At 50.6% G+C, this 115,343-nt stretch carries 108 protein-coding genes, 5 pseudogenes and 1 other annotated feature (1 of these 114 running past the window's edge); of the genes and pseudogenes, 47 read left to right on the top strand and 66 right to left on the bottom strand.

Translation table 11 applies throughout. The features are described 5' to 3' along the window. From OGV80_RS09330 to OGV80_RS09300, 7 genes are all read right to left on the bottom strand, one after another. A protein-coding gene (locus OGV80_RS09330; protein ID WP_087053378.1) for a bifunctional alpha/beta hydrolase/class I SAM-dependent methyltransferase crosses the window boundary here: on the bottom strand, positions 1-967 show its 5' portion. 794 nt of this gene lie to the left of the window's left edge; only the first 967 of its 1,761 coding nucleotides appear in the window; its start codon is at positions 965-967; its stop codon lies beyond the left edge, outside the window. Next, positions 960-1,601 (bottom strand): lysophospholipid acyltransferase family protein, encoded by a 642-nt coding sequence (locus OGV80_RS09325; protein WP_087053379.1) that lies wholly within the window; start codon positions 1,599-1,601, stop codon positions 960-962. Before OGV80_RS09325 ends, OGV80_RS09330 begins: the two co-directional genes overlap by 8 nt. Before the next feature lie 3 nt (positions 1,602-1,604). Next, complete coding sequence (locus OGV80_RS09320; RefSeq protein ID WP_087053380.1) at positions 1,605-2,522, bottom strand: phosphatidate cytidylyltransferase; 918 nt, start codon at positions 2,520-2,522, stop codon at positions 1,605-1,607. Beyond that, entirely contained in the window at positions 2,519-3,124 is a 606-nt protein-coding gene (locus tag OGV80_RS09315) for a CDP-alcohol phosphatidyltransferase family protein (protein ID WP_075146222.1), read from the bottom strand. The genes OGV80_RS09320 and OGV80_RS09315 overlap by 4 nt, the downstream gene beginning before the upstream one ends. A 112-nt stretch (positions 3,125-3,236) precedes the next feature. Further along, positions 3,237-3,560, bottom strand: coding sequence for a YdbL family probable chaperone protein (locus tag OGV80_RS09310; RefSeq protein ID WP_087053381.1), 324 nt, complete (start codon positions 3,558-3,560; stop codon positions 3,237-3,239). Positions 3,561-3,567: 7 nt separating this feature from the next. Next, on the bottom strand, positions 3,568-3,759 hold the full coding sequence (locus OGV80_RS09305; protein WP_003020350.1) for a YnbE family lipoprotein: 192 nt from the start codon (positions 3,757-3,759) through the stop codon (positions 3,568-3,570). Next, a complete protein-coding gene (locus OGV80_RS09300; RefSeq protein WP_087053382.1) occupies positions 3,756-6,395 on the bottom strand; it encodes a YdbH family protein in 2,640 nt (879 codons plus the stop codon). The genes OGV80_RS09305 and OGV80_RS09300 overlap by 4 nt, the downstream gene beginning before the upstream one ends. Positions 6,396-7,085: 690 nt before the next feature. Here OGV80_RS09300 and OGV80_RS09295 point away from each other — a divergent pair. Beyond that, positions 7,086-8,075, top strand: a complete 990-nt coding sequence (locus tag OGV80_RS09295; RefSeq protein ID WP_003833196.1) for a 2-hydroxyacid dehydrogenase — start codon at positions 7,086-7,088, stop codon at positions 8,073-8,075. A gap of 111 nt (positions 8,076-8,186) precedes the next feature. Beyond that, positions 8,187-8,606, top strand: coding sequence for a heat shock protein HslJ (hslJ, locus tag OGV80_RS09290; RefSeq protein ID WP_047411022.1), 420 nt, complete (start codon positions 8,187-8,189; stop codon positions 8,604-8,606). Positions 8,607-8,619: 13 nt separating this feature from the next. Here hslJ and OGV80_RS09285 read toward each other — a convergent pair whose 3' ends face one another. Continuing rightward, positions 8,620-8,886, bottom strand: coding sequence for a putative hemolysin (locus OGV80_RS09285; protein WP_045442854.1), 267 nt, complete (start codon positions 8,884-8,886; stop codon positions 8,620-8,622). 274 nt (positions 8,887-9,160) lie between these two features. Here OGV80_RS09285 and nifJ point away from each other — a divergent pair, with 274 nt between their 5' ends. The 7 genes and pseudogenes from nifJ (at position 9,161) to ttcA (ending at position 17,078) form a co-directional block, all read left to right on the top strand. Further along, entirely contained in the window at positions 9,161-12,685 is a 3,525-nt protein-coding gene (gene nifJ / locus OGV80_RS09280; RefSeq protein WP_200000635.1) for a pyruvate:ferredoxin (flavodoxin) oxidoreductase, read from the top strand. Positions 12,686-13,051: 366 nt separating this feature from the next. After that, positions 13,052-14,206, top strand: a complete 1,155-nt coding sequence (gene ompC, locus OGV80_RS09275) for a porin OmpC (protein WP_032943564.1) — start codon at positions 13,052-13,054, stop codon at positions 14,204-14,206. A 145-nt stretch (positions 14,207-14,351) separates the two neighbouring features. Continuing rightward, positions 14,352-14,564, top strand: coding sequence for a KTSC domain-containing protein (locus OGV80_RS09270; protein WP_043016208.1), 213 nt, complete (start codon positions 14,352-14,354; stop codon positions 14,562-14,564). Positions 14,565-14,645: 81 nt separating this feature from the next. Further along, positions 14,646-15,080 carry a universal stress protein UspF gene (uspF, locus tag OGV80_RS09265; RefSeq protein ID WP_043016207.1) on the top strand — a complete coding sequence of 145 codons (435 nt, stop codon included), beginning with the start codon at positions 14,646-14,648 and terminating at the stop codon, positions 15,078-15,080. 186 nt (positions 15,081-15,266) lie between these two features. Next, entirely contained in the window at positions 15,267-15,509 is a 243-nt protein-coding gene (locus OGV80_RS09260; RefSeq protein WP_003840850.1) for a DinI family protein, read from the top strand. A gap of 314 nt (positions 15,510-15,823) precedes the next feature. Beyond that, positions 15,824-16,093, top strand: a pseudogene (locus OGV80_RS09255) (tyrosine-type recombinase/integrase); the annotation flags it as partial. Between the two features lie 49 nt (positions 16,094-16,142). Then, positions 16,143-17,078, top strand: a complete 936-nt coding sequence (gene ttcA, locus OGV80_RS09250) for a tRNA 2-thiocytidine(32) synthetase TtcA (protein ID WP_286514621.1) — start codon at positions 16,143-16,145, stop codon at positions 17,076-17,078. 78 nt (positions 17,079-17,156) lie between these two features. Here ttcA and dbpA read toward each other — a convergent pair whose 3' ends face one another. From dbpA to OGV80_RS09230, 4 genes are all read right to left on the bottom strand, one after another. Beyond that, positions 17,157-18,530, bottom strand: coding sequence for an ATP-dependent RNA helicase DbpA (gene dbpA, locus OGV80_RS09245; protein ID WP_043016204.1), 1,374 nt, complete (start codon positions 18,528-18,530; stop codon positions 17,157-17,159). Positions 18,531-18,558: 28 nt separating this feature from the next. Continuing rightward, positions 18,559-18,726, bottom strand: coding sequence for a proline-rich small protein YnaL (gene ynaL, locus OGV80_RS09240; protein ID WP_087050510.1), 168 nt, complete (start codon positions 18,724-18,726; stop codon positions 18,559-18,561). Between the two features lie 275 nt (positions 18,727-19,001). Next, positions 19,002-19,985, bottom strand: a complete 984-nt coding sequence (gene zntB, locus OGV80_RS09235) for a zinc transporter ZntB (RefSeq protein WP_043016203.1) — start codon at positions 19,983-19,985, stop codon at positions 19,002-19,004. Between the two features lie 155 nt (positions 19,986-20,140). Beyond that, positions 20,141-21,250 (bottom strand): methyl-accepting chemotaxis protein, encoded by a 1,110-nt coding sequence (locus OGV80_RS09230; RefSeq protein ID WP_087050509.1) that lies wholly within the window; start codon positions 21,248-21,250, stop codon positions 20,141-20,143. Between the two features lie 410 nt (positions 21,251-21,660). On the opposite strand from OGV80_RS09230, the gene OGV80_RS09225 reads away from it, so the two are divergent. Both OGV80_RS09225 and OGV80_RS09220 read left to right on the top strand, forming a co-directional pair. Beyond that, positions 21,661-23,775 (top strand): putative bifunctional diguanylate cyclase/phosphodiesterase, encoded by a 2,115-nt coding sequence (locus tag OGV80_RS09225; protein WP_200000632.1) that lies wholly within the window; start codon positions 21,661-21,663, stop codon positions 23,773-23,775. Positions 23,776-23,842: 67 nt separating this feature from the next. Next, positions 23,843-25,075, top strand: coding sequence for a GGDEF domain-containing protein (locus OGV80_RS09220; protein WP_286514617.1), 1,233 nt, complete (start codon positions 23,843-23,845; stop codon positions 25,073-25,075). 13 nt (positions 25,076-25,088) lie between these two features. On the opposite strand, the gene smrA is transcribed toward OGV80_RS09220, so the two are convergent. Further along, positions 25,089-25,652: a DNA endonuclease SmrA gene (smrA, locus tag OGV80_RS09215; protein WP_075146230.1), complete on the bottom strand. Its 564-nt coding sequence runs from the start codon at positions 25,650-25,652 to the stop codon at positions 25,089-25,091. Between the two features lie 213 nt (positions 25,653-25,865). Between smrA and ogt the strand changes: the two genes are divergently transcribed. The 3 genes from ogt to uspE all read left to right on the top strand — a co-directional run bounded on the left by ogt (position 25,866) and on the right by uspE (position 28,430). Then, on the top strand, positions 25,866-26,381 hold the full coding sequence (ogt, locus tag OGV80_RS09210; protein WP_075146231.1) for a methylated-DNA--[protein]-cysteine S-methyltransferase: 516 nt from the start codon (positions 25,866-25,868) through the stop codon (positions 26,379-26,381). Between the two features lie 194 nt (positions 26,382-26,575). Further along, positions 26,576-27,328, top strand: coding sequence for a fumarate/nitrate reduction transcriptional regulator Fnr (gene fnr, locus OGV80_RS09205; RefSeq protein ID WP_003020397.1), 753 nt, complete (start codon positions 26,576-26,578; stop codon positions 27,326-27,328). A gap of 151 nt (positions 27,329-27,479) precedes the next feature. Continuing rightward, positions 27,480-28,430, top strand: a complete 951-nt coding sequence (gene uspE, locus OGV80_RS09200; RefSeq protein ID WP_043016197.1) for a universal stress protein UspE — start codon at positions 27,480-27,482, stop codon at positions 28,428-28,430. 48 nt (positions 28,431-28,478) lie between these two features. Here uspE and OGV80_RS09195 read toward each other — a convergent pair whose 3' ends face one another. After that, positions 28,479-28,739, bottom strand: coding sequence for a DUF2534 family protein (locus OGV80_RS09195; RefSeq protein ID WP_003020403.1), 261 nt, complete (start codon positions 28,737-28,739; stop codon positions 28,479-28,481). Positions 28,740-28,983: 244 nt separating this feature from the next. On the opposite strand from OGV80_RS09195, the gene OGV80_RS09190 reads away from it, so the two are divergent. Continuing rightward, the gene (locus OGV80_RS09190) at positions 28,984-30,015 is read left to right on the top strand and encodes a mechanosensitive ion channel family protein (RefSeq protein WP_043016196.1); all 1,032 of its coding nucleotides are present in this window, start codon (positions 28,984-28,986) and stop codon (positions 30,013-30,015) included. 39 nt (positions 30,016-30,054) lie between these two features. Here the strand turns inward: OGV80_RS09190 and OGV80_RS09185 are convergent, their stop codons facing one another. The 3 genes from OGV80_RS09185 to OGV80_RS09175 form a co-directional block, all read right to left on the bottom strand. After that, positions 30,055-31,107: an NAD(P)-dependent alcohol dehydrogenase gene (locus OGV80_RS09185; protein WP_080625238.1), complete on the bottom strand. Its 1,053-nt coding sequence runs from the start codon at positions 31,105-31,107 to the stop codon at positions 30,055-30,057. A gap of 43 nt (positions 31,108-31,150) precedes the next feature. After that, entirely contained in the window at positions 31,151-31,558 is a 408-nt protein-coding gene (locus OGV80_RS09180) for a cupin domain-containing protein (protein WP_172626132.1), read from the bottom strand. 211 nt (positions 31,559-31,769) lie between these two features. Then, positions 31,770-32,153, bottom strand: a complete 384-nt coding sequence (locus OGV80_RS09175; protein WP_286514612.1) for a VOC family protein — start codon at positions 32,151-32,153, stop codon at positions 31,770-31,772. 119 nt (positions 32,154-32,272) lie between these two features. Between OGV80_RS09175 and OGV80_RS09170 the strand changes: the two genes are divergently transcribed. Beyond that, positions 32,273-33,043, top strand: a complete 771-nt coding sequence (locus OGV80_RS09170; RefSeq protein ID WP_087050504.1) for a DeoR/GlpR family DNA-binding transcription regulator — start codon at positions 32,273-32,275, stop codon at positions 33,041-33,043. A 37-nt stretch (positions 33,044-33,080) separates the two neighbouring features. Here OGV80_RS09170 and OGV80_RS09165 read toward each other — a convergent pair whose 3' ends face one another. Both OGV80_RS09165 and mppA read right to left on the bottom strand, forming a co-directional pair. Continuing rightward, positions 33,081-33,350 (bottom strand): Rho-binding antiterminator, encoded by a 270-nt coding sequence (locus OGV80_RS09165; RefSeq protein WP_286514610.1) that lies wholly within the window; start codon positions 33,348-33,350, stop codon positions 33,081-33,083. A 71-nt stretch (positions 33,351-33,421) separates the two neighbouring features. Further along, positions 33,422-35,035: a murein tripeptide ABC transporter substrate-binding protein MppA gene (mppA, locus tag OGV80_RS09160; protein WP_047410977.1), complete on the bottom strand. Its 1,614-nt coding sequence runs from the start codon at positions 35,033-35,035 to the stop codon at positions 33,422-33,424. Positions 35,036-35,219: 184 nt separating this feature from the next. On the opposite strand from mppA, the gene mpaA reads away from it, so the two are divergent. Further along, the gene (gene mpaA / locus OGV80_RS09155; RefSeq protein ID WP_043016189.1) at positions 35,220-35,948 is read left to right on the top strand and encodes a murein tripeptide amidase MpaA; all 729 of its coding nucleotides are present in this window, start codon (positions 35,220-35,222) and stop codon (positions 35,946-35,948) included. On the opposite strand, the gene ycjG is transcribed toward mpaA, so the two are convergent. Then, positions 35,923-36,888, bottom strand: coding sequence for an L-Ala-D/L-Glu epimerase (gene ycjG / locus OGV80_RS09150; protein ID WP_043016188.1), 966 nt, complete (start codon positions 36,886-36,888; stop codon positions 35,923-35,925). The two genes, mpaA and ycjG, sit on opposite strands and share 26 nt — an antisense overlap. Positions 36,889-37,003: 115 nt before the next feature. On the opposite strand from ycjG, the gene tpx reads away from it, so the two are divergent. After that, positions 37,004-37,510 carry a thiol peroxidase gene (gene tpx, locus OGV80_RS09145; RefSeq protein ID WP_003020437.1) on the top strand — a complete coding sequence of 169 codons (507 nt, stop codon included), beginning with the start codon at positions 37,004-37,006 and terminating at the stop codon, positions 37,508-37,510. A 53-nt stretch (positions 37,511-37,563) separates the two neighbouring features. Here tpx and tyrR read toward each other — a convergent pair whose 3' ends face one another. From tyrR to pspE, 4 genes are all read right to left on the bottom strand, one after another. Further along, the gene (gene tyrR, locus OGV80_RS09140) at positions 37,564-39,108 is read right to left on the bottom strand and encodes a transcriptional regulator TyrR (RefSeq protein WP_043016187.1); all 1,545 of its coding nucleotides are present in this window, start codon (positions 39,106-39,108) and stop codon (positions 37,564-37,566) included. A 146-nt stretch (positions 39,109-39,254) separates the two neighbouring features. Continuing rightward, positions 39,255-40,316 (bottom strand): YcjF family protein, encoded by a 1,062-nt coding sequence (locus tag OGV80_RS09135; protein WP_087050502.1) that lies wholly within the window; start codon positions 40,314-40,316, stop codon positions 39,255-39,257. Beyond that, a complete protein-coding gene (locus OGV80_RS09130) occupies positions 40,313-41,710 on the bottom strand; it encodes a YcjX family GTP-binding protein (RefSeq protein ID WP_087053428.1) in 1,398 nt (465 codons plus the stop codon). Before OGV80_RS09130 ends, OGV80_RS09135 begins: the two co-directional genes overlap by 4 nt. Before the next feature lie 142 nt (positions 41,711-41,852). Next, positions 41,853-42,170 (bottom strand): thiosulfate sulfurtransferase PspE, encoded by a 318-nt coding sequence (gene pspE / locus OGV80_RS09125; RefSeq protein ID WP_043016185.1) that lies wholly within the window; start codon positions 42,168-42,170, stop codon positions 41,853-41,855. Between the two features lie 228 nt (positions 42,171-42,398). Between pspE and OGV80_RS09120 the strand changes: the two genes are divergently transcribed. Continuing rightward, complete coding sequence (locus OGV80_RS09120; RefSeq protein ID WP_043016184.1) at positions 42,399-43,409, top strand: LacI family DNA-binding transcriptional regulator; 1,011 nt, start codon at positions 42,399-42,401, stop codon at positions 43,407-43,409. Between the two features lie 29 nt (positions 43,410-43,438). Here OGV80_RS09120 and OGV80_RS09115 read toward each other — a convergent pair whose 3' ends face one another. The 15 genes from OGV80_RS09115 to pspA form a co-directional block, all read right to left on the bottom strand. Continuing rightward, entirely contained in the window at positions 43,439-44,344 is a 906-nt protein-coding gene (locus tag OGV80_RS09115) for an OmpG family monomeric porin (RefSeq protein ID WP_043016183.1), read from the bottom strand. Positions 44,345-44,412: 68 nt separating this feature from the next. Then, a complete protein-coding gene (locus OGV80_RS09110) occupies positions 44,413-45,495 on the bottom strand; it encodes an ABC transporter ATP-binding protein (RefSeq protein ID WP_043016182.1) in 1,083 nt (360 codons plus the stop codon). 10 nt (positions 45,496-45,505) lie between these two features. After that, positions 45,506-46,174 (bottom strand): beta-phosphoglucomutase, encoded by a 669-nt coding sequence (gene pgmB / locus OGV80_RS09105; RefSeq protein WP_286514599.1) that lies wholly within the window; start codon positions 46,172-46,174, stop codon positions 45,506-45,508. After that, entirely contained in the window at positions 46,171-48,447 is a 2,277-nt protein-coding gene (locus tag OGV80_RS09100) for a glycoside hydrolase family 65 protein (RefSeq protein ID WP_286514596.1), read from the bottom strand. The genes pgmB and OGV80_RS09100 overlap by 4 nt, the downstream gene beginning before the upstream one ends. After that, positions 48,444-49,499 (bottom strand): D-glucoside 3-dehydrogenase, encoded by a 1,056-nt coding sequence (gene ycjS / locus OGV80_RS09095; protein ID WP_043016179.1) that lies wholly within the window; start codon positions 49,497-49,499, stop codon positions 48,444-48,446. Before ycjS ends, OGV80_RS09100 begins: the two co-directional genes overlap by 4 nt. Positions 49,500-49,509: 10 nt before the next feature. Further along, positions 49,510-50,298, bottom strand: a complete 789-nt coding sequence (ycjR, locus tag OGV80_RS09090) for a 3-dehydro-D-guloside 4-epimerase (RefSeq protein ID WP_075146237.1) — start codon at positions 50,296-50,298, stop codon at positions 49,510-49,512. A gap of 16 nt (positions 50,299-50,314) precedes the next feature. After that, on the bottom strand, positions 50,315-51,367 hold the full coding sequence (ycjQ, locus tag OGV80_RS09085) for a D-guloside 3-dehydrogenase (protein ID WP_087053387.1): 1,053 nt from the start codon (positions 51,365-51,367) through the stop codon (positions 50,315-50,317). A gap of 27 nt (positions 51,368-51,394) precedes the next feature. Continuing rightward, on the bottom strand, positions 51,395-52,237 hold the full coding sequence (locus tag OGV80_RS09080; RefSeq protein ID WP_003020474.1) for a carbohydrate ABC transporter permease: 843 nt from the start codon (positions 52,235-52,237) through the stop codon (positions 51,395-51,397). Next, a complete protein-coding gene (locus OGV80_RS09075) occupies positions 52,224-53,105 on the bottom strand; it encodes a carbohydrate ABC transporter permease (protein WP_003840754.1) in 882 nt (293 codons plus the stop codon). The genes OGV80_RS09080 and OGV80_RS09075 overlap by 14 nt, the downstream gene beginning before the upstream one ends. Before the next feature lie 20 nt (positions 53,106-53,125). After that, positions 53,126-54,418: an ABC transporter substrate-binding protein gene (locus OGV80_RS09070; protein WP_043016176.1), complete on the bottom strand. Its 1,293-nt coding sequence runs from the start codon at positions 54,416-54,418 to the stop codon at positions 53,126-53,128. A gap of 16 nt (positions 54,419-54,434) precedes the next feature. Next, positions 54,435-56,141: a sugar phosphorylase gene (locus tag OGV80_RS09065; protein ID WP_286514590.1), complete on the bottom strand. Its 1,707-nt coding sequence runs from the start codon at positions 56,139-56,141 to the stop codon at positions 54,435-54,437. A gap of 164 nt (positions 56,142-56,305) precedes the next feature. After that, positions 56,306-56,536, bottom strand: coding sequence for a phage shock protein PspD (gene pspD / locus OGV80_RS09060; protein WP_047410921.1), 231 nt, complete (start codon positions 56,534-56,536; stop codon positions 56,306-56,308). An 8-nt stretch (positions 56,537-56,544) separates the two neighbouring features. Continuing rightward, a complete protein-coding gene (pspC, locus tag OGV80_RS09055) occupies positions 56,545-56,904 on the bottom strand; it encodes an envelope stress response membrane protein PspC (protein ID WP_043016173.1) in 360 nt (119 codons plus the stop codon). Beyond that, a complete protein-coding gene (gene pspB, locus OGV80_RS09050) occupies positions 56,904-57,128 on the bottom strand; it encodes an envelope stress response membrane protein PspB (RefSeq protein WP_286514588.1) in 225 nt (74 codons plus the stop codon). The genes pspC and pspB overlap by 1 nt, the downstream gene beginning before the upstream one ends. 54 nt (positions 57,129-57,182) lie before the next feature. Beyond that, complete coding sequence (gene pspA / locus OGV80_RS09045) at positions 57,183-57,851, bottom strand: phage shock protein PspA (protein WP_043016172.1); 669 nt, start codon at positions 57,849-57,851, stop codon at positions 57,183-57,185. 155 nt (positions 57,852-58,006) lie between these two features. On the opposite strand from pspA, the gene pspF reads away from it, so the two are divergent. Both pspF and OGV80_RS09035 read left to right on the top strand, forming a co-directional pair. Further along, positions 58,007-58,996 carry a phage shock protein operon transcriptional activator gene (gene pspF, locus OGV80_RS09040; RefSeq protein ID WP_286514585.1) on the top strand — a complete coding sequence of 330 codons (990 nt, stop codon included), beginning with the start codon at positions 58,007-58,009 and terminating at the stop codon, positions 58,994-58,996. 96 nt (positions 58,997-59,092) lie between these two features. Further along, positions 59,093-59,737, top strand: coding sequence for a quinolone resistance pentapeptide repeat protein QnrB27 (locus OGV80_RS09035; RefSeq protein ID WP_032494874.1), 645 nt, complete (start codon positions 59,093-59,095; stop codon positions 59,735-59,737). 91 nt (positions 59,738-59,828) lie between these two features. Here the strand turns inward: OGV80_RS09035 and OGV80_RS09030 are convergent, their stop codons facing one another. Beyond that, positions 59,829-60,737 carry an SDR family oxidoreductase gene (locus OGV80_RS09030; protein WP_043016170.1) on the bottom strand — a complete coding sequence of 303 codons (909 nt, stop codon included), beginning with the start codon at positions 60,735-60,737 and terminating at the stop codon, positions 59,829-59,831. Positions 60,738-60,985: 248 nt separating this feature from the next. On the opposite strand from OGV80_RS09030, the gene OGV80_RS09025 reads away from it, so the two are divergent. From OGV80_RS09025 to sapF, 6 genes are all read left to right on the top strand, one after another. After that, complete coding sequence (locus OGV80_RS09025; RefSeq protein WP_043016169.1) at positions 60,986-61,378, top strand: YdeI family stress tolerance OB fold protein; 393 nt, start codon at positions 60,986-60,988, stop codon at positions 61,376-61,378. Positions 61,379-61,718: 340 nt separating this feature from the next. Further along, positions 61,719-63,362, top strand: a complete 1,644-nt coding sequence (sapA, locus tag OGV80_RS09020) for an ABC transporter substrate-binding protein SapA (RefSeq protein WP_047410878.1) — start codon at positions 61,719-61,721, stop codon at positions 63,360-63,362. Next, positions 63,359-64,324, top strand: a complete 966-nt coding sequence (gene sapB, locus OGV80_RS09015; protein ID WP_043016167.1) for a peptide ABC transporter permease SapB — start codon at positions 63,359-63,361, stop codon at positions 64,322-64,324. The genes sapA and sapB overlap by 4 nt, the downstream gene beginning before the upstream one ends. Further along, positions 64,311-65,201, top strand: coding sequence for a peptide ABC transporter permease SapC (sapC, locus tag OGV80_RS09010; RefSeq protein ID WP_043016166.1), 891 nt, complete (start codon positions 64,311-64,313; stop codon positions 65,199-65,201). The genes sapB and sapC overlap by 14 nt, the downstream gene beginning before the upstream one ends. Continuing rightward, positions 65,201-66,193, top strand: a complete 993-nt coding sequence (gene sapD / locus OGV80_RS09005) for a peptide ABC transporter ATP-binding protein SapD (protein ID WP_043016165.1) — start codon at positions 65,201-65,203, stop codon at positions 66,191-66,193. Before sapC ends, sapD begins: the two co-directional genes overlap by 1 nt. Position 66,194: 1 nt before the next feature. Continuing rightward, on the top strand, positions 66,195-67,001 hold the full coding sequence (gene sapF / locus OGV80_RS09000) for a peptide ABC transporter ATP-binding protein SapF (protein ID WP_043016164.1): 807 nt from the start codon (positions 66,195-66,197) through the stop codon (positions 66,999-67,001). A 38-nt stretch (positions 67,002-67,039) separates the two neighbouring features. Here sapF and OGV80_RS08995 read toward each other — a convergent pair whose 3' ends face one another. After that, positions 67,040-67,729 carry an EAL domain-containing protein gene (locus OGV80_RS08995; RefSeq protein WP_043016163.1) on the bottom strand — a complete coding sequence of 230 codons (690 nt, stop codon included), beginning with the start codon at positions 67,727-67,729 and terminating at the stop codon, positions 67,040-67,042. A gap of 407 nt (positions 67,730-68,136) precedes the next feature. Here OGV80_RS08995 and fabI point away from each other — a divergent pair, with 407 nt between their 5' ends. The 7 genes from fabI (at position 68,137) to osmB (ending at position 76,252) form a co-directional block, all read left to right on the top strand. After that, positions 68,137-68,925 carry an enoyl-ACP reductase FabI gene (gene fabI / locus OGV80_RS08990; protein ID WP_043016162.1) on the top strand — a complete coding sequence of 263 codons (789 nt, stop codon included), beginning with the start codon at positions 68,137-68,139 and terminating at the stop codon, positions 68,923-68,925. A 200-nt stretch (positions 68,926-69,125) separates the two neighbouring features. After that, positions 69,126-70,271 (top strand): carboxymuconolactone decarboxylase family protein, encoded by a 1,146-nt coding sequence (locus OGV80_RS08985; protein ID WP_286514580.1) that lies wholly within the window; start codon positions 69,126-69,128, stop codon positions 70,269-70,271. Positions 70,272-70,360: 89 nt separating this feature from the next. Beyond that, positions 70,361-72,295, top strand: a complete 1,935-nt coding sequence (locus OGV80_RS08980; protein WP_047410868.1) for an exoribonuclease II — start codon at positions 70,361-70,363, stop codon at positions 72,293-72,295. 265 nt (positions 72,296-72,560) lie between these two features. Further along, on the top strand, positions 72,561-74,552 hold the full coding sequence (gene pdeR / locus OGV80_RS08975) for a cyclic di-GMP phosphodiesterase (protein WP_286514578.1): 1,992 nt from the start codon (positions 72,561-72,563) through the stop codon (positions 74,550-74,552). Between the two features lie 182 nt (positions 74,553-74,734). After that, the gene (locus OGV80_RS08970) at positions 74,735-74,917 is read left to right on the top strand and encodes a YciZ family protein (RefSeq protein WP_047410865.1); all 183 of its coding nucleotides are present in this window, start codon (positions 74,735-74,737) and stop codon (positions 74,915-74,917) included. A gap of 95 nt (positions 74,918-75,012) precedes the next feature. After that, positions 75,013-75,765 carry a DNA-binding transcriptional regulator YciT gene (yciT, locus tag OGV80_RS08965; RefSeq protein ID WP_047410862.1) on the top strand — a complete coding sequence of 251 codons (753 nt, stop codon included), beginning with the start codon at positions 75,013-75,015 and terminating at the stop codon, positions 75,763-75,765. A gap of 268 nt (positions 75,766-76,033) precedes the next feature. Continuing rightward, positions 76,034-76,252 (top strand): osmotically-inducible lipoprotein OsmB, encoded by a 219-nt coding sequence (osmB, locus tag OGV80_RS08960; RefSeq protein WP_043016156.1) that lies wholly within the window; start codon positions 76,034-76,036, stop codon positions 76,250-76,252. A 91-nt stretch (positions 76,253-76,343) separates the two neighbouring features. On the opposite strand, the gene yciH is transcribed toward osmB, so the two are convergent. The 5 genes from yciH to pgpB all read right to left on the bottom strand — a co-directional run bounded on the left by yciH (position 76,344) and on the right by pgpB (position 79,997). Next, a complete protein-coding gene (gene yciH, locus OGV80_RS08955) occupies positions 76,344-76,670 on the bottom strand; it encodes a stress response translation initiation inhibitor YciH (RefSeq protein ID WP_043016155.1) in 327 nt (108 codons plus the stop codon). After that, positions 76,671-77,408: an orotidine-5'-phosphate decarboxylase gene (gene pyrF / locus OGV80_RS08950; protein ID WP_105179604.1), complete on the bottom strand. Its 738-nt coding sequence runs from the start codon at positions 77,406-77,408 to the stop codon at positions 76,671-76,673. It lies immediately after the preceding gene. 190 nt (positions 77,409-77,598) lie between these two features. Next, positions 77,599-78,768, bottom strand: coding sequence for a lipopolysaccharide assembly protein LapB (gene lapB, locus OGV80_RS08945; protein WP_286514568.1), 1,170 nt, complete (start codon positions 78,766-78,768; stop codon positions 77,599-77,601). A gap of 6 nt (positions 78,769-78,774) precedes the next feature. Then, a complete protein-coding gene (locus tag OGV80_RS08940) occupies positions 78,775-79,083 on the bottom strand; it encodes a LapA family protein (RefSeq protein ID WP_006684318.1) in 309 nt (102 codons plus the stop codon). A gap of 149 nt (positions 79,084-79,232) precedes the next feature. Further along, positions 79,233-79,997 (bottom strand): phosphatidylglycerophosphatase B, encoded by a 765-nt coding sequence (gene pgpB / locus OGV80_RS08935; protein ID WP_087050490.1) that lies wholly within the window; start codon positions 79,995-79,997, stop codon positions 79,233-79,235. A 202-nt stretch (positions 79,998-80,199) separates the two neighbouring features. Here pgpB and ribA point away from each other — a divergent pair, with 202 nt between their 5' ends. Beyond that, a complete protein-coding gene (gene ribA / locus OGV80_RS08930; protein ID WP_043016151.1) occupies positions 80,200-80,790 on the top strand; it encodes a GTP cyclohydrolase II in 591 nt (196 codons plus the stop codon). Between the two features lie 49 nt (positions 80,791-80,839). Here ribA and acnA read toward each other — a convergent pair whose 3' ends face one another. The 5 genes from acnA to topA form a co-directional block, all read right to left on the bottom strand. Further along, positions 80,840-83,515: an aconitate hydratase AcnA gene (gene acnA / locus OGV80_RS08925; protein WP_043016150.1), complete on the bottom strand. Its 2,676-nt coding sequence runs from the start codon at positions 83,513-83,515 to the stop codon at positions 80,840-80,842. 288 nt (positions 83,516-83,803) lie between these two features. Next, the gene (locus OGV80_RS08920) at positions 83,804-83,974 is read right to left on the bottom strand and encodes a YciX family protein (RefSeq protein ID WP_167373449.1); all 171 of its coding nucleotides are present in this window, start codon (positions 83,972-83,974) and stop codon (positions 83,804-83,806) included. 3 nt (positions 83,975-83,977) lie between these two features. Next, complete coding sequence (locus OGV80_RS08915) at positions 83,978-84,139, bottom strand: YmiA family putative membrane protein (protein WP_008784933.1); 162 nt, start codon at positions 84,137-84,139, stop codon at positions 83,978-83,980. Positions 84,140-84,431: 292 nt separating this feature from the next. Beyond that, positions 84,432-85,406, bottom strand: a complete 975-nt coding sequence (gene cysB / locus OGV80_RS08910) for an HTH-type transcriptional regulator CysB (RefSeq protein WP_043016149.1) — start codon at positions 85,404-85,406, stop codon at positions 84,432-84,434. A gap of 208 nt (positions 85,407-85,614) precedes the next feature. Continuing rightward, positions 85,615-88,212, bottom strand: coding sequence for a type I DNA topoisomerase (gene topA, locus OGV80_RS08905; protein ID WP_087053392.1), 2,598 nt, complete (start codon positions 88,210-88,212; stop codon positions 85,615-85,617). A 398-nt stretch (positions 88,213-88,610) separates the two neighbouring features. Here topA and OGV80_RS08900 point away from each other — a divergent pair, with 398 nt between their 5' ends. Then, complete coding sequence (locus OGV80_RS08900) at positions 88,611-88,862, top strand: YciN family protein (RefSeq protein WP_043016147.1); 252 nt, start codon at positions 88,611-88,613, stop codon at positions 88,860-88,862. A gap of 53 nt (positions 88,863-88,915) precedes the next feature. Here OGV80_RS08900 and sohB read toward each other — a convergent pair whose 3' ends face one another. Continuing rightward, the gene (gene sohB / locus OGV80_RS08895; protein WP_286514561.1) at positions 88,916-89,962 is read right to left on the bottom strand and encodes a protease SohB; all 1,047 of its coding nucleotides are present in this window, start codon (positions 89,960-89,962) and stop codon (positions 88,916-88,918) included. A 220-nt stretch (positions 89,963-90,182) separates the two neighbouring features. Between sohB and OGV80_RS08890 the strand changes: the two genes are divergently transcribed. Together OGV80_RS08890 and cobO are read left to right on the top strand one after the other, a co-directional pair. After that, positions 90,183-90,944: a YciK family oxidoreductase gene (locus OGV80_RS08890; protein WP_043016145.1), complete on the top strand. Its 762-nt coding sequence runs from the start codon at positions 90,183-90,185 to the stop codon at positions 90,942-90,944. Then, positions 90,941-91,531: a cob(I)yrinic acid a,c-diamide adenosyltransferase gene (gene cobO, locus OGV80_RS08885; protein ID WP_043016144.1), complete on the top strand. Its 591-nt coding sequence runs from the start codon at positions 90,941-90,943 to the stop codon at positions 91,529-91,531. Before OGV80_RS08890 ends, cobO begins: the two co-directional genes overlap by 4 nt. An 82-nt stretch (positions 91,532-91,613) precedes the next feature. On the opposite strand, the gene rluB is transcribed toward cobO, so the two are convergent. The 3 genes from rluB to rnm form a co-directional block, all read right to left on the bottom strand. Then, the gene (gene rluB, locus OGV80_RS08880) at positions 91,614-92,489 is read right to left on the bottom strand and encodes a 23S rRNA pseudouridine(2605) synthase RluB (RefSeq protein ID WP_003020625.1); all 876 of its coding nucleotides are present in this window, start codon (positions 92,487-92,489) and stop codon (positions 91,614-91,616) included. 100 nt (positions 92,490-92,589) lie between these two features. Continuing rightward, entirely contained in the window at positions 92,590-93,210 is a 621-nt protein-coding gene (locus OGV80_RS08875; RefSeq protein ID WP_003020628.1) for an L-threonylcarbamoyladenylate synthase, read from the bottom strand. After that, complete coding sequence (rnm, locus tag OGV80_RS08870; RefSeq protein ID WP_043016143.1) at positions 93,207-94,085, bottom strand: RNase RNM; 879 nt, start codon at positions 94,083-94,085, stop codon at positions 93,207-93,209. The genes OGV80_RS08875 and rnm overlap by 4 nt, the downstream gene beginning before the upstream one ends. A gap of 135 nt (positions 94,086-94,220) precedes the next feature. On the opposite strand from rnm, the gene trpL reads away from it, so the two are divergent. From trpL to trpA, 6 genes are all read left to right on the top strand, one after another. Further along, complete coding sequence (gene trpL, locus OGV80_RS08865; RefSeq protein ID WP_191229385.1) at positions 94,221-94,265, top strand: trp operon leader peptide; 45 nt, start codon at positions 94,221-94,223, stop codon at positions 94,263-94,265. Continuing rightward, positions 94,242-94,336, top strand: a sequence feature (Trp leader region). (Overlaps the previous gene by 24 nt.) Positions 94,337-94,359: 23 nt before the next feature. Next, positions 94,360-95,922, top strand: a complete 1,563-nt coding sequence (locus OGV80_RS08860) for an anthranilate synthase component 1 (protein WP_047410834.1) — start codon at positions 94,360-94,362, stop codon at positions 95,920-95,922. Beyond that, on the top strand, positions 95,922-97,517 hold the full coding sequence (gene trpD / locus OGV80_RS08855; RefSeq protein ID WP_003020639.1) for a bifunctional anthranilate synthase glutamate amidotransferase component TrpG/anthranilate phosphoribosyltransferase TrpD: 1,596 nt from the start codon (positions 95,922-95,924) through the stop codon (positions 97,515-97,517). The genes OGV80_RS08860 and trpD overlap by 1 nt, the downstream gene beginning before the upstream one ends. Positions 97,518-97,520: 3 nt before the next feature. Continuing rightward, positions 97,521-98,879: a bifunctional indole-3-glycerol-phosphate synthase TrpC/phosphoribosylanthranilate isomerase TrpF gene (gene trpCF / locus OGV80_RS08850; protein WP_213732160.1), complete on the top strand. Its 1,359-nt coding sequence runs from the start codon at positions 97,521-97,523 to the stop codon at positions 98,877-98,879. A 10-nt stretch (positions 98,880-98,889) separates the two neighbouring features. Continuing rightward, positions 98,890-100,083, top strand: a complete 1,194-nt coding sequence (trpB, locus tag OGV80_RS08845) for a tryptophan synthase subunit beta (RefSeq protein ID WP_043016140.1) — start codon at positions 98,890-98,892, stop codon at positions 100,081-100,083. Continuing rightward, complete coding sequence (trpA, locus tag OGV80_RS08840) at positions 100,083-100,889, top strand: tryptophan synthase subunit alpha (protein ID WP_043016139.1); 807 nt, start codon at positions 100,083-100,085, stop codon at positions 100,887-100,889. Before trpB ends, trpA begins: the two co-directional genes overlap by 1 nt. A gap of 32 nt (positions 100,890-100,921) precedes the next feature. Here trpA and OGV80_RS08835 read toward each other — a convergent pair whose 3' ends face one another. The 3 genes and pseudogenes from OGV80_RS08835 to OGV80_RS08825 all read right to left on the bottom strand — a co-directional run. After that, positions 100,922-102,394: a GGDEF domain-containing protein gene (locus OGV80_RS08835; RefSeq protein ID WP_043016138.1), complete on the bottom strand. Its 1,473-nt coding sequence runs from the start codon at positions 102,392-102,394 to the stop codon at positions 100,922-100,924. 185 nt (positions 102,395-102,579) lie between these two features. After that, positions 102,580-102,855 (bottom strand): hypothetical protein, encoded by a 276-nt coding sequence (locus tag OGV80_RS08830; protein WP_047410825.1) that lies wholly within the window; start codon positions 102,853-102,855, stop codon positions 102,580-102,582. A gap of 133 nt (positions 102,856-102,988) precedes the next feature. After that, positions 102,989-103,111 (bottom strand): annotated as a pseudogene (locus tag OGV80_RS08825) (OmpW family outer membrane protein); the annotation flags it as partial. Between the two features lie 186 nt (positions 103,112-103,297). Between OGV80_RS08825 and OGV80_RS08820 the strand changes: the two are divergent. Both OGV80_RS08820 and OGV80_RS08815 read left to right on the top strand, forming a co-directional pair. Then, entirely contained in the window at positions 103,298-103,969 is a 672-nt protein-coding gene (locus tag OGV80_RS08820; protein WP_200000613.1) for an SOS response-associated peptidase, read from the top strand. Between the two features lie 149 nt (positions 103,970-104,118). After that, complete coding sequence (locus OGV80_RS08815) at positions 104,119-105,576, top strand: hypothetical protein (protein ID WP_200000611.1); 1,458 nt, start codon at positions 104,119-104,121, stop codon at positions 105,574-105,576. A 387-nt stretch (positions 105,577-105,963) separates the two neighbouring features. Here the strand turns inward: OGV80_RS08815 and OGV80_RS08810 are convergent. From OGV80_RS08810 to OGV80_RS08775, 8 genes and pseudogenes are all read right to left on the bottom strand, one after another. After that, a pseudogene (locus OGV80_RS08810) lies at positions 105,964-106,167 on the bottom strand (S24/S26 family peptidase); the annotation flags it as partial. After that, a pseudogene (locus OGV80_RS08805) lies at positions 106,164-107,042 on the bottom strand (phage terminase large subunit family protein); the annotation flags it as partial. The pseudogenes OGV80_RS08810 and OGV80_RS08805, both read right to left, overlap by 4 nt. Further along, on the bottom strand, positions 107,017-107,562 hold the full coding sequence (locus OGV80_RS08800; protein ID WP_200000609.1) for a terminase small subunit: 546 nt from the start codon (positions 107,560-107,562) through the stop codon (positions 107,017-107,019). The pseudogene OGV80_RS08805 and the gene OGV80_RS08800, both read right to left, overlap by 26 nt. 245 nt (positions 107,563-107,807) lie before the next feature. Next, complete coding sequence (locus OGV80_RS08795) at positions 107,808-108,107, bottom strand: LuxR C-terminal-related transcriptional regulator (RefSeq protein WP_200000607.1); 300 nt, start codon at positions 108,105-108,107, stop codon at positions 107,808-107,810. Continuing rightward, the gene (locus tag OGV80_RS08790; protein WP_200000605.1) at positions 108,097-112,404 is read right to left on the bottom strand and encodes an autotransporter outer membrane beta-barrel domain-containing protein; all 4,308 of its coding nucleotides are present in this window, start codon (positions 112,402-112,404) and stop codon (positions 108,097-108,099) included. Before OGV80_RS08790 ends, OGV80_RS08795 begins: the two co-directional genes overlap by 11 nt. A gap of 364 nt (positions 112,405-112,768) precedes the next feature. Beyond that, entirely contained in the window at positions 112,769-113,260 is a 492-nt protein-coding gene (locus tag OGV80_RS08785) for a DUF2514 domain-containing protein (protein ID WP_502873995.1), read from the bottom strand. Beyond that, positions 113,236-113,574 (bottom strand): annotated as a pseudogene (locus OGV80_RS08780) (hypothetical protein); the annotation flags it as partial. The pseudogene OGV80_RS08780 and the gene OGV80_RS08785, both read right to left, overlap by 25 nt. A 13-nt stretch (positions 113,575-113,587) precedes the next feature. Then, positions 113,588-113,959 (bottom strand): DUF968 domain-containing protein, encoded by a 372-nt coding sequence (locus tag OGV80_RS08775; protein ID WP_502873991.1) that lies wholly within the window; start codon positions 113,957-113,959, stop codon positions 113,588-113,590. Here OGV80_RS08775 and OGV80_RS08770 point away from each other — a divergent pair. Next, positions 113,952-115,343, top strand: a 1,392-nt coding sequence (locus OGV80_RS08770; RefSeq protein WP_353654547.1) for a 3'-5' exonuclease, incomplete at its 3' end; no start/stop codon positions are given. The genes OGV80_RS08775 and OGV80_RS08770 overlap by 8 nt on opposite strands.

Below are 115,343 nucleotides of genomic sequence, written 5' to 3'. Positions count from 1 at the left end.
ACGCAATATCGTCGAGAGAATACGGCGCGGGTCCCCCGTTGAGCATCCGCCAGGTATCGGCGCCAGGGCTCCAGCGATCTTCGTTGCTGTAATCAAAACGCTGTGGAGGCATAGCGTAGAGCGTAGAAATGAAATCACGCATTTTATCGAACGCCAGGTGCCGGTCTTTTTCGCCCAGCGTGTCGTGGTAAAAACCCGGCAGCACGTGCAGCTCTTTGAGGGGATTTCGCAGACGCTGATAAAAATCAATTTGCGGCTGGCGATGCACAACGAAATCATCGCCGGAGACCAGCAACTGCACAGGCATCGTAATGGCGGCGGCATCGCTGACAATGCGTTCTGCCGTTTTGTAGAGATCCAGCAAGATATTAACCGCAATAGCCCGGGTTATCTGGGTATCGAGGTTAAAGCTCGCCACACGATCGACGTCATGCGTCAGGTATTTACCCTTAACATAAGAGTTAACGAAAAACAGGCCGCGCAGTCGGTGCATTAACGCCAACCCCTGACGAGCAAACGGCACATACAATTTCACTTTAAAGGCCGGTGATGCCAGTACTAATCCGCGAATAGCGGGAGCATAGTCATGTACCCAGGTCGCGGCCAGTACCGCGCCAACGCTTTGCGCCACCACCACCACATCTTCCATGGCGGCATGACTGTCTGCAGCGGCGAAACGCACAAATTCTTCGACATCCTGTACCGAGCGCGCCAGAGAAGGACTATAGCCGCGCTGGCCCGGAGAGTGGCCATGACCACGCGCATCCCAGGCATAAAATGCGGTATCCGGCATCGCCAGCTCGTCCACAATATGCTGTAACCGCCCGGAATGTTCGTGTCCGCGATGGAACATGACGATCACTTTAGGCGCTGCGCCAGGGGCAATTGCCGGCCAGTAGCGATAAAACAGTTCGGTATTGTCACTGGTCACAAAATGACGTTCGTCAGGTACGCGTGTATCACTCATGCGAATGTAATCCTTTAGTTTGTTGCTCCAACAGCAACAGTTGCTGTCTGAGTCCGTCCATGAAGAGGGCTTTATCCCCGTGAAAATACAACGCACTGCCTATATTGACATCAATAAACAGCGGCAGCGGGATACGATTCCCTTTCGCCATGACAGATTCGGTACCACGCAGCCAGACGGGAATAATCGGTACCTCCGGTACGCACTGGCTCAGATGCCACAATCCGGATTTCAGCGGCGACAGTTTCCCCGGCTCGCCCCGCGTGCCTTCCGGAAAGAGGATCAGGATCTTGCCGTCGCGTAATGCCTGTTCGCACTGCGCCAGCGGATTGGCTTCTCCGCCCTTTCGCGAAATGGGAATAATGTTAAGAATATTTAGCGCAAACCAGGCCATGGCTTTATTACGCAGGAAATAGTCAGCGGCAGCCACCGGATGAACCGACGCCTGACGGCGCAGCGGAAAGAGCGAAAGCAGCGCAAAAACATCCATATGGCTATTGTGATTGGCGACAATAATTGCCGGGCCGCGGGTAGGCAAACGCTCCCGGTGCCTGATACGCAGCCCCAGCCACAGCCAAATCACCGGCCAGACGATGCACAGCGTAAACAGGGTTCGCAGAATTGAGTTCAGCATAAGTTAATAGCAAAAGTAGCGAATGAAATGGAAAAACACCGGCGCGGTAAAGATCAGAGAATCCAGTCGGTCAAGGATCCCGCCATGACCTGGCAGCAATGTTCCGCTGTCCTTCACGCCGATATCGCGCTTGATTGCCGACATCACCACATCGCCACAAAAACCACTGATGCCGATAATAAAGCCCGCCAGCAGCGACAACGGAATGCTTAACGGCGTCATCAGCGGCCCAAGCAGCGCCGCCATCAGCGTGGTGGTCGCTACGCCGCCGACCAGTCCCGCCAGTGTCTTATTAGGGCTGACTCTGGGGATCACTTTGATGCGCCCAATCGATTTGCCCCACAGGTACTGCGCAATATCATTGAATTCCGTTAAGCCAACCAGGAACAGCACCAGCAATGCGCCGGTTTGTTGACCATCATCAGGCAGAACCAGCAAAAACGCGACATGGCTGAAGGCAAAAACGGTGGTCATCAGGCTCCAGTGATGCTGCGAGGCGTAGCGCAAGAAGCCCTGCGTATCGCCCGCAATCACCATCCGCACGGGTAAGAATAAAAAAGCGTAGACCGGGATAAACACCACAAACATGCCGTACCAGTTAATACCGATCAGCCAGTAGTTGACTGGAATAGCAATGAACATCCACAGCAGCGGCATGCGATCGGTCTGACGCGACGGCGCCAGCGTTAAAAACTCCTTTAACGCCATAAAGCTGACCAGCGCGAAAAAGGTCAGCGCCAACCAGTGCGGACTTAAAATCGCCAGAGAAAACAGGACGATGATTATCCACCAGGTGCGTATACGTAATGTCAGTTCCCGCCAGTCTTTATCCGGTCGTTGCCACACCAGTAATCCATTCACCGCTGTTGCAACCAGCAGCAGTGCAAAAATGACCGCGAGTGACGTCTCCAGCATCATCATTGCGCCACCTCTTCGCGTAATGCGCTTCTACAGCGGTTAATCACTGTCCATAGCAGCAGGAGAATAGCAACACTCCACAGCACATTGTTCCACTGTACAAGCTGCGGCCACAGAGTCAGCGCCAGACCCCATGCGCCAAATACCAGCGCCCGGTCACTTTTCCCCAGCGGCCCGGCATAGCTGCGAACGCCATTAATCGTTTGTGCCAGAACGCCGCAAAACTCCGTCATTACCGCACAGAACAGCATCACCATAACCAGCAATCCATTACTGTCAGGAAGCAGCATAAACGGCAGATAAAGCGCTATATCTGAAAGAATATCCCCGCTCTCGTTCAGAATGGCCCCAAGGCGTGACTGCTGGTGACATTCACGCGCCAGCATACCGTCGAGGGCATTGAGCGCCATTCGAATAAACAGCACGATGGGCAGGAGAACAAAGTATTCAGGCTGGGGGAAAATCACCAGTACGCCGCCGGTCACAAAAGAGAGTGCCATTGCGGCAAGGGTAACGTGATTCGCCGTGACGCCTTTTTTATGTAGCCAGAACATTAATGGGCGCAGAAGTGCCTGGAAGGCGGGCTTGATCTGATAAAGCGTCATCATCACTCCTTGATAATTTACGGTGTTGACTATAGTGGATTAATTAACAGTACCCGCCTATTACTTTTCTTTGGATTAAACAGAAATCGGATTCTATCTACAACTCCGTTGATTATTTTCTCAGCCACTTGCCATTAATACCCTGCACATACTCTCCTGGTTTCGCGCGAGCAACCAGCTTTTGCCCGGCCATTTTCGCCACTTCATCAGGCGGAATGTTGTTGCTTCTGGCCAGTTGCTGATAGCTGGCGCTGCGCGCTTTGTTAATCTCATTCACCAGCGCCTGCGTTTCTGCGTCGGTTTGCAATGCCACCAGATAACCATTAAGCGTTTCGCCCACCCGCCCCTCGGTTCTGGCTTCACTCAGGGTCAATGCCCACACGTTGCCGCTCAAAAAACTCAACGCCAAAAGGATCGCTACAAGCTGTTTTTTCATTGTGACCTCAGAACAGATCGCTGCGCGATTTTAATAAGCTCTCAACGTCTTTATCGACTTTGATATGGATCTCATGCTCAATTTTGACGTTCATATTAATCGTGATCGGCTCTTTTGGCGCAGCCACTTCGATTCTTGGAGTACACCCGACCAGCAGAGATGAAGCCAGCAGACCCAGCATGGCAGCTATCGTTTTCATTGTTGTTCCTCACATTCCTTGCCTTCCAGGCAATGGGGTTCCGGCAGCGCTGCATTTTGTTCAAGCCATGCCTGTAAATTGTCGCCAAAACGCAAACTGCGCCAGAGCGTAAAGACGTTTTCCTCGTGGGTGTAATTCAAATTAACCGTCCCCACTTTGCCATCCACCCGGCTATTACCAGTCACGTTTGCCTGCATGGTTAAAACGCCGAGGTTATCCAGATTTATTTTCGTCCAGGAATGGCTTATTTCCATATAGCGCAGCCAGTTAATGGCCGCACCCGCCGCCATATTATCTTTGACGACGGCATCTGCGGTATCCTTATCAATACGCAGCGTCATCGGCCCCGGGTTGGTTAACCATCCGTCTTTAATGATCCACTTCTCGTTATCCAGCCATAACGGCAACGCGCCGCTGACCGGGCCAGACATGGCGAATTGCTTGGGGTTAACCGCGCTGATAAGCTCACTCGAGGAGATATTCTGCACCCGCAATAATGCAGGATCGTGTTGCGGCATCCGCAGTTGCTGCATGATGACTTTGCCCCCCAGCAGTTCGGCGCTGACATCGCTTAACAGTAACGGATTAGCTTCGCTCCAGGGATACGCCCCCTGCAGATCGGCGGCGATATTTTTCACCGTCACCTGATTAACCACTTCCGCAATACGCAGTGAAATAGGCCCACGCGTACCCAACTGCCATGCGCCTTCGCTAAACCGGAAAGGCAGCACAAAATCGACGCCATTAATTTGGTTATCGGGCATCCAGGCGCTACCGCCTTTTAATACCCCATGACCACCGGCTTCAAAGCCCTGTTCCGGGGCAGCTGAAAACGCTACCTGCGCATACAGTTCCCCTTCACGTAGCTTCATTTTCCAGTCAGGTGGGATGAGCGGTTGAAAGACGGTGAGCGATTGTTTTGGCCACCAGGCCTGTCCGCGCAGTCGGATCCCGTCCCAACGACCATTTAGCTGTACAGGGCCAATCGCCCCCGCGTGGAGCTGGCCTTTATACTGGAAAATCGTCGGGTCGGAGCCTTCCACACTGAACTTCAGGGTCGACGGTGGTAACACACTTCCCCCGGTGAAAGTGGTGTTCCCTGCGTCCAGTGACAGCGCACCGCTAAACGTCGGTTTGTTGGCATCCCGCACCCAGACAATGGGTTCGTCCATCACCAGGCGCGGGTTCTCCACCTGCATGGTGCCGTATTGCAGATGATCAAACCCGGTGGAGAGATCAAAAAGCTTCAGGGTATTGTCATGCCATTCCCCCTTACCCGCCACGTCCCAACGCGCATGCATCGGCGTAAAGCTGCCTTTGCCCCAATATCGCCACTGCCAGCGACCCGCGTCGGGGAGAAAATCATTTGCCAGACCATCCAGATGCAATTCAAAACCGCCCATCTGGTTTTCATGCGCGCGCAATATAGCCTGCAGACGGCCATCCACGCCGCGTTGCGTTACCTTTACGCCCGCCAAAGGCCAGCGAATTTCGTCAATATCCAGCGAGTCGATCACCCGTCCGCGTGAACGCAGCAGCGCCCCTGGCTCAAAAACAAGTTGCGGGTCGTTCAGGCTGCCGGTGAGTCTGGCGGGTAACCTGGCGTAGAAAATGAGATCGCCCTGTTTCGCCTCGCCGATCAACTGCAACGGCATATCGCTACTATCCACACCCAACTTGCCCGGCCCCAGCGTTAATACGGCGTTTCCTTTACCCGCATCGCCTTGAGTAAGTATGTTCAGACGTCCGCTCACCACGGCATTTTCCAGCCCGGCCTGCCAGTTTTCAACTTTCATGCCCAGCCGTCCGCTTAGCGGAAATCCCTGATAAGGCCAGTTCCAGCGACCGTCGCTAATGGTTAATTGCTGACGGGTTATTTCCCACGGAAGATCAAGCAGCGGATCGGCATTATTTCGCGCCATGACGATCAGTTGTCCGCTGTTTTCTTGCCATTCAAGTTCGGCATCCACAAGCGTTGGCTCCTGCGGCAAGCTCAGAGTAGCAACCGCATGACCGCTCACCGGTAATCCATCGGGAACCAGCGGCATGGTAAATTCACCGACCAGTTTTATCGGCGGCTGCCCTTCAAATGCGGCGATATCCAGCTCATTTACCGTGAGATTTTGCCCATGCAGGCTCCCCTGGAATTTAACCTTTTCACCCTGGTAGCGCAGTTGCTGGCTAGAGGGAGTTAGCGAGAGCGACAGTTTTCCCTGCCATTCCTGCCAGGGAGAGAGAATGACTTTGTCGATGTTAATCCAGGTATTGGGCAGCATAGATTGCCATTCTGCCAACGTTTTGGGCGCTACCGGGGATGATTCTGTCTGCGGCAACCTGGCCAGGCAAGCTGAATCCAGCTCCACAGCCCCGACATTGAGCAACCAACGACTGGGATGGGAAAGATCCGCCTGAGTAATGCGCGCTAGCGGGCAATCATCGACCAGATAGCGTAGTTCCGGAATATGCAGCCCATGCCGTGTCAGCCGTGGACTCTCATCCAGCGCGATACGCGTGCCAACCGGTAACCAGATGCCGACCAGCGTAGGAACCCACAGGCCAAGCGTCATTACCAGCGTCAGCGGCACGAGAATTAATAATAAGAGGAGTGCCAGAACGGCTTTATATTTACCCTTCATGGGTAGTTAATATCCTGATTTAGCGAAAATTTAAGCCGGTTTAGGCCAGTATTGTGGCATGTTTAACAGGATATGCCCACATTAAGAATAAATTCCCATGAAGTATACACAGAGTTAATGAATGAAAGAGAACCAGGAAAATATCATTTAATTCAATGAGATAAATCATTATATTATATGGCACGCTGTTACACGTGCCGTCGGGAATAGTAAGATTCAGACTCAATGAGGCCTCAGTTGTCCATCGCTATGTTTAGGTCCTATACGACCTGCTTCGATCAGAATTTCCTCGATAAGTTCTTCGAGGCACTCCCTACCGTGATGATCGCAGACCAGATGTACCTGCCGGGAAATCTCATCAGGTTTCATACCATCGCATAATGCCGCCTTGAGCATTAAGGTGGCCCATCGTTTTGCTTCAGAGTGAGTTAACATGACCCCTCCCGATATTTGCTACCTGTATAAGCGTAGCCTTCCGGATGTGATTCGGCTGGCTTTTTATCTGCGGCGATATCTGGGGGTTGAGTTGGATGGAAAAATATCCGGTTGTTGAAATTGAGTAACCTGCCCACACTAACAACAGATGCGCTGAAATTATTCATTACGCCTATGACTATCAATAACTTTTTAGATTTTGTAAAATAATTTGAATTGGATTAATGTGACCTCAAAATCACTGGAGAAAGTCTTATGAAACTCGCCATCTATAGTACAAAACAGTACGACAAGAAGTATCTGCAGCAGGTTAACGAGGCTTTTGGTTTTGAACTTGAATTCTTTGACTTTCTGTTGACGGAAAAAACAGCGAAGACTGCCCATGGCTGCGAAGCCGTATGCATTTTCGTCAACGACGATGGCAGTCGCCCTGTTCTGGAAGAGCTGAAAAAGCATGGCGTGAAATATATCGCGCTGCGTTGCGCCGGGTTTAATAACGTCGATCTCGACGCGGCAAAAGAGCTGGGTCTGCAGGTCGTACGTGTACCGGCCTATTCACCTGAAGCCGTCGCTGAGCATGCGATTGGCATGATGATGACGCTGAATCGCCGTATTCACCGCGCCTATCAGCGTACCCGTGATGCCAACTTCTCTCTTGAGGGCCTGACCGGCTTTACCATGTATGGCAAAACAGCCGGGGTGATCGGTACCGGTAAAATCGGGATTGCTGCGCTGCGTATCCTGAAAGGTTTTGGTATGCGTCTGCTGGCGTTCGATCCTTACCCGAGCGCAGCTGCGCTGGAGTTAGGCGTTGAATATGTCGATCTTAAAACTCTGTTCGCAGAGTCCGATGTCATCTCCCTGCACTGTCCGTTAACGCCGGAGAATTATCATCTGCTCAATCATGAAGCCTTTGAGCAAATGAAAAATGGCGTGATGGTGATTAACACCAGCCGCGGCGCATTGATCGATTCGCAAGCCGCTATCGATGCGCTGAAAAACCAGAAAATTGGTTCTCTGGGTATGGACGTGTATGAAAACGAACGCGATCTGTTCTTTGAAGATAAATCCAATGACGTGATTCAGGATGATGTGTTCCGTCGTCTGTCGGCCTGTCATAACGTGCTGTTTACCGGTCATCAGGCCTTCCTGACCGCCGAAGCATTGACCAGTATTTCTGAGACTACGCTGCAAAATCTGGCGCAAATCTCCAAAGGCGAAACCTGTCCAAACGCCCTCTTTTAATCCCAGTGCTCCCCTGACTTCAGGGGGGCATTTTCAGACAATCACCGATGATAAAACATTCAGTATCATTATTATATTGAATGTATCCCGTCACAAACGTAGAGAAATTTAATGAAGAAAGTTGTCACGTTGATTGCGCTCAGCATGCTGATGGCTGGCTGTGTGAGCAATGGAAAAGTTTCCGTCAATCGCGATCAGTTGCAGCATCACCGCTTCGTTTTACAGAGCGTGAATGGTAAGGCCGTCACCGTCGCCAATAACCCGCCCGAATTGAGTTTTGGTGAAAACATGACGGTGTCGGGAAAGATGTGTAATCAATTCCACGGTCAGGGCAAACTGTCCGACGGCGAGTTGAAGGTAAAAGATATGGCGATGACCCGCATGATGTGCGCCGATCCACAGCTTAACGCGCTCGACGGGATCGTCAGCGAAATGTTTAAGCAAGGCGCACAGGTTGATCTGACTGCTGACCAGTTAACGCTGGCGACAGCAGAACAAACGCTGACGTATAAACTCGCGGACTTAATGTAAGAAACGCGCTGGCTTAATAGTTGCCACAGCTTCCGGCGGCAAGCGACTGCTCACTACAGCGTTTGCCGTTGGGTAACGCACACATTCCGATAGCTGAACCATCCAGTTGACGGGCAACGGAGAGCGAACCACCAATCATGGCGCAATTAGCTTCTCCAGAACTGGACATTGCAGCCCTCATCCCCGGTGCGACATGCGCGGCGGTTGCCTGCTGAACAGGTTCACTGCTACAAGCCGATAATAATAACGCGGCACACCCTACCCAAAACGCTGCGCGCATCTTACTCCCCTCTGAATATTAACCAAACGACACAGCCATAAATAATAGGCAGCGGAAACACCGCCGTCGAGAGGCAATATGCGCATTTATGCGCGTTGTTTACATTTTCTGGCAATTTTTTGCCTGCTCCTTTGATCAAACCATTCATTCTGTTAATTCCAGGGACACAAAAGCGAAAATCTGTCTGAACGGCTTTTGCTAAAATAGAAAGATAATTACAGGACTCGCCGCTGTTACGCGTGTCCCTCTTTTTGCGCAATGTAAGGGTGTCAGTATGATCACAATTGACGGTAATGGTGCGGTTGCTTCAGTCGCATTTCGTACCAGCGAGGTTATCGCCATCTACCCAATTACGCCAAGTTCGACTATGGCTGAACAGGCAGATGCCTGGGCCGGGAACGGGCTTAAAAACGTGTGGGGGGATACTCCTCGCGTCGTGGAAATGCAGTCGGAAGGCGGTGCGATAGCGACCGTTCATGGCGCATTGCAGACCGGTGCGCTCTCTACGTCGTTCACCTCATCGCAGGGCCTGCTGCTGATGATCCCGACGCTGTACAAACTGGCCGGTCAATTGACCCCGTTTGTACTACACGTTGCGGCGCGTACGATAGCCACTCACGCATTATCGATCTTTGGCGATCATTCTGACGTGATGGCGGTGCGCCAGACGGGATGCGCAATGCTGTGTGCCAGCAGCGTCCAGGAAGCACAGGACTTTGCGCTAATTTCGCAAATGGCCACCCTCAAAAGCCGGGTCCCGTTTATTCATTTCTTTGATGGTTTCCGTACTTCGCATGAAATTAATAAAATAGTGCCGCTGGCCGATGACACGATCCTCGGACTGATGCCGCAGGCGGAAATCGATGCTCACCGTGCCCGCGCACTTAATCCTGAGCATCCGGTTATTCGCGGCACGTCTGCGAACCCTGACACCTACTTCCAGTCACGCGAAGCAACTAACCCGTGGTACAACGCGGTTTACGATCACGTCGAGCAGGCAATGAACGACTTCGCCGCTGCGACGGGTCGCCAGTACCAGCCATTTGAATATTACGGCCATCCGCAGGCAGAACGCGTCATTATTCTGATGGGCTCGGCAATTGGCACCAGTGAAGAAGTCGTTGAAGAGCTGCTGGCGCGCGGCGAGAAAGTGGGCGTTCTGAAAGTGCGTTTGTTCCGCCCATTCTCTGCCAGACATTTGCTACGCGCCCTGCCGGAAACGGTACGGAGTATTGCCGTCCTGGATCGCACCAAAGAGCCTGGCGCGCAGGCTGAACCGTTATATCTGGATGTGATGACCGCGTTGGCAGAAGCCTTTAACTGCGGCGAGCGAGAAACGCTACCGCGCGTGATTGGCGGGCGTTATGGCCTTTCCTCCAAAGAGTTTGGCCCGGACTGCGTCATGGCGGTCTTTAATGAGCTGAGTAACGCCAGGCCGAAGCCTCGCTTTACGGTCGGGATCTATGATGATGTCACTAACCTGTCGCTACCGCTGCCAGAAAACACGCTACCCGGTAGCGCTAAGCTCGAAGCGCTGTTTTACGGGCTGGGCAGCGACGGTAGCGTGTCGGCTACCAAAAACAACATCAAGATTATCGGTAACTCTACGCCGTGGTATGCGCAGGGTTATTTCGTCTATGATTCGAAAAAAGCAGGCGGCCTGACGGTTTCTCACCTGCGCGTCAGTGAGCAACCTATTCGCTCAGCATATCTGGTGTCGCAAGCCGATTTTGTTGGCTGTCACCAGTTGCAATTTATCGATAAGTATCAAATGGCCGAGCGCCTGAAACCAGGCGGTATCTTCCTGCTTAATACCCCGTATAACGTGGATGAAGTCTGGTCGCGTTTGCCGCAGGAAGTTCAGGCTGTACTGAATCAAAAGAAAGCCCGTTTCTACGTCATTAATGCCGCCAAAATTGCCCGCGAGTGCGGCCTGGCTGCGCGTATTAACACCGTTATGCAGATGGCGTTCTTCCATCTGACGCAAATCTTACCCGGCGACAGCGCGTTGATCGAATTGCAGGGTGCGATTGCGAAAAGCTACAGCAGTAAAGGACAGGATCTGGTGGAACGTAACTGGCAGGCGCTGGCCCTGGCGCGTGAATCCGTCGCCGAAGTGGCGCTCCAGCCCGTTGATCCGCATAGCGCCAACCGCCCACCGGTGGTTTCTGATGCCGCACCTGATTTCGTGAAAACCGTCACCGCGGCGATGCTCGCCGGTCTCGGCGATGCCCTCCCCGTTTCAGCACTGCCGCCAGACGGCACCTGGCCGATGGGCACCACGCGTTGGGAAAAACGCAATATTGCAGAAGAGATCCCCATCTGGAAAGAAGAGCTGTGTACTCAGTGTAACCACTGCGTTGCCGCCTGCCCGCACTCGGCTATCCGTGCCAAAGTGGTTTCACCAGAAGCGATGGAAAACGCCCCTGCCAGCCTGCATTCTCTGGATGTGAAATCACGCGATATGCGCGGTCAGAAATATGTCCTGCAGGTTGCGCCAGAGGATTGCACCGGCTGTAACCTGTGCGTTGAAGTGTGCCCGGCGAAAGATCGCCAGAACCCGGAGATCAAGGCCATCAATATGATGTCGCGCCTTGAGCATGTTGAAGAGGAAAAAGTTAACTATGACTACTTCCTCAATCTGCCGGAAATCGATCGCACGAAGCTGGAGCGTATTGATATTCGTACCTCGCAGTTGATCACTCCACTGTTTGAATATTCTGGCGCCTGCTCTGGCTGCGGTGAAACGCCGTATATCAAACTGCTCACGCAGTTGTACGGCGACCGCATGCTGATCGCCAATGCGACCGGGTGTTCATCAATTTATGGCGGTAACCTGCCTTCAACGCCGTATACCACCGACGCCAATGGTCGCGGACCTGCATGGGCAAACTCACTGTTTGAGGATAACGCCGAGTTTGGTCTGGGCTTCCGCCTGACGGTGGATCAGCATCGTGTGCGCGTCATGCGTTTGCTGGAACAGTTTGCCGATAGCATTCCGGCTGAACTGAATGACGCCCTGCACGCTGAAGCCACGCCAGAGGTACGTCGTGAGCAAGTTGCAGCACTGCGCCAGCACCTGAAGGATGTCGAAGGCGCACAGCAGTTGTTAACCGATGCCGACGCGCTGGTCGAGAAATCTATCTGGTTGATTGGCGGTGATGGCTGGGCTTACGATATTGGTTTTGGCGGCCTGGATCACGTCCTAAGCCTGACCGAGAACGTCAATATTCTGGTGCTGGATACTCAGTGTTACTCCAACACAGGTGGGCAAGCGTCGAAAGCCACACCGCTCGGAGCCGTCACTAAATTTGGTGAGCATGGCAAACGCAAGGCTCGCAAAGATCTTGGCGTCAGCATGATGATGTACGGTCACGTGTATGTTGCACAGATTTCTCTGGGCGCTCAGTTGAACCAGACGGTGAAAGCTATTCAGGAAGCGGAAGCCTATCCGGGGCCGTCGCTGATTATCGCCTATAGCCCATGCGAGGAGCACGGTTACGATCTCGCACTAAGCCATGATCAGATGCGTCAGCTCACGGCGACCGGATTCTGGCCGCTGTACCGCTTCGATCCACGTCGCGCAGACGAAGGCAAACTGCCGCTGGCGTTGGACTCTCGCCCACCGTCAGACGCCCTGGCCGAGACTTTGCTTAACGAGCAGCGCTTCCGTCGTCTGAATGCTCAACAGCCAGAAGTGGCTGAACAGCTGTGGAAAGACGCCGCCGCCGATCTGCAAAAGCGTTACGACTTCCTGGCCCAACTGGCAGGAAAAGCGGAAAAGAGCAGTACTGAGTAATACGTTTATCTCAGTATTAACCTGGAACCCAAAAAAAAGCCCGAACAGTCGTTCGGGCTTGTCAATTTATTCGCTGGCTAATTAATAATAGCTATCAATAGGTCAACGAAAAATAAAACGTGACAATAAAGGCATATAACACGCGCAGAATAGCCCAACACAATTCACTTGTATAATTTTTATTTTATATATTTTCACACAACACATTCATCTCAATTATCATCATTTCCGTAGAATTATTTATTTAAGGTTTTACTTAAGGCGTAACAATTCATATTTATCTCTTTACGGAACTTCTCCTTTAGCATGCTTTTACTCCCTACATGGGTAGTCACAGGTTAATAAAAAAACTAAAGGATTATTTCAATGAACAGAAAAGTACTGGCTCTCGTAATTCCTGCCCTGCTGGCTGCAGGCGCTGCTCACGCGGCTGAAGTTTATAATAAAGACGGCAACAAATTAGATCTCTATGGCAAAGTAGACGGCCTGCACTATTTCTCTGATGACGCCAACAGCGATGGCGATCAGACTTACATGCGTATGGGCTTCAAAGGCGAAACTCAGGTTAACGATATGATCACCGGTTATGGCCAGTGGGAATATCAGGTTCAGGCCAACGGCACCGAAGGTGATAAAGGCGACTCCTGGACTCGTCTTGCATTCGCAGGTATTAAAGTCGGCGACTACGGTTCATTCGACTACGGCCGTAACTACGGCGTAATGTACGACGTTGAAGGTTGGACCGATATGCTGCCAGAATTCGGTGGCGACTCTTACACCAAAGCAGACAACTTCATGACCGGTCGTGCAAACGGTGTTGCAACCTACCGTAACACCGACTTCTTTGGTCTGGTTGACGGTCTGAACGTTGCGCTGCAGTACCAGGGCGCGAACGAAAATCAGTCACCAGAGCAGGAAGGCACCAATAACGGTGGAGCCGATCGTAACATGAAGAACTCTAACGGTGACGGCTTCGGTATCTCCTCTACCTACGATCTGGGTATGGGCGTAAGCTTCGGTGCGGCATACACCTCTTCTGACCGTACTAATGAGCAGGTTAACGATTCTACCGCGGGTGGCGATAAAGCTGACGCATGGACTGCTGGCCTGAAATACGACGCCAACAACATCTATCTGGCAACCATGTACTCCGAAACTCGCAATATGACCCCGTATGGTGGTTCAGACGGTAGCGATAATACTATTGCCAACAAAACGCAGAACTTTGAAGTGACTGCACAATACCAGTTCGACTTCGGTCTGCGTCCGGAAGTTTCTTTCCTGATGTCTAAAGGTAAGGATCTGACTATGCCAGGTACTGCTGCAAGCCCAGCAGGAACAAGCGGCGACAAAGATCTGGTTAAATATGCTTCCGTAGGTGCGACTTACTACTTCAATAAAAACTTCTCCACCTATGTTGATTACAAAATCAACCTGCTGGACGAAGACGACAGCTTCTACACTCGCAATGACATCTCTACTGATGACACTGTAGCACTGGGTATGGTTTACCAGTTCTAATCCCTCAGCCCGCTGGCAACAGCGGGCTCTCTTTATGTTCTAACAATTCTGTTTTATTCAGATCAAAACATTATATCTGTTGCGCTAAAACACTTCTCTGATAGATGATATCTTGCATTAAGACCTGTAGTAGAGGATACCTGCAATGAATCATCATCCTGTAAAATCATCCCGTATTGCATCCGTCGGCTATGACGAATCCTCCCGTACGCTAGAAATTCGCTTTCACCAATTGGCGACCCTGCAATATCAGCATGTGCCTGCCCGTATTTTTCGTGATTTCCTCAGCGTCGTTTCTAAAGGTCGATTTTACGATGGAGTAATAAAAGGAAAGTTTCCTGAAATTAAAATAAAGTGATGCCAAAATGTGATCGTTGTCATTGTACATAAAGTGCCATTACGCGGTAAGCTTTAGGAGGATGCTTAAACAGGAGGTTTTATGAACAGAACGATTCTTGTACCCATCGATATTTCAGACTCAGAATTAACTCAACGCGTTATCGCCCATGTTGAAGCAGAGGCAAAAATTGACGATGCACAGGTCCATTTTTTGACCGTCATTCCGTCACTGCCCTATTATGCTTCTCTGGGACTGGCCTACTCGGCAGAGTTACCGGCCATGGAGGATCTGAAAGCCGAAGCGAAATCTCAACTGGAAGAGATTATCAAGAAGTTCAATATCCCAACGGACAGAATGCACGTTCATGTTGCAGAAGGTGCACCGAAAGACAAGATTCTGGAGATCGCTAAAAAATTACCGGCTGATATGGTCATTATTGCCTCACACCGACCCGACATCACCACCTACCTGCTGGGTTCTAACGCCGCAGCCGTAGTGCGTCATGCGGAGTGTTCGGTACTGGTAGTTCGCTAATCTGTCTGGCCCGCACATCGCTGCGGGCTTTTTGTTTCGCCCTCATTTTCCCCACGATTCCTGATCGAAGCATACAAGGCCATTTCAGTATCGCTATGTCGTGACATCATTACGCCCTCTCTTGAAACCCGGATAAAAACAGAGTATAAATACTGTATATACATCCAGCAAAAAGAGCGATAAGCAATGTTCGTGGAACTCGTTTATGACAAAAGGAATTTTGATGGTCTGCCCGGTGCAAAAGATATCATTCTGGGCGAGTTAACTAAGAGGGTTCACCGGATCTTCCCCGATGCTGATGTTCGGGTTAAACCGATGATGACACTGCCGGCGATCAATACTGACGCCAGCAAGCATGAGAAAGAACAGATAAGCCGAACGGTGCAGGAAATGTTTGAAGAGGCTGATATGTGGCTGGTTTCAGATTAAACGCCTTGAACCGTCATATTGCTTAAGTACAATCCGCTGTGACTGGCAATCATTCAATACTCGCACTATCGGATGTTTGCCAGTTGGCCGCAGCCATGCTCTTGCATACGGTATGGTTGCGGCAGTTCACCACACCTTGTGGTTTTGCTTTCAGACACTACACGTTGATGGTTCAGAAATGAATTATCTGGCAGTGAGCGGTTCCACGAATATCTTCAGCGCTTCAATATCCGCCTTCGGTTGATTAATTACTTCCCGCCCGGGGCCACGCACCTTTATTCAATTATGCGGTTCCCTGTTCATTCTGGTCTGGTCACGGAGAGCAAAAACCTTACTACTCTATGAGTAGCATCAGTGCCAGATGGAACGCAGCTGTAAAACGTGCTGGTATTCGTCGCCGTAATCCGTACCATACGCGACATGCTTTTGCCTGCTGGCTGCTAATGGCCGGAGCAAACCCATCATTTATAGCTAATCAGATGGGGCATGAAAACGCGCAAATAGTGTCCGAAGTCTACAGTACATGGATTAAAGAAATGAATGGCGATCGGGTTGCAATGTTGAATAACAAACCAGCCCTGTGATGGAAGTTTGCCCCTTATTATGCCCCTTTGGTTTTTGAGAACGGTAAGAATGCAAGATAATCAACAAGCTACAAAGAAAGAACAATACAACCTGAACAAATTACAAAAACGTCTGCGTCGTAACGTCGGGGAAGCCATTGCCGACTTCAAGATGATCGAAGACGGCGATCGCATTATGGTGTGTCTTTCCGGCGGGAAAGACAGCTATACGATGCTGGAGATACTGCGTAATTTGCAGCAAAGCGCCCCGATCAGTTTTTCCTTAGTTGCAGTTAACCTCGATCAGAAACAACCCGGCTTCCCGGAGCACATTCTGCCGGAGTATCTGGAAAATCTGGGCGTTGAATATAAGATTGTCGAAGAAAACACCTACGGGATCGTCAAAGATAAAATCCCTGAAGGTAAAACGACCTGCTCACTCTGCTCTCGCCTGCGTCGCGGCATTCTGTATCGCACGGCAACTGAATTAGGCGCCACCAAAATTGCGCTCGGCCACCATCGCGACGACATCCTGCAAACGCTGTTCTTAAACATGTTCTACGGCGGGAAAATGAAAGGCATGCCGCCGAAGTTGATGAGCGATGACGGCAAACATATCGTCATCCGTCCGCTGGCTTACTGCCGTGAGAAAGATATCGAGCGTTTCTCTGAAGCAAAGGGTTTCCCGATTATTCCGTGTAACCTGTGCGGCTCACAGCCTAACCTGCAGCGTCAGGTCATCGCCGATATGCTGCGCGACTGGGATAAACGCTATCCTGGCCGGATTGAAACCATGTTCAGCGCGATGCAGAACGTTGTGCCTTCACATCTGAGCGATATCAATCTGTTCGACTTTAAAGGTATTAAGCACGGTTCAGAGGTTGTTGACGGTGGTGACTTAGCGTTCGATCGTGAAGAGATCCCGCTGCAGCCTGCGGGCTGGCAGCCAGAAGAAGAAGATGCTCAACTGGATGAGCTGCGTCTGAACGTGGTGGAAGTGAAGTAAGCGTCTGTCAGGCCTACAATGCGTACAAACGCCTGTAGGCCTGATAAGCGGAGCGCCATCAGGCGCCCCAACGGGCAGTTATTTCAATAACCGAACCCGGCAAGTCTTGCCTTTAATCTTACCGTTTTGCAATTGCTTCCACGCCTTATGCGCTACAGTCTGGCGAACGGCGACATAGACGTGCGCCGGATGAACGGCAATTTTGCCGATGTCGGCGCCATCCAGACCAATATCGCCGGTCAGCGCGCCGAGAACATCGCCGGGACGCATTTTGGCCTTTTTACCGCCATCAATGCATAACGTCGCCATCTCGGCTTCCAGCGGCAGGATTGAGCCGTTAGCCGGCGCAGGCAGCCAGTTCAGCTTCAGTTGCAGCATTTCAGAAAGAATGTTGGCCCGCTGCGCTTCTTCCGGAGCACAGAAGCTAATCGCCAGACCGCTGTTGCCGGCACGCGCAGTACGTCCGATACGATGGACGTGGACTTCCGGATCCCATGCCAGTTCGAAGTTCACCACCAGCTCAAGTGATTTAATATCCAGACCACGCGCGGCCACATCGGTGGCAACCAGTACGCGCGCACTGCCGTTGGCAAAACGTACCAGCGTCTGATCGCGATCGCGCTGCTCAAGATCGCCATGCAGTGAAAGTGCGCTTTGCCCCGCCGCATTCAGTGCGTCACACACGGCCTGACAATCTTTTTTGGTATTACAAAAAACCACGCAAGAGGCAGGCTGATGCTGACTGAGTAATTTTTGCAGTAGTGGAATTTTTCCGTGGCTGGAGGTTTCGAAAAACTGCTGTTCAATCGCCGGCAGCGCATCAACCGTATCAATTTCGATCGTTAATGGATTTCTCTGCACCCGGCCGCTAATGGCGGCAATAGCTTCCGGCCAGGTTGCCGAAAACAGTAGGGTCTGACGAGATGCTGGCGCAAAGCGAATAACATCATCAATCGCATCGCTAAAGCCCATATCCAGCATGCGGTCCGCTTCATCCATAACCAGCGTATTCAGGGCGTCTAAAGAAACCGTGCCTTTTTGCAGGTGGTCGAGTAAACGCCCCGGCGTGGCGACAATAATATGTGGCGCATGCTGCAGGGAGTCGCGCTGTGCGCCAAAGGGTTGCCCACCGCACAACGTTAAGATCTTGGTGTTTGGCAGAAAACGCGCTAAGCGACGCAGCTCACCCGCAACCTGGTCGGCAAGCTCGCGCGTTGGGCACAGTACCAGCGACTGCGTTTGAAATAGCGCGGCATCGATGTGCTGTAGCAATCCAAGACCAAAAGCCGCCGTTTTGCCACTGCCGGTTTTAGCCTGCACGCGAACATCTTTCCCCGCCAGGATTGCCGGTAACGCAGCAGCCTGAACAGGCGTCATTTCAAGATATCCCAGCTCGTTAAGATTCTCGAGTTGGGCAGCAGGTAAAACATTCAGGGTTGAAAAAGCGGTCACAATTTAATCTCGCGGTAAAAACTCACATTCAGCAGGCGCGTATCCTCGCAGATCTGCGCCCGCGATGCGACAATTTAATCGGCTCTTCATCCGGCGGCGGATCCGGCATGGGCTGCGGACGAGGAATGGGATCGGGAATGGGAACCGGGTCAGTCGGTAGCGAATCAGTGTGCGACGTTGCAATCAGACAGGTCATATACCCCTCCAGTCATTCAGGTTGACTCTTTTAGGGTAGACGCTGATTTCATGCAGGCAAAAAAAAGCCGACTAATCTAAGTCGGCGTCGTACGAATCAATTGTGCTATGCAGTAATTCAAAAAAGGAAGTAAGACAATATGGAGCGCAACGCCCATCGCTTGACGTTGCATTCACCTGCGAGAGAGATATTGCCCCGAATAGGTAGATGGTTTATTGACCTCGCTCAAAAACCAGGACGTTTTCATGCCAGAAAGTCACTAAAAAACGTAGTTGTTACAACCATTTACTACGATGCAACCATAAAGTAACACCACCAATCAGGACCACTAACAGAATACAAAAAAGTGAGAAACCAAACGGCCAGCCACCGCCGGGGATACCGCCGAGGTTAACGCCAAACAGTCCGGTTAAAAATGTACTGGGAAGAAAAACCATTGCCATCAATGACATTGTATACGTTCGGCGAGCCAGAGACTCCTGCATCACCTGTGCAATTTCATCCGCCATAATACCGGTCCGGGCAATACAGGCGTCTATTTCATCCAGCCCTCTCCCCAGCCTGTCAGCGATATCCTGCATTCGCCGCCGATGGTCGTCAGTCATCCAGGACAACCGTTCGCTCGCCAGACGAGCATAGACATCGCGCTGCGGCGCCATATAACGGCGCATCACAATGAGCTGTTTACGCAGTAATGCCAGGAAACCACGCGGGGGGATCTGCTGATCCAGCAGGTTATCTTCCAGATCGATAATTTTGTCGTGCAACTGTTCGATAAATTCGCTGGCATGATCGGTTAGCGCATCACAAACATCCACCAGCCAACCACCACAGTCAGCCGGTCCCGTACCTTCCTGGAGATCGCTGACAACATCATCCAGCGCCAGCACTTTACGCTGGCGTGTTGAGACAATCAGACGTTCATCCATATATAAACGCATCGCCACCAGTTGGTCAGGTCGCTCATCGGTGCTGCCATTGATACAGCGCAGTGTAATCAACGTACCTTCCCCAACTCTGCTGACGCGTGGGCGCGTGCTTTCACCTGCCAGCGCATCACGCACATTATTGGGAAGTAAAGGTGTTGTCGCCAGCCATTGCGCGCTTTCAGGATGAGTATAATTAAGATGTAGCCAACAGGGATGCTGACTGTCGATAACATCGTTATCTTCCAGTGGTTTCACCCCACCCCGACCATCCAACAGCCAGGCAAACACGGCATCCGGCACATTAACATCCGTTCCCTTAATGGCTTCCACAGCGCCTCCACAAACATTCAGCTTTTTTCGTTAGTCTAGCCGTCAGAATATGTTAAGCAATATCTCATTGTCCCATTGTGCTGAAATGATTCATAAAAATATCTGATAACAAGCAAAGCGCCGACGAATGCGGCGCTGTTTACGAGATTCCCCAGTTAAGCCTGCTGGCGTCTTTCTGACTCAAGAGCATGACTTAAGCGGAATTTATGCGTTCGCGATTGAAGGTCAATCACCTGATTTTTCAGGATACCTGAGGAATCAGAAAGCTCATCAACCATGATGGCATTACTTTGGGTTACGTTTTCCAGTTCGGCCAGAGCATGGGTGATTCTGATAATCCCTTTCTCCTGCTCCTGCGTGGTGGTTAATATCTCGCTCATCAGTTGGTTTAATTGCCCGGCCCCTCCGACAATATCATGCATATTTTTTTCAGCTTCACGCACAACAGCTGCGCCTTGCTGAACATTTTGATGGGTTTGGGCAATCAGTTGCTTAATATTCTTCGCTGCATCTGCGCTGCGGTGCGCAAGCATTCTTACCTCACCGGCAACCACGGAAAAACCTTTACCATGTTCACCAGCCCTCGCCGCTTCTACAGCAGCATTCAGGGCCAGAATATTTGTCTGGAATGCAATACCATCTATTAGCGTAATAATTTCTGTCATCTGTTGTGCGCATTCGGTGATTGATCGCATATTTGTCGCCACCTGCACCATTAATTCGCCACCCTGACGGGCGCATTGCGTAGCAATTGTTGCCTGGGCGCTGGCTATTTGTGTGTTATCAGCATTATTTCGCGTATTAACCGCTATTTCATCCATGTTGGCAGCTGTCTGCATCAATGCTCCGGATTGCTGTTCTGTTTTCACTGAGAGCTCAGCGCTGCGTTCTGCAAGCTGTTCAGAGAGCGCCATCGCCGTTTGCGAGGATGTTCTGATCTCATTAACGAGTGTTGAGATATTACTTGATAAACTATTGATACCAGGAATTAGTCTACCCGCACAGTTATTGCCAAACTCTGGAATACTGATTGCCAGATTTCCGGACGTCACTTCTTCAATGCTTCTTTTAACCGTATTAATCGGCATGACCAGATATTTCGTCATGTACCACCATAAACACAATATAGAAATAATACTTACCGCATTAGTGCCAATAATGATTTCTGGGGTGGCGGAGAAAATTATTTCAACAAGATTGAGCGCAACCGCCGTAATGATCAGAAATAAAATAATAAAGGTTCTGACGCTAATATCATTTAACATTTTAGTCCTGTACAACAAGAAATAACGTGGATGTTATTTTTATAGCATCTGCAATACAGATTTCCATAGCTCGGTGATGAAAGCTTAACTTTCAATGAGAGCCAGAGATCCTTTTACTTAAGACGATAAATTGCACTGTTTATTTAGAATAACTCAGTACCTTATCCCGCAAACAGAGACGATGATGCCCGCTATCAGATTTTTGTGATGGCGAGCACGTGACGAGCATAAAACACACAGAATTATAATTTTTATGAATAGATATATTAGTAATGGCCTGTTATTTTCAATATCTGGCCCTTACTTCTAATACTCATTGTAAAAACACAAGAACATACCTGATTTTATCAGGTTAACTGGACAAAACCTGCTAGATTTACCATCACGGCTTTTTTTCGATAGGTAGCAAGATGTTGCACGTGTCGTGGGACCCAGTATTGATTGGGATTTCCTTTGTTGTCGCGTTTATTGCCTCCTTTATAGCCCTCGACAGTGCGGGTAAAGTAGCAATCTCCAGCAGACGTGAATCTACCTTCTGGCGACTCTCTGGCGGCGCTACGCTGGGTATGGGGATCTGGTCGATGCATTTTATCGGTATGCTGGCCATGAAAATGAGTATGCCGATCAATTACCACTTAGCACTCACGGCTTTTTCGTTCTTTATTGCGCTCATATCCGCGACTCTCGCTATCAATATCGCTATTTCAGGTCATACGCTATCAACAAAACGGCTGGTCATTGCCACTGGTATATTGAGCGCTGGCGTTGTCACGATGCACTACGTCGGCATGTACGCCATAATCGAACATGTGGCTATCGCATGGGATCGCTCACTGATTTTGCTCTCGGTGATCATTGCCATCGTTGCGTCTGGCGTCGGCTTATGGCTGGCTTTCCATTTACGCCAAAACACCCGTCGCGCGCTGATTAACCGGCTTATTGCCGCCCTTATTATGGCGCTGGCAATAGCCTCGATGCATTACACCGGTATGGGAGCGGCATCCTTCACCCATTTTGGACATACTGCACACGATGGGCTCAGTACCCTCGAACTCTCTGTCTGGGTCTGCGCTGTCACGCTGATTATTTTGGGGATCATGCTGGTGGTTTCGATGGTGGATTCGCAACTGCGCACCTCCCGACTGGCCGACAATCTGCATCAGTTGAATTGCCAGCTTGAACACCAGGTCCACTTCGACGCGCTGACCGGACTTGCCAATCGAACGCATATAGACACCTGCTTACAGGCCTGCCTGCGGCATTCCAAACTGCATCAACAGCATTTCGCGTTGGTGTTCATCGACCTCGATCGCTTCAAAGTCGTTAACGATACCTGGGGACATCACATCGGCGATCAGTTGCTGATTGCCAGTACACAACGAATCTACAGCTGCCTTGATGACTCAATGACGCTGGCAAGACTGGGAGGAGATGAATTTATCCTGCTGGTTCCGGACTGCAATCAGCAGGCTATCTCTGCCCTGCTGGCGCGGATTGCCGATGCGATCGGCGACCCTTTTACCTTGTTCGGACATACCATTCGGGTTTCGTTAAGCGCGGGGAGCAGTATTTATCCAGAACATGGTTCAACACTGCATGAGCTAAAAGTGAAGGCCGATATGGCGATGTATCATGTCAAACAGGCGGGCAGAAACGGCTGGGCTATTTATAGTCCCGAGATGGAAGCTATCGCGGATACGCCGCCGACATTTCTTCAGGAACTGTCACAAGCGCTTGAACGCGACCAGTTTGAGCTATGGTATCAGCCTAAATATACTGCCGGAGATCATTCTCTGACCGGTTTTGAAGCGCTATTGCGCTGGCATCATCCGGATCGCGGCATGCTGCTCCCAGCTGAATTTCTTCCTGCATTGGAAGAAACGGGCCTGATTGTTCCCGTCGGCAAATGGGTTATCCAGCAGGCGTGCATGCAGTTGCATTACTGGAAATTACAAGGAAATACAGAATGGACGCTTGCCGTTAACCTCTCTCCCGCCCAGTTTGAACAGCATGATATTATTGAGGTTGTGTGTAATGCCCTGGCGCAATATCAACTTTCACCGGCCAGCCTTACGCTGGAACTCACTGAAAGCACCGCGCTAAAAAATTTAAAACGCAGTATTGAAATCCTGAATGCTTTTTCTGCTTTGGGGATCACCGTTTCTATTGATGATTTCGGCACTGGTTATTCAAATATATTGATGTTGAAGTCTCTCCCGGCGCGGGAATTAAAAATCGACAGGATATTTGTCAAAGATATTAGCGAGAACAGCAAAAATACAAAAATTGTGTCTACCATTATTGATATAGCTCACTCCATGAATATGCGCGTAGTAGCTGAAGGAATAGAAACCCAGGAGCAGGAAATACTTCTTACCCAAATGGGGTGTAGCATGCTGCAAGGATTCCTGTTTGCAAAACCGCTGCCAGCGCATAAGATTCATGAACTGCTACAACCAGAAAACAGCATCAAACAAAAGCCAGTCGTACAACCCTTGTCTCACCGACAATCAATAACCTTGTGAGACTGCGATATCTAAAATATTCGCCATTAAATGGGCTGCACAGCAGATAAAGATAACGGGATTATCGATGAGCACAACCGAGCTGAATTCACTGGATTTATTAACCTTTCCGGTGTGGATTGTTTCGCCGCATACCGAAGAGCTGGTCTTCGCTAATAACGCTGCACGGGAGCTAATGCAGGATCTCTGTTTTTCCCCACTGCGTAACGGCCTATTTTCAACACATGCGCAAAATGATTTAACTATGTATCTCAGCGACTTGAGAAATCATCACGGTATTGTAGAAATTCTCACGGTTTATCGCGACGGCGAAAAAAACGCAATGGCCTGTCGCCTGTCGATCAGGACGTTGCCAGATGTGGGTGACGTCATCCTTTTTGAAGGCATTGAGACGCCTGCAGCGCAGGGTTTGAAAGCGAGCCGTTCAGCAACTTATCAACGAAAAAAGCAGGGATTTTATGCGCGTTTTTTCCAGACCAACTCCGCGCCAATGTTACTTATCGATCCGTCCCGCGATGGCCTAATCGTTGATGCGAACCTCAGTGCCCTCAATTTTTATGGATACAGCCATGACATGATGTGTCAGAAACATACCTGGGAAATCAACATGCTGGGGCGCCACATACTGCCGGTAATGCATGAAATCGCCCACCTGCCCGGCGGCCATAAACCTTTGCATTTTGTTCATAAACTGGCAGACGGCAGCTCGCGTCATGTACAAACCTACGCCGGACCGATTGAAATCTACGGTAATAAACTCATGTTGTGCATCATTCATGACATTACCGAACAAAAACGACTGGAGCAGGAGCTTGAGCGAGCAGCACTGCGTGACGCCTTAACGGGATTACTGAACCGCCGACATTTTTATCAGGTAACAGAGCCCGAACCAACGCATGCGATCTCATTGACGCAGGACTACAGCCTGTTATTGATCGACACCGATCGTTTTAAAAGCATTAACGATCTCTTCGGTCATTTAAAAGGCGATGAGGTGCTTTGCGCTCTGGCACGCACTCTGGAATCGTGTGCGCGAAAAGACGATCTTATTTTTCGCTGGGGTGGTGAAGAATTTGTACTGCTTCTGCCACGAACCTCGCTGGAGTCCGCACTCAATCTTGCAGAGGTGATCCGCGCAACGGTCGCCAGGGTGACGCTCCCTGGTCTTCCCCGCTTTACCGTCAGTATTGGCGTTGCGCGGCACGAAACAAACGAAAGTATTGATGAATTATTCAAACGCGTGGACGACGCGTTGTACAAAGCCAAGAACGAAGGCAGGAACAGAGTGCTGGCCGCCTGATGAACCAGGTTGCTCAGCGACTGCGTTTAGCGTGACGCTCCCAGTTTTCCTGTTTTGCCTGCGCGGTTTTACGTAATGCGACATAACATGCCCCGCTGCCGCCGTGATGCGGCAAAGCGGTGCAGTAGGCCTGTACGTCATCAAATTCCGTCAGCCAACGCGCCACATAGCTGCGCACAATATTGGCATGGGAGTTATCATCACGCCCCTTGCCGTGTATCACCAGCACGTTACGTAACCCATCTTGCTGCGCCTGCAGTATAAAACTGAATAACATCTGACGGCATGTTTCTACAGGCTGACGGATGAGATTAAGGCTCGCCTGCTGCGGGTATTTTCCGCTTCGCAGTTTGTCAGTCACGCCGTGCTGCAAACCTTCGCGACGAAACTCCAGCGGTTCGCTCAACGGGATAATATCGAGAAACCCCGTCGAGAGAAAGTTATCCAGTTGCAACATATCTATACGCGCTGGAGTGCGGATATTGCGCGTTGGCTGCCAGTGTACATCGGCGCAGCCCTTCAGCGGTTGAACATCCCCCATAGCATCAAGAAACAGCGAAGCATCATCAAGGTTCATGTTTCATCCTCCAGCGAATTACGACGAACGTTATCATAACCGCGCACAATTATACCGACAACGGTTTACGATTATTTCCAGTAATTCATCCGCTTCACTCCGCTGAAAAGATCTACTCACGACATGCCGATCTCCGTTTTTAGGGGTATAGCTGCGACGGTCACTGGCGTGATAATGTGTAACCTCGCCTGAACGCTGTAATGAGAGATATGGATGCTTAACTTACTGGAAGACATCATCGACACGCCGCTGGGCCCGCTGTGGGTTATTTGTGATGAGCAATTTCGCCTGCGCGCGGTGGAATGGGATCAGCACCGCGATCGTATGGAACAATTGCTGGATATTCATTACCGCGCGCAAGGTTATCTGCGCATTGCAAACAAAAACCCCGGCGGATTAAGCGATAAGCTTTCGGAGTATTTTGCCGGGAACCTCAGCATTATTGACACGCTGGAAACGGCAACCGCTGGCACGCCTTTCCAGCGTGAAGTCTGGCAAGCATTACGCACTATCCCCTGTGGGCAGGTCATGCACTATGGTCAGTTGGCCGAACAGTTGGGACGCCCCGGCGCAGCAAGAGCCGTCGGTGCAGCTAATGGCTCCAATCCAGTAAGCATTGTGGTCCCCTGTCATCGTGTCATCGGACGTAACGGCACCATGACCGGATATGCCGGTGGCGTACAACGAAAAGAGTGGTTATTGCGCCACGAAGGTTATTTGCTACTCTAGATTCCAGGCAATTAATGCCTTATTCATCACACTTCCGCATAATGCGACCCCGAATTAAGTGTGGTTAATCAAGCAGATACAAACATTCACTCCAGTTATGCCTGAATTATTCTCTATTGGGAGTAGCTCAGGCTTACGTGCTCACCAAAAAGATGTTAAAATTGACAAATATCAATTACGGCTTGAGCAGACCTATGATCCCGGAAAAGCGAATTATACGGCGCATTCAGTCTGGCGGTTGTGCTATCCATTGCCAGGATTGCAGCATCAGCCAGCTTTGCATCCCGTTCACACTTAACGAGCATGAGCTTGACCAGCTCGATAACATCATCGAGCGCAAAAAGCCTATCCAAAAGGGGCAGACGCTCTTTAAAGCAGGTGATGAGCTTAAATCACTCTATGCTATCCGCTCCGGAACGATTAAAAGCTATACCATTACCGAACAAGGCGATGAGCAGATTACTGGCTTCCATCTGGCGGGCGATCTGGTCGGTTTTGACGCGATTGGCAGCGGACATCACCCGAGCTTTGCCCAGGCGCTGGAAACCTCAATGGTATGCGAAATTCCTTTCGAAACCCTTGATGACCTGTCTGGCAAAATGCCAAATCTGCGTCAGCAGATGATGCGTCTGATGAGTGGCGAAATCAAAGGCGACCAGGACATGATCCTGCTGTTGTCGAAGAAAAATGCAGAAGAGCGCCTGGCGGCCTTTATCTACAATTTGTCTCGTCGCTTTGCCCAGCGTGGATTCTCGCCTCGTGAATTCCGCCTGACCATGACCCGTGGCGACATCGGTAACTACCTCGGTCTGACGGTCGAAACCATCAGCCGCCTGCTGGGTCGTTTCCAGAAAAGCGGTATGCTGGCAGTGAAAGGTAAATACATCACTATTGAGAATAGCGACGCGTTGGCAGTTCTTGCTGGCCACACGCGTAACGTTGCGTAATCCTTCCGCAAGCATCTCTGTTATCCTTCTGTCAAATCGCTAAATTTTCCCGATTTATTGATCTGGCAGGAGGTTATCCCCTGTTTCAATCCACATTATTGGGTTACTCTTTTAATTACAAACTGCAGTGACAGTTGTAAGGAGACCCTGTATGGCTATGTATAAAAATATGCTGGTCGTCATCGACCCGAACCAGGACGATCAACCAGCATTACGGCGAGCTGTTTATTTGCATCAACGGATTGGTGGCAAAATTAAAGCCTTTTTGCCGATCTATGACTTTTCCTACGAGATGACTACCCTGCTGTCGCCCGATGAGCGTACGGCAATGCGTCAGGGGGTCATCAGTCAACGAACAGCATGGATCCGTGAACAAGCGAAATACTATATCGAAGCAGGGATCCCCCTTGAAATTAAAGTGGTATGGCACAACCGTCCCTTTGAAGCCATCATCCAGGAAGTCATTAGCGCTCAACATGACCTGGTCCTCAAGATGGCGCACCAACACGACCGCCTCGAAGCCGTAATTTTCACCCCCACCGACTGGCATTTATTGCGGAAATGCCCAAGTCCGGTATGGATGGTCAAAGACCAGCCGTGGCCTGAAGGTGGCAAAGCGCTGGTTGCGGTTAACCTCGCCAGTGAAGAGCCTTATCACAATGCGCTCAATGAAAAACTGGTCAAAGAAACGATCCAACTGGCAGAACAGGTTAACCATACTGAAGTGCATTTAGTTGGCGCCTATCCTGTTACGCCAATCAACATCGCAATTGAACTGCCTGAATTTGACCCCAGCGTTTATAACGATGCGATCCGTGGACAGCATCTGCTGGCCATGAAGGCGTTACGCCAGAAATTCAGTATCGATGAGAAAGTGACGCACGTTGAAAAAGGATTGCCTGAAGAGGTCATTCCCGATTTAGCCGAGCACTTGCAGGCGGGTATTGTGGTACTGGGGACCGTTGGTCGTACCGGGATTTCTGCCGCGTTTCTTGGTAACACCGCAGAACAGGTTATCGATCATCTACGCTGCGACCTGCTGGTCATCAAGCCGGATGAATATCAGACGCCCGTTGAACTGGACGACGAAGAAGACGATTAACCGCTCAACTCAATGCCGGATGGCGACCTCATCCGGCATAACAAACGTTTAGTGCTGTTCCTCACCGCCGAGGAAATAGATACCCAGCGGGATAGCCAACAGAATCGTAAATACCATACTGTAGACACAAATCATTGCAGATTGAATGGCGTACATTGAAGCGGTCCAGTCGGATAGCGGAATGTCATACTGTTCAATAACGCCACCGATCGTCGCTCGCGTCACGACCGACGCTGCGATAATAAACACCCCAAGCAGGCACAACAGAAACTTCCGTCCCTTCGCTGTCTTCAGCTTAGCCATGATCATAGTACTGTCCTTTTGCAGATGAAAACCTTGTTACTTTGCGCTAACAATACCATGACATCAACTGACTGTCTGCTACATAAACTGCTCACAAAGGTGATGCCTGCGCTATTTCCCGGAAAATAGCGCTAATTGCATTATATATCTCTCCTGATGATTAATGATCTGACCGCCTGAACTGAGTAAAATATTCGATGATGAGGATGTCAGATGATATTTAACTACCACGGAGCTACCTGGAAGAATCATGATCGCTGAACTGTTTATAAATAATGCGTTTAATTTGACGGTAATTCTCAGCAGCTGCGCAGCGCTGGTCCTGATGAGCGTCTGGTATCATCGTGGAGAGCGGCGCTGTAAAGGATTCATATTTCACGCAGCGCAATTTTTTGTCTATGCCATTATCATCGGGACGTTTGGCAGTATTGCTAATAACGTTATCGAAAGCTACAGCCTGAAATTTATCTCCCCCAGCGTGGTCGACTTTATCTGCACCTCGTTGATTGCGCTAATCCTGACTATCAAACTTTTTCTGGTGATTAATCAGTTTGAAAAGACGCAGATCAATAAAGGCAGAGATATCACCAGCGCGAGGATCCTGTCGCGAATTATCAAGATCACCATCATCGTTGCCATCATTTTGCTGTATGGCGAGCATTTCGGCATGAGCTTATCCGGCCTGTTAACCTTTGGCGGCATCGGCGGTATCGCTGTCGGTATGGCGGGCAAAGACATTCTGAGCAACTTTTTCTCAGGAATTATGCTCTATTTTGACAGACCGTTTAGCATCGGCGACTGGATCCGTTCTCCAGACCGCAATATTGAAGGCACGGTTACGGAAATCGGCTGGCGAATGACCAAAATAAACACCTTCGATCATCGTCCGTTGTATGTCCCAAACTCGATTTTCTCCTCCATCAGCGTAGAAAATCCAGGCAGGATGACGAACCGCCGCATCAAAACGGTGATCGGGTTACGATATGAAGATGCCGATAAAGTCGCTGCTGTTGTCGAATCGGTCAGACAAATGCTGCAAAATCATCCGGGAATAGACCAGAAACAAACCCTGCTGGTTTATTTCAATGAATTTGCCGATTCATCGCTGAATATCATGGTGTATTGCTTCACGAAAACCACCGTCTGGAAGGAATGGCTCGCGGTACAGCAAGACGTTTATTTGAAAATTATTTCGATTGTCCAGTCAAACGGCGCCGACTTTGCTTTCCCCAGCCAGACACTGTATATGGATAATCCTGAAGCATCGTCCTCGACACACTAACAAAAGAAAAGACGCGGAAATCCGCGTCTTTATTTGTATTTATTTCAATGAAGCAATATCAATTACAAAGCGGTATTTGACATCGCTTTTCAACATCCGTTGCCAGGCATGGTTAATATCTTGAATATTGATCACTTCAACATCGGCTGTAATACCGTGCTGGCCGCAGAAATCCAGCATCTCCTGGGTTTCAGCAATACCGCCGATAACCGATCCCGCTACAGACCGTCGTCCGAGGATTAACGGTACCGAGTTCACGAAGGGATCCAATGCCCCCAGATAACCCACCAGCACCAGCGTACCGCTTAGCGCCAGCGTTGGAATATACGGATTCAGGTCATGTACATACGGGACAGTATCAATAATCAGATCAAACTGATTCGCTGAGGCTTTCATCTGCTCGCTGTCAGTCGAAAGTACAACATGGCGGGCCCCCAGACGCCGGGCATCGGCTTCTTTACCCGGCGAGCGCGTAAACAGCGTGACTTCAGCACCCAGCGCATTAGCCAGTTTGATCGCCATATGCCCAAGGCCTCCCAGCCCGACAACCGCGACTTTACTCCCCTCCCCAACCTGCCAGTGACGCAGCGGCGACCAGGTGGTGATCCCGGCACATAGCAGCGGTGCGGCACCGCGTAAATCGATCCCTTCAGGAACCTTCACAACAAACTTGTCAGTCACGACAATCTTGTCAGAATAACCGCCGAAAGTGGGTAAACCGTCGTGACGATCGGTATCGTTATACGTCAGCGTGTTGCCTTCTTCGCAATACTGCTCTAATCCCTGTTCACAGGCGCTACAATGTTGACATGAATCGACCATACAGCCGACCCCGGCGAGATCGCCCACTTTAAATTTCGTTACCGACTTACCAACATGTATCACGCGGCCAATGATTTCATGGCCTGGTACCATCGGATATTTAGCGCCACCCCAGTCGTTGTAGGCGTTATGGATATCCGAGTGGCAAACACCGCTGTATAAGATGTCGATAACCACATCATCTTCACGCGGATCGCGACGAACAAAACTGTGTGGGACTAAATCTTCTTTCACCGCCAGCGCGGCATAACCCTTCACGTTCATGACCATGTAGATTTCCTCAGGGATTGGGTATTACCAGAACCAGCATAGTTCAGGGCAACAGGTTGTACTCAGCGTCGCTCACCGGTTCCAGCCACTCATTCGATGCGCCAGGCGCCGGGATTTCAACCGCGATATGGGCAAACCAGCTGTCACGCGCGGCGCCGTGCCAATGTTTCATGCCTGCCGGGATGTGTACGACGTCACCGGTTTTCAGCTCACGCGCCGGTTGATTCCATGCCTGATACCAGCCTCTTCCACCAGTCACCAGCAATATTTGTCCCCCTTGATGATGGATATGCCAGAAGTTACGGCAACCCGGCTCAAATGCTACGTTGCCAATTACCACACCTTCCTTGGAGAGCATGGTCAGATAGCTGTCGCCAGTGAAATACTTCGCATACGCTTCATTTTTCTCCCCTCGCGGAAAGACGCTGTTGCCATCAAATTGGTGATTCATAATCTCCGCATCAGCGCTGGACACGGTATTCAGTTGATTTTGCATTTCGACTCTCCAAAACGGTGGCGGCATGCGCCACCGGATGCTGAAAACTATAAAAATTATAGAGACTCGACAGGCTGGTGATTAGAGGTGGAAAGAAGGACAAACTTATGAATCATACTCATTAATAATAAGCGTACGATTTATCTCCTGGCGCTTGCGTTAAGCTCTACGCCACAATTTCAATCAGGTTACCGTCCGGATCGCGTATCACCGCTTCGTAATAGCCATCACCTGTGGTGCGTGGGCCAGAAACTAATACACCCTGTTCTTTTGCACGCATCGCCATAGCATCAACATTTTCGCTACCGCCAACGGAAATGGCGAGATGCACCCACCCTGAGGTGTTATTGTCCGGAGTATGTTTTGTCAGCCCGGGCTTAGTCATTAACTCAATCACGATATCTTCACCCATTCTGACAAAATAGGATTCAAATCCAGGATTGGTTTTACTGCAGTATTTTTCGTTGATCCTTGCGTCAAAAAACGTAACCCAGAACTGAGCTTGCTGCTCGAGATCCAATGTCCATAACGCGATATGCGCAACCTTCATAGCTGACCTCTACTTGCTGTAACCAAAAAAATAGGTTCCCCACAGGGATGTTGACATCGCGAACCATAATGCACGATCATGCTTGTTGTTGCTCGATTTTTATTTTCTCTGGAGTGTTTATGCTCGATTACGCAGCGTTCCCGGAACAACGCCAGGCGCTTATCTATCAGATCCTGCAGGAAAACGGCAGAGTCATCTGTTCCGAACTTGCCAGCAGGTTAGGTGTTTCTGAACATACAATCCGCCGTGATCTGCATGAACTGAGTAAAGATGGCGTGTGCAAAAAGGTCTATGGCGGCGCGGTCATTGCACTCCCAGAGTCCGAAGACATCACCGTGCGCAAGAATATTAATGTGGCGAAAAAGAGCAACATCGCGCAGAGATGTGCCCGGTTGGTCAAATCGGGAAGCTGCATTTTTATTGACACCGGCAGTACCAACCTGGCGATGGCAGAAGCCCTGCCCGCCGAGCTGGCGTTAACCGTAGTGACAAACTCACCGGAGATTGCTGCCGCTTTGCTAAAAAAGCCGTTGTTTGAGGTCATTATGCTGGGCGGCGCGGTACAGCGATCTTCGGGAGGGTGTGTGGGCGCCCCGGCCATCTCACAGGTGCAGGGTATTTTATTCGATCAGGGATTTATTGGCGGCTGCGCGATGTCGCCCGAGTCCGGATTAACGGGATTTGATTACGCGGATTGTGAGTTCAAAAAAGCGGTGATCAAGCAGTGTAATGAAACTATCGTCGCGCTGACGGCGGAGAAAATCCCGGCAGTTGCCCGTTATATCGTCACTGAAAGCAGCAATATTGATGTAATTGTCGTCGAGGAAAATATCAGCAAAGAGTATGCCACGGCTTTCCAGGCGCACGACATCCGGATTTATACCGTGTAGCGGCGGCGCTACGTCCCTTTCAATATGGCCGTATGGCTCATCGAAATCTCACTGTGCTGAACGACGCCCCTGGCGTCAGCGCGGTGATTGATGACAGACAATCCAGACGAATTTTTTGCTCATTTTCATGCAGCTCCACCAGCAGAAATTCTTCTTTATCGGCGGTGGTACATGTTGTCAGCGCTTTGGCATCAAAACATGTGCTATCCGTTAACTCAATGCGCAACAAATAGTGGTACATACAGGCGATTTCCAGATAATCATGAAGATCGCAATCTATCGGATGATGCTTTTCCATTGCTTTCATAACCCCACCTTCGTCACAGCCTTATTTGTTCGGGAAATAGCCAGTACCACTTCCCGAACGAGCGAGCTATTTCAGTGCTTCACAATATACATTGTGCGACTGTATGCGACATCTTCAGGGTTAGTAATCGGATATCCTTTCAACCACGGTTTAATTAAACGCCCGTTGGTATACTGATAAATCGGCGCAATAGGTGCCTGTTCCATCAAAATTTTCTCTGCGGCATTATAATCGGCATTGCGCGCTTTCTGCGTATTCTCCAGAGTAGCCTGGGTCAACACTTTGTCGTACGCAGGATTATTAAAGCGGGAGATATTACCCGTATGGGTCGAGGTTAATAGCGACAGGAATGTAGATGGCTCATTGTAATCACCTACCCAGGAAGCGCGGATCACATCAAAATTGCCGGTATTACGGCTATCGATGTAGGTTTTCCACTCCTGGTTTTGCAGTTTTACGTCAACGCCGAGATTTTTCTTCCACATCGACGCGACAGCAATAGCGATCTTCTGATGGTTTTCAGAGGTGTTGTACAGCAGCGTCAGTTTAAGTGGTTTCTGTGGACCATAGCCCGCCGCACGCAGCAGCGTTTTCGCCTGCGCATTCAGTTCTTCCTGACTCATTTGCTCAAACGGTGAAGGTTCCGGCACAAATCCTGCCGTGACATCCGGCGTAAAATGCCATGCGGGCTTTTCACCGGTTCCCAGAACTTTCTCCGCCATCAGACGACGATCGATAGTCATGCTAAGCGCCAGACGTACGCGTGAATCTGCCGTCGGTCCCTTCTGGGTATTGAAGGCATAATAGTAAGTACCAAGCTGCGGCGGGGTGTAAACCTGGCCCGGGATATCCTTCAACAATTTCTGATACATGTTTTTCGGGAAGGACTCGGTAATATCGATATCACCAGCAAGGTAGCGCTTGGTTGCTGCCGATTCCTGGTTAATTGGCAGGAAGGTCACTTTTTGCAGCACCGTTTTGGCGTTGTCCCAATAATGCGTATTCGGCACAACTTCCAGTTTTTCGTTGACGACGCGATCTTTGAGCACATAGGCGCCGTTACCGATCAGGTTGCCCGGTTTGGTCCACTCTTTACCGCTCTCAACGTTAGCTTTTTGTACCGGATAAAACGCGAAACTCGCCGTCAGATTGGCAAACCAGGGCAGCGGTTTATCCAGTTGGACTTTCAATGTACGCGCATCAACCGCGCTAACCCCGAGCTTATCCGGGGAGGCTTTCCCATCGATGATCGCCTGCGCGTTGCTAATTCCCGCCAGCGCAGCAAACCAGGCAAACGGCGACAGCGTTTTCGGATCAACCAGACGCTGCCAGCTATAGACAAAATCCTGGGCCGTTACCGGCGTACCATCGGCCCATTGCGCATTGTCACGCAGCGTAAAGGTCCAGATACGGTTATCGTTGCTTTTCCATTGGGTGGCGACGCCGGGCACAATCTCGCCCTTCTCATTCTGGTTGACCAGCCCTTCAAATAAATCACGAATAACCTGAATTTCAGGAAGCCCGACGGCCTTTGCCGGATCCAGCGACGCAGGTTCGTCTTTGATATGACGCACCAGTTCTTGCTTTTCTGCCAGTACCGTTCCGCTGGGAACATCAGCAGCCCAGGATAATGAAATGCTGCTTACCAACAGCGCACAACAGGTTACTGAAACAGAATGCTGCATAAAATACCCTCAATTCCGGCTACTAAGTGAATGTGTAATTATTTGTATCGCCAGCAGGAAATGCAATTAACTTCCGACAAGAAAGTGATATTACACCTGAAAAGATAAGTGTGTGAAAACGATTTGATTATCCATACATTTTGCACAACACTGCGAGTAATAACCCATGCATTCAGAGATGACTATGACCGTTACCCGCCCCCGTGCCGAGCGCGGCGCATTTCCACCTGGGACCGAACATTACGGACGTTCATTGTTAGGCGCGCCGTTAATCTGGTTTCCCGCATTGGCAGCCGATCGTGAAAGCGGCCTGATACTGGCAGGAACGCACGGCGACGAAAACGCATCGGTCGTCACTCTCTCCTGCGCATTGCGTACGCTTAACCCTTCCTTGCGTCGTCACCATGTGGTGCTGGCCGTTAACCCTGACGGTTGCCAGCTCGGACTACGCGCAAATGCCAACGGCGTGGATCTAAACCGTAACTTTCCCGCCGCAAACTGGAAAGCGGGCGAAACGGTGTATCGCTGGAACAGCAGCGCAGAAGAACGCGATGTGGTGTTGCTGACCGGCGAAAGTCCGGGCTCAGAACCGGAAACCCAGGCGCTATGCCAACTTATTCACCGAATTCATCCGGCGTGGGTAGTCTCTTTTCACGATCCGCTGGCCTGTATTGAAGATCCCAGGCGCAGCGAATTAGGCGCGTGGCTGGCGCAGTCGTTTGAATTGCCCCTCGTTACCAGCGTAGGTTATGAAACGCCCGGCTCTTTTGGAAGCTGGTGCGCAGATCTGAACTTACACTGCATAACCGCCGAATTCCCCCCCATTTCATCAGATGAAGCGAGCGAGAAATACCTGCTGGCCATGTCCAATCTCCTGCGCTGGCACCCTAGAGATGAAGGTGTCCGGTCGTAAAATGCAGTGCCGGCTCCGCGTCGCTGGCAAGCCAGGTAGGACCATCAAGATCGGCAAAGCTAACCTGCGGCGTAAGGGGTAACGCCGCGCCGATCGCCCGGGAGGTGCACAGCATACAGCCCAGCATGAGCGCAAATCCCTGCTCGCGAGCTTCGTTTGCCAGTGCCAGCGCTTCCGTCAGGCCGCCTGTTTTATCCAGTTTGATATTCACCATTTCATAGCGCCCGTGCAGCGCTTTCAGGCTGCTGCGGGTATGACAGCTTTCATCCGCGCAGATCGGCAGCGGATGCACAAAATTCTCCAGCGCGGCATCATCCTGCGCCGGCAGCGGCTGCTCCAGCATCGCCACACCTAAATCAGCCAGGAGCTGACAGCGTGCCGCCAGGCCTTCTGCCCGCCAGGATTCATTGGCGTCGACAATAATCGTGGCATCAGGGACCGCGGCACGGATAGCGACCATCCGTTCGCTGATTAATCGCGCATCCAGTTTAACCTTTAATAGTTTCGCGCCATTTTCCCACAACGCAGCCGCGCTCGCCGCCATTTGTTCCGGCGAGCCAATCACCACGGTTTGCGCCGTCGTTACCACTTCCGCCAGTTCACTTCCCACCAATTCCGCCAACGGCTGCTGCTGTTGGCGCGCACTCAGATCCCACAACGCACAGTCCACGGCATTACGCGCAGCCCCCGCTGGCAGCAACTTTTGCAGCTCTTCACGGGTCAGTCCGTTTTCCAGTTGTGGCGCAATGCTCATAATTTGCGCCAGCACAGAAGCATCGCTTTCACCGTAGCGCGGGTACGGTGTGCACTCGCCGATACCGGTGACGCCGTTTTCTGTGACTTCAACTACCACCACATGCGCTTCGGTTCTGCTCCCACGGGCGATAACAAAGGGAGTGTGCAGCGGCCAGGCTTCCTCATACACCTTAACTGTTCTCATCTGTTTTCCTTAATGCAGTACCTGAAGCGGATATCCGCAAATAGCGTTTGCCGTGTTAACTACTGATGGCATAAACTAGCCCTGACGTTAACTATATGTAAACAGGAAGATAACCATGTCACAAACCGTTCATTTCCAGGGCAACCCGGTAGCCGTTGCCGGCTCTATTCCTCAGGCTGGAAGCAAAGCTCAGGCTTTTACCCTTGTGGCTAAAGACCTGTCTGACGTTACGCTGGGCCAGTTCGCAGGCAAGCGCAAAGTGCTGAATATTTTCCCAAGCATCGATACCGGCGTTTGCGCGGCATCGGTACGTAAGTTTAACCAACTGGCGACAGAAATCGACAATACCGTCGTACTGTGCATTTCGGCCGACCTGCCATTCGCCCACTCTCGTTTTTGCGGCGCGGAAGGTCTGAGCAACGTTATCACGCTGTCCACCCTGCGCAACGCAGAATTCCTGAAAAACTACGGTGTTGAAATCGCTGAAGGCCCGCTGAAAGGCCTGGCCGCACGTGCCGTGGTCGTTATCGATGAAAATGACAACGTTGTTTTCAGCCAACTGGTCAATGAAATCACCAACGAACCAGACTACACAGCGGCGCTGGACGTACTGAAAGCGTAAGCTGCGTCTGCATACAAAAATGCCTCCGAATGGAGGCATTTTAATTTACGGCATTACTCTTCGCTTTTTTTCTGTTGGCTCAAACCATACTCTCGCAATTTGTTGGCAATCGCGGTATGCGAAACGCCGAGGCGCTTGGCCAGTTTGCGCGTACTGGGATAATTCATATAAAGCTGCGTCAGCACTGATCGTTCAAAGCGGCTGGTAATTTCATCCAGCGACCCTTCCATCACCTCTTCTCCGACCGCAACCGTTGCCGCATCGTAATCTGGCAGTAAGATATCCTGCGGCCGCAGCTCATAACCTTCAAGCTGGGTCAGTGCCCGGTAGATGGCATTTTTAAGCTGACGCACGTTACCCGGCCAGCCGTAACGGGTTAACACCGTGCTGAGGTCAGCGGACAGTTTCGGACGTGGCACGCCCTGCTCATCGGCGAAGCGCGCCACAAACAGTTCGGTAAGCGGCATAATATCCTGCGGGCAATCGCGCAGCGGCGGCAGGTTTAACGTCAGTACATTCAGACGATAATAGAGGTCTTCACGGAAAAGTCCTTTTTGTACCAGCTCAACAAGATTCTTTTGCGTCGCGCAAATCACGCGGACATCAACGTTAACCTCGTGATCTTCTCCCACCCGACGGAACGTGCCGTCATTGAGAAAACGCAGCAATTTGGTCTGCATTCGCGGCGACATTTCGCCAATTTCATCTAACAGAACCGAACCGCCATTCGCCTGCTCAAAGAAGCCTTTTTTGCCTTCCGGTGCATGGCCAAACAGTTCACTTTCGACCGCATCTTCAGGAATTGACGCGCAGTTGAGCGCCAGATACGGTTTCGACGCACGCGGACTGGCCAGGTGGCATGCATGAGCAAAGAGATCTTTGCCGGTGCCGGTATTACCGGTAATCAGCAGCGGCGCGCTCAGCGTCGCCAGCTTACGCGCCTGTTCCACCACGTGTTTCATTTTGGCGCTGACGGCAATAATCTGGCTAAACGCGCTCAGATCCTGGGTCGTCATATTTTGCAGTTGACGTCCCATCCGCAGGGTGGAACGTAGCATGACAACAGCACCGGTCAGCATCTGCTCCTGATTTTCACCCTGCAAATGGACAGGCGTAATTTCCATCAGGAAGTTCTGGCCGTTAATAACGACATGCTCGCTATGAGAATCCTGTGGATTGCTTTCGAGCCAGCGCTGGAAGTTAAACCCGTTGATTAACTGGGCGGCGGTATGATTGCGCATCCGATCCTGAGTGTGCGCGAAAAGCTGACAACTCGCAGGGTTCGCCATCTCGATTTTGCTTTTCATGTCCAGAGAAAGGACCGGTTCTGGCAATGCCTCAAGCAGCGCGCTCAGCGCAAGATGTTCACGCTCGGAGGGCATCCAGGGCACGGTACGCACATCCGTAACCCCTGAGATACGGCGGATTTCAGCCATCAGGCTGCTGAAGTTAGTGAACTCCAGTTCCGCAAAATTGAGGTAAATTCGCCCGATGGGGTCAATCTCGATACCGCGTAAATCAATGCTTCTGAGTACCAATAAATCGAGCAATTCGCGGGTCAGACCAAGTCGGTCTTCACAAAAGACTTCCAAACGCATAAGAACCTTCACCTGGACAAGGGATTATGTGTTAAATGATAAGACAGTATTTCGTTTGCAGGAAGAACTCTGTCAACAAATATTGACAGCTCGTTGGAAAATTGGGCGCCGGGGCGTAAAGTTAAACAACTGGCGCCCAATTTTAGTTAACTTTCGCGTGGAGATTTGTTCTTTTGTAAGGTCTCTTTCACCTGACCAATCAATTGACGGCGAAAATCACCCAGTCGTGGCTTATCGTCATCGATCCACGGCAGCGGTCGGCACAGTTCCATGGCTTTAATGCCCAGTCGCGCCGTTAATAACCCCGCGCCAATGCCCTGTGCGGCACGCGTTGACAAGCGGGCGGCTAAATCCTGCGACATCCAGTCCATTCCTACTTCCCGCACCAGCTCACTGGCCCCGGCAAAAGCGATATTCAGCAGCACCAGTCGGAACAAGCGCAGGCGGCTGTAATAACCAAGTTCAATGCCATAAAGCGATGCAATACGATTGATCAGCCGCAGATTGCGCCAGGCGATAAACGCCATATCCACCAGCGCCAGCGGGCTGACGGCAATCATCAGTGTGGACTCTGCCGCTGAACGGCTAATCTCACGTCGGGCCTGCGCATCCAGCACTGGCTGCACAAGATGGGCATACAGGCTGACCACTTCGCGATCGTTCTGCGTTTCATGAATTGAGGCATACCAGCGCTGTAGCGCCGGATGGGACTGATCGATACCCGCCTGCTGCGCCAGCTTTTCACAAAATGCACGACCTTTTCCGGTTCCATGGCTGTGGAGCAGATCTCGTGCTTCGTCACGCTCGTGCGCGCGCTGGCGCAAGCGCCATAACCGACGCCACTCGGTCGCAACCGATCCAACACCGGCACCGATAATCAATGCGCCAGCGGCACATCCTCCCAGCGCGACCCAGTCCTGAGTCTGCCAGGCGTTCATGGTCCACTGCACGCCCTGCGCGACGACGCTCACGCCAAACAGCGCCAGGCCCCCCATCACCATCTTACGCCACAGACTGCGTTTAGGGCGTAAGGCCGCATCAATGACGGCCTCAGCCTGACCTTCGTCTTCCAGTGGTTCATCCACTTTCGCCGGAGAAAAAGTCTGTGCCTCCGTCTCATTGAACATCTGCTGCGCTTTAAACGCCGCGTTTTGCTCCACCTCCAGCGGACCTGAGAAATCGATACGCGGTTTTAACGGCTCGCTCATCGCAATTTATCTCCTATTAAAAACTCCAGCGCGGCATCAAGACGAATATGCGGTAAGGGTTTATCGACATCCATAACCTGCGGGCGAAACGCCTCAAACTGGAAGCCCTGGCTGTCCCAGAATGCCTGTCCGGGTAAACGCGCGGGTACTTCCCCCGGATAAACGGTTAGCGGTTCGCCATCGCTCAGCCGATTACCACGCAGCGCCGGGATCTTCTCGCCCTTCAGATCGATCAAGCCGCTGGTGGTTGCCTGTACCGATGCCAGTCCCAGACAATCCATGCTGATACCTTCGAACGCGGCGTTTTGCCAGGCGTCCTGGATCAGCTGCTGCAATAACGACACCATATTGGCGTGCTGATCCACCGTGACGTGATCGGCTTTGGTAGCGGCAAACAGCAGCTTGTCGATCACTGGAGAAAACAGCCGACGAAACAGCGTGCGCTGTCCGTAATGGAAGCTCTGCATCAGTTGGGTGAGCGCCAGACGCATGTCGTTAAACGCCTGTGGCCCGCTGTTGAGCGGTTGCAGGCAGTCGACCAGCACAATCTGGCGGTCAAAGCGCAGGAAGTGATTCTTATAAAATCCCTTGACGACTTTTTCACAGTAATAGTTAAACCTGTCGCGCAGCATGCCCGCGTTGGTGTGTTTGTCTGCCTGGGCCAGCTTCGATTCACCATAAGCATCAACGTCCGGCCACGGGAAGAACTGTAACGCAGGCGCGCCCGCCATATCCCCGGGCAGGACAAAACGGCCCGGCTGAATAAAATGCAGCCCCTGCTGCTTGCACTGATGCAGATACTCAGTCCAGGCGGCAGCGATTTCCGCCAGACGGTTTTCATCAGCAGGCGCCAGCGGATCCAGCCCCTGGCATAACTGACGCCATCTTGCCGACCATTCGCCCCGCTGCCCTTGCAATAACCCGGTCATTTGCCGCGACCAGCTCAGATAATCCTGGGCCAGCATCGGTAAATCGAGCAGCCACTCTCCCGGATAATCGACGATCTCCAGGTACAGCGTGGAGGTGTCTTTAAAGTGGCGCAATAAAGAGTCATTGGATTTGTAGCGCAGCGCGAGGCGTATTTCACTCACACCGCGCGTAGGCGTCGGCCAGGTCGGCGGTGAGCCATACAACTGCGCCAGTCCCTCATCATAGGTAAAGCGCGGAATGCCAAAATCGCGTTGTGGAACCCGTTTAACGCCAAGCAAACGCTCTTCGCGCACGCAACTGAGCAACGGCAGACGCGCACCGGCATGAATATTGAGTAACTGGTTTACCATCGCGGTGATAAACGCCGTCTTACCGCTGCGGCTAAGTCCGGTGACAGCCAGGCGCAAATGCCGGTCTACGCCGCGATTAACCAGCGAATTGAGTTCATTTTTAAGTCGCTTCATCGCCATCCCGTTTTGCTGAAGGAACCGAAGAAATTATAACAAACAGGAAGTAAAGATAGGGGTCAATTCTTACTTATCAACTACCTGAGCTGTATCAGGCGGCATTATTCTTACCGCCTGCTGCAGAATGAATGCGGGCGGTTTATTTATTCTCTACTTTAGGAAGCGCTATCTGATTGATGCCTCCTTCGTTGGTCACCTGCGTGTAGCCCATTTCAGTCAACATATCCCTGGCCTGCCCCGATTGACGCCCGGAGTTGCAGTACAGCTTCACAGTGTCGTTCTTATCAGGAACTTCAGCTGCGATACGCGTCTTCATCTCTTTCAACGGTATGTTGACGGCCCCCTGAATATGCTGCTGTTGGTACTGTTCAGGAATACGAACATCAATCCAGTGTTCGGCTGCAAAAACCGGCATGCCAATGACCAGTGCCAACGCTAATACGCCTTTTTTCAACATAATATCTTCCCGACTGATTGTTGGATTTAACCACCACACTATACGCTTGTTCTTAAGAAAATATTGCGACCACATTATCACCGTCTGCAGGTGCGGACGATTGTTCCTCAGGTGACACGTACTGCAGTTAGCCTTTTGATTTTTCTACCCGCATTCCGAGATTGTTGTCATTCGCCAATTAACTCCATAATATGTCCGCCATTGACTCTCGGACGGAGCTTGGGATCTATGTCTCCTACCATTTATGATATTGCACGAGCCGCTGGCGTATCAAAATCCACGGTATCGCGCGTGCTGAATAAGCAAACCAACATCTCGCCAGAAGCGCTTGAAAAGGTGCTGCGCGCTATTGATGAGTTACAGTATCAGCCTAATAAACTTGCTCGCGCGCTCACCTCTTCCGGGTTTGATGCAATAATGGTGATATCTACCCGTTCTGCAAAAACTACCGCCGGTAATCCGTTTTTCTCTGAAGTACTGCATGCCATTACGGCCAAGGCCGAAGAAGTCGGTTTTGATGTCATATTGCAGACGTCGCGAAGCACCGAAGATGATTTACAAAAATGTGAGAGCAAGATTAAGCAGAAATTGATCAAAGGGATCATTATGCTGAGCTCTCCTGCTGATGAATCATTTTTTGCACGTCTGGATAAATACAACGTCCCGGTTGTGGTTATTGGGAAAGTTGAAGGTGACTACGCCAATGTCTATTCTGTAGACACAGATAACTATCGCGACAGTATTACTCTGACAAATGCGCTGATTGAAAGTGGGCACCGTAATATAGCCTGTTTGCATGCGCCGCTTGACGTTCATGTTTCTATCGATCGCGTGAACGGTTATAAAGCCAGTCTTCAGGCGCATAACATTAATATGCGTGATGAATGGATTATTGACGGTGGCTATACCCATGAAACAGCCCTGCTCGCTTCACGAAAATTACTGAGTCAACAACCGTTACCCGACGCTGTATTTGCTACCGATAGTTTGAAATTAATGAGCTTATATCGCGTGGCGGCTGAGAAGAATATTACTATTCCGCAACAGCTTGCCGTCGTAGGCTACAGTAATGAGCTGTTATCGTTTATGCTGACACCGGTTCCAGGCGGAATTGATGTACCTACCCAGCAGTTGGGCGAGCAAAGCTGTAATTTATTATTTAACCTGATCGCAGGCGAGAAAGGATTAAAGAATATCACGGTGAGCACACACATATCGCTGGCCGACTCACTGGTGTAAAAACTGGGGCATTAATGCCCCAGTTTCTTTTAGAATGCGTAGTTCACGCCTATACCAGCATAATGGAATCTGTCACTTTCGCCTTCGTCGTGATCTTCCCACTCATAGGCATACTCCAGCGACATTGATAAACCGTTCTGGAAATCATATGCATACAGTAAACCGAGACGATTGAAGTCATGGCCTTCACGTGCAGGGTCATCCTGCCAGTCCCAGTTTGACCAGCGATCAAGCCCCAGACGGGTATACGGCGTCAGGGTGGTATTGCCGAAAGACAGCGGCAAATATGCACGAATTTCCTGGGTTGAGAATTCACCATTATTGCGCGAATCAGCGAGATTAAAACCGCGTTCGAGGTAATAGTTAACCGTTAAACCCACCGTTTCGTTAAACGTATAATTCAGACCGCTCTCACTTTCAACGCGGCTATCAGAGTAGCCAGTGGTGCTCAAATCATTAACGAACTGATACATCGCCAGCCAACCGCTAAAGCGCAGGTCGTCGGTCAGTTTAACATCCCAGTCCGGCTGAACTTTCCAGCGCTGCATATTGGCGGTGTCTTTTCCGGGTTCATTGACATAGTGATAACCGTAATTACGGAAACCACCGGTCAGGCCGAAATTAACATCCTCGCTTTCCAGAAATTGATAGCGGACTTCCAGTTCCGGGCGATCAAACCAGGTTCCACGTTTCCCCTCGCTGTAATCAACCGGTCCTTCCTGATAATAGGCCAGCGATATTTTCCACGGCCCATTAGACGCATTAAAATAGACGGACGGCTCAGCCAGTCCATCCATATCTTCGCCCTGACCTTCAACGTTTTCTATTTCGTACATAGCACCAATATTAAAGTGCCAGTCATTCTTTTCAGCAGCCTGCGCGCAGGCCATCCCTGCGCTCATAATCAGCGCAGTAGCAGACAGTAGGGTTTTCATTATTATTCCTTGTTAAAATACTCGCAAAAATGCCCCAAGGCTTGGGGGATGATTATCCCCCCGGAATTTTATTGAATAGCCACTTCAGTTTCAGCATCAAAGAAATGGCATTTCGCCATATCAAAATGAATAGTGATGTTCTCTCCTGCGTGATAATCATTCACTGCCCCAGCACGGACCACTAACTCATGCCCCCCAACAATGGTATAAAGCATAAATTCAGCGCCGGTTAATTCTGCAACGCTAATTTTTGCCGATACACTATTTTCATTATTAAGCTGCGGATGTATATCTTCAGGACGAATTCCCAGCGTGACCGCCTGATGTTCATAACCCTGCGCTTTTAATTGTGCTAATTTATTTTCTGGAATCGTTAATTTCAGTGTTTCTGTGACAAACTTATCACCGTCAATCGCGCCACGAATAAAGTTCATAGCCGGTGAGCCAATAAATCCGGCGACAAACATATTTGCCGGGTGGTTATAAACCGTTTTCGGTGCACCAACTTGCTGAACAATGCCATCCTTCATAATCACAATACGCGTCGCCATCGTCATGGCTTCGGTTTGATCGTGGGTAACATATATCATGGTGGTATTGAGTTTCTGATGCAGTTTGCTGATTTCTGCCCGCATCTGTACGCGAAGTTTGGCATCGAGATTCGATAAGGGTTCATCCATCAGGAAGACCCCTGCCTCACGAACAATCGCACGCCCCAGCGCCACACGTTGACGCTGTCCACCGGATAACGCGCCAGGTTTACGCTGCAGATAATCGCGCAGGCCAAGGATTTGCGCCGCCCAGTTGACACGCTCTTCAATCACGGCAGGGGCAATTTTCTGCATTTTCAGGCCAAACGCCATGTTGTCATAGACTGTCATGTGCGGGTACAACGCGTAGTTCTGAAAAACCATCGCAATGTTGCGCGATTTCGCCGGCACATCGTTCATCCGTTTACCGTCAATCAGCAGATCTCCGCCACTGATCTCCTCCAGACCGGCGATCATGCGCAACGTAGTAGACTTCCCGCAGCCGGAAGGTCCAACAAAAACAATAAACTCTTTGTCTTCGATTTCCAGATTGAAGTCTTTAACGACGTGTACCTGGTTGTCGTAAATTTTTTGAATGTGTTGCAACGAAAGCTGTGCCATGTTGAATCCTTTACTTGTCGTGTTGCCAGAAAGCCGATAAGCACGGCCACGTCAGAAATTCGGTTGTAGGAAGCTGCAAGCCTGCCCCATTCAGCCCTGTACCGATGCCGACAGAAAGCATGCCGCAGGCGTTGATTGCATCAATTCCCGCTTGTGCATCTTCTATGCCAATACACTGCTGCGGGTCAACGCCAAGGCCCGAACACGCGGCCAGGAATATTTCGGGATCTGGTTTCGAGCGGGAAATCAGCGCCGCATCTGCACAGAAATCAAAATAAGAGCTAAGATCAAGCGCTTGTAAAATCGCTGGGGCATTGAGGGACACAGAGGCCAGCCCTACTGGAATTCGCTCTTCCCGCAGCGTCATCAGCAGCTCACGTATTCCCGGCAATACCGAGTTCACCGTCAACTGGCGCAAAGAATGGACATACAGTCTGTTTTTTCTCTCGGCCAATTGTACGCAGGCCTCAGCAGAAAACGCCCCCGCCTTCCCACCATGGCGCAAAATACGCTGTAGCGATTCGCTGCGACTAATCCCTTTCAGGCTGTCATTAAATGCTTCGTCAATCGCAACCCCGATTTCAGCGGCTACCTGCCGCCAGGCGAGAAAATGCAGATGCGCAGTGTCGGTAATCACGCCATCTAAATCAAAAATGATGGCCTGTGGTTTGAGTATCATTCATCGCCCCTTTTTGTGGTAGCGGTCCCATAGCTGGGCGAAATAATGGCGTCATTACTGATTACGGCCTCCCCCTGCACGGAGATTTTTTCGCCATTGACCCAAAGGAAAATTTGCTCAGCACTGCGAATACTGATTTCGGCAGCGTTGATAGTTATCTGCATAGCGGAACCCTGCCAGCGCAGCGGAAAAGACAGCATTTGCCAGTGAGCAGGTAATGCAGGCGCAAGATGTAACTCTCCATGGCGAACGTTCACACCAGCAAATCCCTGAATTGCGCCCAGCCAGATGGCCCCCGTCGCCGCGGCATGAATTCCGTCATCACAACTATGTGGATCATCCCCAAGATCGATAAGCGATCCTTCGCGCCAGAACCGATACCCCTGAGCCGAATCACCGCAACGTGCAGCCACAATCCCATGGATCGCCTTACTCAAAGACGAGTCGTGTATTGTGCGCGGCTCGTAAAAACGCAGGTTAGCCAGACAGGTTTGCGGGCTAAACTGCTCCGGCAACATGTAGGTCAGCATCACTACATCGGCCTGTTTAAGAATTTGCATCTCATTGACTTCTGCACGGGAGTAATCGAGCAAAACGGTCTGCTTGCCCGCTTTGGCTTTGTACTGCGACAGGTCGATAACCGGTTTGTTCAGGAAGGTATCATCCTGAGGAAGCACGCCATCGGGCTGAACTTCCGGTCGCCAGAGATGCTGTAAAAAATGCTCTGCGCGATGAATAAACGTGTCATCGCCGCAGCCCAACCGACGGGCAAAACACAGCGCCTGCTCTACGTTGTACCAGGCCATGTAGTTGGTGAACGCATTGTTGTTCACGTGCTCAGTGTATTCATCCGGGCCAATCACATCGTGGATCTCTAAACGACCGTTGACCATGATCGCTCTGCTTATCCAGAACTTTGCCGTTTCCAGCAGCAGCGTTATACCTTCACGGGACATAAAGTTCATATCCCCGGTGGCATGCCAGTAATTGATTACCGCCCAGGCAACATCTGCCACGAGGTGATGTTCAGCCTGTGCGGAGGCCACTTTTTGCCGCAGCCCGGTACGGATGTTGATCGCCGCGAATTCAGGCGTTTCCTCATCACCGCTGCGAGCGCTTTCCCACGGGAAAAGCGCGCCCTGCCAACCGTTACGGCGGGCTTTCTCACGCGCGCCCGGCAAATTATGCCAGCGATAACGCAGTAGACTTCTCGCGGTTTTCGGTTCGGTAAACAGGTGAAACGGTAACAAAAAGACTTCAGTATCCCAGAAGATGTGCCCTTTATACCCTTCGCCCGTCAGACCCTTGGCCGCAATACTGCTGCGCTCATCGTGGTCTGGGGTCATCACACGCAGATGATAGAGCGCATAGTCCAGCGCCCGCTGATCGCTGATATCCGTGCTGGTAACCTGAACGCGACGAGTTTGCCACCAGGCATGCCAGTTGGCGGTCGACTCAGCCAGCAGTGCGTCATATCCCTGCTGGGCGCATGATTCCAGGTTACGCAGTGACTGACGTCCCCAGGTCTCCAGCGACAGGTTGCGTTCGCTCGCCCAGTCTACCCAGCTCATTTTCGTCAGCGTGACGCGCTGCCCGGCTTGCGCATGTACGCTGTTGTGTTGTAACAACCGGCGCTCTTTCGCGGTGAAACAACGCTGCGCCGCGCCATCTACATCACAATATGTCGTGATAGCGATGTCATTACGATTGTCCTGGGTGGTGTAAATCCCTTGCATAAGATGCTGGCCAAAGACCCGGACCTGCGTTTCGTCCAGATGCTGGCGACCATGATTAGTGATCGTGGCATCAATACCGGTCGAGATACCAATGTTGGCATCGGCATCCAGTGGCGTTACGACAACTTCCATAGCAAACAGCGGCAGTTTATGTGCCGAGACAAATCGCCTGCTCTCAATGGCAAAACGCGCCCCGTCAGACGCACGCCAGGTAAGCGTACGGCGTAATTCTCCGCTGGCAAAATCCAGTTCACGATGCCAGCTTTCAATCACACCGCTGCTGAGTGTGAAAATCTCACCATTGAGTGAAATCTCGACGCCCACCACATCAGGCAGATTAACCAGTTCATTAATTTCGCCTTTCCCTGCCCGGTGATACAGTCCTGCAAGGTACATGCCGCGAGTTTGTAAGGTGTAGGCTTCCTCGTGGCTGGCGCGAATGCCCATATAACCGTTGCCGGTCGTCATGAGGGACGCATATTTATTCAGGCTGTGTGGGCAAAAAGCCGGTTCAGTTAGCATTACTGGCTTCGTCATAAGTCTACGTAGGTCCCTGTTTCAGCCGATTGATACAGTGCGGCAACCAATTGTTGAATAACGACGCCTTGTTCTGCGTCAGCAATAGTGACAGGCTCACCCTGGACATGATTCACGAAAGCGTCCATGCTGCGATAATGACGGTTGTCATCAGCCATTTCGCGCGCAAGCAGCACGTCAAGCGCACCATCGCGGTCGGTGTAGACCTGGGCCGGGAATAACGTTGCCCCCGCCAAATCGCCGCAGAAATTAACGTTCATAATCGATTGTTCCGGGATATTCAGCGCGAAAGAGGTTTCCAGGCGCAGGATACCGCCGTTATGAAATTCAATCGTGCCGAACAGGGAATCCTCCACGGTATACGTCGCGGGATCCCATTTCCCAAACTGGCCGCTGTTTTTACGCGTGCCAATGCGTTGATAGCTGTGCGCGTTAACGCGCTTTACCGCCGGGAACCCCAACACATACATGGCGGCATCCAGCATATGAATACCAAGATCAATTAACGGCCCGCCGCCCTGCAGTTCTTTGTTGGTAAACACCCCCCAGCCGGGCACGCCGCAGCGGCGCAAAGCACGGACATTGGTGACATAAATTTCACCCAGCACACCGGCCATAACCTGCTCACGAAGCAGTTGCGTATCCAGTGCGAAACGATGATGAAAATCATAAGCCAGTACTTTTCCCATCCGACGCGCCGTTTGACACATTTCCAGCGCCTCGTCTGGCGTCATCGCCGGAGGTTTCTCGCACATCACATGACACCCAGCGTTCAATGCCAACATGGTGTGTTCATAATGAAAACGATTGGGCGAGCAAATACTGACGATATCTGGCTTAGCCTCACGTAACATCGTTTGAGGATCGTCCCAAACCTGCGGATTACCGTATTTTTCTGCAAACAGCCGCGCCTGTGACAGGCGGCTGTCGCAGACAGCCACCAGTTCCAGATCGTTACGGGTGCAGTAGTACGAAGCATGAACTTTATCCGCCACCTGCCCGGCGCCGATAATGGCGACGCGTAGCGGAGAGCTTGTCAGTGCACTTTTCACGGAAATCCTCTTAGCAGGTACGCAGCCAGGCCAGTGACTGACGGTACGCTTCCGGCAGATTCTCTGCCCGCACGCGCCCTTCGTACACGACGTAACCCTGATAATTATCTTCACGCAACTGGTCAAACAGCGCAGCGAAATCCAGCGTACCGCTCCCCGGCTGATAACGATGATTATCCGCAATATGGACGTGACCCAGCAGATCGCGGTTGTCGTGCAGCGCCTGTGCCATATCGTCTTCTTCGATATTCATATGGTAAAAATCACCAATGATTTGCACATGCTTCAGGTTGTTTTCCACGATATAGCGACGGGCATCCGCCAGGGTGTTGATCATATGATCCTGATAGCGATTGAGCGGCTCCAGATACACCACCGTCCCCGTACGCTCGGCAACTTTATCAAGATAAATCAATGAATCACTGACGGCCTTACGATCGCCTTCCAGGCTACGCGGGGACGTCATCGGCGGTAAGCGGAAGGTAAACATGCCCCATGCCGCGGGTACAATGATGCCTTGCCCACCGACTTCGGCCAGCGCTTCGAGAATGCGGGTAATCTGCTGTAAACCGTTCAAACGACGCTCTTCGATAAAATCACCGATCCAGCCGTCATATCCGCCGCAGGCGGTCGTGACGGGCAGCCCCGTTTCTTTGATTGCCGCTTTTACTTCTGCAAGATTATTGACCAGCAATTTGCCGTCAATTTCAAAACCATCAAACCCCATTTCTTTGATATAACGGAATTTTTCAAGAATGTTTTCCGGGAAAAAAGCCTGGTTCTGTGTTCCGATTTTCATTTTCTGCATTCCTTAATTAAAACGTCACGCCCATTTTGATGCTCTTTTCCGGATGTCGGTCCACATACTGCATATAGCTTTCCGGGCTGCTGGCAAAAGTTACTACCGGGTCAATAAGTTCTTCACAGTTCAGATAACCGTTCATCAACAGCTCCCAGCAGGTCTCCTCAATACGCTTGCGGCTCCAGCGCGGATAATCTGGATTTGGTTCACTGCAGGCGCGGGAGAAGACAATTTTGGCGTTGTTGAAGTGCGCTTCACGCCCAAGGTTGAACCCTTCTGCAAAAGGTTTCGCGAAAGCGACATAGGAGATGGTTCCACCATAGGCCAGACCACGTAGCGCCGATTGCAACGCATCCGCATAACCGCTGGTTTCGATGATCACATCCGCGCCCTGCTTGCCGGTCAGCTTCTTAATTTCCATTCCCACATCGGTGCCCAGAGGATTCAGACAGAAATCCGCGCCGTGGCGACGTGCGATATCGCAGCGATGAGCAATCGGATCCACGCCAATAACCACCGAGGCTCCCGCTTTCTTAGCTAACTGGACGGCAATCTGACCAATCGCACCTAAACCCACGATGACTACGAAGTCGCCGACACGCACATTGGCGTCGCGCACACCGCTCATGGCAAATTGTGCCGGGTCATAGCAAACGGCATTTTTCCACGAACTGCCTTCCGGCATTTTGCGCAATTTATAGTTGTTCACCGCATTAAAAATAACCGTTTCAGCCAGAGGACCGTAGCCGCAAACTGAATCGCCAACGGCGTATTCGGTCACATCGCTGCCACACTCAACAATATCGCCTACCACCATGTTGCCAAGCTGGAATTTGCCGAATTCAATCCCGCGCGGCGCCCCTTCCGGACGCGGCATGAACATTTGCCATTCGCTGTTAAAATCTTCGTCAATAAACGGGCTGGCCGCGCGAAAATCGACGACTTCCGTGCCATGTTTCGGCGCACCAAAGCGAACGCGTACTTTAACTTCATTGGCGGATACCGCTCTGTCTTCATATTCCACCAACGCCGCAACGCGCGGTTCTGTGGCAACTAACTTCTTCATTTACAACTCCTTAATTAAACTGGCCGCTTAGCCTTTCACGCCGCCTGCGGTCAAACCACTTTTAATAAAACGTTCGGAAAGCGCATACATAATGACAACCGGCAATGCAGTGACTAACGATGCAGCCATCATGCGTCCCCAGATATAGTCAGGCGTACTGAACAGCGCGTTCAGACCGACCGGTAAGGTAAAATTGCTGGCGCTGGAAAGGAAAATCGAGGCAAATAGATAGTCATTCCACGCCACCATAAAGCAGTACACAAAGACCGAAACCAGACCAGACATCGCCAAAGGCACGGTAATGCGAAAGATGATCTGCAGACGATTCAACCCATCCATCATCGCGGCTTCTTCTATCTCATCCGGAATAGTGTCGAAGTAACTTTTCAGCATGAACACCGCGGTCGGCAGCGTCTGGGTGACCATGGTGATAATCAACGCCATTTCGGTGTCATAAATACCGAGCGCCGTGATGATTTTGAAAAGCGGCACCACCAGCAGGATCCCTGAAAACATGTACACCGTATAAAAGCTGGCATTGATGGTCATTCGTCCCTTAAAACGCAGGCGGGAAAGCGCATATGCCCCGAGCACGCCCAGAAATACCGCCACCACCGATGACGTGACCGATACCACCAGGCTATTACGGAAGTAGTCAACAAACGGGAAAATCATCGGGTTGAAGATGTCGATGTAATGTTCCAGCGTCCATTGCTGCGGTAACAGCGTCGGATGCAGCGAGATCGCCTCTTTTGCGCTTTTGAATGAGGTCATCAGCATCACAAAAAATGGAAATAGCGTGATGCCCAGAAAGACAATTAATCCACAGTAAAAGCCAATGCGGCCAAGCGTGCGCTTATTTGTTGCCATTGAGGTTCACCCGTTTTCTGGTCAGCAGGATTACAGCGAAAATGATGACGAAGAGGACGACAGAGATCGCGGCCGCTTTGCCTAAGTCATTAAATGCAAACGCCGTTTTATAGAGATAGACCCCGAGAATATCGACTTTAGTGGTCAACAGATAAACATCGGCGAACATGTAGAACATCCAGATCGTACGTAGCGTGACCACGGTCGCCAGCACGGGCATAATCGCCGGCAGCGTGACGATACGAAACCGTTGCCAGGCATTCGCGCCGTCCATTTCTGCCGCCTCATACAACGATTTATCAATAGTCTGTAAAATCGCCAGAAACGAGATAAAGGCGTATGGGAAATAGCGCCAGATGGCGAACAGCACGACCAGCGCGAAGCTGCTGCCGGGATTGTCGAACCACAGCGGCGCCTGATCGTAGAGATGCAACAGATCCACGCCGAGGTAGTTCACAATGCCGTAGCCGTTGTTGAACATGTATTTCCAGGCAAACACCAGCGAAATTGATGGCGTTACGTAAGAGAGGATGACCAGTGAGCGCGCCGTTTTCCGCAGACGAAACTCACGGTTAAAAAACATCGCCACTCCCAGCCCCAGTACCGTGCTCCCTGCCACAACCAGCGCGGTATACCAGACCGTCATCCATAGCGAATGCCAGAATCCAGGATCGGATAAGATCCGGATATAGTTGCTCAGCCCGACAAACGTAGACTCAATTTGCGGATTAAGCGGCAGACGCATAAAGCTGATTTCGATATTAGATATCATCGGCCACGCCACTAAACCGCCCAATAACAGTAAGCTGGGCGCCAGCAGGAGCATGGCAAATGGCATATCAGATCGACCTGAAAAGAACTTATTCATCACGGCTTTCCATTTCCCCATTAGCGCTGTTCAACGAGGTCATCCAGTTTTGTCTGGCTGGCCTTGATAGTCGATGAAAGGTCAGCTTTCCCTACCGTGACGTTGTGCACCATGGTACTCACAACACCCGATCCGGTTACGTCGCCCATGCGGGTAAAGTTCTTATCACCGACAGCGCCAAAGACCTGAATATTCGGCAGTTCGGCAATCAGTTGATCGGGTAATTCACCCAGCGCTTTGATAACGGCGTTATCTTTCCACGTCGGCGTATTCACCACCGCTTTGTTGACCGGCAGCGCAGCCCCTGGCGACATCATGACCCAATCCGCAATGTTGTCGGCCTGCTCCATGAAGGTGACAAATTTCTCTGCTGCTTCTGTCTCTTCGGTTTTTTGACCAGCAGTAATGGTTAGCGACGTCAGCATGCCGTAAACCGCGGAATTTTTTTCCGTCGGTACCATAAAGCCAACATTTTTAGGATCGCCCTCTTTGATCACCGCCGGGAGGATATAGGTGGAATAAATCGCCATTGGCGCCGTGCCGTTCATGAAAGCGTCTTTGACTTCCATGATGTCGTTAGAGCCCGGCATGGTGTTCATGGCAAGTTGGCGGTAATACTGCAGCGCCTGCGTCATCTCAGGTGTGTCGAGCGTAATCTTTCCCTGCGCATCAAAAACGTTGGCCTGGTTAGAGAGCGCGAACTGAGAGAATGACTGTTCGGTCAAAACGCTTTCTGCCGTGGGCAGCGCAATACCGTATTTCTTACTGCCAGGATTGTTGAGCTTCTGGGCCACGTTCAGCAATTGCTGCCAGTCTTTTGGTTCTTCCAGTCCAGCTTTTGCCAGCACATCCTTGCGATACCAGATCCCGCCAATCCAGGCGCTGACCGGAACTCCGGTCCATGCACTACCGTCTTCAGTGCGCACAATTCGCAGGACGCCATCATAAAAAGTCCCTTCACCGACGCCGTTGATGACCTGCGCCACCGCTTTACGATCGATAAGGGATTCTTTATCCATAACTTTCGCGTAGTCATGGCTGGTTTCAATGACTTCAGGCAGTGAACCGCTGCGCGCCAGGGTAATGACCTTGGTGTTGTAAGCATCTTCTTCCACAGGAACCTGTTTGACGCTGATGCCCGGATTTTCTTTTTCAAAACGCTCAATCAGTTTTGCAATAACTGCTTGCCGCTCCTGCTCGACAGAAGAGTGCATAAATTCAATCGCGACAGAGGATTTTTTATCATCCTTACACCCGGAAACCAGGGCGCAGGAAACCAGTGCTGAAATCAGCACAATTTTAGCTTTAAGCATGAAATGTTCCTTTTTATTACTTAACCCACATGACCTGCCAGGCGTACAACGTTAATTCTTTACCTGAAATAGTTTCACCGCTAATCAAATCAAATCCATTTTCAATATCAATGCAAATGGTTTGCGTATGACCGCTGACATTAAATAGTCCAGTAATTTCCTCGCCTGTTTCCGCCGTACGTTTAATTTGCATGACAGCTGGTGTAACATTGCAAATTTGAAAATTACTATCAGGGTGGAATGCTTTATTATTACGACGTATTACAATGAGTCGGGATAACTCATGATAAATAGCGTTACGCAAACTGGTTTCATCTGCCAGCTCCGTTTCTATTTGTCTTATCTGATATTTTTTGCGGTTGATCGCACGGTTATAACCTAACGTCTCAACACCTTTATAGTCATTGCGTGATCCAAGGATGCTTTGAATGTAAACCGCCGGCACACCAGGAAAACTCAGCAAAATGGCATGTGCGAGAATAAAGCGAGAAAACCGCTCAGCATCGCTACAATTTCCTGGCGTTAGCGCATCCATATATGTCACGTTAATTTCATACGGACTGCGAGTACCATCAGGATTATTTTTCCAGTTAACCAGCGCGCCTTCCTGTTGTAATTCTGTCACCAGACGCATGATCTCGTCTTCAGGCAACAAACCGCGCAATGGATTGAGACCAATACCGTCATGCGATGCGAGAAAATTAAACCAGGTGGTCTCGCCAGACGGCAGTTCCAGTGATTGCGCCCACTGGCACAATGTCGACGTGTCCTGGCGTTGTACCGCATGCAGCACCAGCGGCGGCAGCGAGAACTGGTACACCATATGCGCTTCATCACGGCCATTACCATAGTAAGACACGTTATCCTTATGTGGGACGTTCGTTTCGGTAATAATCGCTGTGCCAGGCGCCGCACAGTCAGCAATAGCGCGGAATAGTTTGATAAGCTGATGCGTTTTTTCCAGATGAATACAGCTCGTTCCTGGCTCTTTCCACATAAAGCCAACTGCATCCAGGCGGACATAATCTGCGCCCTGCTCAAGATAGCTCAATAGCACATCGACCATCGCCAGTAGTACTACCGGGTTGGCATAATTGAGATCGACCTGGTCGTAGCTGAACGTCGTCCATAAATGGCGTACGGTGTTATCTTTTAGCGTAAACGGCGTCAGTAACGGTAATGCGCGTGGACGTGTGACGTTGCTCAGGTCCGTATCAGGATCCATTGCAATAAAGAAATTTTCATAACCGTCAAGCTGTTGTAAATAATTATTAAACCACTCGCTTTTAGCTGACATATGGTTACAAACAAAATCAAACATCAGTCGACTGGATTCACCTAATTCCTTAATATCATTCCAGTCACCCGTTTCTTCGGCAACCTGATGGTAATTAATCACGGAAAACCCATCATCCGATGACCACGGATAAAACGGCAGCAGATGCACATGAGAAAATGTCGTCTTAAGCCATTCATTATAAAATTGATTAAATGTAGGCAGCGGTTTTTTACCAGCCCCGTGGAATTGATCGGCGTAGGTAATAAGAACGACATCGCCCTCATCCCAATGCGCTTTACGGATCTTTTTAATTAATCCCTGTGACTTCTCTAAACGTGCAAGCAGCGCTTCATAGTGGCATGAAGTAAATGTATCACCATAAACTTCTGTCAGACATTTTTGGATTTTTTGGTTCACCTTCAATTCTCGTGGTAGCGGTCCCATGAATCAAGAGACTACTCTGAGGAAAATAAGCTGTCAATCAGCTGAGGTGGTCTGGAGGGGGGTAAAAAAAGAATTTTGGCAGCCAAAAAATCGTATTTGTGAGCTGCCGCAAATTAACTGAGGGAATGTTGATTAATTGTTGCTTGCTTTTGCTGATTCAGATATCAGGTTTGATTACCAGAATAGCGTTTCGACAATTTTGCTGCAGCCCGACTCAACACCGGCTCCAGAACCAACGCCAGCAGCATTTTTAGCGGGCGTCGGGCGACGGATTTCACCGCCCACCCTGCTACCCCTGCCGGGCCGTAGCGAAGCGCCGTCAAAAGCACCAGCTTACCTGCTATTTTAAAGCCCGGCTTAACCCTTTGCCCGGCACGTTGCCAGCGATTGTTCATGTTTAACCTCACAATTGGCGGAAACGACTACGTAATGAAAAAGTATCAGACGTTACATAACGTTCCATTTCACGCAAACGCTTTTCACTTGCTGCCAGCTCACGATCGACGGCATCCAACAGCTCGCCGCTAGATGGCTGTTGCTCGCCACAGACCACATTGTCCGGCATCGGGTCTAACACAAACGTCAGCACGATGTAGGCGACGAAGGTGAAAAAGGCCAGGCCAAAAAAGACTGACAACACCACCAGGATCCGTACCAGCTTCACAGGTACATCGAGATAATGCGCAATACCTGCGCAAACCCCCTTCACCATGCCCTGCTGCGGAATACGCCACAGTTTTTTGTTCAGGTTAACGCCTCCCATTAGCGGTCCCTCCAGTTTGGATGTTCAGCATCAAGGATGTCTTCCAGCGCCTGAATGCGCTCGCGCATCCGATGTGCGTCATCGTTGAGTTCGACCAGACGTTGCTGTTCACTTTGCGACAGTTCGCCACGACTGGAACGGTTGCTGTAATGCAGCCAGAGCCAAATCGGTAAAACGAACAACACAAAGATGGTTAACGGGATAGCCAGAAATAGCGCGCTCATGAGTACTCCTTACAGGTGATGAGCGGCGGCGCGTTCGGGCGCCGCCAGATGTTATTATTGCTTGTCTTGCTGCATTTTGGCTTTAAGTTGCGCCAGTTGCTCGCTGATTTCATCATCTGCTTTCAGGTCAGCAAATTGCTGATCCAGAGACTTTTGTTTACCGAAGTTATGGCTTTCAGCCTCAGCTTCCATATGATCGATACGACGCTCGAAAGATTCAAAGCGCGCCATCGCTTCATCCAGTTTACCGCTGTCCAGTTGACGACGGACATCACGCGAAGAACTCGCTGCCTGATGACGCAGCATCAGCGCCTGCTGACGAGCCCGGGTTTCACTGAGTTTATTTTCCAGCTCACCAATCTCTTTTTTCATACGCGCCAGCGTATCGTCAACCAGCGTCACCTCATGCTCCAGAGAAGCAATCAGGTCAGTCAGTTTCTGTTTTTCGATTAACGCAGAACGCGCCAAATCTTCTTTCTCTTTACGCAGCGCCAGCTCGGCTTTTTCTTGCCACTCTGCCTGTTGCGCGCTGGCCTGTTCAATACGGCGAGATAATTGTTTCTTTTCTGCCAGAGCGCGTGCGGAATTTGAACGCACCTCAACCAGCGTATCTTCCATTTCCTGGATCATTAACCGCACCAGCTTCTGCGGATCTTCAGCCTTTTCCAGCAACGCATTAATGTTGGCGTTCACGATGTCGGCAAAACGAGAAAAAATACCCATAATGTAATCCTCACTTACTGTTCTGATATCGGGCTATGCCCTGCTGATTTCGTAATGCACTTGGCGTGCCAACTTTTTATCTCATTGATTCTAATAATTATATCTAATTTTACCTGTCGAGATAATTAGGGTAAATTGGTGAATAACACTAACAAATGGTGAATTTCATCATGGCAGAATACAAAGATAATCTTCTGGGTGAAGCAAACAGCTTTATTGAAGTGCTGGAGCAGGTTTCTCATCTGGCGCCACTGGATAAACCTGTGCTGGTTATCGGTGAGCGCGGTACAGGGAAAGAGCTTATTGCCAACCGCCTGCACTACCTCTCTACGCGTTGGCAAGGCCCGTTTATTTCACTTAACTGCGCGGCGCTCAACGAGAACTTACTCGATTCCGAACTGTTTGGTCACGAAGCGGGTGCCTTTACCGGCGCGCAAAAACGCCACCCTGGACGTTTCGAACGCGCCGATGGCGGCACGCTGTTTCTTGACGAGCTGGCGACTGCCCCCATGCTGGTGCAGGAAAAACTGTTGCGCGTCATTGAGTATGGCGAGCTGGAGCGCGTTGGCGGCAGCCAGCCGTTGCAGGTTAACGTACGCCTGGTTTGTGCGACCAATGCCGACCTGCCACGTATGGTCAGCGAAGGCACTTTCCGCGCAGACCTGCTGGATCGTCTGGCCTTTGACGTGGTGCAACTTCCCCCGTTACGCGAGCGTCAAAGCGACATCATGTTAATGGCCGAACACTTTGCCATTCAGATGTGTCGCGAGATCGGGTTACCGCTGTTCCCGGGGTTTACCGCCGAGGCCAGGGAGCCCCTCCTCCACTACCGTTGGCCGGGCAATATTCGTGAACTAAAAAACGTCGTGGAGCGTTCCGTATACCGGCACGGTACCAGCGATTACCCGCTGGATGAGATAATCATCGACCCCTTCCGTCGCCATGTTGCGCAGCCGCAGGTAGAGGAAACAACGCTGGCATCTGCAGCATTACCGCTGGATTTGCGTGAATTCCAGCAGCAACAAGAGAAAGACTTTTTACAAACCAGCTTGCAGCAAGCGAAATTTAATCAGAAAAAGGCCGCTGAACTACTGGGTCTGACTTACCATCAGCTTCGTGCCTTGCTGAAGAAACACCAGATTTAGGACACTTTCGCCGACGTTATACTGGAGGATTTGACGCATAGCGTTAAAACAGATTACCATGATGAAATCACTGTATAAAAAAACAGGTGTATCATTATGACTCTGGCATTAGTTAGCGAAAAAATTGACAGAAACCGCTTCACCGGGGAAAAAGTTGAAAACAGTACTTTTTTTAACTGTGATTTTTCAGGGGCCGATCTTAGCGGCACTGAATTTATCGGCTGTCAGTTTTATGATCGCGAAAGCCAGAAAGGGTGTAATTTTAGTCGCGCAATGCTGAAAGATGCCATTTTTAAAAGTTGCGATTTATCCATGGCGGATTTTCGCAACGCCAGTGCCCTGGGAATTGAAATTCGCCACTGCCGCGCGCAGGGTTCAGATTTTCGCGGTGCGAGTTTTATGAACATGATCACCACGCGGACCTGGTTTTGCAGCGCATACATCACGAATACCAATCTAAGCTACGCCAACTTTTCGAAGGTTGTCCTGGAAAAGTGCGAGCTGTGGGAAAACCGCTGGATGGGAACTCAGGTAGCGGGTGCAACGTTCAGTGGATCAGATCTCTCGGGCGGTGAATTTTCAGCGTTCGACTGGCGGGCCGCAAATTTCACGCACTGTGATTTGACCAATTCAGAACTGGGTGATTTAGATATTCGGGGTGTAGATTTACAAGGCGTCAAATTGGATAGCTATCAGGCAGCGTTGCTGATGGAGCGGCTTGGCATCGCGGTGATTGGTTAGCATTCTCGGAGCGGTAAGTACCGCTCCCACCCTTATACAATAGTGTCCGTCTTTGCCTTAAAAGTCACTTTCGACGTACAGAGCATAAACGTTAGAGGGTTCCGGTCCCCCCATCAGAACACCAGACCTGACCAGACGTATAGCTGTTCTCCTGAGCGGCCAGGGTGACATAAAGCGGCGCGATTTCCACCGGTTGTCCAGGACGTCCCAGCGGCGCATTTGCCCCAAATTTCTCCACCTTTTCCTGCGGTTGACCGCCACAACACTGCAGCACCGTCCAGTATGGACCCGGCGCGACGGCATTAACACGGATCCCTTTCGGGGCCAGCTGTTTCGCCAGCGATTTAGTAAATGCCACGATAGCTGCTTTAGTCTGAGCATAATCAAGCAAGATTTCACTTGGCTCATAAGCCTGTACCGAGGAGGTATTAATTATCACGCTGTCTGGTGAAAGATGGGGTATGGCCGCTTTGGTGATCCAAAACATAGCGTAGACATTGGTCTTAAATGTTGCGTCGAAATCTTCTGTGGTGAGTTCCTCAATTGACTCACAAAATTGCTGACGACCCGCATTATTGACGAGGATATCCAACCCTCCCAGTCCTTTAACCGCCTGTGTTACCAGATGACCGCAAAAAGCCTCATCACGAATATCTCCGGGGATGGCCAAAACATTTCTGCCTGCTTTATTTATCAGGTCGACCACTTCACACGCATCGTCTTCTTCTTCAGGTAAATAGTTGATCGCAACATCAGCGCCTTCACGAGCATAGGCAATAGCAACAGCACGACCAATCCCTGAATCCCCACCGGTAATTAATACCTTGCGCCCATTCAGGCGACCGCTTCCCTGATAGCTGTCTTCTCCATGGTCGGGACGCGGTTGCATTTTCCCCGCCAGCCCTGGAAAGGGCTGCTGCTGCTGTTGAAAAGGCGGCGCCGGAAAACGCGCAGAATTGGTTTTATTGATGGTCTTTTTTTCCTTGTTTAAGCCAGCCATGCAATTACCTCTCTTTATTTATCACAAAGACTAATAAGCGTAGACCAAAATGAATGGCATGACCGATATTACACAGCTGTACTTAATTTTCTCGGAATATTACCCCCCTACTTCCCCCTACCGCTACGCTTATATCCCCACCAACGTTAGATTTAATTTAAACAATGTCATTTGAGACTTTTCCAGTTCGCAGTATTAATAAAAGGCAACCACACTTAACATCTCAACCCAGGCAAAAGGGAGAACGTATGAAATTATCCATAACGCCATTATTATGTTGTTTTTTATTGTCGCCAGCGCTTGCTGATGATAACGGCGGGTTGAAAAATGATACAGCTCCACCGCCAGCCCACGCTCTGGATGAAGGTTATCGTGGGACCGAAGATGCAAGAATCATGACTGTCGAACAGGCCAAAACGATGCATGACGGTGCGACCATTTCTCTACGAGGTAATCTCATCGAGGATCAAGGCGGAGACAAATTTATCTTTCGTGATAAAACCGGCAGTATCCAGACTTTAATTCCACACGCGGTTTTCGATGGCCGAACGGTTAAACCCGATCACATGATCAGTATTAACGGTAGCCTCGATGCGAAAATGCAACCACCAGTGGTTCGCGTAAATAAGATCCAGAAGTAACGCAATAACCGGGAAGGAAGCCACTCTTCCCGGTCGATTTTCTTTATTCCTACGATTTTGCTAATGCTCACTTCTGCCCGTCATGGTCATTTCCTCCCCTCTTTTCCCTCACGTTTTTCTGTCTGCCAGCGAATCACGCGTTTAAGCGAGTCAGATGGGTCATGAAAATGCTAAGATAGTTAACAGAGTAGATTCAAAGTGGATAGCGGGTATGAATGTTGAACATGTCGCGATGTTGAATTCGCGTTTATCACCCTTGCTGCCCCCAAACACAAACGGTAATGGCAAATGTCATTAAGTATTAGTAAGATAGCCTCTTTATTTATAATCCTTTAAAATTATGCGCCTGGTTTTATCATCTCTGATCGTGATGGCTGGATTTCTGAGTGGTCAGGCTGCTGCCGCGCCTGAACAGGCTTCGCACGCTGATATTCGTGACAGCGGCTTTGTCTATTGCGTCAGCGGGCAGGTCAATACGTTCAATCCGCAAAAAGCGAGCAGCGGCCTCATCGTCGACACGCTGGCGGCCCAATTGTATGACCGACTGCTTGATGTCGACCCGTACACCTATCGACTGGTGCCTGAGCTGGCCGAAAGCTGGGAGGTGCTGGATAACGGCGCAACCTACCGCTTCCACCTGCGTCGTGACGTCCAGTTTCAGAAGACTGCCTGGTTTACCCCCACCCGTAAACTGAATGCGGACGACGTGGTGTTTACCTTCGAGCGCATCTTTGATCGCCAGCATCCGTGGCATAATGTGAACGGCAGTAGTTTCCCCTACTTCGACAGTTTACAGTTCGCCGATAATGTCCAAAGCGTACGCAAGCTGGACAATAACACCGTTGAATTTCGCTTAACCCAGCCCGATGCCTCCTTTATGTGGCACCTTGCCACGCACTATGCTTCGGTGATGTCAGCGGAATATGCGGCTAACCTTGCAAAACAGGATCGCCAGGAACTGCTCGACAGACAACCCGTCGGCACGGGCCCGTACCAGCTTTCGGAGAATCGCGCCGGCCAATATATTCGACTGCAGCGCCATGAAAAATTCTGGCGTGGTACTCCGCTGATGCCGCAGGTGGTAGTGGACCTTGGCTCCGGCGGCACCGGACGCTTATCGAAACTCCTGACCGGCGAGTGCGACGTTCTGGCCTGGCCTGCCGCCAGCCAGCTCAGCATTTTGCGTGATGACCCACGCCTGCGTCTGACGCTGCGTCCGGGGATGAACATCGCGTATCTGGCATTCAACACCAATAAACCGCCGCTGGATAACCCTGCCGTGCGGCATGCGCTGGCGCTGGCCATTAATAACCAACGGCTGATGCAGTCCATCTACTACGGGACGGCGGAAACCGCAGCATCTATTTTGCCTCGCGCCTCGTGGGCTTATGACAACGAAGCTAAAATTACAGAGTACAACCCGGCAAAATCGCGCGAACAGTTAAAAGCGCTGGGGCTGGAGAACCTGACCTTGCAGCTTTGGGTTCCCACCAGCTCACAGGCCTGGAACCCAAGTCCGCTGAAAACCGCCGAGCTGATTCAGGCAGATATGGCTCAGGTGGGTGTGAAAGTGAAAATCATTCCGGTAGAAGGTCGATTTCAGGAGGCGCGATTAATGGATATGAACCATGATCTGACGTTATCCGGCTGGGCGACGGACAGTAACGATCCTGACAGTTTTTTCCGACCGTTGCTAAGCTGTGCCGCCATCAACTCGCAAACCAACTTCGCCCACTGGTGTAATCCGGAATTTGACAGCGTTCTGCGCAAAGCCCTCTCGTCGCAGCAGCTCTCATCGCGAATTGATGCCTATGACGAAGCGCAAAATATTCTCGCGAAAGAATTACCAATCCTGCCGCTGGCCTCTTCACTGCGTCTGCAGGCTTACCGCTACGATATTAAAGGGCTGGTGCTCAGTCCGTTCGGTAATGCCTCTTTTGCCGGGGTTTCCAGGGAAAAGAAAGATGAGGTGAAAAAACCATGATTATCTTCACCTTGCGCCGTTTTTTATTGCTGCTGATCACCCTGTTCTTTCTGACCTTTATTGGATTCAGTCTGAGCTACTTCACACCTCATGCGCCGTTACAGGGCGCATCACTGTGGAATGCCTGGGTATTCTGGTTCAATGGCCTCATCCACTGGGATTTCGGCGTCTCCAGTATTAATGGCCAATTGATTTCAGAACAGTTGAAGGAGGTGTTCCCGGCGACGATGGAACTGTGCATTCTGGCCTTTGGTTTTGCGCTGATGGTCGGGATCCCCGTTGGTATGTTGGCAGGCATCACGCGGAACAAATGGCAGGACCGCTGCATCAGCGCATTAGCGCTAATGGGTTTTTCGATTCCGGTTTTTTGGCTGGCGCTGTTGCTGACATTGCTCTTCTCACTGACCCTCGGCTGGCTTCCCGTGTCGGGGCGTTTTGATCTGCTCTACGAAGTAAAACCCGTTACCGGTTTTGCCATTATTGATGCGTGGATCTCCGACTCGCCCTGGCGCGATGAAATGCTGGTCAGCGCAATCCGGCACATGGTGCTCCCGGTGTTGACGCTTTCCGTCGCCCCTACCACCGAAGTTATTCGCCTGATGCGTATCAGCACCATCGAGGTCTTTGATCAAAACTACATCAAAGCGGCCGCCACGCGTGGTCTGTCACGCTTAACAATTCTGCGCCGTCACGTCCTGCACAACGCCCTCCCGCCGGTGATCCCGCGCCTGGGTTTACAGTTTTCCACCATGCTGACGCTGGCGATGATCACCGAGATGGTCTTTAGCTGGCCTGGCCTTGGCCGTTGGCTGATTAACGCGATTCGCCAGCAGGATTACGCGGCGATTTCGGCGGGCGTTATGGTGATTGGCTCACTGGTGATCATCGTCAACGTCATCTCTGATATTTTGGGTGCTATGGCTAACCCTCTGAAACATAAGGAATGGTATGCCTTACGATAGCGTCTACAGCGAAAAGCGCCCACCGGGAACGCTGCGCACCGCGTGGCGTAATTTTTACGGCGATGCGACGGCGATGATTGGCCTGTATGGTTGCGCGGGATTAGCGATTCTGTGTGTTTTTGGCGGTTGGTTTGCCCCTTATGGCATCGACCAGCAGTTTCTCGGTTATCAGCTTTTACCGCCGTCATGGTCGCGCTATGGCGAAGTCTCATTTTTCCTCGGAACTGACGATCTGGGGCGTGACGTGTTAAGCCGCCTGCTCAGCGGTGCGGCCCCGACCGTTGGCGGCGCGTTTGTCGTCACCCTCGCCGCTACCCTGTGTGGTCTGTTGCTGGGCGTGGTTGCCGGTGCGACGCACGGTTTGCGCTCCGCGGTACTGAATCACATTCTGGACACTCTGCTCTCGATCCCTTCGCTGCTGCTGGCGATTATTGTGGTGGCCTTTGCGGGGCCGCATCTGACCCACGCGATGTTTGCCGTCTGGCTGGCGCTGCTGCCGCGCATGGTACGCTCCGTCTACAGCATGGTGCATGACGAGCTGGAAAAAGAGTACGTTATTGCCGCTCGTCTGGACGGCGCAACCACACTCAATATTCTGTGGTTCGCCGTTCTGCCCAATATTACCGCCGGGCTTATCACCGAAATTACCCGTGCGCTGTCGATGGCGATTCTGGACATTGCCGCGCTGGGTTTTCTCGACCTTGGCGCACAGTTGCCGTCACCAGAATGGGGAGCCATGCTGGGCGACGCGCTGGAGCTGATTTATGTCGCGCCGTGGACGGTGATGCTGCCAGGTGCAGCGATTATGATAAGCGTGCTGCTGGTTAACCTGCTGGGTGATGGCGTGCGCCGCGCAATTATTGCGGGGGTGGAATAATGCCATTACTGGATATCCGTAACCTGACCATTGAATTCAGGACCGGCGACGAGTGGGTAAAGGCGGTTGACCGCGTCAGCATGACCCTCAATGAAGGTGAAATCCGCGGGTTGGTCGGCGAGTCCGGGTCCGGAAAAAGCCTGATCGCCAAGGCCATTTGCGGCGTTGCTAAAGATAACTGGCGCGTAACCGCAGACCGTATGCGCTTTGATGATATCGATCTGCTACGCCTTTCAGCTCGTGAACGACGCAAGCTGGTCGGTCATAACGTTTCTATGATCTTTCAGGAACCGCAATCGTGTCTCGACCCCTCCGAGCGCATCGGACGTCAGCTAATGCAAAATATTCCGGCATGGACCTACAAGGGCCGCTGGTGGCAGCGCATTGGCTGGCGCAAACGCCGCGCGATTGAACTCCTGCACCGCGTCGGGATAAAAGATCATAAAGATGCCATGCGCAGCTTTCCGTACGAACTCACCGACGGCGAATGCCAGAAGGTGATGATCGCTATCGCCCTTGCTAATCAGCCACGCTTGCTGATTGCTGACGAACCGACGAATGCGATGGAACCCACCACTCAGGCGCAAATTTTCCGCCTGCTGACCCGGCTAAATCAAAACAGCAACACCACCATTTTGTTGATAAGCCATGACTTGCAAATGCTCAGCCAGTGGGCAGACAAAGTTAACGTGATGTACTGCGGGCAAACGGTGGAAACTGCGCCCAGTAAGGACCTGGTGACGATTCCGCATCATCCTTACACTCAGGCGTTGATTCGCGCCATTCCTGATTTTGGTAGCGCAATGCCGCACAAAAGCCGCCTGAATACCATGCCAGGAGCAATTCCATTGCTGGAACAATTACCTATCGGCTGTCGTCTGGGGCCGCGCTGCCCTTATGCTCAGCGCGAATGTATCGAAACCCCAAGACTGACCGGAGCAAAGAATCATCTCTACGCCTGTCATTTCCCGCTGAATATGGAGAGAGAGTGAGATGGTAGAAACCCTGCTCGAAGTTCGTAATCTGAGCAAAACCTTTCGCTACCGGACGGGCTTATTTCGCCGTCAGACCGTTGAAGCCGTTAAGCCCCTGAGCTTTACCCTGCGCGAGCGTCAGACGCTCGCCGTGATAGGCGAAAATGGTTCTGGTAAATCTACCCTGGCGAAGATGCTGGCCGGTATGATTGAGCCCACCAGCGGTGAGGTACTGATTGACGATCACCCGTTAAAATATGGCGATTACTCATTCCGTAGTCAGCGTATCAGGATGATTTTCCAGGATCCGTCAACGTCACTTAACCCGCGGCAGCGTATCTCACAGATCCTCGATTTCCCGCTACGTCTTAACACCGACCTCGAGCCGGAACAGCGTCGCAAGCAGATCGTCGAGACCATGCGTATGGTGGGTCTGCTGCCTGACCATGTGAGTTATTACCCGCATATGCTGGCCCCGGGACAAAAACAGCGTCTGGGCCTTGCTCGAGCGCTCATTTTACGACCCAAAGTAATTATCGCCGACGAGGCTCTGGCCTCTCTCGACATGTCGATGCGTTCGCAGCTCATCAATCTGATGCTGGAATTGCAGGAAAAACAGGGTATTTCATATATTTATGTGACCCAGCACATCGGCATGATGAAGCATATCAGCGATCAGGTATTAGTCATGCACCAGGGGGAAGTGGTTGAACGCGGCAGCACAGCAGATGTTCTGGCCTCGCCGCTGCATGAGCTTACCCGTCGCCTGATTGCAGGCCATTTCGGCGAAGCGCTTACCGCTGACGCGTGGCGTAAAGATCGCTAGCAGATGCAGCCCTCCTTCAGCGGAGGGCAATTTTGCACTCAGTGGCAAACGCTGGGTAAGAGCAGTGTATCTACCTCGCTAAAAGCAACCGAAGGGAAAAGGGTTCCCTGCATCACCCAAACACCCGCAGCGCCTGCCTCGTCGATAAGACGTGCTGTTTCCACGCCCTCCACTGCAATACGGTCGCAATATTCACGAATGTTTTTCATTAGCACCGGGAACATTGGTTTTTCAACCTGCTCCAGGAAGAAACCACGATCCAGCTTCACAACGTCAAAACGACCGCACACCAGCGGACTGGCACCAATGCTGCCGGAACCCAGATCGCCCAGCCATAATGCGTTTGGGCCGTCGCGAAGTGAATTAATCAGTAGATTATTCAGACACACGGTATTCGTCAGAAAACGTTCTGAAAGTTCCAGTGCAACAAATGGCATTGCATGTAATGCCGATTTGACGATCGGGTCTCCAATCGCCAGTAGCGCCATTTCATCAATAAGGTTCAGAGTACAGAAAAGGTTGTGGCTTTCAAACCAGTCACGTTTTTCGGCAATTAATCGAATTTGCTCGAGCATGAAATGACGTTTTTGTTCGCTATTCCACGCTGAAATGATGAACTCCGGATGTAACGGAGAAACCGTATCTGAAGCAAACCGGGCGCTCATCTCAACTCCCAGTAACGTATCAGTTGTGTCTCTCATCGGTTCCGCGATGAAATGATAGTGCATAAGACCACTCCAATTGATCATAACTTCCTGATAATGCACTTTTAATCACAATCAATCAATAATATCGATCAATGTATCAATATCGATCGATAAAAACAATATATCATAAAGAACTGAATCTGGTCATATTTTTTGTTTTAAGAAAGTTCCTACCTTGCTATGTTTATAAACATAAGCTAGCAGTTAATAATACCATTGAGATGCCTTTAAAGCCTTGTATTTTCTCCATCCTTCCGCGCTTGTATGATCCTCATATGTCATGGGTAGTGATTGTCACTGCGGGCTGATTACTCTTCTACAAGGAACAAAGAGTGGGATATAATTGCAGCCCATTTCGGGCAAGCTTGAAATTGTGATCATAACTCATTGATTGCTAAAAATAAGCAATGACCATAAGGATTAAAACTATGGGTTTCCTTTCCGGTAAGCGTATTCTGGTAACGGGTCTTGCCAGCAAACTTTCTATCGCCTGGGGTATCGCTCAGGCAATGCATCGCGAAGGCGCTGAACTGGCTTTCACATACCAGAACGACAAACTAAAAGTCCGCGTGGAAGAATTTGCAGCTCAACTGGGTTCCAGCATCGTACTGCAGTGTGATGTGGCGGAAGACGCCAGCATTGATGCAATGTTTTCGGAACTAAGCAAAGCCTGGCCGAAATTCGATGGTTTCGTTCACTCAATTGGATTCGCGCCCGCTGACCAACTGGATGGCGACTACGTGAATGCAGTCACCCGCGAAGGCTTCAAAATTGCTCATGACATTAGCGCTTACAGCTTTGTAGCGATGGCAAAGGCCTGCCGTTCCATGCTGAATCCAGGCTCTGCGCTGCTGACGCTATCCTATTTAGGCGCTGAGCGCGCCATCCCTAACTACAATGTGATGGGCCTGGCGAAAGCCTCTCTGGAAGCGAACGTTCGCTACATGGCTAATGCGATGGGTCCTGAAGGCGTGCGTGTGAACGCTATTTCCGCAGGTCCTATCCGGACACTTGCCGCTTCCGGCATTAAAGATTTCCGTAAAATGCTGGCGCATTGTGAAGCGGTTACGCCGATTCGCCGCACTGTAACCATTGAAGATGTGGGTAACTCCGCGGCATTCCTGTGCTCCGATCTCGCTGCCGGCATCTCTGGTGAAGTCGTTCACGTCGATGGTGGCTTCAGCATCGCGGCTATGAACGAGCTGGAACTGAAATAATCGTAAGTCCCCAATGGGCGGAATTAACCCGCCCATGACTCTTCTCTACCCGCCGCCATATATGCTTTTCTGATATTTATTATCACGTAACAATCTTTCATCCCCTCTTCTGCTTACGTCAGGATATTGCAGCGCAAACGATCCGGCGTAGTGGTATGACGACGTGTCCGGGTCGCCACTTTTTAGACCAAGGACCGCCCATGGAACAACGCCGAATTGAAGGCAAAAGCCACTGGTATCATGAGACGCAATCCAGCACGTATCCGCAAGATGTTTTACCGCTGGTGCCGGAAGCCGCTCATGTCGACGACAGCTTTTTACTGGATCTGGCGATACCTGATGACGCCCTTTTGCCTTTTCAATCCTGGTTAACTCCTGCCCGTAAACTTGCCCAGATCCTCTTCCCGGCTCATGTAAACCAGGATCAGATGCACACATTCAGTGCCTATGAACGGATGAGTACAGCCTTAACTGTCGCTCAGGTGTATGGCGTCCAGCGATTATGTAATCACTATGCCGCACGTTTAACACCGCTTCCTGGGCCGGACTCCTCACGGGAGAGTAACCATCGACTGGCGCAAATCACCCAATATGCGCGTCAACTTGCCAGCTCTCCTGCCGTGATAGGTGCACGCGATCGCCAGCACCTGGATGCTGTCGGGCTGACCACCAGCGATACCATTTTGATGAATCAAATTATCGGATTCGTCGGTTTTCAGGCCCGTATCGTAGCCCTGTTTCAGGCCTGGTCCGGACATCCGGTACGCCGAATTCCGGGACTGGATATACAGCAATTCGCTCACGCTGCGCCATTTAATGCAACAAACACAACCTGGCACGCTGCACCATTCCCGATAGAAAAACATCCTGGTCTTGATGAGGCGGCGACCAGACGTTATCCCAATGAACTGCAAGCTCTGGCGCCATTACTGATTCATTCACCGGTCATTTTGGATTTACTTGCGACGCTTATTTCCAGTACCCGGCGCAGCGCTGTACCGGCGCGGGCATTTTCTCTGACGGTGCTAATGACGTCACGGATTAACGGCAGCGTGGCCTGCTTTAATGAACATACTCACACAGCAAATGAATTAGCCGAGGTCATCGCCCTGCTTCGCCTGGATGAGCGTGAATTACAGCGTTGGGAACAACGACATCCGGTTGAGCGCGTCACCCTGCAGGCGGTACAATGGCTAACCCGAGCGCCTGACCGCTTTAGCGCCGCGCTGTTAACTCCCTTGTTCGATCAGGACATCTCCTCTGAACAAGCGATTAACCTGCTGGCCTGGAGCGGATTGTGCGGATGGTTGAATCGCTTGAAAATCGCGCTGGGCGAGACTTGTTAACCGATCCACTTACTGAAAGAGCGCTTGCCGCAACTGATAGAATCGCGTAAAACTGTCAGCCGCTCTTTTAGCCACGAAAATAGACAATTATGCTTCAGGACAACCCGCTGCTAGCGCAGCTTAAACAGCAACTGCATTCCCAGACGCCACGTGCTGAAGGGGTGGTAAAAGCCACGGAAAAAGGCTTTGGCTTCCTGGAAGTCGATGCACAAAAAAGCTATTTCATTCCGCCCCCGCAGATGAAAAAAGTCATGCATGGCGACCGTATAGTAGCGGTTATCCATACAGAAAAAGATCGTGAATCTGCCGAGCCGGAAGAACTGATCGAACCCTTCCTGACGCGCTTCGTGGGTAAAGTTCAGGGCAAAAATGACCGCCTGGCGATTGTGCCAGATCATCCGTTACTGAAAGATGCTATCCCTTGCCGTGCCGCCCGCGGCGTCGAGCATGAATTTAAAGAAGGTGATTGGGCCGTAGCTGAAATGCGCCGCCACCCGCTGAAAGGCGATCGCACCTTCTATGCCGAGTTAACCCAATTTATCACGTTTGCTGATGACCACTTTGTTCCGTGGTGGGTCACGCTGGCACGCCATAATCTCGAAAAAGAAGCACCGGACGGTGTGGCAACTGAGATGCTGGATGAAGGTCTGGTTCGTGAGGACTTAACCGCCCTCAACTTTGTCACTATCGACAGCGCCAGCACCGAAGATATGGACGATGCGCTGTATGCTGAAGAACTGGCCGACGGCAAATTGCAATTAACTGTCGCCATTGCCGATCCTACCGCCTGGATTGCAGAAGGCAGCAAACTGGATAAAACGGCAAAAATTCGCGCGTTTACTAACTATCTGCCGGGATTCAATATCCCGATGCTGCCACGTGAACTGTCTGACGATTTGTGCTCTCTGCGTGCAAACGTTGAGCGTCCGGTTCTGGCATGTCGGATGACCATCACCGCGGATGGCGCGATTGAAGACAACATCACGTTCTTCGCAGCAACGATTGAGTCGAAAGCGAAGCTGGTCTACGACAACGTCTCCGACTGGCTGGAAGGCGCAGGCGACTGGCAGCCTGAAAACGACGCGATTGCTGAACAAATCCGCCTGCTGCACCGTATTTGCCTGAGTCGTGGTGAGTGGCGTCATAATCATGCACTGGTATTTAAAGATCGCCCGGATTATCGTTTCGTTCTGGGTGAAAAAGGCGAAGTGCTGGACATCGTCGCAGAACCGCGCCGCATCGCAAACCGTATCGTGGAAGAATCCATGATTGCGGCGAACATTTGTGCCGCCCGCGTGCTTCGCGACAAGCTGGGCTTCGGTATTTATAACGTCCATATGGGATTTGACCCCGCTAACGCCGACGCTCTGGCCGCGCTGTTGAAAACCCATGGTATGCACGTGGATGCCGAAGAGGTCCTGACGCTGGAAGGTTTCTGCAAACTGCGCCGCGAACTGGATGCGCAGCCTTCTGGTTTCCTCGACAGTCGAATTCGCCGCTTCCAGTCTTACGCTGAAATAAGTATCGAGCCAGGTCCGCACTTTGGGCTGGGTCTGGAGGCTTATGCCACCTGGACATCTCCTATTCGTAAGTATGGCGATATGATCAACCACCGCCTGCTTAAGGCCGTCATCAAAGGTGAAAACATCGCCCGCCCTCAGGATGATACCACCGTGCAAATGGCGGAACGTCGTCGCCTGAACCGGATGGCTGAGCGTGATGTTGGTGACTGGTTATACGCCCGTTTCCTGAGCGACAAAGCCGGGACCGATACCCGCTTTGCCGCCGAGATCATTGACGTCAGCCGTGGCGGCATGCGTGTGCGTTTAATTGATAATGGCGCTGTTGCATTTATTCCTGCCCCGTTCCTGCACGCCGTTCGTGACGAACTGGTATGCAGCCAGGAAAGCGGCACTGTACAAATTAAAGGTGAAGTGGTTTACAAAGTCACGGATGTGATTGACGTAACTATCGCCGAAGTGCGGATGGAAACCCGCAGCGTTATCGCACGTCCCGCCATGTAAAATGTCGTAATCCAGCGACCTTTCTCATTTTGTGAAAGGTCGTTTTCTTTTTTCCGCCCAAATTCCCACCAGGCACTACACTTCTTTCAATCGGTCAAAATTATTTTTTTACTATTTTCAGTTCCGTTTGCTTTGCTTTTTACGGATTCTGGATTACACATAAATATATAAAAAAAACAATACGTTCAGCCATAATCACCCTGAATGAATCATGGCTACCCTTACTTTTGAGGCTCTATGCGCTTTAAACGGGATAGTACACATCATGAAAGACGTCCGGGAGCTGGTTACGTTGTATAGCTATGTGGGCACTCATAACCCCTACTGGCGTTTGTCAGAGGATTGCAACATCCTGCATTTCTCTATCGACGAAACGTCAGGCGCCGATCAGACCATCGAGTTATCACCTGAACAAGCCGATCGCATTCGCGAGATGACGGTGATTACGTCAAGTCTGTTAATGACGTTGCCCATTGAAGATGATGACATACCAGTGCATCTGGTCGGTCGAAAAATCAATAAACGCGAATGGGCCGGAAGCGCATCCGCCTGGGATGACACCCCTTCCGTCGCCCGCGACCTGGCTCACGGGCTCTCTTTTGCCGAACAGGTCGTTTCTGAAGCCAATTCCGTTATTGTCATTCTTGACCGGATGGGCAACATTCAGCGGTTTAATCGCCTGTGTGAAGAGTACACTGGCCTCAAAGAACGTGAAGTTATTGGCCAAAGTGTATTCACATTATTTATGAGTCGACGTGAGGCTGCGGCTTCACGGCGCAATATCGAGGTCTTTTTCCGCGAAGGTAATTCGTATGAGGTTGAGCGCTGGGTGAAAACCTGCAAAGGCCAGCGTCTGTTTCTGTTTCGCAATAAATTTGTGCATAACGGTAGCGGCAAGAACGAAATATTTCTGATCTGTTCCGGGACCGATATCACTGAAGAACGCCGCGCGCAGGAGCGACTGCGGGTGTTGGCAAATACCGACTCCATCACAGGCTTACCTAACCGCAACGCAATTCATGAACTGATCGGCAATGCGATTGAGAACGCAGGCGATATGCAGGTCGGGATTGTGTACCTCGATCTGGATAACTTCAAAAAGGTAAACGATGCCTACGGGCATATGTTTGGCGATCAATTATTACAAAGCGTATCGCTGGCAATCCTCAGTTGTCTCGACGACAACCAGATACTGGCGCGGTTTGGCGGCGATGAATTCATTGTCCTGGCCACCGAAACATCCCAGGGCACACTGGAAGCTACCGCATCACGCATTCTGACGCGCCTGCGCCAGCCATTTCGCATCGGCCTGATTGAAATCTATACCGGATGCTCTATTGGTATTTCCCTCGCCCCTCAGCATGGTCAGGACTGCGAGAGCGTCATTCGTAATGCGGATACAGCCATGTACACCGCAAAAGAAGGCGGTCGCGGACAGTTTTGTGTTTTCTCTCCGGAAATGAATCAGCGCGTATTTGAATATCTGTGGCTGGATACCAATCTGCGTAAGGCGCTGGAAAACGATCAGTTGGTTATCCATTATCAGCCAAAGATAACCTGGCGCGGTGAAGTGCGTAGTCTGGAGGCGCTGGTACGCTGGCAGTCCCCGGAACGTGGCCTCATTCCCCCACTGGAGTTTATCTCCTACGCCGAGGAATCGGGGCTCATCGTCCCGCTGGGTCGTTGGGTTATTCTCGACGTAGTGCGCCAGGTCGCGAAATGGCGCGCCAAGGGCATAAACCTGCGCGTGGCGGTAAACGTTTCTGCCCGCCAGCTCGCCGACCAGACGCTTTTTACCGCACTGAAGCAGGTACTTCAGGAACTCAACTTTGAGTATTGCCCCATCGATGTTGAATTAACGGAAAGCAGCCTGATTGAAAATGAACAACTGGCGTTGTCCGTTATTCAGCAATTTAGCCAGTTGGGAGCGCAAATCCATTTGGATGATTTTGGTACCGGTTATTCGTCGCTGTCGCAACTGGCCCGCTTCCCGCTGGATGCAATTAAACTGGATCAGACCTTTGTCCGAGATGTACACAAGCAATCCATTTCACAGTCGCTGGTGCGAGCCATTGTTGCAGTAGCACAGGCGCTCAACCTGCAGGTGATTGCTGAAGGCGTGGAAAGCGCGAAAGAGGATGCGTTTCTGACCAAAAATGGCGTCAATGAGCGTCAGGGGTTTTTATTCGCTAAACCAATGCCAGCAGCCGCTTTTGAACGTTGGTATCGCCGACATCTGAGTAAAAAATTGCGTTAATGTAGAGAAATTATACGTAGTGAATAGCCATAAATGGACATTACATGGAGATCTTATCTGCATGTAATCACAGAATATATAATATTCTCCAATCGTTCAGGTTAATACTATTTTTCCCTTCTCTTTTGCCATGAAATTCTGCATCATGAAATTCAAACTCTATTGCCATTAGGATGATGACCATGTCTGATATCGACGCTCAGCGTCTGGCCGAACGTATTGATACCGTGCTGGATATCCTCGTTGCAGGTGATTACCACTCAGCCATCCATAACCTTGAAATTCTGAAGGCTGAACTGTTAAACACAGTCAAAGAAGATACCGAATCTTTGGCGAAAAAGCCTAAGGCTCCGTGGGAGATCTGATGACATCGCACTTTTGATGTCGCTGCTATCAGCAAACTGCGGATAATGCAGTTTCCGTTTAATTTCCGATACGATATCGCTATAAAATTAATACTATGAATTCCCGACAACAATCTATTTTGCAGATGGTGACCGACAAAGGTCAGATGAGCGTCGCCGATCTGGCAAAACTCACCGGCGTATCAGAAGTGACGATCCGACAGGATCTGAACACGCTGGAAAAACAGAGTTATTTACGCCGAGCGCACGGCTTTGCTGTTTCATTGAACAGCGATGATGTTGAAACACGCATGATGACCAATTTCACCCTGAAGCGTGAGCTGGCTGAATTCGCCGCATCGCTGGTAAGCCCAGGCGAGTCCGTGTTCATTGAAAACGGCAGCAGCAATGCGCTTCTGGCCAGAACATTGGCTGAGCAAAAGGATGTCACCATTATCACTGTGAGTAGCTACATTGCCCATCTGCTGAAAGAAACCCCCTGCGAGGTAATTCTTCTCGGTGGAATTTACCAGAAAAAAAGCGAGAGTATGGTCGGCCCTTTAACTCGCCAGTTTATCCAGCAGGTACACTTCAGCAAGGCCTTTATCGGCATTGACGGCTGGCAAGCAGACACCGGCTTTACCGGACGCGACATGATGCGTTCTGACGTGGTTAACGCGGTGCTGGAAAAAGGCGCAGAAGTCATTGTGCTAACCGATAGCTCAAAATTCGAAGCCATCCACCCTTACACGTTGGGTCCGTTAGAGCGATTCAGCCGTGTAGTAACGGACTCCAGACTCAGTGCCAGCGTGCAAATGCAGCTCGAGCATTCAGGATTGACCGTCAATATCATTGATGCCCACGCATAAAATCTTCAGCAGATGATTTGTCAGCAGGCAAATCATCTCCTCTCTGAGAGTTATCTGACAGTCCAATTAAGACTTTTTACCTGTCGTTAACAGGATAAAGTCGTAAAATTAATGTTAGCGATATAACAGGAACGAACATCCAACTTCAGGATAGTGTTTGTAATGCCTTCGCTACACGGTTTCACGGAAATATCTTCTATAGTCTTAATTTAGCGCTATTCTTAAAGAACACTGGATTCCGTGAATCAATAATTCAGGAGAAAGTATTATGTTAGTAACGAGCAAAAAAATGACCGCCGCCATTCTGGCAATTACTCTGGCAATGTCTCTGAGTGCCTGCTCTAACTGGTCCAAACGAGACCGTAACACCGCTATCGGCGCTGGTGCGGGTGCAGTGGGTGGTGCAGTCCTGACTGATGGCAGCGCGCTGGGTACGCTGGGTGGTGCTGCAGTAGGTGGTATAATTGGCCACCAGGTGGGTAAATAATCTACGGTTGAACGGCTCGATATAATAATACGTTTACTTTTTCAGGTCTGTATTATTAAAAAGCCACGGATTTTTTCCGTGGCTTTTTTTATTAACCGCCTGCCAGTTTAACCTTCATTCCTTTGGCTTCCAGCAACGATTTAATCAGGTCGCGTTTGTCACCCTGTATTTCAATCACACCGTCTTTTACCGCCCCACCGCACCCACACTTTTTCTTCAGTTCAGCGGCTAATTTGGTCAGTTCGGCATCGTCTTGATCAAGACCGGTAATCAGACACACGCCCTTACCTTTGCGGCCACTGGTCTGGCGCTGGATACGCACAATGCCATCGCCTTTTGGACGCTCAGGCGCCGTTTTCGGTTCATCAATACGCCCGGAGTCGGTTGAATAGACCAGACGAGAGTTTGAGTCGTTCATTTACGCACCTCGTTTCAGGGAGGCGTTGATCATCTTCAGCGTCTGCGCGGGATCCGCAGACTGCGTGACCGGACGACCAATCACCATGTAATCCACACCGGCTAACTGCGCCTGCTCCGGCGTCATAATACGACGCTGATCGCCCGCCTCGCTACCTTCCGGACGAATCCCTGGCGTCACCAGCTTAAATGCCTGACCAAACGCCTGCTTGAATCGCACCGCTTCCTGCGCTGAACACACTACCCCGTCCAGACCACAATTTTGAGTTAAGCGCGCCAGTCTCTCAGCATGCTCTGCAGGTGACAACGTCACGCCAAGATCGGCGAGGTCGCTGGCTTCCATACTGGTCAGAACCGTTACCGCAATCAGCAGCGGCGCGTCCTTGCCAAAAGGGAGTAAGGCTTCACGGGCTGCGGTCATCATACGTGCCCCGCCAGAGGCATGAACGTTAACCATCCACACACCAAGATCGGCTGCGGCTGCAACGGCATGCGCGGTGGTATTGGGAATATCATGAAATTTCAAATCAAGAAAGACATCAAAGCCACGCTGTTGTAAATCGCGAACCATCTGAGGTCCAAAAAGCGTGAACATCTCTTTGCCCACTTTCAAACGGCAATCACGAGGATCAATTCTGTCGACAAAAGCTAATGCTTTATCACGATTGGAATAATCGAGAGCGACAACGACAGGAGAATCAGTAACAGCACGAGAAGAAGATGAAGCAGTAAACGTCATGACCAGACCTTCTTGAGGATGGGCGCCTCCGGCGGCGCGAAATGGGTAAACGGCGTGCATTCTACCTGCGGTAATAGAAAATTAACAGGCGCGATTACATTTCTGCCAGGCGAAACTGGCAGCGGAGGTGAAGGATGGATCTATTAAATATAACTAGTATGTTGTAACTAAAGTGAGGTTTTTTTAAAAATTACAGCCCATCAAGTCCGCGAATGGGCTTAATGCTTGACCATGAACGGCAAGATGGGCAATGCCAGTACAGCGTATACGCGGTAAAACCACACTTCTGGCAGCGGTAGCGCGGCTTGCTGCGTACCTGCTCCCCGACCATATCGCGCAGAACCATCAGGCTTTCTTTGGCACGCCCTTCTTCTGCTTCGTTGAGATGGTAATCCATCAGTTTGTGGAACACGCGCATCGTAGGATGGCGTTGCAACTGCTGAGTGATATAAACCTGAGCTGTCTCAGCACCCTCACGCGCTTCAAGAATATCAGCCAGCATCAGTTCGGCGGCGGCGCCAGTATTCTCCTCAACGGCCCGACGCAAAAACTCCACCCACTCATCGTTTTTCCCCAGATGCTGGTAGCAGCTTTGCAGCATTTCCAGCGTTTCACTGACCAGTTCTTTATCCTGGGAAATCACCCGCTGCAGGCTTTCAACTGCCTTTGCGTAATCACCTTTCTCCATATACACGCGCCCCATCATGATGGATACCCGCGCACTGTTTTTATCTGCCGCTGCGCCTTTTTTCAACAGCGTCATGGCGCGATCCAAATCGTCGCTACCCATTTGCTGTAGGGCCAGTTCGCAATAGAAGTGGGCTATCTCATTACGCTGCTTGTCTTTACCAAGCTTCACCAGACGCTCCGCGACATCAATGGCTTTTTGCCATTCGCTGGTGGCCTGATAAATTTGCAACAGCTGCTGTAATGCGCCGACGCGAAAATCAGTTTCATCGGTCAGCTGATTGAACATGTCTTCAGCGCGGTCATACAAACCCGCGGCCATGTAGTCGCGTCCCAGTTGTTGCACGGCCAGTAAACGCTGCTCGTAGGTCAGCGAGGCACTTTCCATTAGCGTTTGATGGATGCGGATTGCGCGATCGACTTCACCGCGAGAGCGAAACAGGTTTCCGAGGGTGAGATGAGCCTCAACGGTGCCTGTGTCCTCTTTTAGCATATCAAGGAACAGATCCACCGCTTTGTCTTGTTGGTTGCTCAGGAGGAAGTTAACCCCGGCGACATAGTCACGGGAAAGACGGTTAGCTTCATCCTGCTTGTTTTGTTGCGCACTTCTGCGACCCATATACCACCCATAGGCAGCGGCTACAGGTAAAAGCAGAAACAACAACTCCAACATAAATAATTATTCCTTCACAACCGACGAATCGGCAGAAACCGCAACGTCGGTCGCAGGCGCAAGCTGGTTTTCCAGTCGTTTGATTTTACGTTCGGCGCGCGCAAGAGACACACGAACCTTCAGCCAGAAAAGGCCGCAAATTAACCAACCAATCGCAAAACCTGCGGCAAACAATACAGCAAGCAGCGTAGAGATACGATACTCACCCTGAGCCAGCAGGTAATTAAACGTAACCTGTTGATCGTTTTGCGCGCCTAATGTCACCGAAATAACAAAAATCGCCAACACCAGTAAGAAAATGAGTAAATATTTCACATTACTTCCCGTTATGTGGTTTGAGCGAATAAATCGTGTCCAACTTACCGCGTTGAGCCCTTTAAATTACCATTTTCACAACGAGTGCGAAACGGAAAAGCGCTTTCCACTTTCTGATTTAAGGGCAAAATTTGAAAAATCAATCATCGCTAGCTTTCTTGTTCTCGCTGCGCAATTTCTTTTTTCTCCTGTACTGGCGGTGTTAATGGCCCGCATACCCGCTGCGCAAGCCACGTCGCCAACGTCACCAGCAGCCACGAAATCAGCGTTGCCACCACCAAATCACGGGGCCAGTGCATGCCTAACAGCAAGCGGCTACCCATAACGCCGGTGGCCCAGGTCAGCAAAAACACAATTGTCAGCGTACGTCTGCGCGGCCATAACAATCCTACTGCCAGTAAAGCCCAACTGGCGGCAAACATCGTATGCCCGGATGGAAAAGCGAACCCCGTTTCTTTTTGCCAGTGCTTGCGTAAAAACGTTGGAATATCCTGCTGTTCTGCCAATTGTTCTTTGACTAAGTGCCCACGATCTTTACGTTTTAAAGTGTAGAACTCATCAACCGAAATATTGTGCGTTTTTTCCAGCCACATGACAAAAGGTCGCGGCTCTTGCACCCTGTCTTTGACCCAGGACTTCACGCCCTGCCCGACTAAAATCGCTGCCGCCAGAATAGCAAACAACATCACTGCGGCTTTCAGACGAAAGCGCAGGCACCACAGAAACCATGCGCAGAGAACAACATGAGTGATAATTCCCCACGGCTGCGTCACCGTTTCCGTTACCCAGTACAAGGACTTTAACCACCAGACATTGTGTCCCGGCTGCCAGCTCCAGCCAGATACCCATACGGCAACCGGCATGATAAGTAGTAGTCCAGCCCCAACTGCGGTGCGCTTTGCAATAGAAAGCATTGCCTCTCCTTTCGTCGATAAGTCTCACAATCATAACTGAAAATTGCGCATGCCGGGAAAATTGACAATTTTGTGCCATTCCAAAAGCGAATCCTTGGTCGCGATTAGGTGAACGTCGTTGCCTTATGGCAAAATAGTGTAATACAGAACAGAAGCCGACAGGCGAAGGCACGACGAGTGCCAGCATAATCTGGAGAATTACATGCAGCTTAAACGTGTGGCAGAAGCCAAACTGCCAACCCCCTGGGGTGATTTCCTGATGGTGGGATTTGAAGAACTGGCAACCGGACACGATCATGTCGCATTGGTTTTTGGCGATATTACAGGCCAAACGCCTGTCCTGGCGCGCGTCCACTCGGAATGTCTGACTGGCGATGCGCTGTTTAGCCTGCGTTGCGATTGCGGTTTCCAGCTCGAAGCGGCCCTCACCCATATTGCAGAAGAAGGGCGAGGGATACTGCTTTATCACCGTCAGGAAGGACGTAACATCGGCCTGCTCAACAAAATCCGCGCTTACGCGTTGCAGGACCAGGGTTATGATACCGTTGAAGCTAATCATCAATTGGGATTTGCGGCAGACGAGCGCGATTTCACGCTGTGTGCGGATATGTTCAAGCTGCTGGGTGTGGATGAAGTTCGTTTGCTGACCAATAATCCGAAGAAAGTAGAAATCCTGACCGAAGCGGGAATCAATATTGTTGAACGTGTGCCGTTGATTGTGGGCCGTAACCCAAACAATGAACATTACCTGGACACCAAAGCCGCCAAGATGGGACATTTGCTCAGCAAATAAGCATTGCCAGCACTGGTAAAAAAGCCTGCTCTCGCAGGCTTTTTGCATTTTAATTCAACATATTACGAATCACGTAATGCAGAATACCATCGTTTTGATAGTACGTTAGCTCCGTTGCGGTATCAATACGACAGCGGCATAGTATCACCTCTTTACGCCCATCCGGGCGTACCATACTCACCGGGACTGTCGCCCCCGGCTTAATGTTTTGTAAGTCCGTGATATCGATCGCTTCCTCACCGGTTAATCCCAGCGTTTTACGCGTGACGCCCTGCGGGAATTCCAGCGGTAAAATCCCCATACCAATCAGGTTAGAGCGGTGAATACGCTCAAAAGACTCAGCGATAACTACGCGAACCCCTAGCAAGCGCGGGCCTTTCGCCGCCCAGTCGCGGCTGGAACCGGAGCCATACTCTTTCCCGGCAATAACTGCCAGAGGTACGTTCTCCTGCTGATATTGCATGGCCGCATCATAGATAGCCACCACTTCAGTTCCCGGCAAATGACGCGTCATGCCGCCTTCCACGCCGGGCACCATCTCATTGCGAATACGAATATTGGCAAAAGTACCACGCATCATCACTTCATGATTCCCGCGTCGTGAACCGTAGGAGTTAAAATCTTTACGTTCAACGCCGTGACTTTGCAGATAACGCCCCGCCGGGCTGTCCGGTTTAATACTGCCGGCAGGAGAAATGTGGTCGGTGGTGACGGAATCCCCGAGCATTGCCAGAATACGCGCGCCGTGAATGTCCTGAACCGGGTCCGGCGTAGCCTGCATACCATCGAAGAATGGGGACAAGCGGATATAGGTCGAGTCAGACTGCCAGCCATAAGTATCAGCCCGATCAACCTGGATTGCTTTCCATTCTGGCGTGCCTTCAAACACTTCAGCATACTCTTTATGGAACATGGCGGTAGAGACCTGCTCTACGGCACGGGCTATTTCCTGGGCTGTCGGCCAGATATCTTTCAGATAAACGGGATCGCCTTTTCTGTCATGGCCTAACGGATCTTTCGTCAGGTTGATATTCATATTTCCCGCCAGCGCGTAAGCCACCACTAGCGGCGGAGACGCCAACCAGTTAGTTTTCACCAGCGGATGGATACGACCTTCGAAGTTACGGTTGCCGGAAAGTACCGCCCCTACCGTCAGATCGCCTTTTTTGATGGCGGTCTCGATAGGATCGGGTAAAGGCCCAGAGTTACCTATACAGGTGGTACAGCCATAACCTACAAGATTGAATCCCAGCTCATCAAGGTACGGTGTGAACCCGGCCTGTGCCAGATAATCAGAGACCACCTTCGATCCAGGCGCCAGCGAGGCTTTTACCCACGGCTGACGTTTCAGACCCAGCGTCACTGCTTTTTTCGCCAGTAGCCCCGCCGCCATCAGTACGCTTGGGTTGGAGGTGTTGGTACAGGAAGTGATAGCGGCTATCACCACCGCACCGTCCGGCAGCTTATACTGCTGGCCGCTCATGGTGTAGTCCACGGGCTGACGGTCTTTCAGCGAGCTATTCACCTCAAGTTCATTACTGGCCGAAAAAGCTTTCGGTACATCAGCCAGCGCCACCCGATCCTGCGGGCGCTTTGGTCCGGCAAGACTTGCCTCCACGCTGCCCATATCCAGCTCCAGCGAACTGGTAAATACGGGTTCATCGCCGGCGTTACGCCACATGCCCTGCGCTTTGGCGTAGGCGCTGACCAGCTCAACCTGCTCCTCACTTCGCCCACTCAGACGCATGTATTCGAGGGTGATGTCATCGATCGGGAAGAAACCGCAGGTTGCGCCGTATTCCGGCGACATATTCGCAATGGTTGCCCGGTCGGCCAGCGGTAAGGTGTCCAGCCCATCACCGTAGAATTCAACAAATTTACCGACCACGCCGTGCTTACGCAGCATCTGGGTGACGGTCAGAACCAGGTCAGTCGCGGTGATACCTTCCCGCAGCTTGCCCACCAGTTTAAAGCCCACAACATCGGGGATAAGCATTGAGACGGGTTGACCCAGCATTGCCGCTTCGGCTTCAATGCCTCCAACGCCCCAGCCCAGTACACCGAGACCATTAATCATCGTCGTATGAGAATCGGTACCGACCAGCGTATCGGGATAAGCCACCCACTCACCGTCCTGTAACTCGCTCCAGACGGCTTTGCCCAGGTATTCAAGGTTAACCTGATGGCAAATCCCCGTCCCCGGCGGCACAACGCTGAAGCGACTAAATGCCTGCTGTCCCCATTTCAGGAACACATAACGCTCATGGTTACGTTCCATTTCCAGACGAACGTTTTCTTCGAAAGCATCATCATCACCGAAACGATCCACCGTTACCGAGTGGTCAATGACCAGATCCACTGGCGAAAGCGGATTCACTTTTGCCGTATCCCCACCCAGACGTTTCACCGCTTCGCGCATGGCGGCCAGATCGACCACCGCTGGCACGCCGGTAAAATCCTGCATCAAAACGCGAGCAGGTCGATAGGCAATTTCACGATCGGCATGGGCGGTTTTCAGCCAATGCGCGAGCGCATGAATATCTTCTTCAGTAACAGAATTTCCGTCCTGCCAACGAAGCAGGTTTTCCAGCAAAACTTTTAGCGACTTAGGTAGGCGGGTGATATCACCCAGTGATTTCGCGGCCAGCGGCAGACTGTAGTAACGGTAGGTTTTATCTTTAACCTGCAATGTGTCCTTACTGGCTTCTCGTAGGGTCGACGACATAGCTCCTCCTTAAATGACAGGGTTGGATCCCCTGATTTTCTTCAGGGTTAGTATTAAAGATAACACAAACAAAATGTAACGCTTTGATAACAACTCAAATTGATAAAAGTGGCAGGTGAAGTCAATGGCGAGAGAAAGGTTAAAGCAATGAAAATTTTAACGGTGAATGTGTAACAGACAACGGCCACTCGATAATACGCGGATTAGCGTGGCTGATGGCGCTTGTTCGGAATTAATTAGTAGAGATACAAGACGGTGGGCTAATAATAGTAATAAAAAACATATCAATTATTGTTTCTGTTCATCATCATCAGCAAACAGATCGATAAAGGCCCGCTGTTCAGGAGAGAGTTTCCAGGTCACAGGAATATTCGGCTTATTCTCTGCGTCGCGTTGACTCTCATGTTCACGAGAGTCAGGAGATGGCGTCGCGGTAGAGCGTTGTTCCGGTGTGGACATCACCTACCCCCACACATTCCAGGCCACGAGCGCGACAATGATCCAGAATATCGCAGAGCCAAGAAACACAGCGAACCAGGCTTTACGTTTCATTGCGGGATCCCGGCGTGCTGGCTGGTTTCCTGAAGGCATCGCTAACCTCATACTATCGAAATCACTTATCATTTAGGCACCAAACAATTGGTACAATTAATCATCAGATAGGAGGAATCCTAATTAAAAAGGTGAAAAAAAGCCAGATAATTTTCGTGCTCGACCTGATAAATAAATTAATAGTTTGATCGGTTATAAATATTTGTGAAGGATTTTTGGCGCGCTTAGTAATTTGAAACTACTTTAGTGAGACTTCACCATAAACAATATACGGTTAATATAGAGATGAAAAATAATGAATAGTTCAGATTCTGTCGTCGGTATCGCTTTATGTTTAAGGATACCGACGAGGTTACAGTCGTTATTATTTCTCAGGTAATTTAATATCTTTAAACATGGCTTCAATATCGTCGTTGGAACGCAGCGCCACCGCCGTATCCACCACATCACGCGTCAGATGCGGTGCGAAACGTTGAATAAAATCATACATGTAACTGCGTAAAAAGGTGCTGCGACGAAAACCAATTTTGGTGGTGCTATGGCTGAAAATGTCATGCGCATCAACGCGAACCAGGTCAGGGTCGGACACAGGATCAACCGCCATACTGGCAATGACCCCCACGCCGAGACCCAAACGGACATAGGTCTTGATGACATCGGCATCGGTCGCGGTAAAAACAATGCGCGGCTCCAGTCCGGCACGATTGAACGCGGTGTCCAGCTCCGAACGCCCGGTAAATCCAAAGGTGTAGGTCACCAGTGGATACTGCGCCAGTTCCTCAATAGATACGGAAGATTTGCCCGCCAACGGATGGTCCGGCGTAACGACAATCGAACGGTTCCAGTGGTAGCAAGGCAGCATCACCAGGTCGTCATACAGGTGCAAAGCTTCCGTCGCGATAGCAAAATCTGCATTCCCTTTCGAGACGGCTTCGGCGATTTGCGTCGGCGATCCTTGATGCATATGCAATGAGACGCGAGGATAACGTTCAATAAAGCCTTTAATCACGTTTGGCAGCGCGTAACGCGCCTGAGTGTGGGTAGTAGCGATATACAATGAGCCCTTGTCCGGCCAGGTATGTTCGCCAGCTACGGACTTAATGGCCTCGACCTTGGACAAAACTTCGCGCGCAATACGAATAACTTCCTGTCCCGCTGGCGTAACCTGGGTCAGGTGCTTACCGCTACGGGCAAAAATCTGGATGCCAAGCTCATCTTCCAGCATGCGAACTTGCTTACTGATACCTGGCTGGGAGGTATAAAGCCCTTCCGCGGTTGAGGAGACATTAAGGTTGTGGTTCACCACCTCAACAATGTAGCGAAGCTGCTGTAATTTCATGTTAAGCCATCCCGATTTGCGCCATCAAATCATCGTTTCAGAGCAGGCTCGTTGGCGCTGCTAATACGATTTAATAATAAAAAGTGTGTTAACTATAACCACTATATCATTTCTATGTGAGCTGTATAGTGATGAAAAAAAATAATACGCCAGAAACAAAAAGGGCCGCTTACGCGACCCTTTGAGGAGAAATTCAGCCAGAATGCTGTTATTTCTTTCCTTCTACCCATTTGCCATCAACGAAGAACGCGGACCAGCCGGTAGCCTTACCGTCTTTCTCAGCGGCAACATATTGCTGCTTAGTTTTACGGCTGAAACGAACCATGGACTTGTTGCCGTCCGGATCGGTCTGCGGCGCATCTGCCAGATAGCGCAGTTTTTCCGGCAGACGATCGCGGAAACGGTACAACTCTTCCACTAACGGCGCACGGGTCTCACGTGATTTCGGGAACGTATTTGCCGCCAGGAAGATACCCGCAGCACCATCACGTAACACGAAATACGCGTCAGATTTTTCACACGGCAGTTCTGGCAACGGAACCGGATCCTCTTTCGGCGGAGCGACTTCACCGTTACGCAGGATCTTACGGGTATTTTTGCACTCGTCGTTGGTACACGCCATGTACTTACCGAAACGTCCCATTTTCAGGTGCATTTCAGAGCCACATTTCTCGCACTCAACGATAGGACCGTCATAACCCTTGATACGGAATTCACCCTCTTCGATCTCATAGCCGTCGCAGGTAGGGTTATTACCACATACATGCAGCTTGCGCTTAGGATCGATAAGGTAGCTGTCCATCGCCGTGCCGCACTTCTGGCAGCGTCGTTTGGCGCGCAGCGCGTTCGTTTCCGCATCGTCGCCTTCCAGCACGTTCAGCACTTCGTTTTCCGGCACCAGGTTAATGGTGGTTTTGCAACGCTCTTTTGGGGAAAGCGCGTAGCCGGAACAACCAAGGAAAACGCCGGTACTGGCGGTACGAATACCCATCTTGCGTCCGCAGGTTGGGCAATCAATACTGGTCAGCACCATCTGGTTCGGACGCATACCGCCTTCTTCAGGGTCTTTCTCAGCTTTATCCAGTTGCTGAGTAAAATCAGTGAAGAAGTTGTCGAGTACGCCCTTCCATTCGGCTTCGTGATTTGCCACCTGGTCGAGACTGTCTTCCATCTGCGCGGTAAAATCGTAGTTCATCAGTTCGCGGAAGTTTTCTTCCAGACGATCGGTGACGATTTCACCCATTTTTTCAGCATAGAAACGACGGTTCTCAACGCGAACATAACCCCGATCCTGAATCGTAGAGATGATCGACGCATACGTGGATGGGCGACCAATGCCACGTTTTTCCAGCTCTTTAACCAGCGAAGCTTCGCTGAAGCGCGCAGGCGGTTTGGTAAAGTGTTGCGCTGGCGTCAGTTCGATAAGCGTCAACGTATCGCCTTTATCTACCGCCGGTAAAATGCGATCTTCATCGCCCTTACGCAGCGCAGGCATTACTTTGGTCCAGCCATCGAAGCGCAGAATACGGCCACGCGCCTTCAGACGGAAATCACCCGCGCCCACGGTCAGCGTGGTGGAGTCATATTTGGCTGGCGTCATCTGACAGGCAACAAACTGGCGCCAGATCAGCTGATACAGTTTCTGCGCATCGGCTTCCATATCTTTCAGCGATTCCGCCTGTACTGCGACATCAGAAGGACGGATAGCTTCGTGCGCTTCCTGCGAATTCTCTTTGCTGGCGTACTGGTTCGCGCTCTCCGGCAGATACTTGTTGCCAAAATTATCGCCGATGTACTCGCGAACCATGTTCACCGCATCCTGACTCAGGTTGGTTGAGTCAGTACGCATATACGTGATGTAGCCCGCTTCATACAAGCGCTGCGCCATCATCATAGTTTTCTTCACGCCGAAGCCCAGACGCGTGCTGGCAGCCTGCTGTAGCGTGGAGGTGATGAACGGCGCGCCCGGCTTGCTGCTGGTCGGCTTATCTTCACGTTCCAGGACGCTGTAGCGCGCTTTTTCCAACAAGCTAACGGCGGCAAGCGTTTGTTCCCGGTTGACCGGGCGGAACGGTTTGTCATTCTGATGCGTTACCTGAAGCGGTAACGCGTCGCCGCCTGGCGTAGTCGTGCTGGCATCAATCTCCCAGAACTCTTCTGGAACGAATGCTTTGATTTCGCGTTCACGCTCAACCACCAGACGCACAGCAACCGACTGTACGCGGCCAGCGGAAAGACCGCGCGCAATTTTTTTCCACAGCAACGGCGACACCATATAGCCCACAACACGGTCCATAAAGCGGCGCGCCTGTTGCGCATTCACACGGTCGATATTCAGTTCGCCCGGTTTTTCAAACGCTTGACGAATAGCGTTTTTGGTAATTTCGTTAAACACCACGCGGCTGTAACGGGTGTCATCGCCGCCGATCACTTCCCGCAGGTGCCACGCAATGGCTTCCCCTTCGCGGTCAAGGTCGGTTGCGAGATAGATGTGGTCTGCTTTTTCAGCCAGTTGCTTCAGTTCAGAAACAACTTTTTCTTTACCGGGCAGCACTTCATAGCGCGCATCCCAGTTGTGCCACGGGTCAACACCCATACGGTTGACGAGAGCGCCACGTTCATCCTTTTTGGGCTTTTTAGCCGTTTTGGTGGAGGTTGAGTCGGCGCTCTTTTTAGTTGCTGAGCCACTGGTCGGCAAATCACGGATATGACCGACGCTGGATTTCACCACGTAGTCATTACCCAGATACTTGTTGATCGTTTTGGCTTTTGCCGGGGACTCAACGATGACAAGAGCTTTACCCATATTCACCTTTACCTAATTTGATTCTTCCAGAATGCGTCGCACGTTGATTCACCTTCCACTGGCGACGAGACATCGATATGGTCTCTGCGTCGGCGGATATCAACCCCTTAAACTGATTCGCGCTTGTAATGTAACTCTCATGTTACTGAGTTAACAGGCTTTTTTGCTCACAAACGCTATAGCACGACGGAGTATTGGTCGAATGTCAAGCAAATCTGTTGCCAGATTGACGAAAGCGTCACACTGTACCTGATAAAATGCGTTACGCAACTTTATTAGCATGCAAAAACAAATCTCGCCAGTTGCAATCCCCTCCTAAAGCCTTCATTTAAGTCAGGGAATATTTGCCCACAAGCCGGGCTCGGCGTAGACTAATGTCCTTGTTTAAGGAGTAAATAATGCATAAAGACACTCAACCCATCGATCGCGAAACACTGCTGATTGAAGCCAACAAAATCATTCGTGAGCATGAGGACACGCTGGCGGGGATTGTCGCCACCGGCGTTACGCAGCGAAATGGCGTGCTGGTTTTCAGCGGAGATTACTTTTTAGACGAGCAAGGGCTACCAACGGCCAAAAGTACGGCGGTGTTTAATATGTTTAAACACCTGGCGCATGTACTTTCTGAAAAGTATCACTTGATCGATTAACGCGAGAAATGATTTGCCGGATGACTATGTTCGCGCCATCCGGCAATGTCAATTTACATCAGCGGCTTTTGACCCCGCTGCCACCAGCGCAGCAGTAAACGATCTGCGCTCTCGGCCGCACTGCCGGTAAAACGGTCCATCAGTTTTTTACGCTGCAGATAACGTACGTTAAACACTTCGCGACCTTCCATCAGGCTGAGAATCACCTCATCGCTGGTATTAATCTCATCCACCAGCCCGTTTGCCAGCGCCTGTTGCCCAAACCAGTGCTCCCCGGTGGCTACCTGCTCAATGTCCAGAGTCGGACGCATGCGATGCACAAAATCTTTAAACAGGTGATGCGTTTCGTTCAGGTCTTCGCGGAATTTCTGCCGCCCTTCTTCCGTGTTCTCGCCAAGCAGCGTCAGCGTACGCTTATACTGTCCGGCCGTGTGCAGTTCGATATCAATGTCTTTCCCTTTCAGGAAGCGGTTAAAGTTCGGGATCTGTGCCACGACGCCAATAGAGCCGACGATGGCAAACGGCGCAGAGACAATTTTATCCGCCACGCAGGCCATCATATATCCGCCGCTCGCAGCGACTTTATCCACCGTGACGGTCAGTGGGATCTGCTTATCGCGCAGGCGTTGTAACTGCGACGCGGCCAGGCCATAGCCGTGTACCACACCGCCCGGGCTTTCCAGACGAACCACTACCTGATCCTGAGGTTTAACGACCGCCAGCACCGCCGTCACCTCTTCGCGTAATGCGCTAACCTCATGGGCATCCATACTGCCTTTAAAATCAAGTACCCATACACGCGGTTTATCAGATGACGTGCTGTCTCCCTGTTTTGCTTTAGCTTTGGCAGCCTTAGCCTCTTGCTTATGTTTCTTTTTCTGCGCCTTATGCCAGAACTTTTGTTGATGCCCATCCAATAGGGCCAGCGACAGGTCTTCTTTCATCTCTTTATATTGATCGCTGAGATTAATAACCCGCAATTCCCCACGCTGACGTTTGCGTTGTGTCGCGTTGACGATCAGCATAACTATCACCGCAATAGCCACCACGACAGTGACAATTTTTGCCAAAAACAGCCCATATTCAGACAACAATTCCACGAGACCCACCTTGGTTAAACAACGCTACTTTCGCTCAGTGTACAACAGCCTTGTTAACCCGTCTTGTTTCATCCACCCCGCAAGGAATCAGCAAAAAGCATGACAAAGCGTTCATTTTGCGGTGTTATTGCCTTTGGCTGATTGAAAAAGAACAGGGTTTAAGGCATAAAGCCCAAAAGTTATCGCGAACGAGATGGCCAGGCGTCGCCGAGGAGTAGCCGTGCATTATCAACCTAAACAAGACCTTCTACAGGACCGTATTATTCTGGTCACCGGTGCCAGCGACGGCATCGGACGTGAGGCCGCACAAACTTATGCGCGTTACGGCGCGACCGTTATTCTGCTAGGGCGTAATGAAGAAAAGCTGCGTCAGGTTGCCCGCACCATTGCCGATGAAAACGGTACGCAACCACACTGGTTCACGCTGGATCTGCTCACCTGTACTTCTGATGAATGCCACCAGCTCGCACAGCGTATTGCCGCGCATTTCCCGCGTCTGGATGGCGTACTGCATAATGCCGGTCTACTCGGCGATATTTGTCCGATGAGTGAGCAAAACCCGCAGGTCTGGCAGGACGTGATGCAGGTAAACGTCAACGCCACCTTTATGCTGACCCAGGCATTGTTGCCGTTGTTGCTCAAATCCGATGCCGGATCGCTGGTCTTTACTTCTTCAAGCGTTGGCCGCCAGGGGCGCGCCAACTGGGGGGCGTATGCTACCTCCAAATTTGCTACCGAAGGAATGATGCAGGTTCTGGCAGATGAATATCAGAACCGTCACCTGCGCGTAAACTGTATCAATCCAGGCGGTACACGTACTGGTATGCGAGCCAGCGCGTTCCCGACGGAAGATCCGAACAAATTGAAAACACCCGCCGATATTATGCCGCTCTACCTGTGGCTGATGGGCGATGACAGCCGCCGTAAAACCGGTATGACTTTCGATGCCCAACCGGGCCGTAAACCAGGAATTGCCCAATGAGTGAAGAACGCTATCAGCAGCGCCAGCAGCGCGTAAAAGACCGGGTTGACGCCCGTGTTGCCGCAGCGAAGGATGAGCGCGGGATTATTATTGTGTTCACCGGAAATGGTAAGGGTAAAACCACCGCTGCGTTTGGTACCGCCACGCGTGCGGTAGGCCACGGTAAAAAAGTCGGTGTGGTGCAATTTATTAAGGGTACGTGGCCAAACGGCGAACGAAACTTACTCGAACCCCACGGCGTAGAGTTTCAGGTTATGGCGACAGGATTTACCTGGGAAACGCAAAATCGCGAGTCCGACACCGCAGCCTGTATGGCCGTGTGGGAACACGGCAAGCGGATGCTGGCCGACGCTGAACTGGATATGGTGATACTGGACGAGCTGACCTATATGGTGGCATACGACTACCTGCCGCTTGAAGAGGTCATCAATGCCCTAAACGCGCGCCCTGCCCATCAAACGGTCATTATCACCGGTCGCGGATGCCATCGCGATATTCTGGAGTTAGCGGATACGGTCAGCGAACTACGCCCGGTCAAGCACGCGTTTGAAGCGGGTGTGAAAGCCCAAATAGGAATAGATTATTGAGTGTAGGCCGGATAAGGGTTTGCACCACATCCGGCTCCACGCTAACGCCTGATGGCGCTTTGCTTATCAGGCCTGGTCATGATTAGCCGTTGTTGCTACGACCGCCCGGACGACGACTGCTGCCGACCTGTGAATGGCGCTTCACCGCACGACGGATCTGATTCGCCTTCATACGGCGACGATCTTTCTCGACGGCAACTTTAGAGGTCGTTTCCGGTTTCAGTTCTACCAGCTCACGCAGATAGTTGGTCTGGGCAAGATCAAGCTCCGTCCAGCCGCCACGCGGCAGGCCTTTCGGCAGCGGGATATCACCGTAACGGACACGGATAAGACGACTTACCTGCACACCCACGGCTTCCCACAGGCGACGGACCTCACGGTTACGCCCTTCGGTCAACGTAACGTTGTACCACTGGTTGATCCCTTCACCACCGCTGAACTTGATCGTTTTAAATGCCGCAGGACCATCTTCCAGTTGCACGCCACGGCTCAGATCGCGCAGTTTTGCATCATCAACCTGACCAAACACACGTACCGCATATTCACGTTCAACTTCGCGGCTTGGGTGCATCAGACGGTTAGCCAGTTCACCATCGGTGGTAAAGAGCAGTAAACCACAGGTATTCACGTCCAGACGCCCTACGGCAATCCAGCGCGCATCGCGCAGTTTTGGCAGACGATCAAACACGGTTGGACGACCTTCCGGGTCGTTACGGGTACACAGTTCACCTTCGGGCTTGTAATAGGCCAGAACGCGGCAGATTTGCTCCGCAGACTCTTTAACCGAAATCAGATGACCGTCGATACGGATTTTCAGACCCGGAGTGACTTCAACGCGATCGCCGAGCGTGGCAATTTTGCCATCAACGCTCACGCGACCCGCGGCAATTATGGATTCAATTTCACGGCGAGAACCGTGGCCAGCGCGCGCCAGCACTTTTTGTAACTTTTCGCTCATAGAGCTTCCTTTAGATGTCGCCTTCACAGGCGTCGAACAGGAGAATCAACGGCGCCAGTCAGCGCCATTTTAAGGCCGCGTAGTATAGCGGTTCGCGTCCTTATAAGAAAGGTTTAACGTCGCCGACGCCTTCACGCAACACGACCGGAGAATCGTCGGTTAAATCGATGACCGTGGTCGGCTGTTGGCCGAGATATCCGCCGTGGATAATTAAATCCACCTGTTTCTCCAGACGATCTTTAATTTCTTCCGGATCTGACTCGGTAAATTCGCTGCCCGGCAGCATCAGCGACGTAGAGAGCATCGGCTCGCCCAGCGCTTCCAGCAACGCCAGCGCAATGGGATTCGAGGGTACACGCAGGCCGATGGTCTTACGTTTTTCCTGCAACAGTCGACGTGGCACTTCTTTCGTCCCTTTCAGGATGAAGGTGTAGTTGCCCGGCGTGTTGTTTTTAATTAAACGAAAGGCCACGTTGTCGACAAACGAATAGGTCGACAGTTCAGACAAGTCACGGCACATCAGCGTAAAGTTGTGCCCGTCCGGCAGGTGACGAATGCGACAAATGCGCTCCATCGCGCCTTTATCTTCAATTTTGCAGCCCAACGCATAGCCGGAATCGGTTGGATAGACGATCACCCCACCTTTACGCACGATTTCAACGGCCTGATTGATCAGTCGCTGTTGTGGGTTTTCGGGATGAATATAAAAAAACTGGCTCATACTTTCCTCTCTGTGGTCTCGGGCTGTTCCCAGAGTTGCCAGACGCCTTCTACGCCTGCGGGCAACCAGAGTTTACGCCCCAGCTCAATCCATGGACAGGGTAGATGAAAATCAGACCCTTGCGATGCCCACAGTTGATGCGAACGCGCAAGCGTCGCCAGATGGGTGCGTTCATTGGGAGACTGCTGGCACTGTGCCACTTCCATCGCGTCGCCGCGATGTTCAGCAAAATGCGCAACCAGTCTTTTCAGCCACTTAGCGCTAAGATCGTACCGCCCAGGATGAGCCAGAACTGCCTTACCGCCAGAATGATGAATGACATCAATAGCTTGTTCTATTGTACACCACTGTGGCGGAACGTAACCGGTTTTCCCACGGGCAAGATATTTTTTAAAGACATCCGCCATGGTTGTGGCTTTTCCGCATTCCACCAGAAAACGCGCAAAATGGCCCCGGGTAACCGCCCCGCCATCAGCAAGACGTAACGCCCCTTCCCACGCGCCGGGAATATGCGCTTTATCGAGCCGTTCGGCAATCAGGCGTGCGCGCTGCTGACGACGTTCCGTTTGTTGCGCCAGAAAATCGCGCATCATTGGATGGGCGATATCAATGTTCAGACCCACTATATGGATCTCATGATTTTCCCAGACCGTTGATATTTCGACGCCGGGGATCAAATTTAACGCTAAACCCGAACGTGAAATTTCTTCTCTTGCCGCCGCAATACCCGCCGTGGTGTCATGATCGGTGATCGCCAGTGTACCGACTCGCATCTCTACCGCACGGTGTACTAAGGCTTCTGGCGTTAATCGTCCATCGGAGGCTGTAGTATGACTGTGCAGGTCATAAATCACTGCGTAATTCGTGTCGCTCAAGGCGGCTCCCGTTTCAATAAATGTCTTAACACGCTCATCATAGCGGTTTCGACAAATATACTGAAATCAGGTGTTGACTTTATTCCATCGAACTAGTTAACTAGTACGCAAGTTCACATGAAGAAGGTATCTGAGATGAAAGCAACATTTTTTCTGCACGGTTGGTGGCGCACTTCCTGATTTCGGGCAGTGTCTTACGTCTGCAATATGCAACCAGATACCCGGCCCGCCAAATGAGCGGGCTTTTTTTTGAACAAAATTAATGAGAATAACGATGCAAACTCAAAAACCGACACTCGAACTGCTAGCCTGCGATGCCGCCTACCGTGAAAATCCAACGGCGCTGTTTCACCAGGTGTGTGGCGCACGCCCGGCCACGCTGCTGCTGGAATCTGCCGATATCGACAGCAAAGACGATCTGAAAAGCCTGCTGCTGGTCGACAGCGCATTACGCATTACCGCCCTCGGTGACGCTGTCACTATTCAGGCATTATCCGCAAACGGCGCATCGCTGCTGCCCCTGCTGGATGCCGCTCTGCCAGCTGGCGTTGAGAACGAACAACAACCAAATGGCCGTCATCTGCGATTCCCTGCCGTCAGCCCGCTGCTTGATGAAGACGCTCGCTTATGCTCCCTTTCCGTATTTGATGCTTTCCGTTTATTGCAGGAGCTGGTTAATGTTCCTGCGCAAGAACGTGAAGCCATGTTCTTCGGCGGTCTGTTTTCCTACGACCTGGTTGCCGGTTTTGAAGAGTTACCACAACTTGAAGCGGGCAACCGTTGCCCTGACTACTGCTTCTATCTGGCTGAAACGCTGATGGTGATCGACCACCAGAAGAAAAGTACCCGCATTCAGGCCAGCGTATTTACCCCTGACGATGTAGAAAAACAGCGACTCAACGCCCGACTGGCGCAGTTGAGCCAGCAGCTTACCGAGCCTGCGCCGCCGCTGCCCGTCACTGAAGTCCCGCAGATGCGCTGTGAATGCAATCAGAGCGATGAAGAATTTGGCGCCGTGGTGCGTGGGATGCAAAAAGCCATTCGCGCGGGCGAAATTTTCCAGGTTGTTCCGTCCCGCCGTTTCTCGCTGCCCTGCCCGTCACCGCTGGCAGCCTACTATGTCCTGAAGAAAAGTAACCCCAGCCCGTACATGTTTTTCATGCAGGACAACGATTTCACGCTGTTTGGCGCCTCCCCGGAAAGCTCACTGAAATACGATGCCACCAGTCGCCAGATTGAAATCTACCCGATTGCCGGAACCCGCCCACGCGGTCGTCGTGCAGACGGTTCGCTTGACCGCGATCTCGACAGCCGTATTGAGCTGGAGATGCGTACAGACCATAAAGAGCTTTCCGAGCACCTGATGCTGGTTGACCTTGCGCGTAACGACCTGGCGCGCATTTGTACGCCGGGCAGCCGCTACGTTGCTGATCTGACCAAAGTGGATCGGTACTCCTTCGTGATGCACCTGGTTTCCCGGGTAGTAGGCGAGCTGCGTAGCGATCTGGATGTGCTGCATGCTTACCGTGCCTGCATGAACATGGGCACGCTTAGCGGCGCGCCGAAGGTTCGCGCCATGCAGCTTATCGCCGAAGCCGAAGGTCGCCGCCGCGGCAGCTATGGCGGCGCGGTAGGTTACTTCACGGCCCATGGCGATCTGGACACCTGTATTGTGATTCGTTCTGCTCTCGTGGAAGACGGTATTGCCACCGTGCAGGCCGGCGCCGGGATTGTGCTGGATTCTGTTCCACAGTCTGAAGCCGATGAGACCCGTAATAAAGCACGAGCGGTTCTGCGTGCTATCGCCACCGCGCACCACGCACAGGAGACTTTCTAATGGCTGACATTCTGCTGCTCGATAATATCGACTCTTTTACTTATAACCTGGCAGATCAGCTGCGCACTAACGGTCACAACGTGGTGATTTACCGCAACCATATTCCGGCCCAGACGTTAATTGACCGCTTAGCAACCATGAAAAACCCGGTGCTGATGCTCTCTCCGGGTCCTGGTGCGCCAAGCGAAGCCGGCTGCATGCCGGAGCTGTTAACCCGCCTGCGCGGCAAACTGCCAATTATCGGCATTTGTCTGGGGCATCAGGCGATTGTTGAAGCCTATGGTGGTTATGTCGGTCAGGCTGGCGAAATCCTGCACGGCAAAGCGTCCAGCATTGAACACGACGGCCAGGCAATGTTCGCCGGTCTGGCAAATCCGCTGCCGGTGGCGCGCTACCATTCGCTGGTTGGCAGTAATGTGCCCGCCGGATTGACCATCAACGCCCACTTTAACGGCATGGTGATGGCGGTGCGTCACGACACCGATCGCGTCTGCGGCTTCCAGTTCCATCCGGAATCCATTCTGACTACCCAGGGCGCGCGTCTGCTGGAGCAAACGCTGGCCTGGGCGCAACAGAAGCTCGAACAGACCAATACGCTGCAACCCATTCTGGAGAAACTGTATCAGGCTCAGACGCTGTCTCAGCAGGAAAGCCACCAGCTGTTTTCTGCTGTGGTACGCGGTGAACTGAAGCCGGAACAACTGGCTGCAGCACTGGTGAGCATGAAAATCCGTGGTGAACACCCGAATGAAATTGCCGGTGCGGCAACCGCGCTACTGGAAAACGCCGCTCCGTTCCCGCGTCCTGATTATCTGTTTGCCGACATTGTCGGTACCGGCGGCGACGGCAGCAACAGTATCAATATTTCTACCGCCAGCGCGTTTGTTGCGGCGGCTTGCGGATTGAAAGTCGCCAAACACGGCAACCGCAGCGTATCCAGCAAATCGGGTTCTTCGGATCTGTTAGCGGCATTTGGTATCAATCTGGATATGAACGCCGATAAATCCCGTCAGGCGCTTGACGACCTCGGGGTGTGCTTCCTGTTTGCGCCGAAATATCACACCGGATTTCGCCATGCCATGCCGGTACGCCAACAGTTGAAAACCCGCACGCTCTTTAACGTGCTCGGCCCACTGATTAACCCGGCGCATCCGCCGCTGGCGCTGATCGGCGTATACAGCCCGGAACTGGTGCTGCCGATTGCCGAAACGCTGCGCGTATTGGGATATCAGCGGGCAGCCGTAGTGCACAGTGGCGGCATGGATGAGGTTTCATTGCATGCGCCGACCATTGTGGCAGAGCTGCACGATGGCGAAATCAAGAGTTATCAACTGACGGCGGAAGACTTTGGCCTGACGCCATACCACCAGGAACAGCTGGCTGGCGGCACGCCGGAAGAAAACCGTGACATTCTTAGTCGCTTGTTACAAGGTAAAGGTGAAGCCGCTCATGAAGCTGCTGTTGCCGCAAATGTCGCCATGTTAATGCGCCTGCACGGTGAAGAAGATTTAAAAGCCAATGCGCAAACCGTGATTAATGTACTGCGCAGCGGTGCGGCCTATGACCGCGTCACTGCTCTGGCAGCAAGAGGGTAAATGATGCAAACCGTTTTAGCGAAAATTGTCGCAGACAAGGCGATTTGGGTAGAAGCCCGCAAACAGCAACAACCGCTGGCCAGCTTTCAGAATGATGTTCAACCCAGCTCTCGCGATTTCTACGATGCGCTGCAGGGTGCGCGCACCGCCTTTATTCTGGAGTGCAAAAAAGCGTCTCCGTCAAAAGGCGTGATCCGCGATGACTTTGACCCGGCACAGATTGCGGGGATATATAAACATTATGCTTCCGCAATTTCCGTCCTGACCGATGAGAAATATTTCCAGGGGAGCTTTGATTTCCTGCCCATCGTCAGCCGGATCGCACCGCAGCCGATTCTGTGTAAGGATTTTATTATCGATCCATACCAGATTTACCTGGCACGTTTCTACCAGGCGGATGCCTGTCTGTTGATGCTGTCGGTGCTTGATGATGAGCAATACCGTCAACTCGCCGCCGTCGCCCATAGCCTGAAAATGGGCGTACTGACCGAAGTCAGTAACGAAGAAGAGCTGGAGCGTGCTATCGCTCTGGGCGCCAAAGTCGTTGGTATCAATAACCGTGATTTACGCGATCTGTCGATTGACCTGAATCGCACCCGCCAGTTGGCGCCGCGACTGGGTCATGGCGTAACCGTCATCAGCGAGTCCGGCATCAATACCTATGGTCAGGTGCGCGAGCTCAGCCACTTCGCCAACGGTTTTCTGATTGGCTCCGCGCTGATGTCGCACGATGATCTGCATGCCGCCGTACGTCGCGTACTACTTGGCGAGAATAAAGTCTGCGGTTTAACCCGGGCTCAGGATGCAAACGCGGCATACGAAGCGGGCGCCATTTACGGTGGCCTGATTTTTGTGCCCACATCGCCGCGCGCGATCGGCGTTGAACAGGCACGAGAGGTCATGACCGGCGCGCCGCTGCAATACGTCGGGGTGTTTCGCAACACAGAGATTAGCGACGTGCGTGAAATAGCGGCTGCTTTGGGACTCACTGCCGTGCAACTGCATGGTAGTGAAGACCAGGCCTATATTGATGCGCTACGCGATGCGCTACCCGCGCAGGTACAAATCTGGAAGGCGCTGAGCGTCAGCGAGACCTTGCCAGCCCGTGATTATCAGCATGTCGATAAATACGTATTCGACAATGGTCAGGGCGGCAGCGGTCAACGCTTCGACTGGTCACTTTTAGGCGGACAATCGCTGGATAACGTTTTACTGGCTGGCGGACTCGGCGCAGATAACTGCGTTGACGCAGCAAAAGCCGGCTGTGCCGGTCTCGATTTCAATTCTGGCGTAGAGTCACAGCCGGGCATCAAGGATGCACGTCTTTTGGCTTCGGTCTTTCAGACGCTGCGCGCATATTAAGGAAAAGGACATGACAACATTACTCAATCCATATTTTGGTGAATTTGGCGGTATGTATGTGCCACAGATTCTGATGCCTGCCCTGCGCCAGCTGGAAGAAGCTTTTGTCAGCGCGCAAAAAGATCCTGAATTTCAGGCGCAGTTTACAGACCTGCTGAAAAACTATGCTGGTCGCCCAACCGCACTGACCAAGTGCCAGAACATTACTCAAGGCACTAACACGACGCTGTATCTCAAACGTGAAGATTTACTGCACGGCGGCGCGCACAAAACTAACCAGGTACTGGGCCAGGCGTTGCTGGCGAAGCGTATGGGTAAAACAGAGATCATCGCCGAAACCGGCGCGGGTCAGCACGGTGTTGCATCAGCTCTCGCCAGCGCACTGCTGGGGTTGAAATGCCGTATTTATATGGGTGCGAAAGACGTTGAACGCCAGTCGCCTAACGTTTTCCGTATGCGTCTGATGGGTGCTGAAGTCATCCCGGTTCACAGCGGTTCCGCAACGCTGAAAGATGCCTGTAACGAAGCGCTGCGCGACTGGTCTGGCAGCTACGATACCGCGCACTATATGCTCGGTACGGCGGCAGGTCCGCACCCCTTCCCGACCATTGTTCGTGAATTCCAGCGCATGATCGGTGAAGAAACCAAAGCACAGATTCTCGAAAAAGAGGGGCGCCTGCCGGACGCCGTTATCGCCTGCGTGGGCGGCGGTTCTAATGCCATCGGTATGTTCGCCGACTTTATTAATGAAGCCAGCGTCGGTCTGATTGGTGTAGAGCCAGGCGGTCACGGGATTGAGTCCGGGGAACATGGTGCGCCATTGAAACATGGCCGTGTCGGGATTTACTTCGGCATGAAGTCCCCCATGATGCAGACCGAAGAAGGACAGATTGAAGAGTCTTACTCTGTATCTGCGGGGCTGGACTTCCCGTCAGTCGGACCACAGCATGCGTATCTGAACAGCATTGGTCGCGCCGATTATGTTTCGATCACCGACGATGAAGCGCTGGAAGCCTTCAAAACGCTGTGTCTGCACGAGGGGATTATTCCGGCACTGGAGTCCTCCCATGCCCTGGCGCACGCATTGAAAATGATGCGTGAAAACCCGGAAAAAGAGCAGCTACTGGTGGTTAATCTCTCCGGTCGCGGCGACAAAGACATTTTCACCGTACACGATATTCTGAAAGCGCGAGGGGAAATCTGATGGAACGTTACGAAAACCTGTTTGCACAGCTGAAGGACCGCAAAGAAGGTGCTTTTGTCCCCTTCGTAACCCTGGGCGATCCGTCCGTTGAGCAGTCACTGAAAATCATTGATACGCTGATTGAAGCCGGTGCCGATGCCCTTGAGCTCGGTATTCCGTTCTCCGATCCGCTGGCTGACGGCCCAACTATTCAGGAAGCCACCCTGCGTGCATTTGCCGCCGGCGTCACGCCGTCGCAATGCTTTGAAATGCTGGCGCTGATTCGCCAGAAGCACCCGACGATTCCCATTGGGTTGCTGATGTATGCCAACCTGGTGTTCAGTAAGGGCATTGATGAGTTTTACGCCCAGTGTGAAAAAGTGGGCGTGGATTCTGTGTTAGTGGCTGATGTTCCCGTTGAGGAATCCGCACCATTCAGAGCTGCGGCACTGCGCCACAACATCGCACCTATTTTTATCTGTCCGCCGAACGCCGATGAAGAACTGCTGCGCCAGATTGCCTCTTACGGTCGCGGCTATACCTACCTGCTTTCGCGTGCAGGTGTTACCGGTGCGGAAAATCGTGCGGCGTTACCGCTGCATCACCTGGTCGAAAAATTGAAAGAATATGATGCGCCGCCTTCTTTACAGGGGTTCGGTATCTCTGCGCCTGAACAGGTCGCCGGTGCTATTGAAGCCGGCGCTGCTGGCGCAATTTCCGGCTCGGCGATTGTGAAAATCATTGAGAAGAATGTTGCGGTACCAGAACAAATGCTGGCTGAGCTGAACGCTTTTGTCAGCGCGATGAAAGCCGCCACCCGCCAGTAAGCTACATCAACCGCCAGAAACTTCTGGCGGTTTTATCCCTCTTTCTTATGCTTCATTTTATACATGGCGTTATCCGCATTCTGAATCGCCACATCCAATTCGCCGTTCACCTCTGCAATCCCCCACGAGACTGACAATGGCACGGTATGGCCGTCCACCACAAACACATGGCTGGTCACCTGCCCGCTAATACGTTGCGCGATCGCGAAGGCGTCATTAGCCTGCGAGCGAAACAGCAGGATCATAAATTCATCCCCGCCGGTACGGATCACAATATCGTGACTGGTGCGGGTGTTTGACAACATCCTGTTGGCAATAATTTGCAGCGCACGATCGCCCGCCGCATGGCCCCAGGTATCATTGACGGCCTTAAACTTATTGCAGTCCAGTAGCACCACCGAACAGTGTGATAAATCACGGCGCTTAATGATGTCGAGAATTCGACGATTAAAACAGCCGGTCAGCGTATCAATATAAACTTTAAGATCGCTTTCGTTCAGCCATGATTTTAACGAGAAACTAATGATGATGAAAAAGAACGGCGCCAGCAGCATAACGATTCCTGCATGCGGGTCGCGCGCCATAAAACGGCCTAATGAAAGTGAATAGTGCAGTGCATATTTCTCCGAAAAATTGCGCACCATAAAGCGGGATTGACCGTTACATTTACCGGATAAGCAGAGACTCTCATTATTGGTTAAATTCACCAACTCCACATTCAGCTCCGGTGGAATTTGGTCGTCAAATGCCTGAGCCAACGCTTCCTGCAATTCTGGCTTTGAATGGTCATAGACCAGATAGGCCACAATTTGGTCTGATATCTCTTTACCAGACAGATCGTAGATATAGCTCACCACGCTATAAGCTTTTTCACCGGTAATTTTATCGGTATAAAAGTTCGTGGAACTAAGGGCTTTATTTTTGACATTTTTCTGCAGCAGTCGGGTATAGAAATCGACCGGCGGATAGAAAAATTGGGTAATATCCCGCGCCATTTCAGAATTAGAGAAACTGAAATTGCGCGAATCGGAAGCCATAAACCAGTAAAAATAATCTGAATTTTTGGCAATAATATAACGATGTGCATCGAAGCTGCCTGGGTTCAGCTCATTGACCATGCCGCGAATAAACTCCGCCGCCGTATACATACACAGCGCGTTGTGACCGATTTGCTGGGCAACCATTGTCCCCGTCGCCGAATGCAGCCGCTTTGGGTCGGCGTTAATACCCCATTCATTCTCATAGCGGGGAACAAATTGTGAAATATCGCCGCATTGTTCACCCGTTTTGATATGGTGATAGCGCTCACCAATTGCATCGGCGATCAGCTCGTTATCGTTAAAAATGTCCATCATGCGCGCTTGCAGGCGGTTAACACCTTCGCTGGCTGCAGCCATACGCTGCTCATAAATAATAAACAGAAACAACGAGGTAAATATCAACGTAATGAGCCCTGATACCAGCAGTGCCTGCCTGTTTCTGAGCTTGTCCTGCACAATCTTCACGAGTCCACCCTGATAGTTAACATATTGCCAAACCGGTTACCCGTTTTTGTTGTTGCATAACTGCGCTGTACGTTGATTGAGAATATTAACCTTCCCTAAGCTGATGAGTTAGAAGCCCGTTGTTATGCGAGCTAAAGTTACAGACTTATACAATAAAAGCGCATTTTTGTTAACATAAATGCAAACTAATCATCACCCTCAATCGGATATCCTGCCCGACGAATGGCCTCACGACAATCGCTCACGCCTGCGGCGTAGCCCGCTTCAATCTCACAAACCGGACTGGCGCTGCAAAAAGGTAGTGTAACCGGAGTCGCAATACGTTTTTCCAGCGTCTCAATTTTATCCATATAAATCAGTAATTCACGCGCGGCACTCACGGCAAACGCTGCCGTTTGATCTTCGGTGAATGGTTCCAGAAGCGTGATTTTTTGTTGTAGCAGGTGGCGAGTCAACATCATTGTGAATGCCCTCAAAGCCAGTTTGCTTAAAGAGTAGCATTACATCGACGGGGAGAGTGGCTGGAAGAAATAAATGGGCAATAAAAAAAGCTGACCGTGGAGCGATCAGCCTTTCAGCATTTTAATCACGGACTTAGAAGCGATAACCCGCAGAGAACATAAACACCCACGGATCGAGGCGTACGCTGTCATGCTGCTGCGCGCCAGCCAGTTTGTAGCTCGCGGTGGTATCGATATCCATGTACCAGACCGATATACATCTGATTTTACACTATCAGCATGAATTAAAAGCGTTTTATTGATATTTTGCCATCTCTAAATCAACATTTTGAAGGTGTTGTAAGCTTATGATTCGCCGATATATTTAAATTGTTTTGCAGAACGTATTTTATAAGATATTCCTTGAGTACCTATACTTTCAGTCTGGAGACTGGAGGTGTCTATGTGTGGACGTTTCGTTCAATCAATGACGCGTGAAAATTATCTCGTTCTGCTCGCTGATGAGGCCGAACTCTACATACCATACGATCCCGAACCAATCGGTCGTTTTAACGTCGCGCCAGGCACAAAAGTTCTGCTACTCAGCGAACGTGATGAGCAGTTGCATCTTGATCCAGTTATCTGGGGATACGCCCCCGGTTGGTGGGATAAACCGCCACTCATTAACGCACGGTCTGAAACTGCGGCCACCAGCAGAATGTTTAAACCACTCTGGCAACATGGTCGCGCAATTTGCTTTGCTGATGGCTGGTACGAATGGAAAAAGGAAGGTGACATAAAGCAGCCCTACTTTATTCATCGAGCCGATGGCCAGCCGATTTTCATGGCGGCGATCGGCAGCACACCATTCGAACGTGGAGATGAAGCTGAAGGATTCCTGATAGTAACAGCTGCTGCCGATAAAGGACTGGTAGATATTCACGACAGGCGGCCACTGGTACTGTCACCAGATGCTGCCCGCGAATGGATGAGGCAGAATATTGGAGGGAAAGAAGCGGAGGAGATTGTAGCTGACGGTTCCGTGTCCGCTGATAAATTTTTTTGGCACGCCGTGACGCGTGCCGTCGGGAATGTTAAGAATCAAGGACCAGAGTTAATCCAAACTATGCGTTAATGTACGATGCGACAGGGGAAACGTCTGCTTTGAGCGAGGTGCGGAAGATCATCTGATTAAGGGGAATAGCTGAGTTATTGTGATGAGAATAATAGAAGTATGATGATTGTTAGAATATTATAAGAGGTGGTTTATTACTGAAAATGGTTATGACGAACACAATGGATATACATAAAACAATGATTTTTCCAGAGAGAAATATAGGTTTTACTGAAACTGAAAGAAAATTATCTGAAATTTGTGATAAGACATTTCTAAAGCTCTGGACTTGGACTAGTTTATATAACGATGAAGGCATCAAGAAAAATAAAAAAGGGAACGAAATCTGCGATCTTCTGGTTTATTACAGTAATACGATTGTGATTTTTTCGGATAAAGAGGTTGTATATACTGAACAAGTCGAAAAACATCTTCCTGAGGAAGATGGTACGTCTATAGCTTGGAAACGTTGGAAAAGAAGAGCGGTTGACAGTTCTGTAAAGCAAATTGAAGGCGCAGAAAGTTGGATTCGTCGACATTATGATCGTATATATTTTACTGAAAAATGTTTGGCAACTGAGAAATTTCCATTTATCAATAGTGCTAATATTAATCAACTAAAAATCTATCGTGTGGCAATTGCTAACGGTTGCCCATATCCACTTTATCTAGGTAATGGTATTGGCGATGGTATTATTACAGGCTGTAGAGATCGCCATGGTAACTACATTCACGTTTTTGATGGCTTAACTATTGAAACCCTAACACAAGAGCTAAGTTCCGTAAATGAATTCGTTAGCTATCTGGAAGAAAAAGAACGTATTGAACGAGAAGGTTTTTTTATCAATTATGAGAAATTGAAAGAACTTGACTTGTTAGCTACATATCTTCTGAGTCCATCCCCTACCAGATGTGCAGGTTTCTACTTTAATGAGGACGGGTTTAAAATTGAAAACTTTAATGAACTTAACAATGCTAGTGATTATTTAGTTGGAAAACAGGAGGATCGAGTTTCAATTATTTTTGATGATTTGATTGAGTGTATCTCAGCTCAGTTTGTAAAAGGGAAAGTTATCTGCACAGGTTTTACTCAGTTTGAAGTGAACCAAAATATCTTGGAGGCTTTGTGTAATTTTGATCGGCTAAGTCGTAGAGAATTTTCTAAAAGTATTGTCTCTAAGTTTAAAGAAACGTCGGGGCGAGCTATTAGTAGTCGATTAATTTTATTGGGAGAGGATGACCCATCTTATACTAGTAATTCGATTTTTGCTGTGGTTATTTTTCCAAAGGCTGTTTGTAAAGGAATGAGTAAGACGGACTATGAGAAAGAGCGACGCTTGATTGCACAAGCCTACGCGACTTATTATCAAGAGACGAAAGCAAAAAATAGAAATATTGTAGTGGTTGTGTTTGATAATATCTCAGAGGTTTCTAGGGCTTGGGATTCAAACTATAAAAATTTTATGGCTAGGGTCTATAAGAAAGACTTCGCTTTAGTTTATCGTGAGAAGGGAAATATTACAGAAGAGGATTTAAAGCTTTTCTATGAAATGCAAGCAAAATGGGGGATTCTTAACTCATCCCCCTTAAGCACTACTCGTGATAGGGTTTATCAATATCATGACTAAATAAATGCTTAAAAAGCATTTGACCTCCTGTAAAAGCTTGTAGGAAGGGTTGGCGTAAACTGGGAATGCCCCAAGCAGAAGATCTGTCACTGAGGTTTTCCCAACCACAACATCGATAATTGCCGTAAGCTGCTCCCCGTTGTTCCACACAAACTGTTATTAGCTACTTCCGTTTTTGGCACATAGCTGCCCTTCAGACGGTAACTCGCCATCATGGGGTGTCGGGGGTCGGAGGTTCAAATCCTCTCGTGCCGACCAAAAATCCTCGAAGAACCAGCCTGTTACGGCTGGTTTTTTATGCCTGTTTTCTGAACGGGGAAGCAACGGGGAATAATCGGGGAAAAACCCCGACTCAAAACATCGACTTTATCGTAAAGTTTCAACTATTCACATCACCGGGCAGTCATCAAATTCCGCATTCCTGGCATCATTAATGATGTACGTGATAATTCCAAATATTGCGTGTGAGGAATTGTAGCCATCACCATCTTCTGGCAGCGCTTCCCTTCTCCCGTTCTCCAGATTTATCAGGTGGGGCTGAGGGTGAGTTTGGTATCGCTTGATCCTGAATTCCCCATCTATCGCGCATAACGGGCTTCACTGAAATCCAGCTCCTGCTGCTTAATGACGCAGGCATTATGTTCACACAGGTAAAAGACGCTGGAGGGTTCGCCAGGTGTCCATTTGAATCCGAACGGGGTCTCTTTGTCGCCGAACTTAAGATACTGCTCTTCACCACAGTGCGGACAGGCAACATGAAAGCGCATGAAATGCCCGGATTCGCTGGCAGCACGCTCAATCTGGCAGGTTCCCTTTGTTTTTGGCGTTGAGCCACGAATAGATTTAGGCCAGACAGAGCCCTCAATACGTTTGTCACCCAGAAACGTCGGGGAACCCTCTTTCTCAATGTCCTCATCAAAAGCAGCGAGTTCGTCATAGCCGGCAACATCCACTGACTTTTCGCGATAGTTTTTCGCCGCCTTACCACCCAGACACCAGAACCCGCGACCATTGGAGAAGCGTTTCATACTGAGCGTATTGTCCCGGTGCTTTTTGCCATACCAGGGGGCCAGCGCCAGAAGTGACGGAATATCGCGGATCGTCGGCTCAACATGCGACTTCATGAAGTTTTCGGCGTCACCATCCGTGGGCAGCCAGATAAGGGAATTTCGCTGCTTGTGCTGTATAAAATACGCATAAACACCCAGCAACATTTTTGAATAGCCAACACGGGCAGACTTAACAACGTTAACTTCACGAATGTAGTCGTTACCCATCGCATTCATGATCGCGCGCTGAAACGGCAACGTTTCCCAACGCCCCTCCTGGTAGGCCGACTCTTTGGGGAGATAGTAATTATCGTCTGCCCATTCAACCGCCGTTTGCGGCTCAGGTCGGTACAGCGAAAGTAGACCCGCGCGCGCAGAGTGCTGCAGCCCCTTAACCTGACTGTTCGATATATTCACTCAGCAACCCCGGTATTATTTCATCCAGCGCAGCTGCTTTGTTCATGGCTTTAATGATGTCCTTCTTCAGGAAATCAATATGTCGGTTTTCCAGCTCCGGGAAGCGCCGCTGAACCGACAGAGGAACTCCATCAAGAATGCTGGCTACTTCTCCGGCCATCCGCGACAGCACGAACGTGCAGAATGCGGTTTCCACCACCTCAGCGGAATCTTTTGCATTTTTTAGTTCCTGGGCGTCTGCCTGCGCCCGGGTAAGGCGGTGACGCTCATAGTCAATCGTACCTGGCTGGAGGTCGGATTCCGATGTAAGACGAAGGTCTTCCACCTCCTTGCGTAATTTCTCATTCTCAATCGCCGCGTCGCGTGAGGAATACCATTCGATAGCCGCGGAAGAGTCATAGAGGACCTCATTACCTTTTCCGCCACCACGTGCTACAGGCATTCCCTGATCCTGCCAGTTCTGAATGGTTCGCACGCTGACCCCAAATATTTCAGAAAGACGCTTTTTGTTGACCTCCATAGCTCACTCCATGCACAAAAACAGAGAAAGGAAACGCCCTCTGGTTATTTAGCCGTTTTTAAGGCTTATCGTTTCCTTTCTTTTTTGAAGGTGTATTCAGTTAAAACAATGAGTTAGATAGAAGAAGAACGGAAACGGCAAATGCCTGAAAATTTTCATAAATAGCGAGAATCTGCGAGGTCGCCGCCCCGTAACAAAGCGGTTCACTGGAAAGGACCCGCTTGCTCCTACCTCTTCTTTTATAATTAAATATCTAATTTTGAAAGTACTATTGCATTTTGCTCAAGTAAGTCTCTGTAAAGAGTCGTATCACTTATGATACTTAACTTTCTATATATAGACATTTTCCTGGAGGAAATAGTCTTAATGTTCCCTCGTTGAATATCGGAAATGGTTTTAACATTAAAACCAATCAATAAAAATTCCAGTACCATATACTCTTTTTTATTCAAAACATCAGCAACCCATGGGCTAATACTCACGTTGAGAGTGACTTTAGGATATCGTTGAGAGTCCATAACTGTCACTGACTCATTACCAGACATATTTAATCCCAACCATACCCTGCGTATCACTGTATCCTTGGTCACCCACCTGCTGTGCCACGTTACCCCACAGATTCAATCGCGACGTGATCTGCCCTTCCACACCCGCTTTCACTTCACCAATATTCTTCGCACCACGCATTTCATTACGCACGTCGTTCATCGTCACGCTGGAATTGTGTGTGTTATGGATCCAATTCACTTCGATAAACGGCTGAAAGGTCCGGTCATTATTATCATCGATTGCATTACGACCGTTGATATACCCTTTGATTCCCAGACGAGTCATCAGATTACTATCTGTGTCGTCTTTCACCATGGTACCGTTCTGCTCCTGATGATTGTCAGCCTGCACATCCATCCATACTAACTGTGCTTTAGGCTGAATCCAGTAGCTGTCACGATTGCGCTGTGCCAGTTTCAGACTGTATCCGGTCTCCAGTGACGCCGTGATCCCACGTGATTTATATTTCTCTGTTGCCTGTCCCTGCCCCGACACGGTGTTGTCAAACCAGTTGTAAAGCATCCAGGTATCAACATACATCCCGCTTTTGTCAGCATCATTGGAATACCAGGTCCCGTACAGTCCCGTGCTATAACCGTTAACCTGTCCACGAGAAGTATACCCAGTCAGGTTTGATTTGCTGCGGCTCTGGCTATTGGCATATCCCCCCATAACACCAAGGTGCCAACGATCCAGTCCATCCGTACTCCACTGCGCCACATCGCCGCCAATCTGCAAAATATAACGGTTACTCTGTGTTCCGATATGACCACTGCCGTCTTTAAAACGGGTATGCCCACCAGCATTACGCATCCACATGCTGGTGACTTTTCTCTCTCCGGTCAGAATATCTGTGTACTGAGTTTCCCCAAGACGATCATGCAAACGGGTCATAAACAGAGTGTTTGCCGCCAGGTTATTGGCAATATAGCTGCCCATTTCGGGACGTAGTTGTGATTCACCGCCAGGTGTACCTGGTTCACTCGGTTCACCGGGTTCCACCATTTCTGTCATGCTGGTCAGATACCAGTTGTTATGTGCTGAACCCTCGCCGCGAACCAGAGAGTAATCGTAAGCCCCAGCGACTATGCGTCCATCCTGAATGAACTCACCATCAGAACGCCCCCCCACATTAATCAATTCAATACCTTCCAGAGTCTGCGCGCCTGAGCCCCCCGCATTGGAAACGCTAACACTTGTGGTGCCAGTGGTATCTCCTGCCACGCTCATATGGTCCGTGGTGGAAGCATCATCATTTAACACAGTATTAAAAATCAGATGTCCCTCATTGCCTGTATAGTCACCGTTGATCACAAGCTGATTGCCTGCCTGAGCGGTATCGGATACCCGGGCAAGTCTTACAAATCCACTGTTCGTCAGGCTACCGTTAATTGTAAGTATATCTGTACTTGCTGCTGCAAAAGTGCTCATCAGTGCCTGGCGAGAAACTGATTCCGCCGGAGATGCCCCAACCTGTAAGATCCCCTGATTACTGATGCTGCCGGAGACGGTACCATTACCCGCAAGGGAGCCTCCTTCAAAAATATTGACCTGTGAGGATGCCAGCGTGGCGGAATTATCTCCTGCCCCAAACGTCAGCCCTCCATGCAGGATGTCAGTCGTTCCGGTGTATAACGTGCTGTTTACACCCAGCGCCACTGTGCCAATGCCCTCTTTCCGCAGATCTCCGCTTCCCGTGATACTGTTATTGAGTTGCCAGTATTCATCGGTGGAGAGAGTCAACAGCCCCTCATTTTGGACAGCGGCATCACCCAAATGTGCAGCGTTTGATGCCATCAAATTACTGTCAGCATCAACCGTGAAAATCCCGTTGAACTCGCTATTATTACCTGTAAGTTTTACCTGACTGGCATTCAATGCCAGAGTGCCGGAGTTGCTCAGATCGTTAGCCATCGAGCCTTCTGCATCCGTCATATTGAGCCGTCCCGCCAGGTCAAGTGAACCAGTCCCCAGCCCCTGAACCGAATTCAAGTTTACAGTCGTGATCTCAGCGATAGTAACGTCTGCACTCAATGATTCGTTAGACCCGTCCACTTCTAGAGTTCCACTGTTCAGTGCAAGCGTGCCACTTCCCGTCAGTTCGCCATTTATCAGCCCACCCTGGTTGATGTTCAAATTACCGCCGTCAAGGCTGACCAGAGCATCTTTTGATATATCGACCCGTTCTACCGTTTGGCTGTATCCATTCATCTCAAGACCGGTATTCTGTGCCATCTGCAGCAGAGCCGTACTCCCCAGAACGTTATCATTCTGCATCAGCAGCGTACCGCTACGGATATCCGTCGTCCCCGTGTAGTCATTTTCCAAATTTGACAAAGAGACCGTATTCCCTTCTCCGGTGTCGATAGCCAGATCGCCTGCTCCGGTCAGTTTTGCACTCAAGTCAGCTGAACTGCCAACACGACCTTCGCTTGTCAGCACCAGTGCATTATTCTCCTGCCCCAGCAATTCCACCTGAGTTAGCCCGTAGTTGACATACAAACCGTCGCTGTTATCCCCACCTGTCAGTCGATAATCATAAGTTCCTTGTGCCACAGTCATGCCGTTCTGGGTAATATCGCTGATAGCACCACCGTTGCTGATAATATTGCCATTCTGATCGGTTAGTGACAGATTCCCTCCACTACCAGTAACACTGTCACCGGATGCAAGTTGAACCAGGATGTTGCCATCATCCTGCGCAAGTAAGGGAATCGTGCCACCTGGCGTGGGTAGTACATTACTGAAATCACTACCTGTGTTGATTTGTACTGTGCCCTGGCCAGAGATATCCAGGGTTCCGGTGGTAAAAATCGTATTATCGCTTACCGTTTTCCCGGGGGTGACATCACCAAAAATCAGCGTGCCGCCATCAAAGACGAGTCCTTTAAGATTTTGCTGACCATCGCCCACCTTTGTTACACTCTCAGCGCCAAGATTCAATATCACATTTCTCAGCGCAGCGGTATTCGTTCCTGCAAGTGAAAAAACCGTATCCTTCAGCGCCAGGATCCCACTAAAAGCGTCGGTCAGGGGAGATGAGTTGAAATCAAAATTATTCCCGCCGGTATCCACTGACAGCGTGCCCTGTCCCGCCAATGTATTTATGAATTCCCAATTCTGGGTGGCATCAATTGCCAGTGTTCCGCCGGTAATAGAAACAGCGTTGGTCCCGATATTCTTTTGGTCTGAAATAATGAGCGTAGCCGGGGCATCAATATTAAAATTCCCTTGGTACGCCGAATTATCGCCTGAAAGAGTTGATACTCCACTCAGTGCATTAATGGTGCCATTACCACTGATATCTGCCGCGAGGGTAAAGTCACTACTGGTATGATTTAAATTTAAAACTCCACTACCTGAGCCGAAGACAATTTTTTGTGTGTCAATTATTCCTGCCGAAGCAGCAGCCTCACCGGCTCTTGCCCCCACCGCCAGTTCGCCTATAGAATTTGCGCCTGATGCAATACGAATCTCCTGTGCACTGAGTGTCCCTTCATCTGCAGCAACAGCGGTACCTTTGCCATTTAACCCTATGGTAATAAGTGTTCCCGCTTCAACTGTCGAGCCAGTTCCAGATACAGTTAAAGTATTATCATAATTTCTAGTTTCTGGTTGATTACCTATATTTATATTATTGGCAGTATGAGCTTTTCCACCGTTAGTGACGCTCAAAGTTCCATAGCTGTACGTTCCAACGATAATCCTGGCAGCACTCCACAACTCGCTATCAACACCATCAATAACGACGCTCCCGGATGTTGTACTTCCGGCAGAGGTACGACTACCAATCCAAACACCACCAAATGAAGTACTAGTTCCATTATCGATTAGTTTACCACCATCAAGTATGCTGATATAACCACTACCATCTTTTGCTCCTACATCTATTGAAGTGTTGTTAGGGTTATATGTAACTATACTTCCTTCACCAGAAATAATTAAAGAGCCAAATGCTGGGGGAGACCCATCAGAACTATCAGACGATCCTCCGATACTAAATGGATTTGCATATTGGGAATTGCTGACATTTATAACCCCACCATTAATAACTTCAATTACCCCATGCCCACCATTTCTACCAGCACTCAAATAATTAGTAGTAAATTCTCCACCAGAAGTGACAATTAATGTCCCCTCGCTTATATATCCCACATTTGTCAGTGTATCAGTAGCTTGTGTATCAATAGTTAGCGTTTGCCCATCAGAAATATTTGACGAATGAGCATTCACACTGAATATTGCAGATATAACCGCGAGAAAAACCCTACTTAACTTATGTTTCTTTGACATAACCCACTCCTAGGTGGCAATTATCCATAACCTTAAGCGATTGTTTTATATGGTCACACTAAACGTGAGTTATCTAACCAATATTATTTTAGAAGACCGATATTAATATGCTTAATCTTATTCCCATCTTAAAAGAGTGGCCTTTATACTAAAACGAAATTTCAAGTTAAAACTTGTTTTCAAAAATTTACAAAAGACCACTTTCCATTATAAAAAACACTTGTAATTCATTATGTTAAAAACATTCAGAATAGTCTGTATTTACAAAATAAATCAGACAATTCCAATAAGCCAAAGTATCAATATTAATTTAACCCCTTAAATTGTGCGCTAACCATTTGAAATTTATGAATAATAATTAAAGTTAATTATGGGTATGTTCACTTACATTTTGAATCGATTTATAAATCCTTTCACATGTTATTCCAGCTGTGTAACGTTGGTCAGCGATTGAAGCAAAATATTTAGCTTCTTCTGCAATATTTCCGAGCATGTCGGCGAGCACTGCGGCGTTGGTTCCGGCTGTATTGCTTCTGACGGCAGCGGCAAGATCTGAGGTGTGCTTTGCGGCGTCCAGGCGGGCGGCAAGCTTTGTTGCTTCGGTGCGCAACTGACTAACAGTGGCAGACAGGCCAGCAGCAGTAGAAGCAGATTTAGCGGCTTGTGCTTGTGCATCTTTTACAGCCTCATCACGGGCAATAACTCGCCCTTGTTCAATCATGCGAGCTGCGGTCTGTGCGTTCGCTATCTGCGATGATTCCGCGCTGTCACGCTCGGCCCACTTTTTTTCCCAACCGCGGTTACTCCACTCGTTTCCGGCGATAAATGCGACGGCCACCAGCACCGTAATGGCAATGAACTGATTGCCCTGTTCATTGCCTGCTGTCCACGGAATCCCTCTTCTCTCGCCTGATTTAACGCAACTGTGAATCGCTCGAGTGCCTTATCTGACCAGTTCCGTCCCTTAAGCACATTCCAGCACGCATGTCCTCGCGGCAAACGAGGCGCTGTTTTTCCTCCCACACCTTCCCCCCAGGTAGTGAGCAGGGATTTAATCCATCCGGACTGGATCCCCGTCAGGAGGATACATTTACCCAGCCAGCTTTTACGCAGCGCAGCAGCAGCTTTACCAAGTGCATCAAAATGATTGCGGCGTTGACGTGGTGTCATCCTGTTATTCTCCTTACGCCAGAACACCGAGCCCATAAGCCCGGTCCAGCACTCTGATAATCATTACCGGCTGAGGCGCATGCTTTCGCTCAAACTTCACCGGGTCGTTATGTAGTTCTGTATGGCACTGACGACACAGGGGGATCGCGAAAATATCATGCGCCTTCGTTGCCATCCCTCCCTGCCCCCAGCCAATTAAATGGTGTGGATCATCTGATGGTTTACCGCAGCATTCGCAGGGCTGTGTTTTAATCCATTCCAGATATCGGGGGGCCGTCCAACGGATACGCTTTGGGCGTTTCATAAAGGTTTGCGGGGACTCAGGATCGACCAGAACACCAACTACCGGCTTAACCGCAGGCAACTGCACTGGCGGCTTGTTCACGGTTACTGTGCTGGCTCTGGCTGTAATGATGCTGGTGGCGGTTATTCAGTTCTTTAAGGCCTGGTTCAATACTGAGCACATTGACCGTGGGCTGCTGATTAAAGAGTGGTGTAAAGGCAATCGTGTGTCGCAGATTCAGCGCACTGACTCCGGAACCAACGCTGGTGGTGGCAATAAGACCGATCGCAACCCGGATCTTGTCCACACGCTGGACACTCTGGACATTGATATTGCGCTGGCCACACTCCCAATGGATTTCAACATCTACGATATCCCAGGTGGCGTTTTCCGTCGTGCAAAAGAGATCATTGCTAAAAACGAAAGCCCGTTCAAAGAGTGGTCCGTCGCCCTGCGCAAACGCGCTGGCATCCTGGATTATTCCCGCGCCGCAATTTTCGCGCTTATTCGTAGTGCAGAAGAAAACAATCACCATTTCCCGGAACTGCTGAGCCGTTACATCAACAAAAACCTGACTGAAACCGACCACCAGCACCCAACTGAAGAAACTCTGGCGGCAGCCGGTCACGTACCAGAAAAAAGCTGGGAAAACGAGATTAAAGAGAAGTCCACAGCTGAACAGAAGGCAATAACCGAGCAACCAGAAATCGCCAACATGGGCAACGGTGTTTTCTCCATTGATGGCCTGATGGGTAACCAGCCGGCGCCAGCGCTTTCTGTCGTAGACCAGGTACGCCAGCGCGCGGTCGAAGAAAAATTACATCAAGCCAATACCGAGGAAACCACCAGCGATGTGCAGATGGAAAAAACTGACAACAGCGAAATCAAAGCCAATCCTGATGTGCCTCAGGGCGAAGCAGCAGCTTTGCCAGTTGAAAGCACTGATGCAACTGGTGAGCCTCCAGCTTCCCTGAATAATGAACCCGTTCACCATATAGATACGGATCACCTGAACGCTTTTTATACTCACCTGATGGTTGATTTGGAAACTATGGGCAGCGGTCCTGATGCACCAATAGTCTCTATCGGCGCCGTATATTTTGATCCTTCAACTGGTAACACTGGTGCCGAATTTTACCAGGTTGTCAGTCTTGAATCATCGATGTCGTTTGGCATGAAACCGGATGCGTCAACAATTCAGTGGTGGTTGAAACAATCATCTGAAGCCCGCTCTGCAATTCTGGTTGATGAGGCCATGGGGCTGCGTGAAACCCTTGAACTACTGGCTGACTTCATTGCTGAAAATGCTGCTAACGGTAGTCACACTGTTCAGCTGTGGGGTAATGGATGCTCGTTTGATAACGTCATTCTCCGCCGCGCATATGCATTAGCAGAGACTCCCTTCGCTGTTCCGTTCTGGAATGACAGGGACGTAAGGACCATGGTTGAACTGGGTAAATCTGTCGGTATCAACCCGCGCTTCGAC

The organism is Citrobacter sp. Ce119, from assembly GCF_030334525.1.
Classification (GTDB): Bacteria; Pseudomonadota; Gammaproteobacteria; order Enterobacterales; family Enterobacteriaceae; genus Citrobacter; species Citrobacter europaeus.
The sequence above is the reverse complement of the archived record's forward strand: the minus strand, read 5'-3'. Positions and strand labels throughout refer to the sequence as shown.

Coding starts and splice junctions, on each gene's coding strand:
- pspB (WP_286514588.1), bottom strand. CDS start 57,128: ATGAGCGCGCTATTTCTGGCTATCCCGTTAACCATCTTTGTGTTGTTC.
- OGV80_RS09170 (WP_087050504.1), top strand. CDS start 32,273: ATGCTCGATTACGCAGCGTTCCCGGAACAACGCCAGGCGCTTATCTAT.
- pspD (WP_047410921.1), bottom strand. CDS start 56,536: ATGAACAATCGCTGGCAACGTGCCGGGCAAAGGGTTAAGCCGGGCTTT.
- sapD (WP_043016165.1), top strand. CDS start 65,201: ATGCCATTACTGGATATCCGTAACCTGACCATTGAATTCAGGACCGGC.
- OGV80_RS09080 (WP_003020474.1), bottom strand. CDS start 52,237: ATGGCAACAAATAAGCGCACGCTTGGCCGCATTGGCTTTTACTGTGGA.
- uspE (WP_043016197.1), top strand. CDS start 27,480: ATGGCTATGTATAAAAATATGCTGGTCGTCATCGACCCGAACCAGGAC.
- OGV80_RS09305 (WP_003020350.1), bottom strand. CDS start 3,759: ATGAAAACGATAGCTGCCATGCTGGGTCTGCTGGCTTCATCTCTGCTG.
- OGV80_RS08900 (WP_043016147.1), top strand. CDS start 88,611: ATGCATAAAGACACTCAACCCATCGATCGCGAAACACTGCTGATTGAA.
- OGV80_RS09295 (WP_003833196.1), top strand. CDS start 7,086: ATGAAACTCGCCATCTATAGTACAAAACAGTACGACAAGAAGTATCTG.
- nifJ (WP_200000635.1), top strand. CDS start 9,161: ATGATCACAATTGACGGTAATGGTGCGGTTGCTTCAGTCGCATTTCGT.
- OGV80_RS09310 (WP_087053381.1), bottom strand. CDS start 3,560: ATGAAAAAACAGCTTGTAGCGATCCTTTTGGCGTTGAGTTTTTTGAGC.
- OGV80_RS09285 (WP_045442854.1), bottom strand. CDS start 8,886: ATGCGCGCAGCGTTTTGGGTAGGGTGTGCCGCGTTATTATTATCGGCT.
- pspF (WP_286514585.1), top strand. CDS start 58,007: ATGGTGAATTTCATCATGGCAGAATACAAAGATAATCTTCTGGGTGAA.
- OGV80_RS08830 (WP_047410825.1), bottom strand. CDS start 102,855: ATGATGTTGACTCGCCACCTGCTACAACAAAAAATCACGCTTCTGGAA.
- OGV80_RS08980 (WP_047410868.1), top strand. CDS start 70,361: ATGCTTCAGGACAACCCGCTGCTAGCGCAGCTTAAACAGCAACTGCAT.
- OGV80_RS08815 (WP_200000611.1), top strand. CDS start 104,119: ATGACGAACACAATGGATATACATAAAACAATGATTTTTCCAGAGAGA.
- OGV80_RS09115 (WP_043016183.1), bottom strand. CDS start 44,344: ATGAAAACCCTACTGTCTGCTACTGCGCTGATTATGAGCGCAGGGATG.
- OGV80_RS09195 (WP_003020403.1), bottom strand. CDS start 28,739: ATGATCATGGCTAAGCTGAAGACAGCGAAGGGACGGAAGTTTCTGTTG.
- OGV80_RS09035 (WP_032494874.1), top strand. CDS start 59,093: ATGACTCTGGCATTAGTTAGCGAAAAAATTGACAGAAACCGCTTCACC.
- OGV80_RS09030 (WP_043016170.1), bottom strand. CDS start 60,737: ATGGCTGGCTTAAACAAGGAAAAAAAGACCATCAATAAAACCAATTCT.
- OGV80_RS09120 (WP_043016184.1), top strand. CDS start 42,399: ATGTCTCCTACCATTTATGATATTGCACGAGCCGCTGGCGTATCAAAA.
- OGV80_RS09260 (WP_003840850.1), top strand. CDS start 15,267: ATGTTCGTGGAACTCGTTTATGACAAAAGGAATTTTGATGGTCTGCCC.
- cysB (WP_043016149.1), bottom strand. CDS start 85,406: ATGAAATTACAGCAGCTTCGCTACATTGTTGAGGTGGTGAACCACAAC.
- acnA (WP_043016150.1), bottom strand. CDS start 83,515: ATGTCGTCGACCCTACGAGAAGCCAGTAAGGACACATTGCAGGTTAAA.
- OGV80_RS08915 (WP_008784933.1), bottom strand. CDS start 84,139: ATGATAAGTGATTTCGATAGTATGAGGTTAGCGATGCCTTCAGGAAAC.
- OGV80_RS08985 (WP_286514580.1), top strand. CDS start 69,126: ATGGAACAACGCCGAATTGAAGGCAAAAGCCACTGGTATCATGAGACG.
- smrA (WP_075146230.1), bottom strand. CDS start 25,652: ATGAACCTTGATGATGCTTCGCTGTTTCTTGATGCTATGGGGGATGTT.
- OGV80_RS08920 (WP_167373449.1), bottom strand. CDS start 83,974: ATGTCCACACCGGAACAACGCTCTACCGCGACGCCATCTCCTGACTCT.
- ycjQ (WP_087053387.1), bottom strand. CDS start 51,367: ATGAAGAAGTTAGTTGCCACAGAACCGCGCGTTGCGGCGTTGGTGGAA.
- cobO (WP_043016144.1), top strand. CDS start 90,941: ATGAGTGAAGAACGCTATCAGCAGCGCCAGCAGCGCGTAAAAGACCGG.
- ttcA (WP_286514621.1), top strand. CDS start 16,143: ATGCAAGATAATCAACAAGCTACAAAGAAAGAACAATACAACCTGAAC.
- ycjR (WP_075146237.1), bottom strand. CDS start 50,298: ATGAAAATCGGAACACAGAACCAGGCTTTTTTCCCGGAAAACATTCTT.
- OGV80_RS09225 (WP_200000632.1), top strand. CDS start 21,661: ATGTTGCACGTGTCGTGGGACCCAGTATTGATTGGGATTTCCTTTGTT.
- pspA (WP_043016172.1), bottom strand. CDS start 57,851: ATGGGTATTTTTTCTCGTTTTGCCGACATCGTGAACGCCAACATTAAT.
- OGV80_RS08790 (WP_200000605.1), bottom strand. CDS start 112,404: ATGTCAAAGAAACATAAGTTAAGTAGGGTTTTTCTCGCGGTTATATCT.
- OGV80_RS09075 (WP_003840754.1), bottom strand. CDS start 53,105: ATGAATAAGTTCTTTTCAGGTCGATCTGATATGCCATTTGCCATGCTC.
- yciH (WP_043016155.1), bottom strand. CDS start 76,670: ATGAACGACTCAAACTCTCGTCTGGTCTATTCAACCGACTCCGGGCGT.
- trpA (WP_043016139.1), top strand. CDS start 100,083: ATGGAACGTTACGAAAACCTGTTTGCACAGCTGAAGGACCGCAAAGAA.
- pgpB (WP_087050490.1), bottom strand. CDS start 79,997: ATGCTTTCTATTGCAAAGCGCACCGCAGTTGGGGCTGGACTACTACTT.
- topA (WP_087053392.1), bottom strand. CDS start 88,212: ATGGGTAAAGCTCTTGTCATCGTTGAGTCCCCGGCAAAAGCCAAAACG.
- sapB (WP_043016167.1), top strand. CDS start 63,359: ATGATTATCTTCACCTTGCGCCGTTTTTTATTGCTGCTGATCACCCTG.
- tpx (WP_003020437.1), top strand. CDS start 37,004: ATGTCACAAACCGTTCATTTCCAGGGCAACCCGGTAGCCGTTGCCGGC.
- rluB (WP_003020625.1), bottom strand. CDS start 92,489: ATGAGCGAAAAGTTACAAAAAGTGCTGGCGCGCGCTGGCCACGGTTCT.
- trpB (WP_043016140.1), top strand. CDS start 98,890: ATGACAACATTACTCAATCCATATTTTGGTGAATTTGGCGGTATGTAT.
- pdeR (WP_286514578.1), top strand. CDS start 72,561: ATGAAAGACGTCCGGGAGCTGGTTACGTTGTATAGCTATGTGGGCACT.
- fnr (WP_003020397.1), top strand. CDS start 26,576: ATGATCCCGGAAAAGCGAATTATACGGCGCATTCAGTCTGGCGGTTGT.
- OGV80_RS08875 (WP_003020628.1), bottom strand. CDS start 93,210: ATGAGCCAGTTTTTTTATATTCATCCCGAAAACCCACAACAGCGACTG.
- trpCF (WP_213732160.1), top strand. CDS start 97,521: ATGCAAACCGTTTTAGCGAAAATTGTCGCAGACAAGGCGATTTGGGTA.
- OGV80_RS08795 (WP_200000607.1), bottom strand. CDS start 108,107: ATGTCTGGTAATGAGTCAGTGACAGTTATGGACTCTCAACGATATCCT.
- sapF (WP_043016164.1), top strand. CDS start 66,195: ATGGTAGAAACCCTGCTCGAAGTTCGTAATCTGAGCAAAACCTTTCGC.
- trpD (WP_003020639.1), top strand. CDS start 95,922: ATGGCTGACATTCTGCTGCTCGATAATATCGACTCTTTTACTTATAAC.
- pspE (WP_043016185.1), bottom strand. CDS start 42,170: ATGTTGAAAAAAGGCGTATTAGCGTTGGCACTGGTCATTGGCATGCCG.
- OGV80_RS09070 (WP_043016176.1), bottom strand. CDS start 54,418: ATGCTTAAAGCTAAAATTGTGCTGATTTCAGCACTGGTTTCCTGCGCC.
- fabI (WP_043016162.1), top strand. CDS start 68,137: ATGGGTTTCCTTTCCGGTAAGCGTATTCTGGTAACGGGTCTTGCCAGC.
- ycjG (WP_043016188.1), bottom strand. CDS start 36,888: ATGAGAACAGTTAAGGTGTATGAGGAAGCCTGGCCGCTGCACACTCCC.
- hslJ (WP_047411022.1), top strand. CDS start 8,187: ATGAAGAAAGTTGTCACGTTGATTGCGCTCAGCATGCTGATGGCTGGC.
- OGV80_RS08970 (WP_047410865.1), top strand. CDS start 74,735: ATGTCTGATATCGACGCTCAGCGTCTGGCCGAACGTATTGATACCGTG.
- uspF (WP_043016207.1), top strand. CDS start 14,646: ATGAACAGAACGATTCTTGTACCCATCGATATTTCAGACTCAGAATTA.
- sapC (WP_043016166.1), top strand. CDS start 64,311: ATGCCTTACGATAGCGTCTACAGCGAAAAGCGCCCACCGGGAACGCTG.
- osmB (WP_043016156.1), top strand. CDS start 76,034: ATGTTAGTAACGAGCAAAAAAATGACCGCCGCCATTCTGGCAATTACT.
- OGV80_RS09320 (WP_087053380.1), bottom strand. CDS start 2,522: ATGATGATGCTGGAGACGTCACTCGCGGTCATTTTTGCACTGCTGCTG.
- OGV80_RS09065 (WP_286514590.1), bottom strand. CDS start 56,141: ATGGGACCGCTACCACGAGAATTGAAGGTGAACCAAAAAATCCAAAAA.
- OGV80_RS09190 (WP_043016196.1), top strand. CDS start 28,984: ATGATCGCTGAACTGTTTATAAATAATGCGTTTAATTTGACGGTAATT.
- pgmB (WP_286514599.1), bottom strand. CDS start 46,174: ATGATACTCAAACCACAGGCCATCATTTTTGATTTAGATGGCGTGATT.
- OGV80_RS09300 (WP_087053382.1), bottom strand. CDS start 6,395: ATGAAGGGTAAATATAAAGCCGTTCTGGCACTCCTCTTATTATTAATT.
- OGV80_RS09175 (WP_286514612.1), bottom strand. CDS start 32,153: ATGAAGGTTGCGCATATCGCGTTATGGACATTGGATCTCGAGCAGCAA.
- OGV80_RS08995 (WP_043016163.1), bottom strand. CDS start 67,729: ATGCACTATCATTTCATCGCGGAACCGATGAGAGACACAACTGATACG.
- tyrR (WP_043016187.1), bottom strand. CDS start 39,108: ATGCGTTTGGAAGTCTTTTGTGAAGACCGACTTGGTCTGACCCGCGAA.
- OGV80_RS09110 (WP_043016182.1), bottom strand. CDS start 45,495: ATGGCACAGCTTTCGTTGCAACACATTCAAAAAATTTACGACAACCAG.
- OGV80_RS09100 (WP_286514596.1), bottom strand. CDS start 48,447: ATGACGAAGCCAGTAATGCTAACTGAACCGGCTTTTTGCCCACACAGC.
- OGV80_RS09135 (WP_087050502.1), bottom strand. CDS start 40,316: ATGAGCGAGCCGTTAAAACCGCGTATCGATTTCTCAGGTCCGCTGGAG.
- ynaL (WP_087050510.1), bottom strand. CDS start 18,726: ATGACCTGTCTGATTGCAACGTCGCACACTGATTCGCTACCGACTGAC.
- ogt (WP_075146231.1), top strand. CDS start 25,866: ATGCTTAACTTACTGGAAGACATCATCGACACGCCGCTGGGCCCGCTG.
- OGV80_RS08820 (WP_200000613.1), top strand. CDS start 103,298: ATGTGTGGACGTTTCGTTCAATCAATGACGCGTGAAAATTATCTCGTT.
- ompC (WP_032943564.1), top strand. CDS start 13,052: ATGAACAGAAAAGTACTGGCTCTCGTAATTCCTGCCCTGCTGGCTGCA.
- OGV80_RS09130 (WP_087053428.1), bottom strand. CDS start 41,710: ATGAAGCGACTTAAAAATGAACTCAATTCGCTGGTTAATCGCGGCGTA.
- OGV80_RS08860 (WP_047410834.1), top strand. CDS start 94,360: ATGCAAACTCAAAAACCGACACTCGAACTGCTAGCCTGCGATGCCGCC.
- OGV80_RS09180 (WP_172626132.1), bottom strand. CDS start 31,558: ATGAATCACCAATTTGATGGCAACAGCGTCTTTCCGCGAGGGGAGAAA.
- OGV80_RS09315 (WP_075146222.1), bottom strand. CDS start 3,124: ATGACGCTTTATCAGATCAAGCCCGCCTTCCAGGCACTTCTGCGCCCA.
- OGV80_RS09230 (WP_087050509.1), bottom strand. CDS start 21,250: ATGTTAAATGATATTAGCGTCAGAACCTTTATTATTTTATTTCTGATC.
- ribA (WP_043016151.1), top strand. CDS start 80,200: ATGCAGCTTAAACGTGTGGCAGAAGCCAAACTGCCAACCCCCTGGGGT.
- lapB (WP_286514568.1), bottom strand. CDS start 78,768: ATGTTGGAGTTGTTGTTTCTGCTTTTACCTGTAGCCGCTGCCTATGGG.
- pyrF (WP_105179604.1), bottom strand. CDS start 77,408: ATGACGTTTACTGCTTCATCTTCTTCTCGTGCTGTTACTGATTCTCCT.
- mppA (WP_047410977.1), bottom strand. CDS start 35,035: ATGCAGCATTCTGTTTCAGTAACCTGTTGTGCGCTGTTGGTAAGCAGC.
- mpaA (WP_043016189.1), top strand. CDS start 35,220: ATGACCGTTACCCGCCCCCGTGCCGAGCGCGGCGCATTTCCACCTGGG.
- OGV80_RS08800 (WP_200000609.1), bottom strand. CDS start 107,562: ATGGAGGTCAACAAAAAGCGTCTTTCTGAAATATTTGGGGTCAGCGTG.
- OGV80_RS09165 (WP_286514610.1), bottom strand. CDS start 33,350: ATGAAAGCAATGGAAAAGCATCATCCGATAGATTGCGATCTTCATGAT.
- yciT (WP_047410862.1), top strand. CDS start 75,013: ATGAATTCCCGACAACAATCTATTTTGCAGATGGTGACCGACAAAGGT.
- OGV80_RS09270 (WP_043016208.1), top strand. CDS start 14,352: ATGAATCATCATCCTGTAAAATCATCCCGTATTGCATCCGTCGGCTAT.
- OGV80_RS09325 (WP_087053379.1), bottom strand. CDS start 1,601: ATGCTGAACTCAATTCTGCGAACCCTGTTTACGCTGTGCATCGTCTGG.
- pspC (WP_043016173.1), bottom strand. CDS start 56,904: ATGGGAGGCGTTAACCTGAACAAAAAACTGTGGCGTATTCCGCAGCAG.
- OGV80_RS09025 (WP_043016169.1), top strand. CDS start 60,986: ATGAAATTATCCATAACGCCATTATTATGTTGTTTTTTATTGTCGCCA.
- OGV80_RS09185 (WP_080625238.1), bottom strand. CDS start 31,107: ATGGTCATGAACGTGAAGGGTTATGCCGCGCTGGCGGTGAAAGAAGAT.
- OGV80_RS09220 (WP_286514617.1), top strand. CDS start 23,843: ATGAGCACAACCGAGCTGAATTCACTGGATTTATTAACCTTTCCGGTG.
- sapA (WP_047410878.1), top strand. CDS start 61,719: ATGCGCCTGGTTTTATCATCTCTGATCGTGATGGCTGGATTTCTGAGT.